This is a genomic window from Shewanella sp. UCD-FRSSP16_17 (genome assembly GCF_001675935.1).
GTDB lineage: Bacteria > Pseudomonadota > Gammaproteobacteria > Enterobacterales > Shewanellaceae > Shewanella > Shewanella japonica.
Genome location: NZ_LZFV01000047.1, coordinates 57,672 through 173,014, shown reverse-complemented (window position 1 = coordinate 173,014; position 115,343 = coordinate 57,672). Strand labels below are relative to the sequence as shown.

Annotated in this window: 97 protein-coding genes, 1 other RNA gene and 1 pseudogene (2 of these 99 cut by a window edge); 55 read left to right on the top strand and 44 right to left on the bottom strand. The window is 41.1% G+C overall.

Annotation, left to right across the window (positions count from 1 at the left end):
- The 7 genes from A9267_RS19620 to A9267_RS19590 form a co-directional block, all read left to right on the top strand.
- A protein-coding gene (locus A9267_RS19620) for a type 4a pilus biogenesis protein PilO (protein ID WP_065110439.1) crosses the window boundary here: on the top strand, nucleotides 1-137 show its final stretch. Its footprint begins 478 nt before the window's first position; the window shows 137 of its 615 coding nt (coding positions 479-615); its start codon lies beyond the left edge, outside the window; its stop codon occupies nucleotides 135-137.
- Nucleotides 137-652: a pilus assembly protein PilP gene (locus A9267_RS19615; protein WP_055026230.1), complete on the top strand. Its 516-nt coding sequence runs from the start codon at nucleotides 137-139 to the stop codon at nucleotides 650-652. The genes A9267_RS19620 and A9267_RS19615 overlap by 1 nt, the downstream gene beginning before the upstream one ends.
- A 21-nt stretch (nucleotides 653-673) precedes the next feature.
- Nucleotides 674-2,722 (top strand): type IV pilus secretin PilQ, encoded by a 2,049-nt coding sequence (locus tag A9267_RS19610; protein ID WP_065110438.1) that lies wholly within the window; start codon nucleotides 674-676, stop codon nucleotides 2,720-2,722.
- Between the two features lie 322 nt (nucleotides 2,723-3,044).
- Complete coding sequence (aroK, locus tag A9267_RS19605; RefSeq protein ID WP_055026228.1) at nucleotides 3,045-3,560, top strand: shikimate kinase AroK; 516 nt, start codon at nucleotides 3,045-3,047, stop codon at nucleotides 3,558-3,560.
- Nucleotides 3,561-3,568: 8 nt separating this feature from the next.
- The gene (gene aroB, locus A9267_RS19600) at nucleotides 3,569-4,645 is read left to right on the top strand and encodes a 3-dehydroquinate synthase (protein ID WP_065110437.1); all 1,077 of its coding nucleotides are present in this window, start codon (nucleotides 3,569-3,571) and stop codon (nucleotides 4,643-4,645) included.
- Between the two features lie 27 nt (nucleotides 4,646-4,672).
- Nucleotides 4,673-6,193: an AAA family ATPase gene (locus A9267_RS19595; protein WP_065110436.1), complete on the top strand. Its 1,521-nt coding sequence runs from the start codon at nucleotides 4,673-4,675 to the stop codon at nucleotides 6,191-6,193.
- A gap of 98 nt (nucleotides 6,194-6,291) precedes the next feature.
- Nucleotides 6,292-7,131 (top strand): Dam family site-specific DNA-(adenine-N6)-methyltransferase, encoded by an 840-nt coding sequence (locus A9267_RS19590; RefSeq protein ID WP_065110435.1) that lies wholly within the window; start codon nucleotides 6,292-6,294, stop codon nucleotides 7,129-7,131.
- A gap of 89 nt (nucleotides 7,132-7,220) precedes the next feature.
- On the opposite strand, the gene A9267_RS19585 is transcribed toward A9267_RS19590, so the two are convergent.
- Nucleotides 7,221-7,403 (bottom strand): DUF2970 domain-containing protein, encoded by a 183-nt coding sequence (locus A9267_RS19585; protein ID WP_055026224.1) that lies wholly within the window; start codon nucleotides 7,401-7,403, stop codon nucleotides 7,221-7,223.
- Complete coding sequence (locus tag A9267_RS19580; RefSeq protein ID WP_055026223.1) at nucleotides 7,403-7,771, bottom strand: hypothetical protein; 369 nt, start codon at nucleotides 7,769-7,771, stop codon at nucleotides 7,403-7,405. The genes A9267_RS19585 and A9267_RS19580 overlap by 1 nt, the downstream gene beginning before the upstream one ends.
- Nucleotides 7,772-8,089: 318 nt before the next feature.
- On the opposite strand from A9267_RS19580, the gene rpe reads away from it, so the two are divergent.
- From rpe to trpS, 3 genes are read left to right on the top strand one after another with little or no spacing between them, the layout of a single operon-like run.
- Complete coding sequence (gene rpe / locus A9267_RS19575) at nucleotides 8,090-8,764, top strand: ribulose-phosphate 3-epimerase (protein ID WP_065110434.1); 675 nt, start codon at nucleotides 8,090-8,092, stop codon at nucleotides 8,762-8,764.
- 1 nt (nucleotide 8,765) lies between these two features.
- On the top strand, nucleotides 8,766-9,482 hold the full coding sequence (locus A9267_RS19570) for a phosphoglycolate phosphatase (protein ID WP_055026221.1): 717 nt from the start codon (nucleotides 8,766-8,768) through the stop codon (nucleotides 9,480-9,482).
- Between the two features lie 5 nt (nucleotides 9,483-9,487).
- The gene (gene trpS / locus A9267_RS19565) at nucleotides 9,488-10,489 is read left to right on the top strand and encodes a tryptophan--tRNA ligase (RefSeq protein WP_065110433.1); all 1,002 of its coding nucleotides are present in this window, start codon (nucleotides 9,488-9,490) and stop codon (nucleotides 10,487-10,489) included.
- A 50-nt stretch (nucleotides 10,490-10,539) separates the two neighbouring features.
- Here the strand turns inward: trpS and A9267_RS19560 are convergent, their stop codons facing one another.
- The gene (locus tag A9267_RS19560) at nucleotides 10,540-11,448 is read right to left on the bottom strand and encodes a LysR substrate-binding domain-containing protein (protein ID WP_065110432.1); all 909 of its coding nucleotides are present in this window, start codon (nucleotides 11,446-11,448) and stop codon (nucleotides 10,540-10,542) included.
- A 120-nt stretch (nucleotides 11,449-11,568) separates the two neighbouring features.
- Between A9267_RS19560 and A9267_RS19555 the strand changes: the two genes are divergently transcribed.
- Nucleotides 11,569-12,447, top strand: coding sequence for a DMT family transporter (locus tag A9267_RS19555; protein WP_065110431.1), 879 nt, complete (start codon nucleotides 11,569-11,571; stop codon nucleotides 12,445-12,447).
- Between the two features lie 100 nt (nucleotides 12,448-12,547).
- Here the strand turns inward: A9267_RS19555 and A9267_RS19550 are convergent, their stop codons facing one another.
- The 4 genes from A9267_RS19550 to A9267_RS19535 form a co-directional block, all read right to left on the bottom strand.
- Nucleotides 12,548-13,117: a BON domain-containing protein gene (locus A9267_RS19550; protein ID WP_055026217.1), complete on the bottom strand. Its 570-nt coding sequence runs from the start codon at nucleotides 13,115-13,117 to the stop codon at nucleotides 12,548-12,550.
- Complete coding sequence (locus A9267_RS19545) at nucleotides 13,114-13,707, bottom strand: phosphoheptose isomerase (protein ID WP_055026216.1); 594 nt, start codon at nucleotides 13,705-13,707, stop codon at nucleotides 13,114-13,116. The genes A9267_RS19550 and A9267_RS19545 overlap by 4 nt, the downstream gene beginning before the upstream one ends.
- Before the next feature lie 78 nt (nucleotides 13,708-13,785).
- On the bottom strand, nucleotides 13,786-14,112 hold the full coding sequence (locus A9267_RS19540; RefSeq protein WP_156669216.1) for a YraN family protein: 327 nt from the start codon (nucleotides 14,110-14,112) through the stop codon (nucleotides 13,786-13,788).
- 25 nt (nucleotides 14,113-14,137) lie between these two features.
- Nucleotides 14,138-15,961, bottom strand: coding sequence for a penicillin-binding protein activator (locus A9267_RS19535; RefSeq protein WP_065110429.1), 1,824 nt, complete (start codon nucleotides 15,959-15,961; stop codon nucleotides 14,138-14,140).
- Between the two features lie 89 nt (nucleotides 15,962-16,050).
- Between A9267_RS19535 and rsmI the strand changes: the two genes are divergently transcribed.
- The 3 genes from rsmI to A9267_RS19520 all read left to right on the top strand — a co-directional run bounded on the left by rsmI (nucleotide 16,051) and on the right by A9267_RS19520 (nucleotide 19,360).
- Nucleotides 16,051-16,893, top strand: coding sequence for a 16S rRNA (cytidine(1402)-2'-O)-methyltransferase (gene rsmI, locus A9267_RS19530; RefSeq protein WP_065110428.1), 843 nt, complete (start codon nucleotides 16,051-16,053; stop codon nucleotides 16,891-16,893).
- Between the two features lie 108 nt (nucleotides 16,894-17,001).
- Nucleotides 17,002-17,345: RNase P RNA component class A (gene rnpB / locus A9267_RS19525), an RNA gene on the top strand.
- Between the two features lie 248 nt (nucleotides 17,346-17,593).
- Nucleotides 17,594-19,360, top strand: coding sequence for a DUF3258 domain-containing protein (locus tag A9267_RS19520; protein WP_065110427.1), 1,767 nt, complete (start codon nucleotides 17,594-17,596; stop codon nucleotides 19,358-19,360).
- A gap of 62 nt (nucleotides 19,361-19,422) precedes the next feature.
- On the opposite strand, the gene A9267_RS19515 is transcribed toward A9267_RS19520, so the two are convergent.
- A complete protein-coding gene (locus tag A9267_RS19515; protein WP_065110426.1) occupies nucleotides 19,423-20,997 on the bottom strand; it encodes a DNA cytosine methyltransferase in 1,575 nt (524 codons plus the stop codon).
- A gap of 212 nt (nucleotides 20,998-21,209) precedes the next feature.
- Between A9267_RS19515 and A9267_RS19510 the strand changes: the two genes are divergently transcribed.
- Both A9267_RS19510 and A9267_RS19505 read left to right on the top strand, forming a co-directional pair.
- Nucleotides 21,210-22,664 carry an MvaI/BcnI family restriction endonuclease gene (locus tag A9267_RS19510; protein ID WP_065110425.1) on the top strand — a complete coding sequence of 485 codons (1,455 nt, stop codon included), beginning with the start codon at nucleotides 21,210-21,212 and terminating at the stop codon, nucleotides 22,662-22,664.
- Nucleotides 22,664-23,218 carry a hypothetical protein gene (locus A9267_RS19505; RefSeq protein WP_065110424.1) on the top strand — a complete coding sequence of 185 codons (555 nt, stop codon included), beginning with the start codon at nucleotides 22,664-22,666 and terminating at the stop codon, nucleotides 23,216-23,218. Before A9267_RS19510 ends, A9267_RS19505 begins: the two co-directional genes overlap by 1 nt.
- 18 nt (nucleotides 23,219-23,236) lie before the next feature.
- Here A9267_RS19505 and A9267_RS19500 read toward each other — a convergent pair whose 3' ends face one another.
- The 3 genes from A9267_RS19500 to A9267_RS19490 all read right to left on the bottom strand — a co-directional run bounded on the left by A9267_RS19500 (nucleotide 23,237) and on the right by A9267_RS19490 (nucleotide 26,200).
- The gene (locus A9267_RS19500; RefSeq protein ID WP_065110423.1) at nucleotides 23,237-23,575 is read right to left on the bottom strand and encodes a hypothetical protein; all 339 of its coding nucleotides are present in this window, start codon (nucleotides 23,573-23,575) and stop codon (nucleotides 23,237-23,239) included.
- A 108-nt stretch (nucleotides 23,576-23,683) separates the two neighbouring features.
- Nucleotides 23,684-24,124: a DUF6641 family protein gene (locus A9267_RS19495; protein WP_065110422.1), complete on the bottom strand. Its 441-nt coding sequence runs from the start codon at nucleotides 24,122-24,124 to the stop codon at nucleotides 23,684-23,686.
- Nucleotides 24,125-24,178: 54 nt separating this feature from the next.
- Nucleotides 24,179-26,200 carry an AAA family ATPase gene (locus tag A9267_RS19490; RefSeq protein WP_065110421.1) on the bottom strand — a complete coding sequence of 674 codons (2,022 nt, stop codon included), beginning with the start codon at nucleotides 26,198-26,200 and terminating at the stop codon, nucleotides 24,179-24,181.
- A 215-nt stretch (nucleotides 26,201-26,415) separates the two neighbouring features.
- Between A9267_RS19490 and A9267_RS19485 the strand changes: the two genes are divergently transcribed.
- Complete coding sequence (locus A9267_RS19485) at nucleotides 26,416-27,207, top strand: endonuclease (RefSeq protein WP_065110420.1); 792 nt, start codon at nucleotides 26,416-26,418, stop codon at nucleotides 27,205-27,207.
- Nucleotides 27,208-27,304: 97 nt separating this feature from the next.
- Here A9267_RS19485 and A9267_RS19480 read toward each other — a convergent pair whose 3' ends face one another.
- Nucleotides 27,305-28,612: a hypothetical protein gene (locus tag A9267_RS19480; RefSeq protein ID WP_065110419.1), complete on the bottom strand. Its 1,308-nt coding sequence runs from the start codon at nucleotides 28,610-28,612 to the stop codon at nucleotides 27,305-27,307.
- A gap of 493 nt (nucleotides 28,613-29,105) precedes the next feature.
- Here A9267_RS19480 and A9267_RS19475 point away from each other — a divergent pair, with 493 nt between their 5' ends.
- Complete coding sequence (locus A9267_RS19475; RefSeq protein ID WP_065110418.1) at nucleotides 29,106-29,720, top strand: hypothetical protein; 615 nt, start codon at nucleotides 29,106-29,108, stop codon at nucleotides 29,718-29,720.
- 181 nt (nucleotides 29,721-29,901) lie between these two features.
- Here A9267_RS19475 and A9267_RS19470 read toward each other — a convergent pair whose 3' ends face one another.
- Nucleotides 29,902-30,462 (bottom strand): recombinase family protein, encoded by a 561-nt coding sequence (locus A9267_RS19470; RefSeq protein WP_065110417.1) that lies wholly within the window; start codon nucleotides 30,460-30,462, stop codon nucleotides 29,902-29,904.
- A gap of 536 nt (nucleotides 30,463-30,998) precedes the next feature.
- On the opposite strand from A9267_RS19470, the gene A9267_RS19465 reads away from it, so the two are divergent.
- The 8 genes from A9267_RS19465 (at nucleotide 30,999) to A9267_RS21850 (ending at nucleotide 39,333) form a co-directional block, all read left to right on the top strand.
- On the top strand, nucleotides 30,999-32,246 hold the full coding sequence (locus tag A9267_RS19465) for an HlyD family secretion protein (protein ID WP_065110460.1): 1,248 nt from the start codon (nucleotides 30,999-31,001) through the stop codon (nucleotides 32,244-32,246).
- Entirely contained in the window at nucleotides 32,246-34,408 is a 2,163-nt protein-coding gene (locus A9267_RS19460; protein WP_082972468.1) for a peptidase domain-containing ABC transporter, read from the top strand. The genes A9267_RS19465 and A9267_RS19460 overlap by 1 nt, the downstream gene beginning before the upstream one ends.
- A 204-nt stretch (nucleotides 34,409-34,612) precedes the next feature.
- Entirely contained in the window at nucleotides 34,613-34,804 is a 192-nt protein-coding gene (locus A9267_RS19455; protein WP_065110416.1) for a class IIb bacteriocin, lactobin A/cerein 7B family, read from the top strand.
- Nucleotides 34,805-35,226: 422 nt separating this feature from the next.
- Nucleotides 35,227-35,361, top strand: a complete 135-nt coding sequence (locus tag A9267_RS22210) for a hypothetical protein (protein WP_269454739.1) — start codon at nucleotides 35,227-35,229, stop codon at nucleotides 35,359-35,361.
- 898 nt (nucleotides 35,362-36,259) lie between these two features.
- Complete coding sequence (locus tag A9267_RS19440; protein ID WP_065110413.1) at nucleotides 36,260-36,469, top strand: hypothetical protein; 210 nt, start codon at nucleotides 36,260-36,262, stop codon at nucleotides 36,467-36,469.
- Nucleotides 36,466-36,630: a hypothetical protein gene (locus tag A9267_RS21855; RefSeq protein ID WP_156669212.1), complete on the top strand. Its 165-nt coding sequence runs from the start codon at nucleotides 36,466-36,468 to the stop codon at nucleotides 36,628-36,630. The genes A9267_RS19440 and A9267_RS21855 overlap by 4 nt, the downstream gene beginning before the upstream one ends.
- Nucleotides 36,631-36,792: 162 nt before the next feature.
- A complete protein-coding gene (locus tag A9267_RS19435) occupies nucleotides 36,793-38,733 on the top strand; it encodes an alpha/beta hydrolase family protein (protein WP_082972467.1) in 1,941 nt (646 codons plus the stop codon).
- A gap of 417 nt (nucleotides 38,734-39,150) precedes the next feature.
- Nucleotides 39,151-39,333 carry a hypothetical protein gene (locus A9267_RS21850; protein WP_156669211.1) on the top strand — a complete coding sequence of 61 codons (183 nt, stop codon included), beginning with the start codon at nucleotides 39,151-39,153 and terminating at the stop codon, nucleotides 39,331-39,333.
- 103 nt (nucleotides 39,334-39,436) lie between these two features.
- Here the strand turns inward: A9267_RS21850 and A9267_RS19425 are convergent, their stop codons facing one another.
- From A9267_RS19425 to A9267_RS19410, 4 genes are all read right to left on the bottom strand, one after another.
- Entirely contained in the window at nucleotides 39,437-39,748 is a 312-nt protein-coding gene (locus tag A9267_RS19425; RefSeq protein ID WP_065110411.1) for an antibiotic biosynthesis monooxygenase family protein, read from the bottom strand.
- Nucleotides 39,749-39,843: 95 nt separating this feature from the next.
- Complete coding sequence (locus A9267_RS19420; RefSeq protein ID WP_065110410.1) at nucleotides 39,844-40,935, bottom strand: CobW family GTP-binding protein; 1,092 nt, start codon at nucleotides 40,933-40,935, stop codon at nucleotides 39,844-39,846.
- A gap of 2 nt (nucleotides 40,936-40,937) precedes the next feature.
- Nucleotides 40,938-42,608: an amidohydrolase gene (locus A9267_RS19415; protein ID WP_065110409.1), complete on the bottom strand. Its 1,671-nt coding sequence runs from the start codon at nucleotides 42,606-42,608 to the stop codon at nucleotides 40,938-40,940.
- A gap of 122 nt (nucleotides 42,609-42,730) precedes the next feature.
- Nucleotides 42,731-43,375 carry a trimeric intracellular cation channel family protein gene (locus A9267_RS19410; RefSeq protein ID WP_065110408.1) on the bottom strand — a complete coding sequence of 215 codons (645 nt, stop codon included), beginning with the start codon at nucleotides 43,373-43,375 and terminating at the stop codon, nucleotides 42,731-42,733.
- A 412-nt stretch (nucleotides 43,376-43,787) separates the two neighbouring features.
- Here A9267_RS19410 and A9267_RS19405 point away from each other — a divergent pair, with 412 nt between their 5' ends.
- Nucleotides 43,788-44,900 (top strand): linear amide C-N hydrolase, encoded by a 1,113-nt coding sequence (locus A9267_RS19405; protein WP_065110407.1) that lies wholly within the window; start codon nucleotides 43,788-43,790, stop codon nucleotides 44,898-44,900.
- 95 nt (nucleotides 44,901-44,995) lie between these two features.
- Here A9267_RS19405 and A9267_RS19400 read toward each other — a convergent pair whose 3' ends face one another.
- Nucleotides 44,996-45,883 carry a LysR family transcriptional regulator gene (locus tag A9267_RS19400; protein ID WP_065110406.1) on the bottom strand — a complete coding sequence of 296 codons (888 nt, stop codon included), beginning with the start codon at nucleotides 45,881-45,883 and terminating at the stop codon, nucleotides 44,996-44,998.
- Nucleotides 45,884-46,061: 178 nt separating this feature from the next.
- On the opposite strand from A9267_RS19400, the pseudogene A9267_RS19395 reads away from it, so the two are divergent.
- From A9267_RS19395 to A9267_RS19375, 5 genes and pseudogenes are all read left to right on the top strand, one after another.
- Nucleotides 46,062-46,412, top strand: a pseudogene (locus A9267_RS19395) (PfkB family carbohydrate kinase); the annotation flags it as partial.
- Nucleotides 46,413-46,576: 164 nt separating this feature from the next.
- Nucleotides 46,577-47,515 (top strand): hypothetical protein, encoded by a 939-nt coding sequence (locus A9267_RS19390; protein ID WP_065110404.1) that lies wholly within the window; start codon nucleotides 46,577-46,579, stop codon nucleotides 47,513-47,515.
- Between the two features lie 38 nt (nucleotides 47,516-47,553).
- Nucleotides 47,554-48,639: a DUF2157 domain-containing protein gene (locus A9267_RS19385; protein ID WP_065110403.1), complete on the top strand. Its 1,086-nt coding sequence runs from the start codon at nucleotides 47,554-47,556 to the stop codon at nucleotides 48,637-48,639.
- Nucleotides 48,636-49,766 (top strand): DUF4401 domain-containing protein, encoded by a 1,131-nt coding sequence (locus A9267_RS19380; protein WP_065110402.1) that lies wholly within the window; start codon nucleotides 48,636-48,638, stop codon nucleotides 49,764-49,766. Before A9267_RS19385 ends, A9267_RS19380 begins: the two co-directional genes overlap by 4 nt.
- The gene (locus A9267_RS19375; RefSeq protein WP_197495570.1) at nucleotides 49,759-50,499 is read left to right on the top strand and encodes a GDYXXLXY domain-containing protein; all 741 of its coding nucleotides are present in this window, start codon (nucleotides 49,759-49,761) and stop codon (nucleotides 50,497-50,499) included. Before A9267_RS19380 ends, A9267_RS19375 begins: the two co-directional genes overlap by 8 nt.
- 32 nt (nucleotides 50,500-50,531) lie before the next feature.
- Here A9267_RS19375 and A9267_RS19370 read toward each other — a convergent pair whose 3' ends face one another.
- The 9 genes from A9267_RS19370 to A9267_RS19330 all read right to left on the bottom strand — a co-directional run bounded on the left by A9267_RS19370 (nucleotide 50,532) and on the right by A9267_RS19330 (nucleotide 63,509).
- Complete coding sequence (locus A9267_RS19370) at nucleotides 50,532-51,233, bottom strand: DUF1826 domain-containing protein (RefSeq protein WP_065110400.1); 702 nt, start codon at nucleotides 51,231-51,233, stop codon at nucleotides 50,532-50,534.
- A gap of 151 nt (nucleotides 51,234-51,384) precedes the next feature.
- Nucleotides 51,385-53,523, bottom strand: coding sequence for a TonB-dependent siderophore receptor (locus A9267_RS19365; RefSeq protein ID WP_065110399.1), 2,139 nt, complete (start codon nucleotides 53,521-53,523; stop codon nucleotides 51,385-51,387).
- 50 nt (nucleotides 53,524-53,573) lie between these two features.
- Complete coding sequence (locus A9267_RS19360) at nucleotides 53,574-54,875, bottom strand: DUF3526 domain-containing protein (RefSeq protein WP_065110398.1); 1,302 nt, start codon at nucleotides 54,873-54,875, stop codon at nucleotides 53,574-53,576.
- Nucleotides 54,875-56,296 (bottom strand): ABC transporter permease, encoded by a 1,422-nt coding sequence (locus A9267_RS19355; protein ID WP_065110397.1) that lies wholly within the window; start codon nucleotides 56,294-56,296, stop codon nucleotides 54,875-54,877. Before A9267_RS19355 ends, A9267_RS19360 begins: the two co-directional genes overlap by 1 nt.
- Nucleotides 56,296-57,006, bottom strand: a complete 711-nt coding sequence (locus A9267_RS19350) for an ABC transporter ATP-binding protein (protein ID WP_231919228.1) — start codon at nucleotides 57,004-57,006, stop codon at nucleotides 56,296-56,298. Before A9267_RS19350 ends, A9267_RS19355 begins: the two co-directional genes overlap by 1 nt.
- A 336-nt stretch (nucleotides 57,007-57,342) precedes the next feature.
- Nucleotides 57,343-60,375, bottom strand: coding sequence for an Lcl domain-containing protein (locus tag A9267_RS19345; RefSeq protein ID WP_065110395.1), 3,033 nt, complete (start codon nucleotides 60,373-60,375; stop codon nucleotides 57,343-57,345).
- 72 nt (nucleotides 60,376-60,447) lie between these two features.
- Nucleotides 60,448-61,839 (bottom strand): sensor histidine kinase, encoded by a 1,392-nt coding sequence (locus A9267_RS19340; protein ID WP_065110394.1) that lies wholly within the window; start codon nucleotides 61,837-61,839, stop codon nucleotides 60,448-60,450.
- Nucleotides 61,836-62,516 (bottom strand): response regulator transcription factor, encoded by a 681-nt coding sequence (locus A9267_RS19335; protein ID WP_055025567.1) that lies wholly within the window; start codon nucleotides 62,514-62,516, stop codon nucleotides 61,836-61,838. The genes A9267_RS19340 and A9267_RS19335 overlap by 4 nt, the downstream gene beginning before the upstream one ends.
- 282 nt (nucleotides 62,517-62,798) lie before the next feature.
- On the bottom strand, nucleotides 62,799-63,509 hold the full coding sequence (locus tag A9267_RS19330; RefSeq protein WP_055025566.1) for a FadR/GntR family transcriptional regulator: 711 nt from the start codon (nucleotides 63,507-63,509) through the stop codon (nucleotides 62,799-62,801).
- A 684-nt stretch (nucleotides 63,510-64,193) separates the two neighbouring features.
- Between A9267_RS19330 and A9267_RS19325 the strand changes: the two genes are divergently transcribed.
- The 3 genes from A9267_RS19325 (at nucleotide 64,194) to A9267_RS19315 (ending at nucleotide 67,584) form a co-directional block, all read left to right on the top strand.
- Nucleotides 64,194-65,855, top strand: a complete 1,662-nt coding sequence (locus A9267_RS19325) for an FAD-binding protein (protein WP_055025565.1) — start codon at nucleotides 64,194-64,196, stop codon at nucleotides 65,853-65,855.
- A 78-nt stretch (nucleotides 65,856-65,933) separates the two neighbouring features.
- Nucleotides 65,934-66,284 carry a cytochrome c3 family protein gene (locus A9267_RS19320; protein ID WP_055025564.1) on the top strand — a complete coding sequence of 117 codons (351 nt, stop codon included), beginning with the start codon at nucleotides 65,934-65,936 and terminating at the stop codon, nucleotides 66,282-66,284.
- Nucleotides 66,285-66,336: 52 nt separating this feature from the next.
- Nucleotides 66,337-67,584, top strand: coding sequence for an OprD family outer membrane porin (locus A9267_RS19315; RefSeq protein WP_065110393.1), 1,248 nt, complete (start codon nucleotides 66,337-66,339; stop codon nucleotides 67,582-67,584).
- 228 nt (nucleotides 67,585-67,812) lie between these two features.
- On the opposite strand, the gene A9267_RS19310 is transcribed toward A9267_RS19315, so the two are convergent.
- Nucleotides 67,813-69,102, bottom strand: a complete 1,290-nt coding sequence (locus tag A9267_RS19310; protein WP_065110392.1) for a hypothetical protein — start codon at nucleotides 69,100-69,102, stop codon at nucleotides 67,813-67,815.
- Between the two features lie 375 nt (nucleotides 69,103-69,477).
- On the opposite strand from A9267_RS19310, the gene A9267_RS19305 reads away from it, so the two are divergent.
- The 3 genes from A9267_RS19305 to A9267_RS19295 all read left to right on the top strand — a co-directional run bounded on the left by A9267_RS19305 (nucleotide 69,478) and on the right by A9267_RS19295 (nucleotide 74,421).
- Nucleotides 69,478-70,647, top strand: a complete 1,170-nt coding sequence (locus A9267_RS19305; protein WP_082972465.1) for a BamA/TamA family outer membrane protein — start codon at nucleotides 69,478-69,480, stop codon at nucleotides 70,645-70,647.
- Nucleotides 70,648-71,715: 1,068 nt separating this feature from the next.
- Nucleotides 71,716-73,866 (top strand): bifunctional 2',3'-cyclic-nucleotide 2'-phosphodiesterase/3'-nucleotidase, encoded by a 2,151-nt coding sequence (locus A9267_RS19300; protein WP_065110391.1) that lies wholly within the window; start codon nucleotides 71,716-71,718, stop codon nucleotides 73,864-73,866.
- A 255-nt stretch (nucleotides 73,867-74,121) separates the two neighbouring features.
- The gene (locus A9267_RS19295; protein WP_055025560.1) at nucleotides 74,122-74,421 is read left to right on the top strand and encodes a DUF3144 domain-containing protein; all 300 of its coding nucleotides are present in this window, start codon (nucleotides 74,122-74,124) and stop codon (nucleotides 74,419-74,421) included.
- A 57-nt stretch (nucleotides 74,422-74,478) separates the two neighbouring features.
- Here the strand turns inward: A9267_RS19295 and A9267_RS19290 are convergent, their stop codons facing one another.
- The 3 genes from A9267_RS19290 to A9267_RS19280 form a co-directional block, all read right to left on the bottom strand.
- Nucleotides 74,479-77,625: a DUF3857 domain-containing protein gene (locus tag A9267_RS19290; RefSeq protein ID WP_065110390.1), complete on the bottom strand. Its 3,147-nt coding sequence runs from the start codon at nucleotides 77,623-77,625 to the stop codon at nucleotides 74,479-74,481.
- A gap of 393 nt (nucleotides 77,626-78,018) precedes the next feature.
- On the bottom strand, nucleotides 78,019-79,152 hold the full coding sequence (locus A9267_RS19285) for a hypothetical protein (RefSeq protein ID WP_156669210.1): 1,134 nt from the start codon (nucleotides 79,150-79,152) through the stop codon (nucleotides 78,019-78,021).
- A gap of 158 nt (nucleotides 79,153-79,310) precedes the next feature.
- The gene (locus A9267_RS19280) at nucleotides 79,311-80,534 is read right to left on the bottom strand and encodes a family 16 glycosylhydrolase (RefSeq protein ID WP_065110388.1); all 1,224 of its coding nucleotides are present in this window, start codon (nucleotides 80,532-80,534) and stop codon (nucleotides 79,311-79,313) included.
- Between the two features lie 679 nt (nucleotides 80,535-81,213).
- On the opposite strand from A9267_RS19280, the gene A9267_RS19275 reads away from it, so the two are divergent.
- From A9267_RS19275 to A9267_RS19260, 5 genes are read left to right on the top strand one after another with little or no spacing between them, the layout of a single operon-like run.
- Nucleotides 81,214-82,257 carry a hypothetical protein gene (locus A9267_RS19275; protein WP_156669209.1) on the top strand — a complete coding sequence of 348 codons (1,044 nt, stop codon included), beginning with the start codon at nucleotides 81,214-81,216 and terminating at the stop codon, nucleotides 82,255-82,257.
- The gene (locus tag A9267_RS19270) at nucleotides 82,247-84,808 is read left to right on the top strand and encodes a hypothetical protein (protein ID WP_065110386.1); all 2,562 of its coding nucleotides are present in this window, start codon (nucleotides 82,247-82,249) and stop codon (nucleotides 84,806-84,808) included. The genes A9267_RS19275 and A9267_RS19270 overlap by 11 nt, the downstream gene beginning before the upstream one ends.
- Nucleotides 84,805-84,933, top strand: a complete 129-nt coding sequence (locus tag A9267_RS22205; protein ID WP_269454738.1) for a hypothetical protein — start codon at nucleotides 84,805-84,807, stop codon at nucleotides 84,931-84,933. Before A9267_RS19270 ends, A9267_RS22205 begins: the two co-directional genes overlap by 4 nt.
- Nucleotides 84,926-85,117, top strand: coding sequence for a hypothetical protein (locus A9267_RS19265; RefSeq protein ID WP_055025553.1), 192 nt, complete (start codon nucleotides 84,926-84,928; stop codon nucleotides 85,115-85,117). The genes A9267_RS22205 and A9267_RS19265 overlap by 8 nt, the downstream gene beginning before the upstream one ends.
- A gap of 4 nt (nucleotides 85,118-85,121) precedes the next feature.
- On the top strand, nucleotides 85,122-85,427 hold the full coding sequence (locus A9267_RS19260) for a hypothetical protein (protein WP_055025552.1): 306 nt from the start codon (nucleotides 85,122-85,124) through the stop codon (nucleotides 85,425-85,427).
- Nucleotides 85,428-85,496: 69 nt separating this feature from the next.
- Here A9267_RS19260 and A9267_RS19255 read toward each other — a convergent pair whose 3' ends face one another.
- Nucleotides 85,497-86,441, bottom strand: a complete 945-nt coding sequence (locus tag A9267_RS19255) for a LysR family transcriptional regulator (protein WP_055025551.1) — start codon at nucleotides 86,439-86,441, stop codon at nucleotides 85,497-85,499.
- 229 nt (nucleotides 86,442-86,670) lie between these two features.
- Between A9267_RS19255 and A9267_RS19250 the strand changes: the two genes are divergently transcribed.
- The 4 genes from A9267_RS19250 to A9267_RS19235 all read left to right on the top strand — a co-directional run bounded on the left by A9267_RS19250 (nucleotide 86,671) and on the right by A9267_RS19235 (nucleotide 92,412).
- Complete coding sequence (locus tag A9267_RS19250; RefSeq protein ID WP_065110385.1) at nucleotides 86,671-87,753, top strand: efflux RND transporter periplasmic adaptor subunit; 1,083 nt, start codon at nucleotides 86,671-86,673, stop codon at nucleotides 87,751-87,753.
- Between the two features lie 3 nt (nucleotides 87,754-87,756).
- Entirely contained in the window at nucleotides 87,757-90,843 is a 3,087-nt protein-coding gene (locus tag A9267_RS19245; protein ID WP_065110384.1) for an efflux RND transporter permease subunit, read from the top strand.
- A gap of 179 nt (nucleotides 90,844-91,022) precedes the next feature.
- Nucleotides 91,023-91,619, top strand: coding sequence for a TetR/AcrR family transcriptional regulator (locus A9267_RS19240; protein WP_065110383.1), 597 nt, complete (start codon nucleotides 91,023-91,025; stop codon nucleotides 91,617-91,619).
- A gap of 100 nt (nucleotides 91,620-91,719) precedes the next feature.
- Nucleotides 91,720-92,412 carry a haloacid dehalogenase type II gene (locus A9267_RS19235; RefSeq protein ID WP_231919226.1) on the top strand — a complete coding sequence of 231 codons (693 nt, stop codon included), beginning with the start codon at nucleotides 91,720-91,722 and terminating at the stop codon, nucleotides 92,410-92,412.
- A 50-nt stretch (nucleotides 92,413-92,462) separates the two neighbouring features.
- Here A9267_RS19235 and A9267_RS19230 read toward each other — a convergent pair whose 3' ends face one another.
- The 3 genes from A9267_RS19230 to A9267_RS19220 all read right to left on the bottom strand — a co-directional run bounded on the left by A9267_RS19230 (nucleotide 92,463) and on the right by A9267_RS19220 (nucleotide 94,910).
- Nucleotides 92,463-93,443: a sensor domain-containing diguanylate cyclase gene (locus tag A9267_RS19230; RefSeq protein ID WP_082972471.1), complete on the bottom strand. Its 981-nt coding sequence runs from the start codon at nucleotides 93,441-93,443 to the stop codon at nucleotides 92,463-92,465.
- A gap of 186 nt (nucleotides 93,444-93,629) precedes the next feature.
- Nucleotides 93,630-94,283 carry a DsbA family oxidoreductase gene (locus A9267_RS19225; protein ID WP_065110382.1) on the bottom strand — a complete coding sequence of 218 codons (654 nt, stop codon included), beginning with the start codon at nucleotides 94,281-94,283 and terminating at the stop codon, nucleotides 93,630-93,632.
- 72 nt (nucleotides 94,284-94,355) lie between these two features.
- Complete coding sequence (locus A9267_RS19220) at nucleotides 94,356-94,910, bottom strand: carboxymuconolactone decarboxylase family protein (protein ID WP_055025546.1); 555 nt, start codon at nucleotides 94,908-94,910, stop codon at nucleotides 94,356-94,358.
- Between the two features lie 380 nt (nucleotides 94,911-95,290).
- Here A9267_RS19220 and A9267_RS19215 point away from each other — a divergent pair, with 380 nt between their 5' ends.
- From A9267_RS19215 to fhuB, 6 genes are all read left to right on the top strand, one after another.
- Nucleotides 95,291-96,193 carry a helix-turn-helix domain-containing protein gene (locus A9267_RS19215; RefSeq protein WP_065110381.1) on the top strand — a complete coding sequence of 301 codons (903 nt, stop codon included), beginning with the start codon at nucleotides 95,291-95,293 and terminating at the stop codon, nucleotides 96,191-96,193.
- 184 nt (nucleotides 96,194-96,377) lie between these two features.
- The gene (locus A9267_RS19210) at nucleotides 96,378-98,552 is read left to right on the top strand and encodes a TonB-dependent siderophore receptor (protein WP_065110380.1); all 2,175 of its coding nucleotides are present in this window, start codon (nucleotides 96,378-96,380) and stop codon (nucleotides 98,550-98,552) included.
- 72 nt (nucleotides 98,553-98,624) lie between these two features.
- Nucleotides 98,625-99,347 carry a siderophore ferric iron reductase gene (locus A9267_RS19205; protein ID WP_065110379.1) on the top strand — a complete coding sequence of 241 codons (723 nt, stop codon included), beginning with the start codon at nucleotides 98,625-98,627 and terminating at the stop codon, nucleotides 99,345-99,347.
- A complete protein-coding gene (locus A9267_RS19200; RefSeq protein ID WP_231919222.1) occupies nucleotides 99,317-100,114 on the top strand; it encodes an ABC transporter ATP-binding protein in 798 nt (265 codons plus the stop codon). The genes A9267_RS19205 and A9267_RS19200 overlap by 31 nt, the downstream gene beginning before the upstream one ends.
- On the top strand, nucleotides 100,108-101,094 hold the full coding sequence (locus A9267_RS19195; RefSeq protein WP_065110377.1) for an ABC transporter substrate-binding protein: 987 nt from the start codon (nucleotides 100,108-100,110) through the stop codon (nucleotides 101,092-101,094). The genes A9267_RS19200 and A9267_RS19195 overlap by 7 nt, the downstream gene beginning before the upstream one ends.
- On the top strand, nucleotides 101,087-103,114 hold the full coding sequence (gene fhuB, locus A9267_RS19190) for a Fe(3+)-hydroxamate ABC transporter permease FhuB (RefSeq protein ID WP_065110376.1): 2,028 nt from the start codon (nucleotides 101,087-101,089) through the stop codon (nucleotides 103,112-103,114). Before A9267_RS19195 ends, fhuB begins: the two co-directional genes overlap by 8 nt.
- A gap of 117 nt (nucleotides 103,115-103,231) precedes the next feature.
- On the opposite strand, the gene A9267_RS19185 is transcribed toward fhuB, so the two are convergent.
- From A9267_RS19185 to A9267_RS19165, 5 genes are read right to left on the bottom strand one after another with little or no spacing between them, the layout of a single operon-like run.
- Nucleotides 103,232-105,313: a heavy metal translocating P-type ATPase gene (locus tag A9267_RS19185; RefSeq protein ID WP_065110375.1), complete on the bottom strand. Its 2,082-nt coding sequence runs from the start codon at nucleotides 105,311-105,313 to the stop codon at nucleotides 103,232-103,234.
- Nucleotides 105,313-105,627, bottom strand: coding sequence for a YtxH domain-containing protein (locus A9267_RS19180; RefSeq protein ID WP_055025539.1), 315 nt, complete (start codon nucleotides 105,625-105,627; stop codon nucleotides 105,313-105,315). Before A9267_RS19180 ends, A9267_RS19185 begins: the two co-directional genes overlap by 1 nt.
- Nucleotides 105,620-105,925 (bottom strand): magnetosome protein MamC, encoded by a 306-nt coding sequence (locus A9267_RS19175; RefSeq protein ID WP_055025538.1) that lies wholly within the window; start codon nucleotides 105,923-105,925, stop codon nucleotides 105,620-105,622. Before A9267_RS19175 ends, A9267_RS19180 begins: the two co-directional genes overlap by 8 nt.
- Nucleotides 105,922-106,791: a hypothetical protein gene (locus tag A9267_RS21980; protein WP_197495569.1), complete on the bottom strand. Its 870-nt coding sequence runs from the start codon at nucleotides 106,789-106,791 to the stop codon at nucleotides 105,922-105,924. The genes A9267_RS19175 and A9267_RS21980 overlap by 4 nt, the downstream gene beginning before the upstream one ends.
- A complete protein-coding gene (locus tag A9267_RS19165; protein WP_156003384.1) occupies nucleotides 106,788-107,075 on the bottom strand; it encodes an HMA2 domain-containing protein in 288 nt (95 codons plus the stop codon). Before A9267_RS19165 ends, A9267_RS21980 begins: the two co-directional genes overlap by 4 nt.
- Nucleotides 107,076-107,477: 402 nt before the next feature.
- Here A9267_RS19165 and A9267_RS19160 point away from each other — a divergent pair, with 402 nt between their 5' ends.
- Complete coding sequence (locus A9267_RS19160) at nucleotides 107,478-107,837, top strand: HMA2 domain-containing protein (protein ID WP_065110374.1); 360 nt, start codon at nucleotides 107,478-107,480, stop codon at nucleotides 107,835-107,837.
- Nucleotides 107,838-107,844: 7 nt separating this feature from the next.
- Here A9267_RS19160 and A9267_RS19155 read toward each other — a convergent pair whose 3' ends face one another.
- Nucleotides 107,845-108,267: a hypothetical protein gene (locus A9267_RS19155; protein ID WP_065110373.1), complete on the bottom strand. Its 423-nt coding sequence runs from the start codon at nucleotides 108,265-108,267 to the stop codon at nucleotides 107,845-107,847.
- Nucleotides 108,268-108,464: 197 nt separating this feature from the next.
- Here A9267_RS19155 and A9267_RS19150 point away from each other — a divergent pair, with 197 nt between their 5' ends.
- A complete protein-coding gene (locus A9267_RS19150; RefSeq protein ID WP_055025534.1) occupies nucleotides 108,465-109,412 on the top strand; it encodes a LysR family transcriptional regulator in 948 nt (315 codons plus the stop codon).
- 76 nt (nucleotides 109,413-109,488) lie between these two features.
- On the opposite strand, the gene A9267_RS19145 is transcribed toward A9267_RS19150, so the two are convergent.
- The 3 genes from A9267_RS19145 to A9267_RS19135 form a co-directional block, all read right to left on the bottom strand.
- On the bottom strand, nucleotides 109,489-111,948 hold the full coding sequence (locus A9267_RS19145; protein WP_065110372.1) for an alpha/beta hydrolase family protein: 2,460 nt from the start codon (nucleotides 111,946-111,948) through the stop codon (nucleotides 109,489-109,491).
- Nucleotides 111,949-112,102: 154 nt separating this feature from the next.
- Nucleotides 112,103-114,217 (bottom strand): winged helix-turn-helix domain-containing protein, encoded by a 2,115-nt coding sequence (locus tag A9267_RS19140; RefSeq protein ID WP_065110371.1) that lies wholly within the window; start codon nucleotides 114,215-114,217, stop codon nucleotides 112,103-112,105.
- Between the two features lie 342 nt (nucleotides 114,218-114,559).
- On the bottom strand, nucleotides 114,560-115,343 hold the final stretch of the coding sequence (locus A9267_RS19135) for a S8 family serine peptidase (RefSeq protein ID WP_065110370.1). It continues 2,864 nt past the right edge of the window; 784 of the gene's 3,648 nt are visible here — the last part of the coding sequence; the start codon falls outside the window, past its right edge; it ends in the stop codon at nucleotides 114,560-114,562.

Sequence of the window (115,343 nt, the reverse complement as noted above, 5' to 3'; positions counted from 1 at the left end):
TACCTCGTATTGTTAGCTTACATGATTTTGTTATTACACGAGATGATAGCGGTAGTTTGTCGATGGACATTTTAGCAAAAACCTATCGATTTAAAGAAGGTGCACAGCTGCCTGCTGAGAATAAGGGGAATAAGTAATGAGATTCCTCCCTGTATTAATGATGGTGTTAATGTTAACTGGCTGTATTGGTGATCGCAGTGATTTAGAGTTGTTTGTAACGACAACTAAAGCGCAGCACATTGCTCGTATTCCTCCGTTAAAAGAAACTCCTAAGTTTGAACATTTTGCTTATCAAGCAGAATTAATGCGCAGTCCTTTTGTACCACCTTCACGCGAGCTTACAGAAGAAGTGGTTGATACAAGTAGAAATTGTCTACAGCCTGACTTAAAGCGTCGTAAAGGTCGTTTAGAAACATATGCTTTAGACAATTTAAGAATGCGCGGTACATTAACAGAAGATGACACTATTTGGGCTTTGGTCGAGTCTTCTGATGCCAATGTATATCGTTTAGGGGTCGGTGAGTATCTCGGTCTTTACCATGGGAAAATAGGTAAAGTGACACCGCAATATATTGAAATAATAGAATTAATTCCAGATGGTTCTGGTTGCTGGGCTGAAAGAGCAAGCAACTTAGAACTATCTGGTAACTAATGTGCGAAGGATGAGGGAATAATGAAATCTTCTGCCGCGATGCAAACATCGACAAAAAAAGTCTCACTAATTAAAACGGTATTGGGTGTTGTTTTAATGTTGGGCGCACTTCCAAGTGCTTTCGCCGCCAATAAGTTAATGGATGTTAAATACCATTCTGTTGTCGATCATCAATTAGAACTCGAACTGGTATTCGAATCCTCGCTAGATAAGCCTGAAGTTGATTTGTCAGGTTCTCCTGCTCAAATAATTTTAAGTTTTGAAGACAGTATTTCAAACCTTGAAAAAGAGAACATTACGATTGATCGTGTAGGTGTTGAAGGGCTTAAAACCACACAGGTTGATGGCGCTTTAAATATTGTTGTCGATCTTGCAGAGGTTAAGCCTTATCAAGGTAAAGTTGTGGGTAACACATATCGCTTAACTGTGAATGACACAATGTCTGGGCCTGATAATGCCAGTAACCCGTTTGTTAATGGTATTGATACTATTGACTTTAGACGCAATAAAACTGGTGGTGGTGATTTACTGATTCATTTGAATAACCGCTCTGTTGCGGCAAATGTGGCTCAGGTTGGCTCAAAATTAGAAGTTAAGCTTTATAACACAGCAATTAATAATGAGCTGTTATATGTTATGGATGTGCAGGACTTTAATACACCTGTGACAAGTTTTGAAACTTTTAAGGATGATTTAACTTCACGCATTATGGTCGATGTTGATGGCAACTACGATTATAACTATAAGCAAGAAGGTAACGTTTTTAAGGTTAGTATTAATAAAGTTGAGCGTGTTGCCGTTGCTGCTGAAGAAAAGAAATACAATGGACGCTCACTTTCATTGAACTTCCAGAATATTTCAGTCAGAACTGTGCTGCAAATTATTGCCGATTACAATGATTTCAACCTTGTAACGAGTGATACTGTTGAAGGCAATATCACGTTACGTTTAGATGATGTACCTTGGGATCAAGCACTTGATCTTATTTTGCAAACTAAAGGGCTTGATAAGCGCATTGAAGGTAATATCTTAATGGTGGCGCCTAGTGAAGAGTTGGCTACACGTGAAAGGCAAGATTTAGAGAATCAAAAAGAAGTGAAGGAGTTAGCTCCGCTATATTCTGAGTACATTCAAATTAATTATGCTAAAGCTGCAGATATTGCTGAGTTAATGAAAAGTGCAGATTCTAGTTTGTTATCAACTCGGGGTAGTGTTGCTGTTGATGAACGGACGAATACACTGCTTGTAAAAGATACTGCAGAGTCGTTAGAAACAATTCATCGCTTAGTTGAAATACTCGATATTCCAATTAAACAAGTGTTGATTGAAGCGCGAATGGTGACAGTCAAGGACAACGTATCTGAAGATTTAGGTATTCGCTGGGGCATAACAGATCAACAAGGCGATAAAGGAACCTCTGGTTCGCTTGAAGGCGCAAATGATATCGTTGCTGGTGTTGTACCTGCATTAAGTGATCGCTTAAATGTTAATTTGCCTTCTTCGGCAACTAACGCTGCGAGTATTGCATTTAGTGTCGCTAAAATGGCCGATGGTACCGTACTTGATTTAGAGTTAAGTGCACTTGAGCAAGAGAATAAAGGTGAGATTATTGCCAGCCCGCGCATTACCACCTCTAATCAAAAGTCTGCTTATATTGAGCAAGGTGTAGAAATTCCTTATGTTGAGTCTGCATCAAGTGGTGCAACAACTGTTTCATTTAAGAAAGCGGTTCTTTCTTTAAAGGTTACACCGCAAATTACGCCGGATGATCGTGTGATTCTTGATTTAGAAATAACCCAAGATACCCGTGGTGAAACAGTTCAAACTGGTACAGGTGAAGCAGTGTCTATTGATACTCAGCGTATCGGCACTCAAGTACTTGTGGATAATGGTGAAACCATTGTGTTAGGTGGTATATATCAGCAAAACTTAATTAGCCGTGTGAGTAAGGTGCCGGTTCTAGGTGATATTCCGTTAGTTGGCTTCTTGTTCAGAAACACATCTGATAGTAATGAGCGTCAAGAGTTACTGATTTTCGTTACACCTAAGATTGTGACTGAGCAGTTGTAAAAAATTGCGAATCAAAAATACCAGCGTTCTCGCTGGTATTTTTTTGCCTGTTCTTTAGGTTAACTTCGATTAAGTTATTAATTTCATGCTATAAAAATAAAGCTTCTGCACTAGACTTCAGGAAACGTTATTCTGATTAATAAGGAGAAGTAGAATTTATTTTTAAGAAACTCAGCTTAATTCGTCAACATGACTTGCAACAACTGGTGCATAACTGAGATAATCCTCCGTCAAGTCTCATTAGAGCAAGGTTAAATTATAGGTCGGCTTGAGTTTAAGTCGATAAGGCATACTTTTCATATAAGATTCAGACGTATATAAAATGGCTGAAAAACGCAATATTTTTCTGGTAGGCCCAATGGGCGCAGGCAAAAGCACAATTGGTCGCCATTTGGCCCAAATGCTGCATTTAGATTTCCACGATTCAGATCATGAGATTGAGCAACGCACAGGTGCAGATATTGCCTGGGTGTTTGACGTAGAAGGCGAAGAAGGTTTCCGTCGTCGCGAAGCTCAGGTCATCGCTGACCTTTCGGAAAAGCAAGGTATCGTCCTTGCTACTGGCGGCGGATCTGTACAAAGTAAAGACATACGTAATCATTTGTCAGCTCGCGGTATCGTTGTATACCTTGAGACGACAATCGATAAGCAAGTCGCTCGTACTCAACGCGATAAGCGTCGACCTCTTTTGCAGGTTGATGACCCGCGCGAAGTGCTAGAGAATCTTGCTGATGTTCGTAATCCTTTATACGAAGAGATTGCTGACGTGATTGTTAAGACAGATGAGCAAAGCGCTAAAATAGTCGCAAATCAAATTATTGAGCAACTCGGTTTTTAGGTAGGTTTATGCAACAAGTTCAGGTTGAATTAGGTATAAGAAGTTATCCCATTTTTATTGGCCAGAATTTATTGCAGCAAAATGCTTACCTTTCCGATTACCTTTCCGGTAAAAAAGCACTCATAGTCACCAATGACACTATCGCCCCCTTGTACCTGACAACGGCACAACAAGCGATGGCGAGTTGTGCTGACGTGGGTGTTGTTGTGCTTCCTGATGGTGAGAAATATAAAGATCTCACACATCTGGATTTGATATTTTCAGCTTTGCTTGAAAATAACTATGCCCGCGATTGTGTCATAGTTGCATTAGGTGGCGGTGTCATTGGTGACATGGCTGGCTTTGCTGCATCTTGCTACCAGCGAGGTGTTGAGTTTATACAAATGCCAACCACACTGCTTTCGCAAGTTGACTCTTCTGTAGGTGGCAAAACAGCAGTTAATCATCCGTTAGGGAAAAACATGATTGGGGCATTTTATCAGCCTCAAGCCGTAATCATCGATACCGATTGCTTATCAACTTTACCGGCTAAAGAGTTTGCAGCAGGTATGGCTGAAGTGATTAAGTATGGCATTATCTGGGACGCTGAGTTTTTTAGTTGGTTAGAGCAAAATGTCGAGTCACTTAAAGGGCTTGATAATGATGCATTAACTTATGCTATTGCTCGATGCTGCCAAATTAAGGCTGATGTGGTTGCACAAGATGAAACAGAGCGTGGCGTACGAGCTTTGCTTAATTTAGGCCACACCTTCGGGCATGCCATTGAAGCTGAAATGGGTTATGGCGTATGGCTTCATGGTGAAGCGGTATCAGCTGGCACAGTCATGGCGTCACTCACGTCATTAAAACTCAATTTAATCTCACAACAAGATTTCGATAGGGTCGTTGCTTTACTGCAAGCGTTTGATTTGCCAGTTGCATCACCAGACTCAATGACATTTGATCAATTCATTGCGCATATGCAGCGAGATAAAAAAGTCCTTGCTGGTCAAATTAGGTTAGTGTTACCCACGTCAATTGGCTCCGCTGACGTTTTTTCAGATGTTGAAACTTCATTATTGGCAGAAGTGATTAGCCAAGTCTAAGTAACGTGTGAGTCTAATGGTGGGCTTGTGGACATTCAACAAACGCTATTGTTACCTTCTCAAGAATCTCTAGTACAGCGATTACAGCACATTGCTAGCTACAGCGAGCAATTGGTACTCTTGTCCGGTGCTAAAGGAGCTGGCAAAACAACCTTAGTTACAGCCCTTGCAAGTGAACTGGATAGTTATAATTCTGCACTCGTAATCTGCCCAATGCATGCAGATAGCGCAGAAATTCGACGTAAAATCCTTGTTCAACTCATTTCATCTCCTATCTTTGATGATGCGCTTCCATTGGCTGATACGTTACTTCGAATACAATCTAGCTTAACTAAGCCTTTACACATCATTATTGATGATGCGCAATACATGCCAAAAGAGCTTTGGGCTGAGTGCTTGATTTTGACTCAGTTGCAATGTGCGGGTAAGCCCATTTCGATGACGTTTACCATCGGAACTGATTCACTTGCCGAACTGACTCACGAGCTCACAGACTCAATGCAAGCTTTGCTGCTACATGTTGAGTTAGAGCCTTTATCCTTGGCTGAGCGAGAAGGCTTATATCGCACACTTTTGGTGAGAAGTAATAAAACCCCGTTTATTCCGCGTGAAATTATTCAAGCTCAAATTGAAAAACAATCTGGCACGCCTACTGAAGTGATCAATTTATTGAATAAAGCACTAGAGGACCAACCTGAAGACGTCAAAAAGTGGCCTAAATTTTTGCCTTGGGTCATGGGGTCTGTTGTGTTGTTATTAACTCTTGTTTTAGCAAGCTGGTTTATGCTTAAAGAAACTGCAGAAGTGCCAGCAGATAACGTACAGTTTAATAACATTTATTTGCCACCAGAAACGCCTGCGCAGTGGGCTATTTATAATTACGCTGAATTATTACTGCAACCAGTCATTAACGACACGGCTGGCTTGAATCAGGCTGAGACTGGTCTAAGGCTAGAAGTGCTCAAGCCTACTCTTACCGAATTCAATTTTGTGGATATTATGCTGCGAAACAGTGCAGGTAATAACAGTAAGATGACTGATAAGCACAATGTAAAAAGCAACATCTCACAGACAGAAGATGAGCAAAACGTTGAAATAAGTGAAGATGAATTAGCCGCTGACCCAATGACTCATCAATCACCTGAAGCAGGATCTCAAGACATAAATCAAGATGTGCAGCTATCTGAAGTGTCAGAAGGAAAGCTGATTGTCGAGAGCGACAAGTTAGTCGCTGAAGGTTTATCTAACAATGATAATACGGCGAGTTTATCACTGTTAGATAAACCTGGTTATACATTGCAAATTGCCAGTGTCCGAGAGGCTAAGTCACTCACTCAAATATTATCTAAACTAGAACGGATTCAAACAGACTCAGCTTATGCCCAACAAGCTCGTTATAAACAGCGCCATATTGTGTTATTTGGGCAATATGACACAGTAAGTCAGGCACAGCAGCAAGCTGATGAATTACAACAGTCACTAGGTTTATCCGCGCCCTGGGTGCGCAAATGGAGTGATTTGACTGGATATGAACTCAAAATAGATTAACCGCTTAAAAAGCCATTAGATTCGATAATTCAAACGATGATTATTACCAATAAAAAGAGTACAATCATCTGCTTTAATTTTGCTAGCAAACGGTATTCATGACTAAAAAGCATAGAGCCTTTCTTAAGTGGGCGGGTGGAAAATTTAAACTCGTTGACGAGCTTGCAAAACACTTACCTCAAGGTAATAGATTAGTCGAACCTTTCGTCGGTGCTGGATCAGTATTTCTTAATACTGATTATGATGAGTATTTACTCTGCGACATAAACCAAGACTTGATTAATTTATACAATATTGTCAAAGATGATCCTGATACTTATATCGCAGCAGCTAAAGCGATGTTTGTGCCAGAGATGAATGTAAAAGAACAATATTACCGTATTCGCACTGAATTCAATCAAACAAACGATCCCTTCAAGCGTTCAGTATATTTTTTGTATATGAATCGCCATGGTTTTAATGGCTTATGTCGTTATAACCGCAAAGGCGGCTTTAATGTGCCTTTTGGTTCATATAAAAAACCATACTTTCCAGAAGATGAGCTTAGACATTTTTCAATGAAGGCGCAAAAAGCGAGTTTTCATTGTGTAAGTTATGAAAAAGCTTTTGAGATGTCGACTGTTGGGGACGTGATTTATTGTGACCCTCCTTATGCGCCATTATCAACAACGGCAAGCTTTACTACATACGCAGGGCCAGGTTTCAGCTTAGATGATCAAGCCTTACTTGCAAGAGAGTCGCGTCATACCGCACTTGAAAGAGACATTCCTGTTTTAATCAGTAACCATGATATTCCGCTAACACGCGAATTATACCGCGGTGCCAAACTGGCCTCTATTGCGGTGCAGCGTAATATAAGCCAAAAGGGCAATGGCAGAAAGAAAGTGGATGAAATTATGGCCTTGTATGATCACCACTACCAAGAAGTGATTGATTAAGTATTATATTAATTGTTCTGCTATTGATTCATGAATAGCATGGGAATGGTATTGCTATAGAAAGGACATGAAGGGTAATTGGAACAGGGTTACGCTAATACTTGGTTCACGATAAAAATCAAAGATAGAATCATAATGATCGCCAGAGCAATTCCCATAAAAATAAAAGGTAATGGTGAATTACTTTGTTGAAAGTCTCGCTGGCGATTATCTTCTGTCTGCACTCCAAAGAAGGCTGCGACAGTACTCGAAAATACCCGCCAAAAAGACATTAAATGCTATTCGGATTATTAGTGGGCATGTCGCTAATCGGTTTACTCTTGTCGCTGTTGTGCAGTAACTCGAGTAAATCTAAAAAATGAAACTGACTTGAGCGACTCTTACCGGTAACCCAATCTCCCCAACTCACATTGTCAGACTCGACAGCACAACGATTATTAGGGTGGCTGCTAGGTAGGCTGGAATTGTAGGTAACGTTTTCTGTACAAGCACAGTTGTCTGCTAGCAATGGATTGCTGTTATCTGACATGACAAAATAGGCAACTAACATTAATGCGCTGGTTGAAAATAAGCTTACTACAGGTTTTAGCGTCACCTTACCTGTTTGGTGGGTGCTCATTTTTGACTGACTGCACATCATAAGGGCTATCCTTGTCTTATACTTTCAGAATTAACACAATAAAAAATGTTTAGTGACGTTCTAATAGAGACTTAGCAACTGACTTGGTAGTCGCTTCATAACTATAACATCGCGAAAAACACAGTGACGTAGGTCGCATTATAGCAAATTTGTATAGTTAATGAACATCACTCTCGTGTGATCTGGATCAATTTAATACTTACAGATTATGAAAATTTACGTTTATTGACAATAACAACCTTTTATTACGCTTTGCGACTAGAGCGAATAAGCTTCAGGGGGTAAAATACGGTCACTTTTAATTGCTTCGAGAAGACTATGCGTCCATTTTTGATTGCCCCATCTATTTTATCTGCCGATTTCGCCCGTTTAGGTGATGATGTTAAAGCCGTTTTAGATGCCGGTGCTGACGTTGTTCATTTTGATGTAATGGATAACCACTATGTACCAAATTTAACAATCGGTCCTATGGTATGTCAGGCGCTTCGTGATTATGGCATTACCGCTGATATTGATGTGCACTTAATGGTTAAGCCTGTAGATCGTATCATTCCAGATTTTGCTAAAGCAGGTGCTTCAATTATTACTTTTCATCCTGAAGCGACGGAACATCTTGATCGTAGTTTGCAATTAATTAAAGAATCAGGCTGTAAGGCTGGCTTAGTATTTAACCCTGGGACGCCATTACATTATCTTGACCATGTAATGGATAAATTAGATGTGATTCTGCTTATGTCAGTCAACCCTGGCTTTGGCGGTCAATCATTTATCCCGTCTACGTTAGATAAACTTAAACAAGTTCGCGAAAAAATTGATGCCAGTGGATTTGATATTCGTCTTGAAGTGGACGGTGGCGTAAAAGTGGATAATATTGCCGAAATTGCAGCGGCAGGTGCAGATATGTTTGTCGCAGGTTCTGCTATTTTTAATCAGCCTGATTATAAAGCCGTGGTTGATGAAATGCGTACCGAGCTTGCAAAAGTAGACGCGTAGTATGGCTGATTTTTCTAGCATAAAAGCCATTGCGTTTGACTTAGACGGCACGCTAATTGATAGTGTGCCCGATTTAGCCGCCGCGACCCAAGCGACACTTGCTGAGTTAGCATTGCCAAGTTGCACCGAGCAGCAAGTGAGAAACTGGGTTGGCAATGGTGCTCAAGTATTAATGCAGCGTGCGTTACTCAATGCTGAGCAACAAAAAGGGTGTGACATAGGTGTACAACTTGAAAATGTCATGCCTATTTTTATGAAGCATTACGAATTACACCTACAAAAACACAGTAAGTTATATGCTGGAGTATTAACCGTGCTCAGCAAACTTAATGCTGCAGGCTACCCACTGGCGATTGTGACAAATAAACCTTATCGGTTTACTATCCCGTTGTTAGAAGCATTTGGTATAGCCGACTTATTTGGTCTGGTGTTAGGTGGCGACTCGCTGGATAAAATGAAACCCGATCCTTTGCCTTTAACGCATATTTTGCACAAATGGCAGCTCGAACCACAACAGCTGTTGATGGTAGGGGATTCAAAAAATGACATATTAGCAGCGAAAGCCGCAGGCGTAACCTCAATAGGCTTGACCTATGGGTACAACTACGGTGAAGATATTGGTCTGAGCGGACCCACTGCGGTATGCGAACAATTCAATGAAATTTTAGCCTTATTAACTAATTCGGCAGAATTTACAGCTAAATCAATGGAGCAATAAAACAAATGACTGCAAAACCTATCGTGTTTAGTGGCGCTCAACCATCAGGCGAGCTAAGTATTGGTAATTACATGGGCGCGCTACGTCAATGGGTTGGTATGCAAGACAGCCACGATTGTATTTATTGTGTTGTTGATTTACATGCGATTACCGTTCGCCAAGATCCTGAAAAGTTACGAGCGGCATGCTTAGACACACTAGCCATTTATCTCGCTTGTGGTATCGACCCTGAAAAAAGTACCGTCTTTTTACAATCTCAAGTACCACAACATACGCAGTTGAGCTGGGCATTAAACTGTTACACCCAAATGGGTGAGCTTAATCGCATGACACAGTTTAAAGATAAATCGCAAAAGCATGCTAATAACATTAATGTTGGTTTGTTTGACTACCCAGTATTAATGGCGGCAGATATCTTGCTCTATCAAGCAAATGAAGTGCCTGTAGGCCAAGATCAAAAGCAACATTTAGAGCTAACACGTGATATTGCAACGCGTTTCAATAATGCTTATGGCGACACATTTGTTGTGCCTGAGCCATTTATTCCTGAAACCGGCGCTCGTGTCATGTCGCTGCAAGAGCCAACGAAAAAAATGTCTAAGTCAGACGAAAACCGTAATAACGTGATTGGTTTACTTGATGATCCTAAAGCGATTATGAAGAAAGTGAAAAAAGCGATGACAGACAGTGAAGAGCCGCCTGTTGTTCGTTTTGACGTTGAAGAAAAGCCAGGTGTATCAAACTTATTGAGCTTGATGTCAGGTTGTAACGGTCAGTCAATCGAGTCAATTGAGAAAGACTTTGAAGACAAAATGTATGGTCACTTGAAAGTTGCAACAGGTGAAGCTGTTGTTGCTATGCTAGAACCTATTCAAGCACGTTTTCGTGAAATCAGAGCGGATGAAGACTACCTAAATGCAGTCTTTAAAGCGGGAGCTGAAAAAGCGCAGGCTCGAGCTGAAGAAACAATCAAAAAAGTTTACGAAAAAATCGGAATGATTGTTTAACGTGCAATCGATTAATAAAAAAGCCAGCTTWAWGCTGGCTTTTTTATTGGTTAGTCACCAGCGTGAGATTGCCTTTTTAGCCATTGAATAAAGCTTGCTAAAGCTGGTTCGTGTTGTCTGCGTTGTTTACAGCTAAAGTTAAAATTAAAACCCGTTAAAATGTCTGGTAAATCCAATGCAACAAGCCTTCCTGCAGCAATATCTCCTTTAACCATAAAGTCAGAGGCAAGTGCGATTCCTTGATGAGCAATCGCAGCTTCAATGGCCATCAAAACGTGGCTAAAAATATGTTGTTGTTTTTTGTCGCTGTCGTCGACTTTATTGACGGTATGCCAGCGCTGCCAATCAATGCCTAATTCTCCTTCATCGACGGTGAGTAAGGTTGCTGAAGGTAAAGCGGCGATTAACTCTTGAGGTGATGCATTGGGTTTATTTAGCCATTGTTGCAGGTAATCAGGACTGGCTACAGCAATTAATCGCTCTTTATGCAAGGTAAGGTGCATATAGCCATTTTGATTTGATTGCCCAGTAATAAACATATCGGCGACATTATCACTGAGTTGTGGGTCGCTGGTGATCATATCCAAACGGATCTGAATATGCGGGTGCTGCTGACGGAACTCACTCAGTCTAGGAATAAGCCACTTAATGGCAAACGAGCTGTAAACGGCTAATCTTAACTGCTGGTTACCGTCACCTGTAATTTGTAAGCTGACCTCTTCAAGAGCATTAAAGGTACTTTCCAATTGTAGTGATAATTGGGCTCCTTTGTCTGTTAGTTGTAATTGCCTTGTACTGCGTAAGAATAATTGCTCACCATAATAAGATTCTAACTGTTTAATTTGATGAGATACCGCACTTTGACTGATGCAAAGCTCTTCTGCTGCACGGGAAAAGTGTTGTAATCGAGCTGCTGATTCAAACACTTGCAATGAACGTAATGGTGGTAGTTTTCTCATTTACATAGCTAGAAAATTGAATCTTATTTATTACTTTAATTCATTATTGTTTAGTATTCATCATTTTTAATCATGTAAAGGTCTAGTTATTATGCCGTTTTTAGAAGCGGTGAGGTGACGATGAAGTCTCCAGTCATTTTTGCACTAATCATACTGGTGCTTGGCAATATCTTTAGCGCGTTATATGACGTATCCATCAAGTGGTTACCAGATAATGCAGATATCATTACCTTTTTATTATTACGACAATGCGGCAGCGTATTGATGTTATTGCCAATATGGTTCATGGCGAGAAAGCCTGTTACAGGCCACTTTACATTACAGTTAGTGCGTTCTCACTTAGGGGTTATAACGTCAATTACCTTAGTGGTTGGCTTAGTTTCATTGCCATTAGCTACCGTCAGTTCATTATTTTTTTCAGCGCCGATTATGATTACTGTACTAGGTTATGTTTGGCTTAAAGAGCAGATCAGTTTGACCCAATGGTGGATTACTTTACTGGGATTTATTGGCGTGCTGATTTTGTTACGGCCATCAAATATCGAATGGGCAGGCCTGCTAGTTCTCGTTGCTGCAGTAACGTTTTCAATGAATCAAATTGCATTAAGAAAGCTACCAAAGCAAGAATCACCATTAGTGACATTACTGCTTTATAATTTATTGAGTATTCCATCATTGTGTGTGGTGGGAGCCTGTATCGGCTTTGGGGATGTGACGATGGCATTAATTGGCTTATCGCTGATTAGTAACAGCTTTTTATTGGCGTATCACTTTTGCTGTATTGTTGCTTACCGTAGTGCGAAAGCGAGTGATATTGCCGTAGCTGAATACTCAGGGTTACTATTTTGCGTGCTATTTGGCTGGTTATGGTTTGATGAATGGCTCGATGGGATGAGTTGGCTGGGGGCCAGTTTAATTGTACTACCGACAGTACTATTACCTTTAATACTTGCCTGTATTCGTAGGCTGCAACGTAAGTCGGTATCTGTATTAAATTAACCAATATTAATCGAATGGGTTTACCCTATAGATAAAAAAACACCGCAACGTATTTGCGGTGATTTTATTGTGCTCTGTCGTTGTAAGAGTCAATTCATATTTAAGGGTCGATATATTCGAAAACCTTAATCACTTTCCTTACACCAGAAGTATTGCGGGTGATTTCCACTGCAAGATCAGCTTGATCTCGGGGAATGATGCCCAATAGAAATACCTCACCATTTTCTGTGACCACTTTTACTCTCGTCATGTCTAATGTTTTTTCATTTAACATGCGAGTTTTTACCTTGGTGGTGATCCAAGTGTCATTGCTGCGAGTTGTGAATGAGGTTGGGTTACCAATCCGAATTTGATTATGTAACTTACCGCCAATTTCAAGCTCTTGAACGACTTTAACCGCTTTATCACGCAACATAGAGTTAGGTGACTGGCCAATCATCAGTACATTACTGTTCAATACTACGCCAGTAATATTGGTTTGTTTATGAATATCTTGATGCTTAGCTAATGCACTTGTGATTTCAAAGTCGGCATTGGTATCACTGATTTGCGTAGACATACTACGCTCATCATTGGCCATCTTGGCTCCACCGACAGCACCAACCATAACAACACCAGCACAACCTTGAAGCAGGAATAATGTTGCTATGATAAGAACTGCTTTTATCATGCTTGCTCGTCCTGCGGGAACAGAGTGCGGTCGATATTGTCACATAGGCAGTGAATGACTAATAAATGCACTTCTTGAATACGAGCAGTAACGTTAGATGGTACACGTACTTCTACATCACCAGCACTCATTAAGCCGGCCATTGCACCACCATCTTTACCTGTTAGTGCAACAATCGTCATATCACGGCTAAGTGCAGCTTCCATGGCTTTAATGACGTTACCTGAGTTACCACTGGTTGAAATGGCTAATAAAATATCACCAGGTTGGCCTAATGCCATAATCTGCTTTGAGTAAATTTCATCATAGCTATAATCATTAGCGATAGCTGTGATGGTAGAAGTGTCACAACTTAGTGCAATTGCCGGTAAAGGAGGACGTTCAATTTCGTAGCGGTTTAATAATTCCGCAGAAAAATGCTGTGCATCGCCAGCACTACCACCGTTACCACATGCTAAAATTTTATTACCGCTTAATAAGCATTGAACCATCATTTCAGCCGCTTTCTCAATCGACTCTGGTAAGGCTTCAGCTGCATCAATTTTAGTTTGAATTGATTCGGTGAAACTGTCTTTAATACGCTCTAACATGATAAATCCTTACTCGGTAATGTGATGCTGCTTACATATAATCTCGATTCTGGCAGCATTATAGCTAAATTTAATAAGTTAAAAACACCCTTGGAGCCATTGGATATCGGCTCCATTGATGGCAATCACATCAAAGCGGCATGGCGCATTGATTTTATGTGTTTGTAAATATTGTTCAGCAGCTTTTCTAATGCGTGATATTTGAGCTGTAGATACAGCATGTAAAGCACCTCCAAACTGAGTAGATGAACGGTATTTCACTTCAATAAACACCCAATATTGGTTATCACGCATAATTAAATCAATTTCGCCAAAACGATAGCGCTGATTCTGAGTCACAAACTGTAGACCTTGTTGCTCAAGGTAAGTTCGCGCTTGTGTTTCTGCATGCTGACCAGGATTGATGAATGTCATTGTTTTTTCATCGATATCATAGCGGACGTAGCTTTCCTCGCTGGTATTTGCCCCAGCTTAATTTACGTTCTATGACGCCGTCTTTGTCGACAGATAATGCGCCACTTCGACCATTAAACTGATAACCAGGAAAAGCGCGCATTTGGGCTAAACGATTAACCAAATCCAATGAGTCATAGCCCATGATATATAAACGCTTTTGACCATTATTCCACTGGCTCCATAATGTGTTAACCATAGTGGTTTCAGCATTTGAGCTCATTAACCAAGGAATATCGCTGATCATTAAATTATTGAGTTCTTGTGCTGATTGAGTCGAGTTACCACTGAGCCGACTTCGGCTGGTGGTATACAAGGCAACAGGATCAGCAAAGACGCTGAAGTTAACATCTAAGAAGGGCTTAAGTAGCACTAAGTCTTTGGCTGCCGAAATCATATAAATGGCATCAATATCACGACGCGAACGAAAATCCGCTTCTAAGGTATTACCAATGAGCTCTTTCATTCTTGCTATACGAGCTTGGCTATCTTTAACGCCTAAAGCTTCTTGCACGGTGACTTTCATTTGATCGCCGCCATCATAGTAATGGATTTCGGCGTTCTCTTGGGTTAGCGCTAACCACTTTTCATTGAAGCTTGCAGCCATTCGCTTACCCGTTGAATCGTTGCTTACCAGTAATAAAGGTAAGCTAACTCCGTCATCAAATAGGCGTTGTGCGGCATCACTGGCTTCTTGGGCTGGCGACAACGCAAAATAAAATTGGTCGTTATTCGGTGTAAAGGTTTCTGTTTGATTCAAATACAGTTGTGGAATCGTCATCAAACCTTGCTCGTTTAATGCCTGCATTTCTTCAACTGCATTGGGTAAAAGTGGCCCAATCACAAATTCTGCACCGGCGGCAACGGCCTCTTGATAAGCTTGTTCAACCCCTAAGTTAGTATCAAAAAAGTGTAGCGCGATTTGATCGTCATAAGCGGCCATGTAACTTGCAAGTATGCCTTGCCTGATTGGTTCGGCAACTGCGGCGCGGCGCCCGGTTAATGGCAGTAACACTGCAATATTTTGCGGTTTATAAGGTTGAGCATTCAACGCTTTTTCTAAATCTGAAGGTAATTTTGCCGCCCCAGGGTGATTTGGGTTAGATTGCTGCCATTGGCCTAAATAACGCACTAACTGGGATGGATCGACCGCATAATGTTTAGCGATATAGGCAAGTTGTAACCAACCCGAGAAGGTTGGATTTTTACCATCTCGCATAAAGCTTTTAATGGTTTCTTCATGCAAAGGCTGCAACGTACGCCAAATGGTGTCATTGACTTCAAAGGCTTGCTCTTTAGGAAGATAAAGGCTCAGAGAGCTAAGCTGGCGTAATTCATCAATCGGTTGTTTAGTTTGATTAAATAAGCGTGCTTTATATTGATGATAAGTAACACGTTGCCAGTTCGGTAATTGCCACTGTTCAGGATAGTTCAATATTGCTAGTGCATCAGCATCTGAGCGAGTCAGCTCAGCCACTCTTGCAGACAAGTAAAGCCACTCAGCCTGAAGTGTTGGTTCAGGTTGTAAATTGGGCTTCATTGAAGTCAAAAGCTTATCAGCAGCACTTACATTAGAGTCATTAATGTAAGCGTGAGCTGCTAAAAGCAAATACCTATCTCGATCTTGAGGCTGCTGACTATTACTTGCCTCAGATAAATAGGTATTAGCCGTTTGCGTTACTGTTGCTAACGAACTATCAATAGCTTGTTTATTTTCAGTAGTTTGAGTCGCACAGCCAAATAATACACTTGATAAAATAGCTGCGAAAACGAATTTTGTTGTAATCAGTCTTTTTAACACAGGGCTTCACTCTGGTAAGATGCTGTCTCTAGTTTAACCTGCTCTTTCACTTGGCGAAAGTCCAGATGAGATTCAATACAGAGGTAGTTATGGACCTATCGGTCGCACTTTATATCGTTCCCACTCCTATTGGTAACTTAGGGGATATTAGCAACCGCGCGATTGAGGTATTAAATCATGTCTCATTAATCGCCTGTGAAGACACACGCCACAGCGGAAAACTATTAAGTCACTTTGGCATAGAAACCCGTAAAACGGCCTTGCATGACCATAACGAACGTGACCGAGCTCAGTGGATTATTCAAAAATTAGGTAACGGCGAGGCCGTTGCATTAATTTCTGACGCTGGCACACCGCTCATATCCGATCCTGGTTACCACTTAGTTAAACAAGTGCGAGAGGCAGGTTTTAATGTGATCCCACTTCCAGGTCCTTGTGCTGCGATTACTGCATTAAGTGCATCAGGACTTCCGTCAGATCGATTTTCATTTGAAGGTTTCCTGCCATCAAAAGAAAAAGGGCGATTAGATAAACTTGCAGCGCTCAAAGAAGATCCGCGTACATTAATTTTTTACGAATCACCGCATCGTATTGTGCACAGCTTGGAATCAATTGTGGCAGCATTAGGCGGCGAGCGTGAAATTGTGATGGCACGTGAAGTCACTAAAACATTCGAAACATTTTTATCAGGCCCTGCAGCCGATGTGTTGCAGAACGTCAAAGATGATCCTAATCAGCAGCGCGGTGAAATTGTATTAATGTGTCATGGCCATCGCACAGAAGCCGAGTCAGAGTTTTCAACCACTGTCATAAATACCCTTAAAATCCTTTGCCAAGAATTGCCCTTAAAAAAAGCGGCGGCATTAACAGGGCAAATTTATGACATTAAGAAAAACGCTCTTTATAAGCATGGTTTAGAAATCGGTTTATAACGAAAGCTACTTTATAAAACTTGCTTAAAAATGGCTGCGGTTAATCAAATGGGTTAACACAGCCATTTTTAGTTGGTGTGTTGTTTATGCTTAGGCTATAATCCGCGCCGAGTTGGCCAGACAGTTGCTGCGTTCGTAAGAACGGGGAGGAAAGTCCGGGCTTCACAGAGCAGGATACCAGGTAACGCCTGGGCGGTGTAAACCGACGACAAGTGCAGCAGAGAGAAGACCGCCAACTTAGGTTGGTAAGGGTGAAAGGGTGCGGTAAGAGCGCACCGGGCCACTGGTAACAGTTGGTTGCAAGGTAAACTCTATCCGAAGCAAGACCAAATAGGGTCCCGTATGGCGCTGCTCGCGTTGGGACCGGGTAGGTCGCTTGAGCCTGCGAGCGATTGCAGGCCTAGATGAATAACTGTCCACGACAGGACCCGGCTTATCGGCTAGCTCATTAATTTTAGTAACCGCTTGATTTTTCAAGCGGTTTACTGAAATTAATTCAAATCATCAAGTAAAAATTCAAAATGTGGTACACGGTTTGATACACCACTTCTAAATTTCTCATCATTTTATTTATCTCTAAAAAATCATAAGATTCTGATTTTAGGCATATTTTTGTCCTGTTATACTCATCTCACACTCAAAATTTGAAACTGAAAATGTGATACACGGTTTGATACACCGTTGTAAAATCAATTGAAAAATGAAAGCAATAGCTGGCACTAAGCACCTTTATATCCGTAAAGAGTGGTTTTATTTTCGAATTAAACTACCGAAACGGTTAGGCGTCAGGGAGATTAGGCTTTCATTAAACACTCAAGACCTCTCTTATGCACTCCTAAAACTTCAACGGTTTACTCTACAAATTAAGCAGTTAAAACAACTTGTTGTTAGTTCGAAATCGTTAGACACTAGTGTAGTAACGTCTTCACTACTGATGATAAAGGACACTATGCTAAAACAACTGGCAATGAGTGATATAGATGGATTGGTAGCAGAACTTGAGCAAGGTTATTCTAATCATGCTCATGCGGTTAATGTATTAGGCCAAGATAGCGTCCTCGATAAGAACAATAAATTCATTACAGAGTTAGCTTATATCTCGCAGGCTGAGGATAACGACACTCGAACCATTCGATTAAAAGAAGTTATTGCTGGCTTATCAGAAGCTCAGAAATGGCCTTTCATGGAGGCGTTATCTTCAATGACCAAATTACTGGTCAGTATCACTGATGATGTTGATGAGGATGGCGTTACTGAGTTTGCACGACAGCTTTTATTGCATAAAGGCTTTGAAGCAGAGCAATCTAGCTTAGCTTTCCGTGTTTTAGTGAGCAAGTTAACGACATCTAGTAAGTTGAAGAATGAACTCGTTAACAGTATTGCTGACGGTGATGCGACTAGTGAGCGAGAGCTTCAACAATTACTGTCACCAGCGCCTATAGTCCAAGCTCCTACCCCAATTACCCAAGTAGAAGAGTCTAGTTCACCCCTGTTTTCTGAAGTATACGAAGAATTCATCACACATAAGATTAATAAAGAAAAATTATCTACAAAGATGCAGAAGGATTACGCCCGAAGATATGCCGTGTGGAAAGTGCTGGTGGAAGATAAACCGATAGACCAATACAAGCCGAAAGATATTGGTCAATTCATCGATACCTGTTTTGAATTACCTAAAATGCACCTTACACCGTATAACAAGATGACTTGGGAGCAGCGCTTGAGTTGCGATGTGCCAGAAGAAGACATGCAAGCATCTAAATCAGTACATCAATATTATAAGTGGCTTCAAAGCGTGTTCGCTTATGCTAAGCGTGACACGATTGGCTATATCGAAACTTCACCATGCTCTATCAAGAGAAATTTCTCGACTAATGTACGTGGGATTTTCAATGATGCGGAATTGAAGAAACTGATTGAAGCGGCAGAGAAAGAAAAAACCAAGTGGAAGAAGTGGATTATCTACCTCGCCATTTATACGGGCGCAAGGCTAGGGGAGTTAGCTCAATTAAGGAAAAGTGACCTTAAATTAGATGCGGAAACAGGACGTTACTACTTATTAATTACCGATAGCCATGAAAGCCAGCAGCTTAAAACTGAGAATGCTAAACGTAAAATACCTGTACATCATGATTTGGTTAATGCAGGTTTAATTGAACATGTTCAGGCTTGTAACGAGCGGGTGTTTGATGAGCTTACTTCGCCTAGGTCTGTAACAAGCTGGCTTCCAAGACAAAGAGATTCACTAGAAATTGAGTATCTTAATGAGCTTGGTCATATGCGAACATTTCATAGTTTCAGACATACATTTATCACTAAGCTGATGAATGTAGAGTCAATGAACATAAACTTACTACAACAAGTTGTTGGTCATGAAATCAGTAAGTTTGGAGTCACTAGTAATTACACTCATAAGCTAGATTCATTGAGGAATTTAGTACCTGTTGTTGATGCTTATAAGATATAAGCCATTACTTGCTGTTAACTATGGTAAAGAGCACCAGCTAGATGCTCTTCCTTTCAAGCAATTTAAAGTAATTTTGAAATACAATTCCCAAGCTTTAGCCCAAGCAATGGCGGTACAGCATTACCAACCTGAGTATATTGAGGCACTTCAAACTTACGGTAATGTCCTCCAGTAGTTACTTTTGATCTGAAAACAAAGTTGTCCGGGAAAGATTGTATTCTTGCCATCTCTCGGACTGTCAGTACTCGAAGTTCGTGTTTATCATAGTGACAAGCATCATCAGGTATCGATAACGCCGCAGGTGCAGGTGCATTTGCAGCCAATGCTTTTTGTGTCTGCTTTTTAGTAGGGTGTGCGTGAAGGTATTCAATAAACTCTTGTTTAGAATTGAAGGCTCGCAACTTATTATCTATCTGTAAGTACTCATATTCACGGCATACTGCCCACGCATGATCATTTAGCTCAGTAGCATCTCCTTTTAATATTGAGAAAACAGCTTTAGTTACCCAAGGTTCCCCAATAGTCTGGAGTATTTGATAAAGTCGAAACCTGCGTTGTACTACTTCACCGTTATTACGGTAATCGTGATTCATCAATTTAGGTCTTTTAGGTAACCTTTTGAAAGTAGCATTTAATGTTCTGATAAATTTTGAAGGTGTAGAAGGGTGAGTCTTTTTAAGATCATCCAATGCTTCACGAACAGTTACGGTGTCACCATTGACTAAGTCTGATAGAAAGGATTCTTCAAACAAATGTCGATGCGAAGGTTTAGTTGCATCGAAGCAATCTAAATGACCAAAAGGTAATTCGCTACCTGACTTCTGAACTAAATCATAAAATTTTAATGATGGGGAAAATAATTGGATATTTGCATCGTTAACCTCAAGTTCATCAGCAATAGCTTTGTAATGATCGAGCCTAACAGCAATCATAATGAAACGTGGTCGGTTCTGGGCAATTCCTGCTAAGCGGGCGTTAATATGTAAACAAAGAGGCACGTAACCTATTGATGCAAAAACTTTCGCTACTTCATACCAAGCATGAAAACTTTTACCTTCATCATCCTTAAAAGCTCTCAGAATTCCGGTGACATTTTCAAGCATCGCAATTTTGGGTTGGGTGTGTTCTACAAATTTAGCAAACTCCCATGGAAGCGTATTCTTGTCACAATCAAGTTTACGAAGGCCTGCCATACTGAAACTTTGGCAAGGGGGCCCACCTGATACTAGATCCAACCCTCTTTCTGAACCGAAGGCTGTTTTGAGTTGTTTGACGAGTTCTTTATCAGCATCTAATCGTCGGTTGAACTCAATAATACTACCAACGACGAGTTTACCTTTCAGATCTTTAATGTTCGTGGGAAAACTGCTGGTTCCTACTTCATCAAATGATGGGAAAGTAAATGGATTTTCACGTAAACGAGGTTTCAGTTCTGCATGATTGCTGTTTAGCCAGATTGTTTTCTCTGGTTGTTTACCTGAATCGGCAAGGCTTTCAAGATCTTCTTGAAAAAAATTATAAGCAAATGACTCAGCTGCCATTGGTGAAAGTTCATTGGCCATTGTTAGCTCAAATCCACTTTCCTCTAAGCCTAACGAAAGTCCACCGCATCCTGAAAAGAGTTCTATATGGTTCAATTTAGACCTACCTAATATCAATAATAGTGTAATAGTACTGAACAAGTTTGTGATTGTCCAGGCGTTTGTGCTTGCAGTTGTAATATTTGGATGGTAAGTTGAAAAAAGGCTAGGGTTTTAGCCTTCTGTAAATTTTCAGTAAAGCAATTTTGCATTTCCCACAATATTCATTAGTGGCCCTATTTCTGTAGGGGTGCTGTCAGGAAATTACAATGAAAAAAACTTTACCTACTGAAAGACGTTTGAAGCAAGAAGCTACTCGTTTAAAAAAGAAAAATGGTATTAAGCAATCTGAAGCTCTTAATTTAATCAGTAATGATTATGGTTTTAGCTCTTGGTTAGAAGTCATAGATGCTTTAGACAAAAAATCAGCTTTAGAACAAAAGACTCCAGATATTTCTCAAGATTTTATTGACGATGAAGATGTTGTGCTTAATGAAGAAGAGTATGAAGCTCTTGAACATGAACGTTATGTAGATATCTCTGATGATTTAAAGCTTTCAGTTGATAAAAATAAACGAACTCTAGTAAAAATGGGGATTGAATTCTCATTATTTGAGCCAACAATTACAGGGTTGAAGAAATCAATTCTGGACGCGACTCAGTCAGTTAGAGTCCATTTTGAGTTAGAGCAATTCCACTTTTATTGGGAACAAGGACAAGGGCCTGAGCATAAAGTAAAAAAAATATCTTATCTGCTGACTGATGAGCAATTGATTAAATCTACATCTAGTTTCTATCGCCCAAATACAAAAAATGGCGATCCTAGAATGTGGTTCCGAGGGTTGCCTCAATTTTCTGAGGCTGGTGATCAAGTTGCGATTTTGATTAAGGGTGATGAGGCTTATCTCATTAACCTTAGTTCCGTGGATCTTAGTGAGTCTTTGGTCAAAGAAAACTCTTGTATCAAAGACTTCTTATCTAGCTTCAGTGAGAGGAGAAACTCGATAGCTGAAGAGTTGTTAGAAAAACTGAGATCTTTAGCTAAAACTACATTCCCAGCATTACGTACTGGAGATACAGGAATAGGCTTCACGTTAGAGTCTAGGCTGGGTATAGAGGCAAACTCTAGTAAGTTACCCGATTATAAAGGTATTGAATTAAAGTCTGGCCGTGGTGTTAAGACACGCACAACAATGTTTGCTCAAGTTGCTGAATGGGATAAAAGTCCATGTAAGAAAAGTGCTGAAATCCTTAATAAGTATGGTTATGACCGCGGTGATGATTTTAAACTTTACTGCACTATTTCTACTCAACGAGAAAACCCTCAAGGTTTGAGTTTTATCTATGACCAATCGAAGGATGAGCTTCAAGAATGGCATAATAAGTCTGAACTTGTAGCGGTTTGGTCTGGTGACTTATTGCGTAAAAGGCTTAAAGAAAAGCATTCTGAGACCTTTTGGATTGAAGCTAAGAGCGAGTTTATTAATGGTATTGAATATTATCAACTCTTAAAAGTCACTCATACTAAGTCACCTGTTTCAAGCCAACTTATGCCATTGATACAATCTGGCGTGATCACTATGGATCACCTTATTAAGCGAAGCGGTAAGAGTAATAAGGTTAGTGAAAAGGGGCCTCTTTTTAAGATCAATAAGAGAGACCTTGAGTTACTTTTTCCTAAGCCAATGACTTATAAATTAAACAAGCCACAAGGATGTAAGTAATGGAAAAGTATTCAATAACAAAGTCTATATTAGAGATGGCTCAATCACAATTAGACGATACACCTGTGTGGGAAGGATCGCATAGAGGTGAAGCCGCTAATCAAGTAGGTGTTCTTGGGGAGATAGTTGTCGAGCAATGGCTGAAAAGTAAAGGTATTTCATTCAAAGATGATAGAGAATTAACTACGCACGATTACACATTAAGAAATGGTGAAACATTTGATGTGAAAACGAAGGATAGAACAGTGGTCCCTAGAACAGATTATGATTGTTCGGTTCCCTTGTATAATCACTCTCACCAGAGACCTGACTACTATATTTTTGTTTCGCTTGAAAGAGATAGAACTAATAAAACTAAAGATTTAAATAGATTTCATACGGCATATATTTTAGGCGGTATTAATATCAAGCAATTAGAAAGCAGAGGTGTGATTTGGAAAGAAGGACAAACAGATCCGGCAAATGGAACTACTTTTTGGACCGACTGCATAAACGTGAAAGTTGAACAATTGGCGACTCATAAAGAGGTTACGAATAAATGGCGTTCACTTTGAACGCTTTTTTAAACAATCTTACTTATTAGATAAAATTAGTTTTGTTAAAAAAGTTGTAAGTGGTATGGCTTCTTCTGAAGAATATATTTGTTCGCAATTTTCATCATGATAGATCTCAGGTAGTTCATCCGTACCACTATTAACAGCAGTCATTACGACATACCGCTCTAGGCTGCTGTCTTCTCTTTGGTTTGGAGCTTCATAATCAACCCAAAGCACCATATAACCAGTCCGCGTTTTAAAGTAAAAACTGGGTGAAATATCGTTGTGCCAGCTTTTGTCTACTAACCAAGGGAACTTGGATAGGTCGAAGCCAAGGTTAAAGTGCTGGCCAAACTCTTGTTGGTATAATTCCATACTTAATCCTCAACTTGGTATCAATGATGTGGCTAGGATACCAAGTTTTAAAATGTAATCCAGATAGGTGCTTGAAGATAAATGCCTGACAGAACAGGCACTGTAAGATTATTTCTTTTTCAAAGGTGACTTGTCGGCAATTGAGGCTAAGAGTTCATCAACTTCACCCGCGACCACGGCATCAATAACGGTGGTAATGGTTTGGGTTAAGCTGTCTAGCTCACCGACTTCAATAGCATGATTGCCTTTGCTGAGCTCAAGGGCTTTGTTGGCATAACGCACTTCAAAAAAGTATTGGTTGTTACGTTTGTAGAACCACTTGCTCACATTCTTTGGTATGCGTACCTTTTCTTGTGTGCCAGTTTCTGGGTTTTTCTGCCACTTTTCGCGGTAAGCGGTATAGCTTTCTCCGTTAACAAGTGCATTTGCCATTGCCAGTTGCTGGTCGAGTTTAGATAGCAGTTTCTCCCTGCGTTTTAAGATTGGGTTATCAGAGGTTTTCTCTGGGCGTGACGTGACCTTGAGCGAGCTCAATAATGATTTAGTCATGAGGTGTTTTCCTTTAGGGTGGTTGTGGATTAAAGCTGAATGCTTTGGGTTGGTTTACTTAATGAATCCGATTGGTTGGTTTGGTTTCTTCCTGTTGTTTTCTTGAGTTAAGATTTCGAGGTTTCTCTCGTCCGTTAATGGTTTCTTACTCATACGGTTTCTTCTAGCGACAATCGCATAATCACCTAGGCTTAAATAACTCAGTTGCTTTAATCCATGGCTTATAACCGCTGGTGGTTTACCGAATAAATCTTCGTAAAGTGCAATTGCTTGCTTTGATGATAAATATTGAAATTGCAGCTTGAAGTCGAATCGTCTGAGAAGCGCTGTATCGAGATTTCCAGCGAAGTTAGTTGCTGCGAATATAGTTTGCTCACATTGGTCTAATTCGATGAGGATTTGATTTACAAGCTGTCTCTCGTGCTGTTGTGATAGCACTTCTCGACTCGTTAGCACGCTATCAACTTCATCAAGAAAAATAATCGCATCTTCGTTTTTAGCTTGCTTAAACAGCGCTGAAATATTCTGTTCTGCTTCTCCCACATACTTCGATAGCACGTCACTTGGTTTGATAACGATTAGCGCTTGCTCTATTTGCTGCGCAATGTAATGAACTAAAGCTGATTTACCTGTACCAGCAGAGCCCAGTAACAGTGACCTTGAACCAGTAAAGTGGGAAACGGTTTTAATGACCTGCTCGACATGGGTATGCGAGCCAACAAGGTTGATAAAGTTAGGGTTAAAGTCCATTTCAGGTTTATAGCGGGTGGTTGTTGTTTGAAGTCCACAAGCCGATAAGCACTCTTCAATATGATGGTCTATGCAATGCTCGGCATTCTTGCCTGTTAGGTTTAAGGCTTTAGCCACAATACTGGCATTAACAACATGAGCCACAGTCAAATCAGGCAGGTTTGCCAATTCATTTTTATAACCTTGTGAAACCCTTAATCCCTTAAGTGGTTTGGCTAATATCTCGGCTTTAATGTGTCTGGGTGGAACACCAATATGAAGCACGTAGCTGAAACGTCTAATGACCGATTCTGGTAAGCAATCAATGTGGTTAGTAATCCATATACAGGGTAGGTTATTGGTTTCTAAGGTGGAATGAAGCCTATCTTTGCTGACCTTTAAACCATTGGCATATTCACTGAAGATATCCTCTACCTCATCGAGTAAAAGGCAACTAGAGCCACCCGATGTAAATAGCCGTTGCATTAGGCGGTAATGCTGTAATCGTAAATGAGCAATATTCCTATCTGAGTTTATTTCATCAACACCATGAAATAGGTTCTCGCCAACCGCTTTTACTGCAATCAGGTTTGACTTGGTATAGCGACTTAATGCCTGTGAAAAAGAGGTTTTTCCTGTACCCGCTGTTCCATGCAGAAGGATATTGACGCCTTTTGTGTTGTGTTTTAACGCCTGCTTCAAATACTGACTAACGTGCTTGGATTCGATATGAGGATAATCATTAAGGGTTAAAGAGGTTGTTGGTATTTGGTAGTAAAGGCCGTCCAGCAAGTCATGATATGAATCCGCTTTGTGGCTCATTAAGTTGTTAGCCAGTACATGAGGCATTAACAGCAAGCCAAAAATAGACAGCTCCTTTTGCTCAAAGAGAGAACTGTTAGAGATTAACTGGACGGCAGTAGATAGTTCATCAACTTTAAGCCCTAATATTTCAGCTACAGCAATATCGACATCACTGACCCAATGGCGAAGGTGTTCATCAAAGAATGCGAATAACCCTTCGTTTATAGTAGTAACAGCGCATAATTTCAGTACCTTTTTGCACTCAACGGGCAATTGAAGCTTATTAACGAGTAGTGCCAAGTTATGTTCAAAAACAGGTATTAATGATTTATCTACTTTGACCGAAGATAGTGACTTTTGAAATGTAATGAGCTTCTTGCGAGGGCATTCACCATAAAACTTTTTAAAACGTCTTCCTGTTATGCGGCTAATGATATCTCTAGGTAAGTCTTGAATGAAATCATCGTCTAATACTTCAATATCTAGCAGTTTTGAAGCAACTGTTGATGCTATGTACCGTGCATTAGATTCAACTGTTTGCATAGTATTCCTTGGTATTTTCTTTGATACCAAGGTAACAGGATAAAACGCCTACCTCATTGATTTAAATGACAAAGTTATTATATTTGAATGAGGGTGTTGTTGGGTGAATAGGAGAGTCCTGTGGATGGGCTGACTAGTCTAAGTACTTGTTTATTGGATAGCAGTACGTTAGCTTGCTTAAGAAAGTTTGGATTCTATTAATTAAGGATAATTACATGTATCGCTTCTTTTTATTGATACTGCTTTTTGGGGTATCAACTTCAGTTTTAGCTGGATATCCAACAAGCTTTAGTAATGCTAAATCAAAAGCGGAAAAGGGGGTGTACTTTGATAAGCACATAACTTTTTATTGCGGTTGTGACTATGTATTTGATGACCTTAAGGATAGAGATGGTGATGGAAATACCCACGAGACAATGATTTATCCAGAGAATTGTGGTTATACAGCAAGGAATCCGATAACTAAGAAAGGCGAAGCTAACGCAAGAGTAAGTCGAATAGAGTGGGAACATATTGTGCCTGCCCATGTTATCGGTGGCCATTTAGATGAATGGAAGAATAAAAGGAATTACCCTGAATGTAAGAAGCCCAACGGCAAGTATATCAGTGGCCGAGATTGTGCGTACAAGCTAAACCCTGCATTTAAGAAAGGCCACGATGATATGAATAACCTGACACCTGCTGTCGGTGAGTTAAATGGTGACCGCTCAAACTTCTCTTTTGCAGTCATTCAAGGAGAGCCAAGAGCCTACGGTAAGTGTGACTTTGAAATAGACTTTGATAAGGATGTGGCTGAGCCACCTGATAGTGTTAAGGGAGATATTGCTCGTACATATTTCCATATGATTAAAACACATGGGGCACAGATATCTTCCGACGAGCTAATTTTGTATTTATTCTGGGATAGGCTAGACCCCGTGGATGAATGGGAATGCTTGAGAAATAGCAGAATTGAAGAAGAGCAAGGGGTAGGCAACTCCTTTGTTAATAAGTCCTGTAACCTTTGATATGTAGTGGCCAGTTTTCGTTAGCCACTACAGTTCCATATTCAATTAACGTTTCTAATTAAATAGCCAAGGTGGGAGCAATCCCACCATCATATTATCATTTAAGTTTAACCTTTGGTGAGATGATGACTTTTTTGATAGCGAGCAAATAACTTGTGAGTTCATCACAAACATCCTCATGTTCAAAGTGCAATAAGTGTGAGCCCAAAATAGGCTTCAGCTTTGATAGCTCTTTATTTGTGAATGTTTCATGGCGTTTAGCAAAACCTTTTATGAGAATTTTTCGTATCATAGCTTCGCTTAGTTCGTTAAATACCCTAGGGGAGTAGAATTGTAAGTTATCGAATTGGTGTCCATTTATGCACTCTAAATGCTTTATTGATGTGCTCATTGAGCGTTGTTGATTTGATTTCAAACGTCGCTCTATTTTAGTGCCACAATATACTCTACTTACGGACTCCATTATTTTATTAACAATGTTATCGCCATACTTTTTGTTGACTTTATCTAATAATTTTCTAGTCATGCAGTAGATCGCAGTGTGAGAGTTACGATCGTTTCCCAAATAAGTCGTCCCGTGGAAAGAGTTAGCGTTATCAAAAACAGATATGTTTTTAATCTTTGACTTTGTATCAACCAATATAAGATTGGATGGTACATCATAAATTTCTATGCATAAATCTTTTCGTATAACCTTGATGGATTTCAAAAAAGACTTGTAATTTCCTGTTCCAATAGATTCTTTAATTATGAAGAAGAACTTATTTATTGACGAAAGGGGAGCTTCGCTTGGTCTAAATGATAAAAAACATTTCTCAATTTGAGTGCCAGCATTATTTTTTTTGTAATAAATAATAAAAGCTCCACCTTTTCTGAATTTGAACTCAAATTTATTGTTATATTCATTATAGCCCTTTCGCTTGTGATGCATGCAGTTCTTAACTCCGCTTGTTTTATTGAGATTATGGATTACTTTATCCATGTCATTAAGTCGTAAGCTGAATGTTAATTCAATATCGTCAACTCCTGATTTTATATTTTCCTTAGGGCTGACTAAACTAATAGTTAGTTTTGTGTTTAATTCTTTTATTATCTTACTACTAAATAGTTTTAGTTCTTTTAATTTTGTTTTGTTTCTTAGAGCAGTTTCTGCCTTGTTAAAATATTTGAAAACCTTCTTGAAAATATCATCTTTATCTAACGTTGAATGGTCATCAAAAAGATAACTGTACTTGTTTTCAATAGAAGCAAAATCATAAGTCATTTTATCCAAAGTTCGCTTAACAAATTTGGGTTCTTTTGGATTTGTTTGTTTATTTTTTGTGTTGCAGTTGTGGGATGTAGATGAGTGTTTTGAATTGTGCTGAGTGTCAGTACCACTACATGTTGATTTGAATGCTTTCATAAGTGTCTCTTCTATAATTGAATGAATAAGTGTATTTCCTGCATTTATAGAGCGGTAAAGCGCCTTCTGTGATTTGGTGTTTTATGCTTACACAATGCAGATTTTATGTTTGTCAGTAGCAATGCTGGCTGCTGATATTTACTCTTTACAGTTTTTGTTTTTGTAGGAATTTTTTTATTTACAGGAAAGTTTTTAGGTGATTTTTGTTTGTGTTTTACTGTGATTTTTAGTAGTGTTTTCTGACGGTTTTAGAATGTATTTTCTGACGGTTTTAGAATGTATTTTCTGACGGTTTTAGAATATATTTTCTGACGGTTTTAGAATGTATTTTCTGACGGTTTTGTAATGTGTTGATGAAGTGGCTTTTAATAATTATTTATCGTTAAAAAACTATTTATATTAGGGCTGCATTTAAAGTTTTAGATGATATTGTTTGGTGTGGGTTATTAATAAATAAAATTTATTTATTAATAATGTGATTTTTGAGGTGAATATGAAAACTAAACCATTGCAACCAAGGTTGCCAATCGATTGGCTTGAATATAGTTATATATTTAAAAATTTAATGGATAAATCAAATGTCAACGAAGAGAATATAAAGGTTTTAAATGCTAAAATTGACAAGTTGCAATCTTTGAGTCAAGAAGATAAAAAATACCTACGTAAAATGACAAAGGCAGATTTTAAAAAACATTTAAAAATAAGTTCTGAACGCGAATGTGTAAAAGTAGTTTGCGAACTTAATTTATTAGGTATTGAATTTTTTGGTTCAATATGGAAAAAATTTGGCAGTAATATTTCTAGTGCGAAACATAGCAAAAGTTCATATCCATTAAACCTTTCTTCTAATGAAAGGTTTGAACTTGAAGAATTAGTTGAATCAATCTATGTTAAAAATAAAAAAGAAATAGAACGTGAGATGTATGGTTATTTGAACGAGAAAGGGGTTGAAAATATAGAAGATTACTTTGAGGAGTTTGAAGAGTGGCTTGAAGATTTGATTACTGATGATCCTAGCGCTAGGTATGGTAAAAATCTTAAACATAAGTTTGATAAGTTAATCTTTACCATTATAGTTCTCAGTTTAAAAAAAGACCTCACTTATTAAAAATAATTAGAAAGGTCAACTATTGAATATTTTTGTCCGCTGGCCACTAGTAAGACGCTTGCATTAGAGATATAAAACAATTCGGCTTAAAAAATATAATCAGAAAAGGGATTGAGGTTAAATTTTCATATTGGACTTTTTACAGAAACTGATTTAAAAGTTGTTGGATAAGTTTGAGCTATTACAGTTGAGACGTTGCACTGCATAGTGCTCTATATACTGTAGGCCTCGAGCAGCCTAATTCAATTGCTATTGAACGCTTAGTCATGCCCTTATCAAACAGTTTTTGTATCTTAAGATAGAGCTCCTTGTTGGGTTGTTTACCCTTAAATTTACCTTTTTTCTTCGCGATTTCAATACCTTCGCGTTGACGTTCCAGAATCATACTCCGCTCAAATTGGTAAATAGCCCCAAGTAGGGTGAGCATAAGATCATTCATTGGATTGGATTCGCCTGAGAAGGCTAAGCTTTCTTTAACAAATCTCAAAGTAACGCCTTTCGAATTGAATAACTCAACGATCTTTAATAGGTCTGCTGTATTACGTGCCATACGCGAGATGTCATGAACGAAGATTTCATCACCTTCACGAGCATAATCAATGAGCTCTTTTAGCCCTTTTCGGTTTGAATCTTTGCCTGAGCATTTGTCTTCAAACACTTTATCGAAGCTCATACTATGAAGTTGTCGCTCAAGATTTTGTTCGACTGTTGATACTCTAATGTATGCTAGTTTTTGACTCATGAAATCACCTGTGATGGTTATCTTTAGAAGGCAACGTTACATGGAATTTTTAGAGCAAAATATAGATAAAAATGACAAGCTTATTCGGGCTTTTGAATGTAACGTTTGAGTCTCCTTAAACCTAACGATATCTAGGTTAGATAGGCTTTCCCTTAGAGTAAATCAGGAGTTGTCTTCGGTATTGTGACCACGTTAAAAGTAGGTTCTTCATGGTAAGTGTTTACTATTATCCTAGGTAAAAGTTACATATAACCAGCTGTTTTATGGTTAAAGTAACCTACCGATTTTTAAGGATAAAGTAATGAAAGGTGTAATGTTTAAGTGTACTTAAAATGTCCAATTGGTAGGAATTACCTTATTTAAGTGACCCAATTAATTAATCCATATTGTTACTAGTCGGAAGTTGGATGACGAGTGGAATATCATTGTTAATGTAAAATAATGATCTTTAACGTGAACGGCACTCGTGTGTAGGTTAGTGTTTTGTGAAGAGGTGTGGTTTATTTTGTGTGTATTTTATTGGGCGGAGGTTAATGATGTCAAGATTGTTTCGCCAACAAGCCATGGAGGCACAGCAACAAAAATTACACGGTGATGTGTCATTGGCTCAGCCTATTTCAATTTATTTTTCAGCATTCACTTTATTACTCATTGTAACCGCAATTTTTATCTTCCTTTCTTATTCTCACTATGCCCGCAAAGAAACTGTTCAGGGATATTTAGTTCCTGATAGAGGGTTAATTAAAGTTTTCGCTAACAGTAGTGGTAATGTTGAATTGCTGCATGTGACGGAAGGCGACACGGTAAAAAAAGGAAGCCCGTTAGCCACCATAGTCCTTAGGCGTAGCATGCTATCTGGAGAAGAGTTGAGCGAGTCGCTCATCGGTGAGTTGAAACAGCAGCTTTTATTGCTTCAAACGGAGCAAAGCGTTAACGAGGCAATGAAAAAGGAAGAAGAGGCACGCTTAAATGTATCCATAAGTGACAACCTAACTTCACTTACGGTATTGAATCAGCTTGAGACGCTGTTAGATAAAAAGTTTGCGCTTCAGACTGCGCAACTATCTCAGCATGACAAACTCTATAAAGATGGTTTTTTATCTTCATTAGACAATCAATCTCAACAAGAAAAGCTTATTTCCATTCAACAAGAGATTAAGAATTTAAAGTCAAGTCAAATACAAACTCAAAGCCAGTTGAATGCTGCAACAGCTGAGCTCGCCTTACTCCCTTTGCAGTATAAATTGAAAGCTGGGGAATTAGCTCGTGGGCGTTCAGATATTTTACGCCAAATTGATGAGACAGAAAATAATTATCGTTATGTCATTCGAGCCAATGAAGCTGGAACGATAGCTTCTATACATATTGTTGATGGAGAGTTTATTGTTAATAGCCGCCCTTTATTGAGCATAATCCCTAAAGGAGCAGAGCTCGTTGCAGAATTGCTACTCCCAACTCGCAGTGCTGGCTTTGTGAAAGAGGGTGATGAGGCCAGACTTCGCTTTGATGCGTTTCCTTATCAACGGTTTGGCTTTATTGAAAGTAATATATTTCGAATTGATAAAGCTTTATTGCTTGATGGTGAGGCTCAAGTGCCAGTCGCCTTATCAGAGCCTGTGTATCGTATAAGAGCTGCATTGTCGAAACAGAATATGTTGGCATATGGTGACACCTTTCCACTTAAAAGCGGTATGTTAATCGAGGCTGATATCGTGCTAGATAGACGAAGTCTACTTGACTGGTTACTTGACCCTATTTACAGCTTGCAAGGAAGGGTGGGGTAATGAGCAACGTTTTGCAAAAAAATCATGAAGAATCCCCCATAGAACTGCTAGCGTTTTCGGGTAAAAAACGTGTTCCCTTGATACTTCAAGCTGAAATGGCCGAATGTGGACTTGCTTGCGTTGCGATGGTGGCAAGCTTTCATGGACATAAAATGGATATGGCTGCATTAAGAAAGCGCTACAGGGCAGACCTTAAGGGGATGAACTTGCAGCAGTTAATTACTTTGAGTGACAGTCTCGGGTTTGCGAGTCGAGCGCTTAAGTGCCCTATTGAAGAGGTAGGGAAACTGACGCTTCCTTGTGTATTGCATTGGGATATGAATCACTTTGTGGTGTTGACAGGTGTAACAAATTCAGGCGTCACTATTAATGACCCTGCCTTGGGCAAAAGAAAGCTCAAGCTAAAAGAATTTACTGAGCACTTTACAGGTATCGTATTAGAGTTAACTCCTGCGAAAGGTTTTGAAAAGCAGGATGAACGACAACAAATGCGCTTGTCTCAACTCTGGAGTAAAATGACTGGGTTTGGCAAAACCCTAATTTCCTTGTTTATACTTTCTATACTACTTCAAGTCTTTTCTCTTGTTACCCCATATTATATGCAATGGGTGGTAGATGAAGTGTTGATTAGTCAAGATAAGCCTTTATTAATCGTATTAGCTTTTGGCTTTGCACTGCTGGCAATAATCAATGTCATCACAACCGCTGTACGTAGCTGGTTAATTCTCAGAGTGTCGAGTTTACTCAATATGCAAATGGGCGTTAACCTATTAAGTCATTTACTTCGATTGCCGATGAGCTATTTTGAAAAGCGTCACGTAGGCGATTTAGTGTCCCGATTTGGCTCTTTAGAGCAAGTGCGTGAACGACTTACTACAGGACTTGTTGAAACGGTTGTTGATGGCATCATGTCGATTGCTGTATTAGTGATGATGCTGATGTACAGCGTTCAACTGACATTAGTGGTTGTTGCTGCAATTCTCATTTATGCGTTGTTACGTTTGATGCTTTATCGTCCCTTGCACCGAGCCACCGAAGGCTCAATTCAAGCGAGTGCAAAAGAGCAAACTAATTTCCTTGAAAATATCCGTGGCATTCAAACAATAAAGCTATTTACTTGTGAGCCTCAAAGACAAAGTGTTTGGCAAAATCGTTATAGTGAAGTGATTAATGCCGATATTCGTTTAGGTAAACTCAACATAAGCTTTGATGCATTTAACAAGCTGCTATTTGGGCTTGAGAACGTTATTGTTATCTACCTTGCAGCCACTATCGTGATGACGGGTGATTTAACCATTGGTATGGTGCTCGCATTTATTGCCTACAAGAATCAACTAACGGAACGTTTCGCCAACTTAATCGAACAGCTTATCTTGTTTCGTATGCTACGCCTGCACCTTGACCGAATTTCAGACATTGCATTGCATGAGCAAGAATCTAATCGTGACAGCAATATGTTGCTGAATAAAGTAACCGGCCAGTTAACACTCGAGCATGTCAGTTATAACTATGGTGATAGCGAGCCGAATGTTATTAACGATGTATCTCTTACCATTAACGCAGGGGAGTCCGTTGCTATTGTTGGTGAGTCAGGCTGCGGTAAAACCACTTTAGTTAAATTAATGCTTGGGTTATTACGACCGACCCAAGGGCGTATTTTATTAGATGGTCAGGATATTACTCAAGTTGGTTTAACGCAGTATCGGCAGCAAATTGCAGCTGTGATGCAAGATGACACTCTACTCTCTGGCTCTATCGCCGACAACTTAACTTTTTTTGAGCCTGAGCCCAATTACTTACGCATGCAGCAATGTGCGCAAATGGCTGAGATAGATGTCGATATCAATAAGATGACCATGGGTTATAACACATTGGTGGGTGATATGGGGAGTCAGTTTTCAGGTGGTCAGGTGCAGCGTCTTTTACTTGCTAGAGCCTTATATCAGCAGCCTAGTCTACTGTTCATGGACGAAGCGACTAGTCACCTGGATGTTGAGAATGAAGCAAAAATCAGTGAGCAGATAAAGCACCTTGAGATGACCCGCGTCATTATCGCTCATCGACCAGAAACGATTAAACAAGCGCAGCAAGTACTTGTTATGCATCAAGGTAAAGTGTACACGCAGGACGAAATGCAAAAGTTAGTGGGAGTGGCGCAGTAAAGCAGCCAATAGAGAAAAAGAATTTTAGCTGGTGAAGTATAAACGTTAAAAATAACGAAGTGTTTCATCAGTTAAAAGCAAGGGCGCAGCAACTTTAGCGGGAAACCGCGCCCTTGGTCAATCGCTTAAGGTTAGTGGCTCAATTTGAGCGACTAAACACTTAGGCAAACATAACGTTACATAGTTTAAATTAAGGAAAATATTATGCAAGTTTCTAAAATTGAAGAGTTGACAATGAATGAAATTGAGCAGGTTAATGGCGGAATGAATGATTGGACGGCAGGAGGCATAGCTGTAATTGGTCTAGGCTTTGCTGGAACTGTCGCTACAGGAGGTTTCGGGCTTGCTGTAGGTGGTGCTATGTTATATTTAGGTTACGTTAAAGACGCTCAATAATAATTTGGTTGGCAGCTAACATAATGTTAGCTGCCATAGTACTGGATAATGTAGTCGAGGCTCAAATGAAAAATATTTACATGAAATGTATTTCAATAATTTACTTCTTGTGTGTTCTTATGCTCTATATCACATATGGTCTTGAAACTGACAAGTCAACTTTCGTTGAATTGATGATTATAACAATTCTTGCATACAACACAATTTTATGTTTGAGGCTAATTTCAATGTTAGAGCGTGATTGAGGGGCGTGTGGTTATTTATTGGATTCTGGCACAAAGTTGACGAATAAACTAAATATGGGGGTGGTACTTACCTAGAGACTGCACTTGTCTCCGGTAAGTCGCAATTGAAAACGAAATAGAGCTCGCCGTAATGAGTTTAACTGTTTTTAATTGTTAATAACTATTGAAGAACTAACCATGAATGAAATTGAACAGGTTAATGGGGGCGATATGTGCTTACCAGCGGCAGTCTTTTTAGCTGTATCACCATTAGGTGGTCCTTGGACTGTAGCAGGGGCGTTCTTTACAGCCTATTCAGAATGTATGAAATAAATCAGAAACTTAAAATGAAACTTATCCAAAAATTACTAGATATGCAGTTGAAAACCGTTTTCAATTATAAATTTGAAATATTATTTCATTCAGTATTTGCAATATTTTTAGGATATTGTTTTAGCTCAATGCCAATTATATTAAGTGGTTTTTTTGTTGCTAGCCTTTATTTATGGCAACGATATTTAACATATCAATTGCATAAAATTTTGCAAAAAAACTGATTTTTAATACAGTTATTTTTCATAACAACGTTGCTACTAGCTTACAAAGCATTTTGAGCTAGTCTATCTATGGCTGCTTACAAGATGCTTTAAGGGGTTTTTATGAGAAAACTTAATGTAGCTGAGCAAGAAAGTATATGCGGAGGCCATATAGATACCAAAGCAATTATAATAAGTGCTAAATTATGATAAAAAATATAATTGAGAATTATCAATTGAGTGCATTTATATTGGGCTCTATTTTCGGAGCTTTATTGGTGTTTTATACATACTTTAATTGATATTTAAGCTCAAAATAACCGATATAGTTCGGTATAAGTAAAAGCCTCTCCTAAATTAGATTGTTTGATTTTGGAGAGGCTTAATTTGCTGGTAATTAGCGTAAGCACTTAGGCAGGTTTTGTCGCAAATTCAGATTTAGGGGTAGACAGGGAATTAATAAACTATCCTACGCTAAGGACTTGACCAATGGTATACACCTGTTAATGCAATATGCTCCCGCCCCAAAGGAGATATATGTTGAAGCCGTTTATCATCTACGTTCTAGGAGTTAGTAGGTATAGAACTAGAGGTGTCATTATGCCAATATTTTTACATTCAATTCATAATTTTTTATTTGTTATTTTTATCTTAAATTATACATAAGCTTTTGGAACTTGATTGGAGGTTGTGTGATGAAATCAATATTAATTCCTATTTTTGTTTTTGGATTAATGAAGATACTTTTAACCTTAGTTGTTACATTTGAGTCAATTAGTAACCCTGTTCGTGTTTTGTTGTTTTTGCTGATTTTAATAAAAATTTGTTTTATACATTGGCTAGCGACTGGGCGATGGTTTTTTGGAGGTTATTTTTCAAATAGCGTAGGAGAGAAGAAAGAATGAGAAGTAAAAAGACAAAAAAAATTGAAGATTTTATGCCGCTTGAATTTGGGCTTTATCAGTCAGCGAAAGGCTCAAAAATATTAATCGCAATCCTAGTTATTGCTATTGTATCAACTGTTCTTTTCTTTTCTTTTTTGATTTTTAAGGCGCGGGGGGGATGAGTTTGTACAACATATAATGTCACTTTAAATATTGTTTAAGTTTAAGTTTAAATTAAAGATATCGAAAGTGATTGACTTAACTAATTTATATATTGTGGTGTTTTCTACCAATTTGATTTTAATTTAGGTAGTTATGTTAGTAGTATTAAAAGGGGTGTGAGAATGAAAAGTCAAAGAGTTGTATGTATTCTAGGTTATAAAATTCTGTATTTAATACCCATATTGGTGTTGCTTCATATTTATTTAGGTGGAACTGTTTATGCTGCCACAATAAATGATTTCTCGCGCTCGCCTGAATTCTACAATGTAAAAATATCACCAGATGGTAAACATCTTGCTGTGCTTATCAATACAGATGGCCGTAAGACTCTTACTTTTTTGGATAGTAAAACTTACGAAGTGACGGCCTCTTTAGGAGGTGAAAAACGTGACCAAGTTGCAGATTATTATTGGGTTAATAATGAACGCGTTATTGTACAAGTGGAGCAAGTGCGTGGTTCTTTAGCTAAACCTGCTAGTTATGGTGAAATATATGCAGTTAATTTTGATGGAAAAAAAGGTCGAATGATTTTTGGTTATCGAGCCAAAACACCATCAGGTAAAGGTGGGTTTCTTCTTGATACCTTAGAGGGGCAAGATAAATATGTTTTAATACGATCACAAGCATTAAGTCGAAGAAGTGATGTTATTCCCGAGGTGTTAAGACTAAATGTGTACAACGGTAGAACGAGAAAGGTTAAAAGAGCCCCAATGCCTTACAGTCAATTTCTTGTTGACCATAATGGTAATCCTAGGTTCGTAACTGGCACAGACGACGACTTTACGTCGAGATTATTTTATTCCACTGGAAAAGGGGATAAATGGTCTCCATTTGGAAGTGCATTTGAAGGCACTTTTGAGCCGATCGCTTTCACTGATGACAACAATAGTATATATGCATTAAAAAGTGAAGACGGGGGACCCAAAGGGTTATTTCACTATAACCTTAATACAAAAAAAGAGACTGAGCTGTACCGCAGTAGTCTGGTAGATCCAACTTATACTATTAGCTCAAAGTTAAATGAAGTCTATGGCCTTCGTATTGATGAGGATTATCCGGCGTATATATATTTAACCCCAGACTCTAAAGAAGCGTTACTTCATAAATCATTGGTTAAGGCGTTTAATGGCGACACTGTTTTAGTTAGTAGCACAACTAAAGATGGTAAGCTCGCTGTGGTTCATGTCAGTAGTGACCAAAATCCTGGACAATTTTACTTGTTTGATACAGAGTCTATGGAGGCCAAGAAGTTACTCGATGCTCGAAGCTGGATTAAGCCAAGTGAAATGGCAATGACAGAGCCATTTAGGATCAAAACAAAAGATGGTTTAATTTTAAATGGCCTAATAACAAAACCACAAGGGAAAGACCAAGACTTACCTACTGTTATTTATCCCCATGGTGGCCCTCATGTGAGAGATTACTGGGGATTTGATCCAACAGTCCAAATGTTAGCTAATAGAGGTTATGCGGTAGTACAAGTTAATTTTAGAGGCTCAACCGGCTATGGTGATAATTTCATGGAAGCGGGCTATGGGCATTGGGGAACTAAAATACAAGATGACATTTTACTTGCGACAAATTATGCAGTGCAGGAAGGCATAGCAGATAAAAACCGAATGTGTATTTATGGCGTTAGCTTTGGTGGTTATAGTGCCTTACAAAGCTCAATACGTCAGCCTGATAAGTTTAAATGTGCAATAGGATATGCAGGCGTTTATGATTTGGAAATGTTGTATAAGGAAGGTGATGTCAAAAATCACACATGGGGTGATGCTTACCTAGATACGACACTTGGCTCAGATAAGTCGCAATTGAAATTGCAATCTCCTGCCCAAAATGTAACTAATTTAAAAGTCCCTGTACTGATAATTCACGGCGAGGATGATGAAAGAGCGCCTATTGAGCATGCTGAATCACTAAAAGAAGCACTTGATGCAGCAGAATACCCATATGAATGGCTTGTTAAGAATAAGGAAGGGCATGGTTTTTACAAAGAGGAAAATGTCCTTGAGGCCAACAAGAAGATATTAAGTTTCTTGGATAAATACATAGGTTATTAAATTGATAGTAGAAATCACACTAATTTGAGATTGTATGACTAAGTTGTCTTATCGGCTAGCTCATTAATTTTAGTAACCGCTTGATTTTTCAAGCGGTTTACTGAAATTAATTCAAATCATCAAGTTAAAATTCAAAATGTGATACACCGTTGTAAAATCAATTGAAAAATGAAAGCAATAGCTGGCACTAAGCACCTTTATATCCGTAAAGAGTGGTTTTATTTTCGAATTAAACTACCGAAACGGTTAGGCGTCAGGGAAGTTCGGCTTTCATTAAACACTCAAGACCTCTCTTATGCACTCCTAAAACTTCAATGTTTTACTCTACAAATTAATCTGTTAAAGCAACTTGTTGTTAGTTTGAAATCGTTAGACACTAGTGTTGTAACGTCTTCACTACTGATGATAAAGGACACTATGCTAAAACAACTGGCAATGAGTGATATAGATGGGTTGGTAGCAGAACTTGAGCAAGGTTATTCTCATCATGCTCATGCGGTTAAAGTATTAGGCCAAAATAGCATCCTCGATAAGAACAATAAATTCACTACAGCGTTAACTTTTATTGCAATTGGATTTTTTACGTTTATTTCCGATTGATAAGTATCTTTGAGCTAACATTTTAATGAGAATGGATGAGCTAGTGTAAGACCAGCCATCCATTCTTACCAATTCGACCGTGTTCAATTTTGAAAAATAGAATCTATTTCGTGACAATATGGATGCTAGTAAACATAGTCGTTTTCGCATCAACGGAGACCTTATGAATAAGATCTTCGGTTTGTTTTGCACGCACTGGGCTATCTAACCATTGCTGATAGGCTTGCTCATTTTCCCAAGTACACATGACCAGTACTTTTGCTGGATCGTCTTTGGAGAGCATCGTTTCGCCATGTAAAAATCCGGGGATGGTTTCCGCAGCTTCTTCTACACAACGTCTTTCGATATGTAAATCAGCGAATCTTTTGCCGTCACCATCATGAGCCGTAAACTCAAGCATTGTAAAAAAAGACATATGTCATTACCTTAATATTGAAAGCTCAGATTGAGCCGTTTTGTGGCTTACGAGTGCAATATACCGTACTGTTGAGCCACGTAATCATTTTGCAGCTACACAAGACAATTGATGAGTGCTGTCTCAAGTTGTTCTTTGTTTAGCGTGCCTTTAGGACCAATAAAGACTAAGCTGCTATGTCTCTTTTCGTCCTTCCATGGCTCAGAAGTTCGATAAGTGTCTCGCTGTCCAACGCGTTGATAGATAGTTTTACTGCTAGGCTCACTGTCAAGATTAAGTACGCATTTCACTCGAAGTAACGACTCGGACAACTCGGCGAGTAGCGTTCGAATCTTGCTTTCTGAAATAGGTTGCTCGAACGTAAAACTGACACTGGCAAAATCATGCTTATGATCCGTACTTTCTGGCGATTCATAATCATCTGGCAGCGTGGTTTCGATACCTAAAATGATTTCTGGCGGCACGTTACCATCTAAGGCTTCAACCACCTTTTTTGTTGGGTAGTTATCTTTAAGCCATTGGCGCGCAATGGCACACTGGTGCTCATCGACTAAATCAACTTTGGTTAACACAATGAGATCTGCAGCTGAGATCTGGTTGTGAAACAATCGGCCAGTGAGTTTGTCTTGAGCCAGCGTAAATAATGTTTCCACGTCCACTACAGCAAGGCCGCCATCCAAGCGAATAGCAGGAATTGCATGAGCGACCTGCACAATACCGTGTGGATCTGCGACGCCACTGGCTTCTAGCACAATCGCTTCTGGTAATTCATCCCGTTCTGACAGTTTAATGAGGCTGTCGGTCAAATCTGCTGAAACTGAGCAGCACGCGCAACCATTCGACAAATTGATCATGTCATCAGTCTGTGATGCGATGAGTTCTGCATCAATATTCACTTTGCCGAAATCATTCACTAAAACCACCAAACGTTTCCCGTGAGGTGCAGTCAGCAACTTATTGAGAAGCGTCGTCTTACCTGATCCCAAAAAGCCGCCAATGATGGTTAAAGGTAGTGTGTTTTCGCTCGCTGTTGATATTTGCTTGCGTACTTTATAAGCGGTCATCAACATGCCCATCATGCCTTGATGTGCTTCGTTAAAGCGTTCTTCAACTGCTTGGCTATCCTTAGCATTAACAACATTTGCCATATTAAAGGCAGGGGTGTAAATGTTATTGGAATTAGCCATGATTATACTTCCTTAGCCTTGAATGGCGTACCGCCCATAACGGTGCCCCAAACGTTAATGTTTTCAATATGTTTAGGGTCAACCTCATATGGGTCTTCGTCTAATACAGTGAAGTCGGCAAACTTACCCTGTTCAAGGCTACCGATTTTATCTTCCATACCAAGTACATAAGCAGCATCGATGGTTACAGCACGTAATGCGCGATCAACACCAATCGCCTCATGAGGCGCAATAACGGTTTCACCATCTTCTGCAATACGCGTTACGGCACCAGAAACTGCGGAGAGTGGCTGCATCGGTACCACAACTTGTGGGTAATCTGAATGCATAGCAAACACTACACCTTCACGCTCAAGTGAGYCTAAACGAGCAACAGTTTCAGCGCGATCTGGGCCGTAAGCGTGTGTTCTGTGTAGAAGACTGCGATGATGGATAAAGTAGCTATTAACGCTAGCCACACCACCTAGTGCTTTAAGTCGACGGGCCTGCATTGGTGTCGTCATTGAATAATGCTCAATAGAGAATCGGTGATCGAATCGAGGCTGTACTTTTTGCAACGCATCAAGCGTGTTCAAGGTTATGTCAGTCGCAAGATCGCCATTGGCATGACAATGAAGCTGCATGCCAGCTTGCCAGTACGGAAGCATTAAATTAACGAGGTCATTGTCACCTTGCTCACCTTGTGAACCATCTAGGTAGCCTGGGAATCCGACCAAAGAACCTTGGAGTGGATAAGAACCATCAGAGAAGAATTTGACACCACGTATAAAGAACTTATCGCTTTCTAGACTTTGAAGTCGTTTGATTTCTTCGATTGCACCTTCAACACCATGCAACTTTGTCATTGAGGCACCATGCGGGGTGAGCCTCATGCGTACAGGAAAATTCATATCATTAGTCGCTGCTACATGGTCGTGCAACTCTTGCTTCTCATCTAATGTACCATATAGCAAATCAGCAATGGTCGTAATGCCAGCACGGTTGGCGATCGAAGACATGAAGTTCAAACCATCGATACCTCCCCCCGCTAAAACCTGATCTAATACAGGCGCCATGGCCATTTGTACGCCATCAGCTTCGTTTAAGATGCCTTTGAGTCGACCATCTGCGTATTTCTGAATATGAGGATTGTCAGAATCCGTCGGGACATTAGACAGCTTTAAACCCGCTGAATTCGTATATATATAGTGAGGTGCCCATGCTAGAAGATAGATAGGACGAGTTGTACTGATTTGATCGAGTATGTCTCTGTCTAAAGTGCCACCTTGTTTAGCTTCATCATAACCCCAAGCAACAATAGGTTTGGTTGGGTCAGTTTCTTCTTTATCCAATTTTCTTAGAGTTGCCAAGATACCTTCAACATCATTAATCGGTTCTTGAATACCAAAGCGACCAGGCCACTTGATAGGGCCAATAAAATGCAAAGCCATAAAGCCGGCAGACATCCAGCAGTGTGAATGCGCTTCGATAAAACCAGGCATGATGATGCGGTCTTTAAAGGTATCATCAATGGTGACATCGTAACGAGAGAGCCAAGGTTGCATTGATTCGATGGTGCCAGTAGAGAGTACGCGTCCATCGAGTACAGCGATTGCTTCAACTGTCGGTCGACCTGGGTCCATCGTGTGTATTTTTTTTGCGGTATATACGGTTACTGTATTGTTAGTAGACATTTATCTATCTCCGAGTGTGGATATTTAAGTTGAGTATGTTGTAAATCTTTTGATTTAATTGCCTGCCGTTCAATTAAATTCAGTTTTGATATATATAGTTGTGATTGAAGAATGAAATCACCTCACGGATACTTCCTTGATAATATCGCCCATTCAGGCACCGTGATTTGTTTACTAATTGAAAGGTGTCTTAGGTAAACAGAAAAAATAATGGATACTACTGTGCCTGTTGTTGTCCACTCAGGTGCAAAGGCTAAAAACAGCGTATATATCATGCAACCAAGTGTGATGGGGATAGCGTAAAGCTCTTTACTGAGTAGTAATGACGGTTTTTCCAGTAAAACATCTCTCACAATGCCACCACCTACCGCTGTAATCACCCCCAAAAGTATAGGGGCGACAGGTAGTCCAAAGTCTAAATTCCATGCTTTGTGTGTCCCCTGTATGGCAAAGAGAGAGGCGGCAATAGCATCAATGTAAAGGTAGAATGTGTTTATTCGCTTCATTTGCATAATGGGAAAGAAAAAGAAGCCGAAAATACTCGCAACGATACCTATGATGGCGTAGTAAACATCGATTGACCAAAAAACAGGGACATTAAGCGTCCAGTCTCTCATTGTTCCCCCACCAATTGCCGTCATTAATCCGAGAGCGATGACGGTAAATATATCGACTTTTTTATCTAAAGCCGCTAAGACAGCTGAAAGGGCGAAAGCAGCAGTACCAATAATAGTAATGAATTGAAGTAATAGTTCAGTAGTGGACATATTATGCTCATCATGTTGTGCGAATCGATTGATAAATTAAACTGGAACGCTATTACAGGATTTATCCATTTAATGCTGAATAGTACGAATAATGTTCTATTGAATTTTATGCATAATACAAGGTTATCTGAGGCACAATAAATCTTCATGGTATGGATCTGGCCTACCTTATCGAGTGCTTATTGTGCTCACGGGCTAGATTGTTTAGTTTTTCTTTTGCTGGAGAAAGAGGGGGTTCTTAATCAAGGTAGGGGTTGATCTAACCATGGGTAGTTTGAGAAAAGCTCACATCAGGCAATAATCAAAATCGTAGCGTTACATGGAAAAGTAACGAGTGGTGCGTCAGTTTTAATCGCTAGCACCTTCACGCCATTAAACATAGGGATCCTACAACTTGCTTGAGGAAATAACGATGAAATTGAAACCACTATTTTGTTCAATTGCCCTTTCCACAATGATGTTTGCCACCGTAGCCCCCGCAGATGCTTGTACTGGTATTCGCCTCGTTGCTGATAATGGTGCACCTGTCTTTGGTAGAACCATGGAATTTGGTAATGATGTGATTGAATTTAACTGGAAAACCTACCCACAAGGCTATCAGTTTAAAGGCCACACCTCTGAAGGGGCGAATGGCAAAGAATGGGCAGCTAAGTACGGATTTGTTGCGGCAATCCCATTTGAAGCGGAAGCAGTCACAGAAGGAGTCAATGAAGAAGGCCTTCAAGTTGGCTTATTCTTCTTCCAGCCATATAGCCAAGCTGAGTATCAACAGTATGATCCGAGCCTAGCACATGAATCCATTGGTGGTTGGCAGTTTGCAACGTATGTGTTGTCACAAGCAGCAAACGTAGAGGAAGCAAAGGCACTACTTAAGAGTGTGAAAGTTGTAGACTCTAACCTCTATCCAAGTGCCGAGGGCTGGGATTTTTCACCGCAAGCTCATATGGCTATCAATGATGCAGAGGGGAATGCCGCAGTGGTTCAATACGTGAATGGTGAGCTGCATATCTTCGATAATCCGCTTGGGACAATCACCAATGCGCCTCGTTTTGAGTGGCATCAAGAGAACCTAAAGCGCTATACCTCACTTCCAATCGATAAAGCTGCGCCACTTGGTGACGATGTACGCGATGTTGAGGCTGGTGGACTGGATATTGGAAACCTAGAAAACATTCCTGGAGAAATCACGTCTGCGAATCGTTTCGTTCGCGCTTCTATCTACAGTCAGACCGCTGATCGCTTTGCTGATGCTGACGAAGGTGTGCATTCGGTGTTTAATATCTTGAATAACTTTGATATGCCAAAGGGCGTGAAACAGTATCGCCATTCTGATGGAAAAGACTATTCACAGTTTGCACAATGGACAACCGTGAGCGATCTTCAAAACAAGAGGTTGTACATTCGTTCTTTCTACAGCCCGAGCGTAAAGATGGTCGATCTGAATGAGATTGATTTCACGGATGGTAAAGTCCATACCTTCGATATTCCGACCTCGTTCGAGTATGACAAGATTGAACTCGACTAATTATTGATAAATAAAAGAATAGCCTCACTATCGTTCTCTTTTCAATAACCACTATCAGAGACGCAGTGAGGCTTTCGTATTGTCAGGCTCACAATCTACTTAAAATATGGCGTTATAGACTCAATCAATGTGGTTTTGATTTGAGCAATTTGTATGGAATGCGGGCACCAAAGTGCCATGGGAATTAGCATCTCATTAAGCGCGCCAGAAAGTTCGATTTTCTGGATACTTTTTTGGTAACAAGAATGCTGCAGCGCCTCTTTGGGCAATATCGCCCAGCCGTGACCTTCACTCACCAGTTTGAGCAATAACGACATTTCACCAATCTGATCATGTTGCGACGATACTATCATTCGCGTTGCGAGGTCATCTTCAATAAATGCTTGCATGATCATTTGTTTAGACGACTGCATCGCAGGGTAGCGTGCGCTGTTTGGCAGGCTGTGTATTTCATGGTGATTGCCTGCGACAGGTATAAGTGAAATATGCCCTAAAAACGTCGAATCAATACTATGAATCATCTGAGCTTGATGAACATTCATCAAAGCAAAATGGATTTGTCCGCTTTGAATTCCCTGCTTGACTTCACTTTTGCTCCGCACCACAAAGTTGATACGCATGTTGGGAAAAGCGTCCGTGATGGTTTGATAGATGGTATTGAGAATACTTTGGGGAACAAAGCTACCATAGGCAATAGTTAGGGTTTCAAGTCCGGTACTTGCGAGGCTTATTGCCAGTTTATCGAGGGTTCTTGCCTGTTCCAATGCCTGCTTAGCATGATGATAAAGCAGTTTTCCTTCTTCGGTGATCTGTACAGAACGTGCTGAGCGGTCAAACAGGGTCACCCCCCAATGGATCTCCAAGTTCGTTATTACTTGGCCAACCGTCGTTCGATGTTTGTTGAGTTTGATTGCCGCTTTCTTGAACGACTTTAACTCATAAGCGGTGATAAATGTTTGCAGCTGTTCAAGGCTATATTGCATTTAGTGCGGCTCCTATAGACGCAGATTTAGAATAAAAGTCGCCATTATTCTTCACTCTATACTTTGGGGTCCTTTTCATCAATAGGAGGTACTAGATAAGGCCTTGGTAACGTCAAAACAATGGGTGTCTCTTTTGTTTAAAAGGGGGCTATTATTTTGATAATCAATAAACCCTACTAATGAAACTGAAGGACAAGCGCTTACGGGTACTGATACACACTCTGCCGCTCTTGCGGCGAACAAGTTGCATCAGTATGGCATTGACACGGTCATTATCACTCTAGGGAGTCAGGGCGCTTATGTCAGTGTGCAAACTGATTCTGAGCGATACAATCAACTAATAGCTGCTTTTCCTGTCACTGGAATTGATACCGTCGCTGCAGGTGACACGTTTAATGGCACATTAATGGTGGCATTAGATGAAGGGCTTAGCATGATTGAAGCGGTGAGCTTTGCCAACCAAGCATCGGCGATTACGGTGACTAGGCAAGGGGCGCAACGAGGTATTCCTTATCGAGCTGAGCTGTAACTAATTGATAAACTTAAATCGCTAAACTAATGTGCATATAAAGAATAAATGCTATTGTATTCAATCACATTTAAGGATTTGAATGTGATTGAATACAAAATGGTGTTGTAACAACATTTCAGCTTAATTGGGTTGATTAAGTTGTGTGTCAAGGATGAAAGTATATGAGTGGGTATGGAAACTATTGGAGTAACTCAAGTGATGTCATTATTAATGAGATCAAGGCTAAAGTCTTGGCTCGAGACTTTGAGCTCTATGGTATTAAAAGGCGAAATATTCCACCTCTTGGAATTGATTACCTTGAAGTATTAGATGGTGTTACTAAGCTCGATAGACTAGAAATTGAGCGTATTGCCAAAGAAGTGATCGCGACACATAAAAGAGGACCTACCCCTCCGCTCTCACTACAACAACAGCTTCAAGCAAGACAGAAAGATATTTGGCAACATCAAGAGCACCGATCATTTTCTGTTTTCTTAAAAGATTTCACTAAAGGCTTTTCTATTTACAAATTGCTTATTGTCTCTAGCTTACTGATACTTTTTGCTGTAACAGTGCAAGTTATGACCAATGGTTTGAGGTCAAAGCTTGTGAATAAAGAGCTGGAGGTCGAGATTCAACAAAGAATGAGCGAGCAGGAAAAGCATAAAGCTAACATTCTTGAAAACATGCAAAAGCAAATTGCAGCCCAAACCAAAACAATCAAGCTGAATTCTGAACAAGCGGAACTGAAGTCATTATTTCAAAGCCTAAACCGTCAAGTGTTAAGCGCTAGAAGAGATGTTGATAGATTTTATTATCAACATCAGCGTTTTCCAGAAAGTAATAAAGAAGCCAGTGCAATGTTAAATAGATTAAAGTCTGAAATTGGTGTCAGAGATGCGTTTATTTCTAGCCAGAAAGGCATTGTATTAGTGCTAGATTCGCAATTTGAATCAGGCACTGTTATTCATCACAAACCAAGTCAGTTTGGACAAGGTATACAATGGCGATGCGAGACAAATGCTGTAAAGGCTTTTCTTGAAAACCCAACGCAACATATTTGTAATCATAACCCTAGCATCAGAAGAATGACCCTCATTCCTGAAGTGTGGTCTGATTAATCAAATTTACCGCTATTGAAAATAAGAATGGATTCTATATGACCTCAAATCGTTCTCAAATGATTGAGTTGATCGAGCAGGATAAAATCGCTGAACATCACATCAATCAAGCGTTAAAGCTAAGTGGTGTCTCGCCAAGCACTCAAGGTTGGTTTCAATTTCTTAATCAATTACTCGCTTGGTTTGGCGGGTTAGCATTGATGTTTTCAGTGCTATTTTTTATTGCCTACAACTGGCAAGAGATGGGCAAGTTTGCCAAGTTTATGCTTGTTGAAGTGCTAATTGTTTTATCTGTTATTGGTTATTACTGGTTAGATAAAAAAGCGCGAAAAACTCAGCAAACTGAAGGCTCCGCTTTATCAGAACCCTCCAAGGCACCTTCTTCAATCGTAAGCCAATTTAAAGTCAACGATACTGTTGCCAAAATCCCTTTGTTAATGGCGTCGATTTTCTTCGGGGTATTATTGGCGTTATTTGGGCAGACATATCAAACAGGTGCCGATCCGTGGCAGTTATTTTTTAATTGGGCATTGCTGATTATTCCTTGGGTCATCATAGGTCGCTTAAGTGCATTGTGGATGGTATGGGTAGGCTTACTCAATTTAGCAGTACTACTATATTTTCTTGAGTTTGGCGGGGTAGGACTTTTTGGGCATCAAGACTTAAATGCGCTCTGGAGCGTCTTTAGTATCAATGCCATAGCACTATTGTGTTGGGAGTTTATGAGCCGCCGATATACTTGGTTAACTGTTCGCTGGGCACCAAGAGTATTAGCGTCAGTCAGTGGTTACAGTATTACTTGGCTGACATTGTTGGTTATCGTAGATGCCAATTATATAGGTGTAAGTCGCTATGACTTGAGTGGTGAAAACCTCGTTCCTGTTCTTGTGTGGCCAATATGGGTTGGCTTAATGTACATCGCCTATCGACGCTTTCGGCAGGATTTATTTATGCTAGCTGGCACCTTGTTATCGGCCAACATCATTATTATCAGCTTTTTAACGACGCACCTACTAAGTGATGTTCATGAGTTGGGCTTTTTGTTGATGTCGTTCACCACGATTGGAATGGCGGCGGGGTCGGCAATGTGGCTGCGAAATATCAATAAGGAGTGGCAATCATGAAGCAGTCACTCTCTAATACCAATAAGCCAATCCATGGGCTTTGGCAATTACTCATACAGCATCAATTGGTTATGGGAGAAGCGCCAGAAAAAACTGAAATTACATCACCTTGGTTTGTGAAGTTATTACTCGCAATAGCGGGCTGGTTTGCAGCATCATTCTTTTTAGGGTTTGTCGCATTGGGGTTAGAGTTTATCTTCGATGAAGATTCAGGCCCTTACATCATGGGAGCTGTGTTGGTGCTGGTGGCCTATGTATTACTTTTAAAAATTCGAAATGAGTTTTTAGAGCATCTTGCATTAGCGTTGAGTTTTTGCGGGCAAATATTATTGGTATATGGCTTTATTCAACATACTAACGATGACGTTAGTGGGTTAATGGCCACAGTGTTACAGCTTAGTTTATTGTTAATAATGCCGAATGATATTCATCGTTTTTGCTCAGCATTTATTGCAGGGTGCTGTTTGATGGTGACGTTAGCCTTGTTTCATCTGCCGTTTATTGGTGGCAGTGTGGTGCTGATGGTTGCGTGCTGGTTATTATTAAATGAGTTCAATCTATCAAAAAAACCAATGTTTGCCGGGTTATCACGTCATAAACGTCCCATTGCATATGGCTTGTTATTATCACAAGTTTTACAGTCTAGCTTAATGGCATTTCAATACCATTGGTATAAGGATATCGGCGCCTCGGTCAGTCAAGGGTTTTACACCGCTCCTTGGATGGGGAATGTACTATTGGCATTCGTGTCACTGTATGTGGCGCAAACGATACTGAGTCGTCATCCTGAATTATCCCAAAAACTGCGTTACTGGACATTCGCCGTTATCGTTATTATTTCGGTGCTATCGTTTGAAGCACCAGGAATTAACGTCGGTATCTTGTTGCTCATTTTAGGTTTTTCAGCCAGTAATTACTTATTAATGGGAGTAGGGATTACCGCTCTACTGAGCTTTATATCTGCTTACTATTACTTTTTACACTACACCCTTTTTGAAAAGTCGATAACCCTCGCCGTGATGGGATTAGTCCTGCTAGGTATGCGCTGGTTTTTACTTAAATCCAGTTGGCTTAACGGTGCAGAGGCGAGTATCAATAATGTTGCCAAGGAGTCGGCGAGTGAATAAGTTAATCCAATTGTTGAGTCATCATCAGACACGCTTACACAAAACCCTGTTATTTGGCACCTTAGTCATCATATTAGGGTTAGTGAATTGGCAAATTTATCAAAAAGAGCAACATCTTGCTCATGGCACCAAAGTTTATCTTGAGTTAGCTCCTGTTGATCCTCGCTCACTTATGCAGGGGGACTACATGGCGCTGCGGTTTAAAATCGCAGATGATATTCGTGCAGCATTAAAGCATGCTCAAGCGCAATCAATTGAAGCTGCGAAATCCAATCAAGGCGTTTCAGATACACAAAGTCACTCAGTCGCTAGCAGTGAAGAGCAAAACATTGAGATAACAAGTGAACAGTGGCAATCACTCCCCAATAGTGATGGTTATGTCATTGTCAAAATCGATGAAAATCATATCGCCCATTTTCAGGCTATTGCAGATGCTCCAGATGACGGCAAGAGTAATGCAAAAAACAGCGGTATAAACAGTGCTGAAGATAGCGAGCAAACTCTGAGTTCAAATCCGTTACGGATACAGTATCGAGTGAGGCAAGGGCAAATCAAATTTGCTACCAACGCTTTCTTCTTTCAAGAAGGTCACGCCAGTGTATATGAAGCCGCTGATTACGGTGAATTTCGAGTTAACAGTAATGGCGAGCCGCTATTAACGGCCATGTATGATGCCGACTTGAAGAAGCTTGAGTATCGAGAGGAAGGCGGCGAGCAAGAAAGTAACAACTGATAATAGATTGAACTTTGTTGATTCAGCTATATTTAGTTGATGAAGTCCAATGTTAACAAAAGCCTTTTTTCACCTTTAGTTGGGCTAGGTGAGCGATGGACTAATCCGCCGCCTTCATTATCAAACCAACCTTCGCCTTTTAATAACGCAACATCACCGACAGACAGTTGGTTGATATCTTCGATGGATTGCAAAAGACCTGACTCTTCGTCAGCAAGTCCTTGGCTACCGATGCCGAGTTTTGAACGGTCAATGACATTATTTTCAAGCCATTGTGTAGTGTTACCCGTAAAGGTACAGACCAGTCGAGAAGGGACTCTATCTACATGAAATTTAGGACACATAGCGCGATCAAGTGCCGTTAATCTTAGGCCAACTCTTTTAAGCTCGAAAAGGGTACAAAACATATCCACCAATAAGCTGATTTGATGGCAAATTACATGATTATTTTCAAAAAGGCTTAACTGCTCAGTTAAGTGTTGATATGACTCTTGTGGGGTTACAGTCATCACCGCTTTTAGGTGAGGTATTTCTGTCACTAACCTCTGTGCACAGCTGACAACATCATGACTAAGCTCTTGCTGCCAAATGGCAATATTCACTTCTTCACGGTAAATGTCAGTTAATACATTCGGGTTGTCTGAGGAGACCGCCAACCGGCTTTTGTGCATTTCAGGTTGGTGATGAATGGATGTTACAGGTTTATTGGCTGTCTCAGTTGCTGTTGTCATCATTATTTACCTCAAATGCTATGTGTTAATCACCCAAATAAAATGGGCTTTGCTGACAATGTAAATGCCATTAAGCCTTTAAAAGCCGGAATAAGAGCGCAATGTAATTAGGCTACTCACACCGGCTTACGGCCATCATTTATACAAGATGACGTTAGAATAAGTACTTCATGCTTGCTTTAAATGATCTAGGTTCGCCAGGCATAGTCCATGCTTCAGAATATGAGTTGGCGTAATACTCTTCATCAAGTAGATTATCGATGTTGAGGTTAAGCTCTAAATTTTCAGTCAATGTGACGTTGGCATATAGGTTCACCAAGGTGTAATTAGGCAGGTCGTAATCTTGCTCTAAAAAGTCACCTAATTGAGTGCCAACATATTGAACGACAAATCCGCCACTGCCTTCAAACCCACCAAATTCAACAAACTGACGTAGCATAAGGCTGCCACTGTGTTCAGGGACATTGCCTAAACGAGCACCTTCTTCAATGACATACCAATCCCATAGGGTTATTTCTTTGGCATTTTGCGCATCGATATAGGCGTACGACATCGACACTAACGTGCTATCGGTCAGCTCATAAGAAAGATCAAGCTCAAAGCCTTCACTTTCCGCTTTACCAATGGCTTCAGTGGTGCCATCACCATTAGGACTACTGGCTAGAATGTTGGCTTTCTCGGTTGAGAATAAGGCCGCAGTACCGCTGAAACCGAATTCTGCATAATCCCATTTCATGCCGATTTCGTAAGACTTACTTTCTTCAGGTTCGTGGCCATTACCATCGGCATCGGTGCCTGAGTTTGGACGTGCGCCTTCTGAGTAGCTGGTGTAAAGACGTGCTTCATCAGATAGCTCGTAAACTAAGCCCACACGAGGATTAAAGTAAGACTTTGAGGTGCTGGTTTTACGGTTATTGTCTAATCGATAAGTGATGTCTTGGCTGAAGTTGTCGTAGCGCATACCAAACATGACTTTCCAGTCTTTAGACAAATCAATTTGGTCTTGGAAGTAAATCCCTTGACCACTTTGTTCTTCTAAATCAGACGTGTTGTCTATCATGTCTGGCAAGGCGTCGCGATACACAGGGTTATCGTAGTCGATGGCGTAATACTCAGGGGCACTTTCAGGGCTACCAGCTGGCGCCGTGTTATGGCGATAGCGTAAAATAAGACGCTCTAGCTCATATTCGTAAGCATCAGCACCAATTAACAAGTTATGCTGTAAGCCGAATAAATCAGCTGAACCACTGAACTCGAAACGAGCCGATAAATCTTCGGCATCAAAATCACGATAGCGGCGCTGACGGACAATGTAGTTGCCATCGGCATCGTACCAACGTGGTTCTGTTGCGCTGCCTTCAAATGATGATGTGCGGTAGCTGAGACCCGCATTAATGGCCCAATCACCCGCTAAATCATGTTGTAGTTGCAGCTGGTGTCCCATAGCATTAATTTCTACAGGCCCGTCTGCTGGTTCACCGTAAAAATTTGATGCTGAGAAATCTTTACCTTCAACAACCACAACACCTCGATCCATTGGGGTTTGTTGATCTAAGTATTCAAGCTCGTAGCTGAGAATCGTATCATCACTTAATTGGTATAAAAATGAGGGTGTTAAAACCGTTTTGTTACTTTCAACGGTGTCACGATAGCTTTCAGCATCTTCATAAGCACCGTTAACTCTAAATGCTAAGTCGTCAGTTAATCCTGTCGTGAAGTCAGCTTCAGCACGATAAGTGTTAAAGCTACCTGCAGTCAGTTTGATATAACCTTGTTGGTCAAACTGAGGTTTTTTCGTGATGATATTGACGGTACCGCCAGGCTCACCACGACCATACAATGCAGAGCTTGGTCCTTTAAGCACTTCCATCACTTCCACGTTAGACATATCGCGATTGCCGCTAAAGCCGCGACCAGCACTAAAGCCGTTAATCAGATAGGCCGAAGGCAGGTTTTCATCTCCAGCAAAACCACGAATGGCGAACATGTCCCACAGTCCGCCAAAGTCGTTTTGTCTGGTTACGCCACTCACTAATGCCAATGAATCTTGAAGACCTGTAATGCCAGTTAATTCCAATGTTTCAAAGGATATAGTGGAGATAGATTGAGGGAGATCTTTTTCTTGAACGTTACCGCGGTACGCATTACGAAGACCTGTCACTTCAATGACTTCAACATCCTCTTTAACGGTCGCCGTTGTATCAGCGGCGTGAGCAAGCATTGGCGTTGATAAAGCGATACTGATACACAGACTCAAAGGTGTGATCTGCTGTTTGAAGGTGTGGCGTTTCATGTTAACTATTTTCCTTGTTATTCACTTGAGTTAGCAACTCGATCTAGCCACTAAAATGAGTGGCTAGATTTAGTGGCTTTATATATTTTCAGGGGGGTAAATTTCGGTAAGCCTGACATCGTGTCTAGGCTAAACTCATCGTCGCTAAACAACAGTGGGTAATAAAAGTGACGTAACCTTTGATGGTATTGGCGCACACTTTGCTCGTACCTCATTGACGCTTGTGTGTCTGTGCCTGCGATTGATGACATTAATCTTTGTGCCAGCATCGGCGGTGACAGAAGCGCAAAACGACCCGCGAGTGCATCTTTTTCTAATGTGGCATTAAGGTAAGCGTTAGATAACTCACTGGCTTTCTCATCACCCACTTGTTGGAATGCGTAGTACCATTTCCACTCAAATAATGAATCCATTTGAGTGCTATCTTTCCATTTAGGATGATTCACTAAAAAGGCATCCCAAGTATCGGACATCGGTAGATCCCAAGCATCATTGACAGCTTCGCGCTGGGTTAATACGATTTCGCCACCATTAGGACTATGCACCATCTCATCAATGGCCATATCACTGACAACAGGCACTAACACGGTAACGGTTAGCCAAGCTGCAAGTAACACTGAAGCGGTTTGGGCAGAGCTTTGTTTTGAGGCTGTTTTACTGGCAGTAAAGGCTAGGGTTAATAACATCCAAAATACCAGATGGGCGAGTACGACCAGTATCATGAGCAGTGCGGATGTCAGTGGCGCCTTAAAGAACAATACACCGACAATAAAGGGTAATAAGACGGCGATAGCCAACGCACTACACAGAACAAAGGCACGTGATAACCACAGATTTTGCTGTTTTCTTGCTGTCGTGATCAGTAAGTCGTAACGACCTGCTTCACGTTCAGATGAGCGCAGATCGTGCAGTAATAAAATCACAAATAGCGGTAGCAACACACTCACCAGAAAAGCAAAATCAAACTTGCCTAAAAAAGACAGCTCTGGATTGTCTACATCGGTTTCATAGATTTGTCCTTCCAAAGCCAACATACGTACGCGATGCTTCCACGGGTAAATATCTCGCTGCCCTAATGCAGCAAAGGCAATCTCTGAAGGGGCTGAGTAGGTCAGTTGAAAGGTGTAATAGGCTGCACTGCCGTAATCAGACTGTTTTGACAGGACATCTTCACGGTCTATTTGATCTTTTTGCTGCAGTCGCTCAATCGTAGTTAATTGTGATTGTGTTTCACTGATCCCTGACCATACGGAAAAAACAGCTAGCAAAAACACAATGCTCAAAAATGCAATAACATAACGCTGTTTTGCAACAAAGTGCGCTTCTCTTTTTAGGTTTGAAAATACATTCATTAACGTATCCTCCTTACTGCGATTCTCAAGTAAAGCCCTACACCTATCGCCCAAAACAATAATTGCAGAACATAAGCTGTACTGCGTTCTAGTCTGGTTGTCGCTGCGTCAGGTTCGAATGAAAATGAAGATAAAACTTGCCAGTTATCAGCATCGACTCGAGCGATGTCATCATCGGTATAACGATTCATATCGTCTTCATAACTCAACGCATCTTGATGAACTTGGTTAAGTGACTGAACAAAGTCGAAACGTAATTTTTCGGCTTCACGAAGAAAACGATGATGAGTTTCTAGGCTGGTGCCCGATATCATCATAGAAAAAGAACGGATTGCTGTGGTGGGCGTTAACCAACCAAATTGTCTTGCGATTTGGGCTTGTGAAAGCTCTTCATCCATGCGTTTTTCTGCAAACTCATTCAACAAGTCAGTGAGTTTTTTCTCTGAGTATTGCGATACCGCACCGCGAAAATTAATCGGTAGATCTTCGATGTTATCGACGTCATATTTTTCCAGTAAGTTCTTCTTTAGCTGCTCAAATGCAGGATCTGCAGCATCATGGCCGTTACCGAGTTTTCTTAATTCTTCTAAAACAGCAAAGTCTGCTTCCAATTTCCCTGGTGAAGGGGCTATGGCCGCAGCGCTTGAGCTGCCAATGCGAGGAATTAAAATACACAGCACTATCCACAGACAGGCTAACGTGGCGAAGCTGGCACTGTTTTTAGAACTTAGCGCCGAAACGGCTAAAACAATGCCACTCCAAACTAAGATATAAAGCACGTAACCGGCAACGAAAGCACTGGTGATCATGATTGACTCACCGTTCACTGTCGCCCAAATAGCGGCAATAATCAGCGGCAGTAACATCAATAGTCCACTGCTGACTAAGGCAATATATTTACCTATGAGCAAGTGCCATAAGTTGATGCCTTGGGTAATCATGATATCGAGAGTACCGGCTTCTTTTTCGCGGGTGATACTGGCATAACCAATCATGATGATGAACAGTGGCACCAGCACTTGCAGCAAAAAGCTTGGGGTTAAGCTGCTAAAGCGGGTCATGCCCGATGCCTGACGTTGGTCAGAAAACATGGCGCTGTTTTGACGATGTCCCTCAAGGAAAATAGATGTCCCAGTAAATGCATCAACACCTGGCTCAATGATGCTCAGTGTAGAAGGGGTACGAAATACATAATGACCGTAATGCACCATACGGTGCGGGTGTCTATCAGGTTGTTCTAAAAACCGAGATTCAGAGGTGTGCTGTAAATGCTCACGCTCGTGCGTGGCGTGTTGCATTTCATTGGTGTTAACTATTGCAGATACAATAGTCAGTAAGGTACCGATGATGATAATGGTTGCTGCAAGCTTAGTTCTGTGCCAAAAACGCCATTCATCACGTGTAATTTGATTAATGGCCATTATCTTCTGTATCTCGCTGAAAAGGCTGAATGAACTTCTTCTGTATCGATGTGGGCGTTGTCACCACGCTCAAACATGCCAACAATTTTTCCGTTATCTAATAAGCCAATGCGGTGGGCAATTTGGCAAGCACCATAAACATCATGAGTCACCATAAATACGGTAGCGCCTTCATTGGCGAGAGTGGCAATCAGTTGGTTGAACTCGTCGATGGCATTAGGATCTAAACCTGAGGTAGGTTCATCAAGGAATAATACTGGCGCCTCGCGCAATAGCGCCAAGGCAATGGCTGTCTTTTGACGCATGCCCTTTGAATAATGCGCCATATTTCGATGCCACGCATTCTTTTGCAGTGCCACTCGTGTGAGAGCTTGTTCGATTTCTGATTCGGCGCGAGATATATCAGCTAGAGACAGAAAATACTTAATATTTTCAAAACCGGTTAGGTGACCGTATAACATAACTGATTCAGGTAGATAGGCGACTTTACTGCGAATGCTATCTATGTCTTTTTCAACAGACATTCCCATTACCGTTGCAGATCCGCTGGCTGGGGAAATTGTTCCCAAAAAGGTTTTAAGAGCAGTGGATTTACCAGCACCATTGCCGCCAAGCAGGGCAAATACTTCGCCTTCACCTATTTTAAAGTTCACATCGTCAAGGACATTTTGCTCTGAAAAACGCACACTCAGGGAGGAGGCTACAACCATTTCTTTTTGCATTAACTGTCTCTACATTTTTGTGTTTAAATTCACCTAAATTATTCACTTTAGGTTCTTGGAGTCCAAAACATAACAGTTATGTTACAACATATCATTTATGTTGTAAATTTACTGTTTATTGAACATTATTGAATCATCTTGAGCGCATAAGCAGGTTTTATAGGGACCGATACAACGAGGTTTGTGGTTGATAACGACTTATTTGTGCCAAGCAATACGCTAATCTATTTTTGTTTTTCGGTTAACAGGGTTTTTAAGTAAAAAAACCTTCAGACTTTTAATGTCTGAAGGTTTGATGTGTTGATTCATTGCACTTTATGCGGGTTAATGCAGAGTAGCGTTTTTATCTTCCCCTATTAATATCAAACTAGGGTTGTCAGCATAATCAGGGTGTTGCTGCCAATTACTGCTATCGATAATCCATGGTTGTAAACAGGCTCTATCGGTCACACAGGGATCGGTTAGTGCCTCCATAAATTCAACGACTTTATCGGATTGCTCAATATTGATATCGATTTCTGGTGCTGGCGAATGGGAAGTTGATTCATCAAAGCTTTGACGGAACAAGAAGCGTGTATTTTCAAATGCGTATGGGTTCATATTGTAGTAAACCTGCTCACAGCTTTCACCATACTTGTTCATTAAATCGACTACAGAGGTTAGCTGGCAATAATCGGCATTATTGAGCTCATTAAATTGTGAGTCGGCATTGAGTATTGAGCTAATGCCTAACAGGTCATTCATGGCGCCACCAGGGTTACCATAAACATCCATTACCTGCGATAGCGTAGATAAAGCACCGTTATGCATATACGGCCCAGTGACCGCAATGTTCAGTAATGGCGAGGTGCGAAAATGATAAGCATCGCCTATATCGCCTGTAATATTTTGGCGTCCAAAATCGCTGTCGATGACAAACTGATTGCTGTCACCATTACCCGGGCCGACTTGGCCTAGACCGATGGCGTGGAATTTACCGTCAGTAAACGCATCTCCAGTATGACATTGGCTACAAGCGGCGCCACCTTCGTCACCTGCTGTCATGAACAATACCGCACCGACTTTTTGATTAAAGCTGAGACTATCGATGTTGTTATTGGCTTCACCACGCAGCGCTGCGACATACTCTTTCCATGGGTTGTTCGCAAAGACCATTGACTCTTCAAAGGCGGCCAGAGCTTCAGCAATACGATCAAATGTCACCGTGTTATTGCCATAGGCGGCTAGGAATAGTGCTTCCCATTCTGCATGACCTTCAAAGCGAGCTGCTAACATTGAGCGATATGCTTGATGACTGTCACCTAAGGGCTCGTCGCCACGCATTTCGTTATGAGTAATAGTGGGGAAACGAGATTGTGCATTGGCCAATGATGCACCTAACGGGATGTTACTATCTGCGCTGCTGAAGTTAGCGGAGTCAGGGGTGATGATGCCAGCATCAGTACCACGGGCATTCGGTGTACCGCTGATGCTTTCGATACGGCCATCCCAAAACAGCCCTCGATCTAACAGACCTAGATTAAACACGGTTGGCGCATTGCGACCTATCACAGGGTAACCCGCAAGTTCATCACTATCACTGCCGTTAAAGTATCGACCTGAACCGAGTAAGTTAGGCGCAAAGTCATGAAATACATCAACGGCATCATATCCCACAGGCCATGATAAATTGTCACCACCACCGAGCGCTGGATGATGACAAGAGGCGCAGGCGGTATCGTATTCACCGCTTAATCGTTTTGAATAAAACAGCGCTTTACCTAACTGGGCTTTAGCATCATTAATATCAGGTAAATTTCGACCTGTTGTAGGATCACCCGTTAATCCTTGCTCATTAATAAGCACTTGAGCATGCACATCTACTGGCGCAACATCACCTTCGACAGTACCTAAACCGTCATCAAAGGTTATCGCCTCGCCATCTTGAATATCAATAGCTGCCAGTTGCGAGTCTGACGTTCCAGCCCGCACTACTCTGACTAACATGTTATCACTTCGCCCTTTAAACCAATTTAACCCTGTTTTGAAATTGATAAACCATGAGTCTTGTGAGAACTCGATCATAGGCGACGAGCTCCAGGTGTAATCATTGGTGGTTGAAGGGAAAATGGTGAGGTTAATGGCAGGGGAGACAGTGCTAAAATCTATCAGTGAAAATAGCTCTTTATTATTAGGTAAACGCCAATCGCTGTAGCCTGCCAGTTGAGTATTCTGTGCGTATTCAAGTGCTAGGCCCCAGTCCATCGCTTCTGCTGAGCCATTATCGCAGTTAAGCCCATTAAGGCCAGCAACACATTGTGCCCACATTAGGCCAGTGGCTAAATCGGTAACGGTACCGTCATCATGTACGGTGTAACGTTCATCTGGGGTTTGCTGCGCACTATTGGTGGTGGAGATAGGGTCAATCACTCGCACTAAGCGCAATGCTGCTGGCTGGTAACGCTGAATATTTTTGTTATTACCGAATACGAATTGAAACGCCCATGCATAAAACGCTTGATGTTCGCCGTAATAAGGCACCGAGCTCCAGTAAAACTCGCTAACCGTATTGGGAAAATATTGTCCGTCAATTTTAGACGCAAGATTGCCATTGCTATTGGTAAAGGTGGAACCGAAATGGGCAATTGACATTAACTGATGATTACTCGGTACTCGCCAGTCACTGTAGCCACAAAGGTTAGCTTCATTGGTGCCAATGATTAAGCTGTTCCAATCATCATAGTAATCCCCATTGCGTTCGGGGTGCTCTCTTTCGAGCGCAGTTAATCCTCCCCAGCGGTAGGTTTTATTGGCATCGTGAATGCCGCCATCCTGAGTTTTGACCTCCCACATTAAGCCTGTGCGATTATCCCTAACACATGCCCAAGGCGCGGTTTGATAGTCACCACTGCCGTTATATTCAGTGCCATCTGCATTGATACGGGTAAAATCAAAACCGCTTTGACTCGTACTAGCACTTCTGCCTTGATTACAATCTTGAGCGAGCGTTGTGTTATCACTTGCTGTGAGTGTCGTACTGCAGTCAATACCATTTCGGTTGTAGTCTGCGCCAAAGGTAATGCCGGTATCGTTAAGGGCTGCCGTACCGAGATTGAAACTCACTGGTGGGGTTTCACCGTCTTCGCCGCTACCGTCATCATCTTCACCGGTGCCTGAGTCGCCGTCGTCTCCATTATCATTATCATCACTATCATCATCGCCGCCAGAACCTCCGCCAGAGTCGATGGGGGGTTCGCCAATGTCTGTTTCGTCTTGATGGCTATCCGTGCTATCGCCGCCGCAGCCCAATAACATGAGACTGAGTAACATTGAGCAAAGTATACGCAGCGTGTGGTTTGTTTTTAGTTTAATTATCACTGTGCTTCCCTTATGAGTTGTTCATACAGGGGTAGCATAATTAACCAAAGATGAGCAGAAGATGAGCGAGTGTTATTTTCCGTAGTTAAGTGACATGTGTAATTGCGCTTCATAAAGCTTGGCGTGCAACTCAAGCGATAGCGCTTGGGCAGCACTATGGGCAATAGATAGGCCTAATCCGACATGCTGGTTATCCGTTCTTGCTTTGTCTTTTCGCCAGAGGCGATCAAACATGGTTGTTAAGTCATCTTGATTGAGATGAGGTGCATGGTTGCTGACTCGAATGACTGATTGTTGGCTTACACTGTCAATGATGACGTCACTATTGACTGGGGCATAGGCGACGGCGTTGCTGATTAAATTTGAAATAATAACGCGCAGTAGGCGAGGATCACTCACTATGTATTGATCTTGAGTGACTAATTGACTGATGGTGATATTTCGCTGCTGTATTTGAGCGGTTTGTAATGATAAACACTCTTCAATGAGCGTGGTTATATTGACTTGTTCCAGTAATGTTTCAGCGCTTGAGTTTTCGATTCGTGCTAACGACAGCAAGCTATCAATGGTTTGCTGTAATTGAGCCGATGATTCAGCAATATACTGAAAATCTTCAGATGAGGACTGCTCTGGCCATTTCAAAGCAACCTCGCTGGTGGTTCGCATTGCGGCCAATGGGGTGCGTAGCTCGTGGGCTAAGTCATTATTAAATTGACGCTCTCTGGCAAAGCTTTGTTCTAACCTTGCGAGCAGTTGATTGAGCCTGTCGACTAATGGGCTGATCTCAGAAGGGACATTGGTTGCAATTAATCGGTTATGCAACGAGCCAGCTTCGACTTTTGCAACCTGTTCAGACAAGTTCTGTATTGGCGTTAATGCTTTACGAATAGCAAACACCAACATGACTGATAATAAGGTGCAAAAAAATAACCCGCCAGCAATCAATTGCAGTGCATATGTGGACAACTGTTGATTTATCTCTTCTCGATTTATGGCCACTGATATGTTTGCTGCAGGTTTTCTTGGGCCACCTTGAACGGCAAATGAATAAACACGAATAGCATCGCCGTTACTTAACTGACTGTTATATTCGACATCATTTGAGTGAACGGTTTGTTGTAAACTGCTGGGGGCAGGCAGGTGATTATCACCAAGACTGATGGACTTACGCAGTGTTTGACCTTGTTTGTCCCAAGATTGTAGATAGTAATTGCTATTTTCATTGTCGAGTTTTGACATGATATTAGCGCTAAAATCTTGATTTAACGCCGCAGGTGGAGTGAACCGGTTAGGCGGTCTTTTAAGCGTGAGTTTTATGATGCGAGTAAATTCATTCAACTCATTAGTGAGGCTGGCATTCAATCGACGCTGCTCAGAAAGGTACAGAGCAGATATCGCTAATATGGCGATGATCACAAAGCAGGGAACTAGCCAAAATAGTAACTTGGCGCGAATGCTGGTCATGGTTTTTCTGCACTGATCATGTAGCCCATTCCTCGACGAGTGTGGATAAGCGGGGCGCTGTTGCTTGATACACTAATTGCTTTTCGTAAGGCGCAGACAGCGGTATCGACCACATTGCTGCTAGGTGAGACTTGTTCGTCATAGATATGTTGTTCTATTTGAGTTCGAGAAATAACCTTATTGGTGTTCAGCATCAAATATTCCAATAAAGCAAATAACTGCGATGGTAATGATATCGATTGTTGTGCTCGCATGACGGTTTTCGCTGAGCGGTCCAATTCCAAATCGGCGACAACAAGTTTTGGCGAGCGGTTTTGGTATTTACGCCTTGCTAGGGCCTCGACACGTGCGATGAGCTCTTCAATGGCAAAGGATTTGACTAAGTAATCATCGGCGCCCAAGCGCAAACCTGCAACACGATCTTCAATGGCGTCTTTAGCGGTAAGGAATAAAACCGGAGATTCATTATTGGCTTCGCGTAACTGCTTTAATACGTCTCGGCCATCTAAACTTGGCAGCATAATATCGAGAATAATGACATCATAATCGTGCTCAAGCGCCATCCATAAACCTTCTTGGCCATCACCTGTGGCATCAACGGCAAAACCCGATGCTTTAAGCGCTTTGATCACAGGTCGACGTAAGGCTTCTGAGTCCTCGACCAATAATAATTTCATATTACATTCTCTTATTGATGATAGTGACATTAATGAAGTCAATCACTTAGGTCTTTACCGTTACCACAATGTTCGAGCAGGGGTGATTATAATCAATATACTAAAGGTAACATGAGCAGAAGGTGAACACGGAATAATCTTACTTAAATTACTCTATATCCTTAGCCTATTTAGGTTGTGAGAGCCCTCACTGTTGTTGAAGAAGGGATTTGCTCGGCAACCTTACCATCACTGCAGTGTTAGGTGATGTGTAAGGTTTGTTGAAGTGAGTGCTAACTGAAATTATTTATTTCTGAAATTAGTTTCAACTTGATCAAGTCTAAAGGTGAAATCTAATAAATGTTTATGCATTTCTGCTTTTGCTAATTCTTCATCATTTGCGATGACAGCTTTAACAATAGGATCATGTAAACCAGCAGGGTGCATTTCATCATGGTCTGGTTCGAACTCTTGTGCGGTATTACTGATCACTTTGAGTAAGGATTTCACAATAGCCGCTAAGAAGCGGTTGTTGGACATGTCAGCTAGCAGGTAGTGCACATTTTGGCGTAATTTGACTGTTTCTTCATAACTAAGTATTTGGGTTTCATTAGCACAGGCTTCAAGCAGTTTTTCAGCCATTTCAGGGGTACAATTTTTGGCCGCTAAACCCGCCACCATTGGCTCAATCATTTGTCTGGCATTACACACTTCTGAAAAAGACATTTGATCCATCAGAAAAAGTTCTTGGCACACATTGATTAAACGCTCGAAGGTGATGCTTTTAACAAATGCGCCGCCCATAGCGCCTTGTTTGATTTCAACAAGCCCGCTTGCTTCTAATCCTCTGATAGCTTCACGAACAACGGTGCGACTGACTTGAAAAGATTCTACAAGCTCTCGTTCAGAGGGTAACTTGTCACCAGCGATATATTTTCCTTGAAATATGGCATCTTTAAGCTGATTACTTATTTCATTTGACGCTTTAAGTTGTTTGACTGGCTTAAAATCCATCACACATTTTTCCTGAAGTTTACTATGGCAATTATCATAGCATGGGCGATAGGCCATCGCCTCAGGATATCGTGTTGGTTTTGGGGTAAATTGGCAAAAAAACTGATCTGCTTGGTGTTTTTAAGTCTATGTTTCTTCTATAAACATGGGAGAACTTTTGGCTTTTTTTTCTTCTTGCTTTGTTACGAAAAGGATAATTTCGGATACTTGACCAGGTTGCTAGAAGCGAATTTTTTGCTCCATTTTAGTTAAGGATAATGCGATATAAAAATACACCTTTTATTTTTAAGCCTTTGATAAATAGTAAGTATGACCCTGTTTTTAATAGGTAAAACACTTGTTGTAATGCTCCTTTCTCACTGCCCCATCATCTTGCCTAATACGTAAATTAGCCTTTTACAACCTTGTTACTTAATGGATCACAAAATAACTTTTTTTTGAGATCGACCGCATAAATGTCACCTTAGATCCTTTTGGTTAAATGTTATATGTCATACATTAGCCCTAAAGGGGTAGGACATAGCAAATTTCGTTTCTATCAAAGTGCGGCTTACTCCTTTTCTGACGCAAACACACTAACCCTACTTTGATAAGTAAGTAGCCTTTGCTGTTTTGACAGAGTTCATTGTTGCTGTTGGCAGCGTGGAGCTTCTCATTTACGGCGAATGCAAATGGAGTTTTAAAATGAGTAAAGACAACGTTATCGATCAGTACACTGCGAATGTGCTTCAAAATGGTATTTCTCGTCGTAGTTTTATGACACGTGCAGTACAAGGTACTGGCGCCGTGGCTTTTGCTGGATTAGGGGGGATGGCAAGTGCAACTGCTGCAGAGTCAGGAGCTGAAGCAGCTCATGCGTCTGTCGGTGGTGCGACACTAGATTTCATGCCGAAACCAAAACCAATCGCTGATAAAGACATTGCTTCGACGCAAACATTTGACGTGGTAGTAGTGGGTGCTGGTGCTGCGGGCGTTCCTGCTGCACTTTCTGCTGCTGAAAACGGTGCCAAAGTTGCTGTATTGCAAAAGCAAGCCATTGTGGTTTCACAAGGTAATACCGGTTCAGGTTTAGACTTAAAAAACTGTGACAAAGCAGGCGTTGAAGCCATGGTGTCACGTTTAATGAGCGACAGTGCTCACCGTTGTCATCCTGAGCTTGTCCGAGAGTGGGCATACAACTCTGGTGAAGCCATTTCTTGGGTGATTGACCGTGCTAAAAAAGGTGGCGCGTCAGTGGTTGACCAAGGTACTGGTCCTCAACATGGTATTCATGGCGTCACCGAGCATAAGCTTAACTTTGTGACGTCATATTTCGGACCTAAGCCTTATACCGCTGGTGACGGTATGCGTGACTTGGCTAAAACAGCAGAAAAAGCGGGTGTGAAATTCTTCTTCAATACGCCAGCGCAACAACTTATTCAAGATGCATCAGGCAAAGTGATTGGTGTTATCGCAAAAAGCCGTGATGGTAAATACCACAAATACATGGCCAAAAAAGGCGTCATTTTATCGTCTGGTGATTACCAAAATAATGAAGCGATGTGTAATTTCTTCATCCCTGATTTGAAGAACTTCGAACGTAAGCAAATGGAACGTACAGGTGACGGTTTCAGCATGGCTTATTGGGCGGGTGGTGTCATTGAACCTGTTGGCCACACTAAGATGTTGCATGATTTCGATGCAGGCCCTGCTTCTATGTGTGATATGCCATTCCTTGCTGTTAATCGCAAAGGTAATCGTTTCGTTAACGAAACCGTTGCGATGTCATTAATGAATAACTATCTCCGTGACGAAGAAAATGCAGGTCATTACAGCCAAATCTTCGACTCAAATTACATGACAGAAGCAGCAGACTGGCCAGGCAAGCTTTACTCTCCTGAGCAGTTGAAAAAGTACATGCCTGAAGATCCAACACCTAAAACGGGTGTTTATGCTTCGCAAACCAACACTTATGTGGCTAACACAATCGAAGAGTTAGCTGAGAAATTAGAGTGTGACCCTAAGACTTTAGCTGCGAATGTGAAGCGTTATAACGAGCTTTGCGCAAAAGGCATGGATGATGATTTTGGTAAGCCTTCAAGCAAAATGCTGCCAGTTGTAAAAGCGCCTTTCTACGGTATTCATCGTCGTATGCGTATCTCTACTATTTGTTCTGGCATGTTGGTGAATAAAAACCATCAAGCTTTGGATGCCGATGGTAAGCCGATTGGCGGCCTATTTGTTATCGGTAATCTTGGCGGCGGATTCTATGGCGGCGTTGATTACCCACTAACGGTATTCGGTCTATCGCTAGGGCGTTGTTACACCTTCGGTTACTTAGCAGGTAAGCACGTCGCTAACTTATAAGTTGCAAAGAATATCTGATATGGAGGCCTGAGCATCAGGCATCCATTCCAAATGACTTGATGGAAATGGAATAAAACAATGAACAAATTTATCTTACAAAATATCTTGCTTGCAATGGCATTGACTGTGTTTGCTAATGGCGCAATCGCTGCTGATAAGTCGTTAGGTAACACCCATAAAGCTGCTGGTGTTGAATGTAGCGATTGTCATGAAACTAAGCCTCCTCAAGCGGTGCCAATGTTTAAGTGTTTAGAGTGTCATGACACTAAAGAATTGGCTGAAACGACTAAAAATGTCATGCCAACAAACCCACATGAAAACCGTCACTTTAGCACTGAGACTGACTGTACTTACTGCCACAATCAGCATAAAGCATCTGAAAACTACTGTGGTAGTTGTCATCTTCGATTTGATTTTGTTGTGCCTTAGCCAATGAGCGAGTCCAGCAATTAACTAATTTTTGATTTACAAGGATGACAAAATGAAAACAAAACTACTCCCTTTAGTGGTGGCCTGCATGACCGCAAGCCCAGCGTTCGCTGCCGATCCCATCTCAAACTTGTTTGATGACGGTAGCTTTAAAGGTCAATTTCAATTATTCGATTTTCAACGTGATTTTGATGGCGAGACGACTGATCGTCGTGATACATCGTTAGGCGGATTATTTTACTTACGTTCAGGCGAGGCAAATGGTGTGAGCTTCGGCGGTTCTTTTGCTTCAGCTAACCCCATTTGGGATGCGAACAGTGAAGGTATTTATGGCCTTGTTGGTGGTGGAGCACCAGGTAGTATCGCTGAACGTGAATCGGTTAATCGTTTACAAGAGTACTTTGTGTCGGGTAATTGGTTTGACACTAAAATTACCGTCGGTGCACAAGAACTGCGTACACCTATGATGAATCCGTTCCCATTGCGTGCGATTCCATTCACCTACCGTGGTGCGAGTGTTAAAAATACCTCTATCGATAACTTAGCCATTTCGGCTTTGTATATCACTGACTACATGGGATGGACTGAAGAGTCTTTTGTAAGTGTGTCAGAGGGGATTCAAGGAGAGTTAGCACGTAGCGGTATTATTGTTGATGTTGATGACAATCCTATGTTGGCATTAGGCGCAAATTACGCTTTACCAATCGATGCTATTAAGGCTAAAACGAGTGTTTGGTACTACTCAATGCAAGATGTGTACGACCAATATCACATCAAGTTTGATTTGAGCGGTGAGTTAGGGGCGACTAATTGGTACTTCAAACCGTCGTATTTGAAGCAAGATTCAATTGGTAATTTAGATAACACCGCAGCGCAGTTTGACACTTATCAAGCAGGTTTCCACCTCGGTATGAAGTGGAATGGCTTTGATGCAACAGTGAAATACGTCACTACTGGTGACGGGAATATCATTGCGCCATTTGGTGATGAAAAAGTAATCATTCAGCAAGTTGTTCAATCGAGTCGAGCGAATGAAGATGCCTATGGTGCACAGTTAGCTTATCGATTTGCCCCTAGCTCTGCCTTGAATGGGGTGAGTGCTTATTTGAATTATGCAAATTATCAAGTTGATGGTGATTCAAGCCAAGATATCGACGAAACCGATTTGTCAGTCCGTTATGACTTAACTGAATACGTGGAAGGCTTAAGTGTTCGAGCTCGCCATGCCATTGTTAATTACGCGACAGGCGACGACCTAACGGATACTCGATTCTACATTTATTACAAATTCGAGGTGTAATTAGCGCTTTTTTTCATATTTCATCATTTACCTTTTTTGCCCATCTCTCTTTGATTGATGGGCTTTTTTTTGTCAGTAATTAGCTTGCATCAAGTGAGAAAAAAGCTGCAAAGATGAAGTAAAAGTGAAGAAATCAAAGAAAGGCCAGAGCGCGCAACATGATAAAAATATGCCCGTTTATCGAGTGATAATCGGGCATATTGTCTTCTTTAATAACGCAATAAGCGATTAGAAATAGTAGCCAAAGTTAATGTTAAAGCGCTTGTTAGTATCACCATTACCCACCATAGTGCCACCGATGAAAGGTTGGTTTTCGGCGACAACATAATCGAAGTAAGTGTATAGACCGCCTGCTGACACTGCCATGCCAGTGACATTCATAAAGGTGTCTTCAAGTGATGCCGATTTACCTGTGACCAATGAATAATCGTTATAAAAAGTTAAGTTAGATACTGGGCCAAAATCAACCGGCAAGCTGTATGCGACATTTGCGATGTAAGTGGTCGCTTCGGCTGGGATGGAGTCATAGAAGTGATAAGCAGCAACCACTATACGGTCAACGTCCATACCATCGACATTGTACTCATAATCAGTGACCTGTAATTTCACGTTCCAGCGATCATAATCAAGAATACCGTGAATCGCTGCCGCAAAATTGTCACCATCAGTGCCGTTAGCAATTTCTAATTGGCCAGCTTGTACTGAGCCGCCTAATTCAACGCCCAGTTTGTCAAAAGTAAAATTGTGGGCGTAACGCAGATTAAAGGTGTTGACTTCACCGGCTTCATAACCTGCTGTTGGTGCATCATAAGCATCCTCGCCGTCTAAGCGAATTCCCACGACATCGTAGGCATAGCGGTCAGTACGATCTGACACAAACCCATCAATGCCACCTTGTTCATCATTCTTATAAAAGGCGACATCAAAACGGTTTACGTCGCTTTTGTATGTGTAATTTAGGCCCATATCATGGTCATCTTCTAGACCAAGATAAAAGTTAGAACTGAAAAAGTAGTTATTCGATGCGTAGGTGAGCATGCCGAACGGCACCTGAGTGACCCCGATTTTACCTTGTTGATGTTCGTCAAAGTTATAGCCAATCCAGGCATGTTGCACCACATTCATGTACTCAAACCAACGGTATTGTGCTGAGTAGATTAAGTCGCCGTAGCTGCCCGAAACGTCGATTCTAAATAGGTCGAAGTCAAAATCACCACCACGATCGGCATTAGCATCATTAAAATCTTCATAGGAATAGTTCACTCGGACAGCGCCACCAAAGTTGACCTTGGCTTCGGTTTTCTCAACCGTTTCCACAGCTTCGACGACTTCAACTTCATTGATGACGACAACATCCTGTTGTACGGTTTGCTGCGTTTTATTGGCAGCCTCTTGTTGTGCTTCTAGCTGTTCAATTCGTTCTTTTAACGCTTGTAGCTCTTCTTCAATCGAGCTTGCATTGGCAGTCGTGGATAACGCTAAAGCAATGCAGGTAGCGGCAAGTGAATAACGAGTCATCATTTTTCCTATGGGATAAAGTGAAGGAGTGTTTAGTATATGTTATTAACGTTACCTTGCTGTTGATGAAATGCGTAAAGTGTGAGGTGGCAGGGTAAAAGGCCTGAATATTAACGCTTAATTGCTAATATAAGGTCTGCTTATGTTTTTATTATCGTTTTTATCTTAATTTTACAGCAGTGTTAGCCGTATCAGTTTGGGGCTGATGAACGCAATGCTGCCTGCATTGGTATGATGCGATCCTTCATCAGCGATTCGTTGACCTTTTATGTTTCCTTCAAAATAGACCTTAATTCTTGTTGGCGCCTCTTTGACAACGGAATATTCAGAAGCGCGTTCCAGTTGTATTTATTGCATTGTTAAATAGGCATTTCCATGTTCAAAAATCTTTCACTATTTGCCATGTTGGTGGCTTCATCACATGCAATGGCAGAGTCATCATACTTTTTTGATGAGCAAGATGGTCAGCTCGATTTAGGGCATCATTTGGCGGAAAATGCTTACGGTTTTTTACCCGTCCCAGTGATTATTACTGAACCCGCAGTGGGCTTTGGTGGCGGATTAGTGGGACTGTTCTTACATGAAACAGAAGAAGAAAAAGCATTAAGGAAACAAAAGGCACTTGAGTCTGTAGACGGTGGAGCGCAACTTATTCCTGCTGCTATGACTCTAGTGGGCGCAGGTGGTACAGAAAATGGTACTTGGTTTGCGCTGGCTGGTCATCGTCACTCTTGGCTTAATGATCGGATCCGCTACACAGGCGGTGCTGGTGCAGCCAAAGCGAATTTAAACATTTATACCGATTTGGGTGGGATATTGCCTCCGAATCAAAGTATTAAGTTTGATACATCGACAGAGGCTTTTTTTGCACTGCAAAAATTACAATTTAGAGTTGCAGATACGCCATTAATGCTTGGCGTTAAACAGATATGGTCAGAGTCGAGCGTATCATCGTCAAATCAAATTATTGATTGGTTACTGCAAAAAGCATTAGGTGATAAGCATACGACATCTGGCTTAGGGCTCGTGGCAGAGTTTGATACCCGTGACAATATGTTCTTTCCTAAAAACGGCTATATTTTGTCGGCTGAATATATGGCTTTTGATGAAGCTTTTGGATCGGATAGTCATTATGCGACCTTGAATGCCAGTGCTGAAGCTTACTTTCCTATCGCTGATAAGTGGACATTTGCGGTGGCGGGCAGCTATGACGAAATTTATGAGAAAGACACTGAATTATCGCCCACAGCTAAACCATATGTTGATATGCGAGGCGTATCGGCGTTTCGCTATCAAGGGGAGCAGGTAGGAACATTACAGGCGCAATTGATGTATCACATTGATCACCGCTGGACCGTCTCAAGTTTTTACGGCTATGGCGTCACGCAAAATGAATCATTCAAAGATGGTCTTGAAAGCGTTAATGCATACGGTGTTGGCTTTCGCTACCAAATCGCACGCCGCTATGGTATTCACATGGGGATAGATATTGCAGCCAGTGATGAAGAAAATGCGCTTTATTTTAAGGTGGGATCCGGTTTTTAACTGATTAATAGATAATTAATCCTCTAGTCGGTTAAATATGCGAGCTGCCATAATGATATATTAAATAATTAATATGTATGTCTTGTTGTTGTAATATTTATTTGCAATTTGGTTGGCGTTAAAATTATATTTATCGGTTATACTTTGCTATTGTATTTTGTCTCTTTAGTTGAGTGTGATTTATTTATTGCTGATATTACTACTTAGTTTTATATGAACTTAAGTGCTGAGTTAATAATAGAGAGCAAACAATACACCCTACCAATAAGTTTTGTGGTTAACTTGTTACGCTTGTTTTGTAACTGTTTAATTATTGCGTCAGCATTTGAGCTTGTTTGTTTGCGGATTGATTGCTGTTATTCAAAGATAAATTTTGTTTTTGTAGTGTTTAGCTGTATTTATTGTTGGTTTTTTAACCAGTATTATTTATGTTTCTATCAGGATTGTAATTTTTAGATCATATTTTGTTTTGACTTTAATCTTGGGTTGTTTTGTTTGCGCGCTTTTATTTTTTAAGTGTTTTATGCTGGTTTCGTTGTTATTTGTGATGTTTTGTATTTTTACCCTTGCGGCTCGTTTTACTCTAAGTGGTTGAATGGTAATATATAGATTTTAATTATAATTTTATTGTTCAGACTGACGGATTATTGGTGAGCTATATTATTGTTAATCGGCAGTGATTAATATTTTTATCCAGTTTGATAAGCCATTGGGGTCTTTGTGCGCGATGTATGAGTTCTTTCATCTAAAAACGCATTTGTTTTTCAACTTTAATACCCATGTCATAAACCTTCCGTGCTGATTATCTTGTTTTTCCATTCAAACTGTAATTTTATTATTTAATTTACTTTCTGTTTTTCTATTGTGGTGTATTCCGAGTTGTTAATTTGTTTCGGTGTATCATTTATTCTTCACTTTACTTAGATATTAATTTTATTTAATTTGTCGCCGTCTTTAATGACCGTGACTAATAAATACTTTGCGGCTTATGTTCAGTTAATGTGATTAATAGAAACATGGCGGTAATGGTTCAAATGAAAGAAATACTTTAATTCCTTTGGAGTGAACATGAAATTTAATGCTAAGAAACTGCTTCTTGTCTCAAGTGTTGCAGCTGCACTAGCGGGTTGTAATTCATCTGATAACGATAAACCAGAAACCCCGCCTGAAAATACGATCGTTTCAATGGATATCCGTCTTATGGAGACAACAGATATCCATACTAACGTTATGCCATATAACTACTTTGAAAGTGCTGAACACAATGAAGCTAACCTACCAGAGTGGGGCTTAGCACGTACTTCTTTAGTGATTGCAGAAACTCGTAAAGAAGTCGCTAATAGCATGTTGTTTGACAATGGTGACTTGATTCAAGGTAGTCCAATGGGCGACTACATGGCAGCACTTGGCGCAGAGCACTTAAAAGGTGAGAAGCACCCAGTTTACAAAGCGATGAATCATTTAGAATATGATGCTGCTAACTTAGGTAACCATGAATTCAACTATGGTCTAGAGTACTTAGATGAAGCACTTAAAGGTTCAGAATTCCCTTACGTTGGTGCAAACGTGTGGAAAGCTGATGATTCACTAGAAAAAGTGAGCGCAGCTGCTGATGAATGTGAAGTTCGCATTACTGAAGATTTCTACGAAACTGCTGAGCACATGTATGACCCATATGTGATTTTAGATCGTGAATTTACTGCTGCAGATGGTGAGACATACACGGTAAAAGTGGGTGTGATTGGTTTTACTCCACCAGACATCATGGGTTGGGATGCTGCTCACTTAGTGTGTAACGTTGTGGTTTCAGACATCAAGAAAACGGCTGAACATTACGTACCAATCATGAAAGCTGAAGGCGCAGACGTGATTGTTGCTATTCCGCATTCAGGCTTAAACAATAACGATGACGAATTTGCTGAAAATGCATCACTGCATTTAGGTTACGTTGAAGGCATTGATGCCATCATGTTTGGCCACGATCACCGTGACTTCCCTAACTCGACTGGCGAGTATGGCGACATTCCAAATGTTGATGCAGAGAAAGGGTTAATCAACGGTATTCCAGCAGTGATGCCTGGTTACTGGGGTGCTAAGTTAGGTGTGATTGATTTACGACTTTTCTCTAAAGATAAAGGTGAAACTTGGGCGGTTGACCATAGTTTCTCGACTGCAGAACTTCGCTCATTAGTTGAAGGCTCTGACGGTGCAATCGAAGATTTAGTTGAAACTGAACACGAAGGCACAGTGGAATACATGGCTGACTCAATTGCTGATATCGACGTCAACATGAACAGCTTCTTCCCGCAAGTGGTACCTGATTTATCTATTCAAGTCGTTAATGAAGCGCAACTTCACCAGTTAAATAAATGGAAAGCAGAAGGCGAGTTCGCTGATGCTTCAGAAGATGCGATTTTCTTATCTGTATCTGCGCCATTCAAGTCTGGTCGTAATGGCGGTACTGATTACACCAACATTCAAGAAGGTGAGTTAACTAACGCATCTGTTGCTGATATCTATGTATTTGATAACAACACGCCAGCAGTATTGAAAATGACTGGTACCGACATGAAGCGTTGGATTGAGTGGGTTAACTCAAATGCATACCGCAGCTTACCGTTATCAGCGGGTGAAACTTTCTTAGTAGAAGAGTTCCCAGGTTATAACTTCGATGCGTTCTACGGTGGCTTTAATGCTGATGGCGAAGGGCTACTTAAGTACACTGTGAATGTTGAAAACGAATCAAGATTCACTGACATCAATGGTCACCAGTACACTGAAACTGAAAATGAGCAGCTAACGAGCCTGACTTACAATGGTGTTGAAATTGCTGACAATGCTGAAATCTATGTGATTACCAACAACTACCGTGCGTCTAACTCAAGTATGCCTGGTGTTGATAACGCTGTGATGGTTAAAGAAGAGTTCGCATTTAACAACCGTGAATTAGTTCAGTTCTACTTAGCAGATCGTTTAGAGATGCAAGAAGGCACAACACTTGAATTCCCGAATGCTAAAGTGTTCCAACTTGAAGCGCCAAACACAACTAGCGTTTCATTTGCTTCGGCTAAGCTTGACGAAGGCTTACGCTGTGCAACAAATGAAATCACAGGCTTGTCTACTGAAGGTGAAGATGGCACTAAAGAAGGCACTGAAGGCTTCACTATCTACAACTTCAACTTTGACTACAGCGGCGAGTTCAACTGTAAAGCTAAGTAAGATGCTTGATAGATAGACCACATATTTTAAGTAAAATGTCGCCCTACTTAATACTTGTAATCAAGTCATAAGTAGGGCTTTTTTATGCCTGTTTGATCGTGCGGATTGACTAAGCTGACACGGCTCACAGATATGACATATCAGTCACCTAGAATGTGAACAATCTTACGGTTTATCGCCTTAAAAGCACGTACGTTAATAGGTATTACTATTCAGCCATGTCCGTTTGGCTGCTTTTATTTCAAGGGTCTTATAATGTTTGAAACAAATCCAGATAAAGCGTTTTTCGAGCGTGCTAATCAATTCATTAATGTTGCTAACGAGAATAATCAAGATCCTCAGGTGAAAACGGGAGAGATCAGTGCTTCTTTCATGTACTCACTTGCTCGTTATAACGCTTGGTTTGCATCGACAAGCTTTGATAATGCAGAGCAAATGAAGCAGAAAAAAGCAGAAATGGTTGCATACTATGTTGAAGAATATCGCAAGCTGCTAGAAGGTAATATGGAAGATTACATCACTAACTTTGACGAGTACCGTAAAACTCAAAAGTAAGCTTCAAAATGTATAACAGCATAAAAAAGCCACTTCTCAGTGGCTTTTTATGTATCTCTATAAAACGGACTCAGCTTTTATTTTGGTGTGTTCGGCAACTGAATCAGTTTTTTTAGGCGTTTTACTTGCATTCCATTGTTGCAATAACTTGTCTACAAAAACTTTATCTTGGGCTGAAGAAGCAGTGACAAGTAAGAAAAATTCATCTTTATTCTCTAAGAAAATGTTTATTTGTGTTTCTTCAGTTTCTGAGCCGCTATATTCAACAGTTATGTTTTCAACTGAGGTAAATGCTGCAGAAATTTTGTGTAATTCATCATTTTCTGTCCAGTACGAAAATACGTTGTCTTGAGTGAAGCCATTGCCAGCTTCTTGCAGGCTAAAAAAGGATTCACTGTAAAAATAAATTGGGCTGGATCCTGCTTGAATCATCTCATTATCTTGCATAAAACTAATATCATGTTGCCAGAGGTTTTTACCGTTGATAACGTCGTTTTTAGCAATTAAATTGACCTCTTGAGCTAGTATCAAGGCGAGCAATGGAATCGCGCAAATCATGAATACCCAATTTCGAATATAGAGTGTTGAATTTGCAATGTACGCTTCAGAGTCACGTCCGTTTACTTTGTTTGCATATAGAACTAAGGGTAAAAATAGCGCAATAGGGATAATGTAACTTACAACACTTACACTTATATTGTTATTTACTATGTTGTAGCAGATTAAAGCAATGAAACTTAACCCTGCAGCCCAAGTGGGTATCAGCCAATTACGCTTGTTTCGTTGTTCGCTGTCTACTTCCATCCACATAAATAAAGCATAGAACCATAAGGGATTGAAAAACGCTCTTGCAATAGGCCAAATATCAGATCGATGTGTTGCTTTAATGAATTGCCAGTTTTTGTAGCTCCAATATGGTAGGTATAAAGAAAAAGAAAAAAGACCTAACAGAATGAATTTTTTGAATGAAATTGGATAAAAAGTAGCAGTGGTTTGATGTTTCGTTTCATCTAATAGGCTGACGATAGTAAAAAGCACACCAATACCGAAACAAATTATCGCTACAATCCAATATGTTAACCCTCCAAGCTCGTCAATGAATACTTGTAGAGTTGAAGGTTCATTAATAACTGTAGGAGTTGATGGGTTATCAAAGTCAACAATCCCATACGAGTCAATGCCAGTAACATTAGCTAAAGCATTGGAATACTCTTGAATATCTGAGGGTTTAACGTGATCAACTTTTGATTGATAAGAATAGTTTAGTGTGAGTAAGTTGCTTTCTTTATCAAAAGTTAGCTTGAAAATGGTACTAAAAAAACGGTTATCTTCTTTGATGAGTTCTGGATCAAAATCCCAATTTTGAGGACGAAGTTTGGCAGTAATAACGCCTTGTATTGTTAGAGGGTGGGCTAAAGCTATTTCACGTACACCAAAGCCTTCAGGCATACTAAGGTAAGGAGCGATCTGGCTTTCGTAAAAATAGATTTTATATCCTTCATCATCGTCCTGAGTCCAAGCAGAGGTTAAACGATAGTTCTCCTCAATGGAGAGATTGCCTTGTTGAGGGTTAAAGTCAACTTTTAAAGGTTCAGCAATTTCAATGCCATTGAAGATTGAATTGTAGTAACTTGCATAGGTTTCAGATAATTCTGTAACACTATTATTTTCAATCCTAGCACGGAGTTGACGTGCTTTTTGACCCGTTAAAGTAACAACAGAATTAAAAGTAGAATTACCTTTCACCCCCTCACTTAAGTCGTAGTGCTCTTTAAAGTCAATTTTGCTACCACTATTGCTATTAGCTAGTGATTCTAATGCTTTGTTGCCATCTTTTATTACTAATCCAAATCCATAATCTGGCTGATAAAGTTCGTCGAGATTGACGTCTTGATAAAGTAACGTTGGGTCAAGCCAATAAGTTTTTTCATCTAACTCAGCTTTGACAATCGCATGGTTAAAAGTTTGTGGTGAAGGTAAATATTTATTTAATATTTTACCATTTTCAGAATTTACTAGTGTTGCTGAAGCTGTAATATTGAGTTTTCTTAACAGCGCTAAAAGTAAGACTGTTTTATCTTTGCAATCTCCGTATCTTTTTAGCAAGGTCTCGCTCGCTTTTGCAGGGAAATGGCTATTACTACCCATCTCTAATCCCATATAACGGATATCCTGCTGTACAAAATTGAGTGCCAAAACTAGCTGTTCTTTAGGGACACTAGACTGCTTTTTAATTTGCTGCACTTGGCGAGTAATTAAATCACTGTCATCAACTTGTTTCTCAAATAATGGTAGTGCCCAGTTAATAACTGATGCCCAGCTTGGCAAACTACTGACTTCTACGTATTCGTAAGGGCTGTACCAGATTGCAGCATCTGAGCTAATACTGAGTGGGGCGTTATCTTGAAGTAACAATTGATAGTCAGTTTCTTTCCCTAGTTTAGTGGTTTTGAACTGACGTTCGCTATTATGAAATTTGACATTGAGTGGTGTAGACCTTCCCCATATAACTCGAAGGAATTGCTTGTGTATAGGCACGCTCCATTGCAGCGAACGATTATAGGAAAAGTGATTGTTATAGACTGGATTAGCACCTTCGCGCGTATAACTATACTCTATAGTATCTCCTACCCGGACGTCGTTTATTAACCAAAATGCGGTTAAGGTTCCATCATAGATTAAGTCGGTTGCTGAATCTCTTTTATCTAATGAAAATTGGCTCTCAAGGTTTTTATTAATGCGCTCGCCATCTCGATGGAGTGTTATGCCATGAAAAGCAATTTTTTCATAAGTTGGATCAAAGTCGATAGAGATTTGAGATACATACTCTAGCCCTTTAGCTGTAACAGCTTTGGTGACATACCGGCTAAATTTTAACGTATCGCTATCTGAAACCTTGATCTGATTGTCGAGAATGACGTGATATACCCCATCGGATAATTCTGTTGAATCTGGTTCAGGAGGGGAGTCATTATCAATGGTTTGAACCCATTTAGGTTGAGTTGTAAGCACAACTCCTTTTTCAGCAAAACTATTTTTGTACCAAGTTTTATCTAAATTATGCCGTGTTAAATTTGCCTTTATTTCTTGTTCTTGGGCATTAATAGAGAAAGTTGGAAGAGTAATGGTCGTAATAACAAAAATAAAAGCAAACAGTTTCTGAATTAAGAGTACTAATATAAATTGTGTCGAACACCAAGACATTAAGCTAATCCTTTTGCTTATAAAATAGAGTGCTAAGCGATATTTAAATCAATGAGAAATTTAGAATTATTGTGGGCGCTTCATTTTTTGAAGCAAGATGATGTTAATACAGTTTGGTGTAATTGTTAAATAGAAATAAGGTCTTTAGCCATTCTTTAAATTTTAAAGTGACATCAACAATAATGAAAACAGCTTACATTCTTTAGCTTAAGTGAAATGACACTGGAGTAGATAGTTATAACTTTGACGAGTACCGTAAAACTCAAAAGTAGTGATTAACGCCATTTGTAGTTTAGTCATTAACCACACTCAATGTTATTGAGCGTGGTTTTTTATCGCCGGTTATAACCTAAATGTATTTGCTACTGTGCTTTGCCTGTCACTCAGTCCTTGTCAGCGAGTTGGTTGATGGTTTGATCGTTCAATAGCCTGATTAACCTGTGCAATAAGTTGCTGTTTTTCAAGTTCAGTTAGCTTCATTGTCGTTCGCACACGTTGGCTTGCATAACTCGGATCGATTCGATACCAGTGGGTTAACACCCTAAGCAGTAAAGTTGACTTTAATGGGTGATTGACCATATTTGTGGCAAGTTCAAAACTGACTTCAGGCTGTTGGCTCACACCAAAGTAGTCAATATAACTGCGGATAGCCTCATTTTTTAATCCACCGTCCAAGGTATTAATCCATTCAATAGCATTGTCTGCATCAGAAATGGGCCAATGTGTCAGTAAGCTATAAACCAACTTGGTTTGCAGCACTTCTGGATATTGATGAATGGCGTCTATGCTCGCTTGGTGCTGTTGTTTACTCAGCTGATTGGCAATCGATATCATGGCATTTTGGCTAACGGTTTCAGATATTTGGTTGTTATCGGAGAGGTATTGCATTACCTCAAGGGGAGCCTGTTGTGACCAAGCATTGAGTAATGACTGAGTTGCCTGTTGTTTTGATAAGTCGTCATGGATGTTATCAACCCAAAGTAGTGCAGCTTCAACATCTTTATGGGTAAGGTGATTAATATAATGAGCAATAATACTTGGCATCACATCAAAAGCGGGCAAGCTGAGGATCATTTCGCCTGCGCCTAGCTCATCTTCTTGCATATAACGCTGCAACACCGGAGAGTAGTATTCACCGAGTTCGTTGGTAATTGGTTGCTGTTGCAGCCAGTGTAAAACGGCGTGAATGTCGTGATTACTCCACTGTTGCAGTAGATTTTTGATAATCGGTGCACGTTGTTCAAATGAGGCAATTTGGTTTGCTTGCTCAAGCCTAGCAATAAAATTGCTCGTATGTTGGTTTTTGCTGGCTTGTTCACTTGCTCGTTCAGCTTGTGCCAATAAGCGGTTATTAGCAGTCGCTACAGGTTTATAGGATTGTAATACGCCTGTTTTTGGCTCATCTAGTCGCAGTTCATGGAAGCCTTTTAGCAGCTGCTGTTGTAGTAAAAGGCGACCGAACAAGCTCAGAGCAGTGGCCATTAGAGCCAAGATGATGATGTTGTGAGTGGTTATGTTTATCGTCACTTTGTCACCTTTTTTAGTTATTACCATAAAAACCTTCATCGTCATTGAAGGGGGCGCCAATTAACAAGCTTATTGACTGCATACATAGACTGATCGAGTTTATGTAACAATAAGCTTGTAACGGTTTGGATAGGTGAGTTTAATACAATATTAGTCGGTTAATTAACCGTAATATTGACCGTATCTACCTTACCCTTATTTTTGGTTTTTACTGTAATGACAGCATTACCCCGTTTACGCGCGGTAACAACGCCATTTGAGTTAACCACGGCAACAGTGGCATTACTTGATGAATATGTGACTTTTTTATTGGTGGCGCATTGCGGCAATACCGTAGTGTTCAGGCTAACAGTTTGGTTTTTAGCAAGCACCTTAGAAGCAGGTGTGACTGTCACCCCAGTTACCGGAACCCAAGTAGTAGGGCAGTCATTGCCATTACCAGGATCGGTCGGATCGGTTGGGTCAGTAGGATCGGTTGGCCCAGTGCCACCGTTGGTTTTAAACCATGTTCTAACGTAGTCAACTTCCATTGAGGTTGGGTAACCGGCAGATGGTCGTTGATCTGATGGATAGAACTGGTTACATCTAAATTCAGTTAATGGGGCACGTAATCCCTGTGACAGCGTTAAGTTCATCTGACGATGCCAATATTTATTTTCCTTAGTGGCGATTTCTTTACCATCGACATACCAAGTGATGCTGTCTTTAGTGACGTTTACACCATAGGTATGAAAGTCGTTGCGAGGATCATAAGGCAGAATTATTTGATTGTGATTAAATGGCACTTTTAACGGGCGTTGCCAAGTCGGCTCACCATTAATGACTACAATGTTGTGTAGGTCATGATCTGATTTTCTAACTTCATTTTTTTGCGTTAATTCAACCACATCAATTTCGCTGTATTGCACATCGCCGTCTTCAGTCAGGGTGCGGTCAATGGTACTGTACATCCAAAATGCAGGTGATACACCAGGGTAAGTACTTGCGCCTTTAATTCTTGCTTCGTAATAACCGTAATTACCCGTTGCACGTGATTTAGCTATGCCTGAGGTGTAGTACAAAGGGTAGTTTGGCACTTGTTTTTTATTACAACCATCCCAGAAAGTACGGGTGTGATTTTCACGTCGAGTGGTTAGAGTCAGCTTGCCGCCAGAAACAACAGCATTACTGTCGCGCCAAGACCAAACACCAAAGTTTTCAGGCTGAAAGTTCCATTTTGCAGAGTCTTTATTATTAAATTCATCAGAACGTTTGGCTTGTAATACCCAAGTTTCACCGGGTTTCGCAATAGGCGGAGCACTAGGTGCAGCAGCAAAGGCTTGTAATGAAAACACACTAAGCAAACTACAACTTAGTGCTGTTAACTTTCTAATTTTATTCATAAATAGTCCATTTATTTACTAGGGTAATATAAGCCTTAATTTTTCGGGAATTAAGTGCTTATTTTTATAGGAGAAATACACAGCATCAGGCTGTTTTCTCATCTGTATCAATTGAGGCTGGGCTAACTGACAGCAGTGCAAATAAATGGGCCCATCATGTTGGTGACCTATGTTTACAAACAGATATGCAAGCAAATTGATATAATTAGTGTAAACGTATGATGTATGTGATCGCAATAGGGTGTTGCGTTATTTTTGTACAAAGATGTCATAGTTGGGGGTATTCGTGCATGCTTCGACTGTCATAAACATTAGCAACTTGTGAATTAAGGTTTTGAATTATCGATTAAAAATTAAACCGCATGTTGCAAGATAAATAGAAGCCATTAGTTGGAGAGTCCACCTTAAAAATTTAATTTTATTGTGAATGACACCACTCGAGATATCACCGCTTGGGTGGCGGGAATTGCAGAAATACCTTAAAGGTGACCTGAGTGATAAAGGATAAAGTCAGTTGGAGCGCTTCAATATTACTGTTTGAAAAATAGGCAGAAATGACAGTAAACGTTACAAAAAGCGACTTTAGATCACTTATTGAACGAGCAAGGTTCTATTTTCGTTGCATTTGTTAATTTTCTGCTTTATTTTCAGTTCGCAATGATAAAGAAGAGGGGTTTTTGTGTCGTTATTGAGAAATGTCTGCATTGGTTTACTGGTAGCGCTTATGTTTACCGGATGTGCAGTGGATAAAAGACCAGATAGCTATAAACCTGCTATCAATATCAGCCCATCTATCGCAGCCCACGCAAGTTTACTTTCAAAAGATCAAGCCTTACAACATGCATTAGAACGTCGTAATCTGGTCATCAGTCGCACTGGTGAAGTATTGCCGTTAAATCAAAATGTGTGTCAATCTGCGCTTTATTATCAAATTAGCGATAGACCGTTGCCGAGTTATATTGGTCAGCATCAAGATTTACTTAGTGGCTTTGTTTTAAAAGTCATTTATAGCGATGAACAGTGGAAAGTCGTTAATCCCGAGCGTGAATTGATGCCACTTAACGATTTTTATGAAGACTTTTCTGCTACATTCTCAGCACAAGACCAGTTAATATTTCAGCCATCTGCTAACCCAACAAACGCCCAATTGAAGCTGCTTATGCAAGTTGTGAGTCAGGTGTTTGAACAACATGCCACTTCATTTATTGTGTCTGCGAGTCAGGCTGCGTCAGTTAAGACCGCAGGGTTTCAGGCCATCACCACCAAAGCAAATAGCCAGCAACGATTTATTCATTCGTCATCTCACGGGGTCACCCAAATACAAGTAAACGATAGCTTTGGTGATAGTGAAACCTTAGCCATTATTTTCGAGTCGGATCCATTAACTGCGTGCATGAAAACCAATACTAATTTGGTGAATGATCCAGTAAACGATGTGCTAAAACCACCTTTAAAAATCGACCAACAACTACTGGTAGCAACATTGCCTAAAGATGCTGACTTTAATCAGTTAGCTGAGCAAGAAGCGCTATTTAGCGAAGGGGTTTATCTCAACATATGGGGTGATAAAAAGCCTTATGGCGATAACAACCAGTTAATTGCCGATCGATGCATTAAGCCAGAAAGCCATTTACTTGCAGAATGCAGTAGCAGAATTGGCGACGGTAACACTAAAACCGTAAATGGCAGAGCAATTTTAAGGCGCGTAAATAATGAAAAGTAAACTTTTTGAGCACTTCATTATTGTGTTCATACTGGCTTTGTTCAGTGTGTATGTTTGTCTAGAGTTATCGCTCAATGTGCTATTGATTGACTTATATGCTCAGCCTATTCAACAGGTTTTTGGTGAATTTAGTCTCAACGCCGAGCGGCTCGAACTTTTTGGTCGAGTCTTATCTGGTTTTGGTTTGGCTTTATGTATCACAACGTTTTTCGTTAACAGTAAACGAGTTAAAACGCTTTTGCCTTCATTGGCTGATAAAGACGATAAATATGTTAATAAGCAGCTAAATTGGAAAATTAGGCCGCTGGTATTAGTGGTTGCTTGGGCGCTTATCATTCCTTCGCTTCGCGTGGCGGTTGATACCGCGGTTAACATTACCAGTAATGAAGGTAAGCTAGGTGCCGTAAGAGCTATTGTTTATAAAGAAGCTTACTTAGCTGAAGTGGTCAGTATTGAAGGATTTCCAGAGTTAGATAACATTGCCAGTGACCCAAATCGCAAGCAATTGATGGTCGCAATGATCCCGTCTTTAGCTTACTTATCAACGGGCTTTAATAGCCTGATTGGCAGTAATTTAGAAAGCATGGCCAATCAGTTTTTGTTAAGCCGCCAAGAAGATGTGTTTATAGCCGAAGCGTTACCGCGTATTCGTCAGTTTGATCGCGTTTATGAGCAAGAGTTTTCGCAATATAAGCAAGCCAGTAAAGAGTATGTCACTGCATTTAAAAGAGAAAATAATTATGCATTGATTGAAGCTGAGCGTGTTGCGTTACTAAAGCAAGCTAATACTAATATCAGTGACCACTGGAAAGAATACTCTGAAGCCTTGCTTACTGCAGGTGAGTTTAGAGAAAGCTATGCCACTGATGATGAAAGTGTGCTTCGTAAAGAATTTAGTGAATTTAAAAGAAGATACTGGGACTCGGATTGTAAAAGAGATTGCCGAGATAGAAATAGACAACTCTTTGCAGATTACATCAACAACCTCAAATTTGAAGATGGAGAACCGTTCGGTATTTACTTAGCACCTGATGAGATCAACGCTTCTAAAGTGTTCAAGTCTAAATATAATTTACTGGGAATGTTTGATAGAGGGCGAGTGAACTACTTACACCGCCATTATGGCATTCCAGAAGACATGGAGTATGAGCAGTACCTTAGCTCAACAATCGCGACCCAAATAGCGATTAGTACATTTAAAAGTGGGATCGTCAACGTCAGTAATGATTGGACATTTGATGATCATCAACAACTGCGAAATGCGATTGAAGCTAAATATAAAGGCCGAGCCAAAGCCATTTGGAATGAATATCTTGCGTCATCTCAATTTAAGCTACCAAAGCCAAGGCTTGACCGGGTGGCATTTGCTCGTTCTGATGTTGTTAAGCAGTTTGCAAGTGATAGCTTAGGGCCATTTTATTTGTCGAGCTTTACACCAGGCATTTCTGAACAAAATTACAAGAAAAAATGGCTGGATCAACAAGACAATATTTCGTTCATTAAAATGGTCACATCGACGGCTGCCACAGCCGCATTTTCGCCTGGCGGCAGTATGCATAAACTGGGTAAAGATGCGGTCACCTTAGCGGTTATTCCTCCCTTTAGTATTGTTGCCAGCTTGTTTGCGATTGGCGGGTTATTTTTAAAAATTGGTCTTTATCTATATCCACGCCATAAAGGGTATTTATCTGTCGCGATTGTAGGCGGTGTCATGGCCTTTGCGTTGCCAGTTGGTGCTAGCCTGAACAGCAAAAGTGCTTACAACCAAATGATGGCTAATTTTGCTGATACATACAGTACAGAGTCATTGCTTGACCAAGGCTTTACTATGGGCTTTGGTTACGTGATGGATATTGAGAATGGTATCCACAGTACCTATCGTCGTTTAGCTGTTATTGATGTTGTTGCTGAGCTGCTATATGCCAATACAGACACTCAGGATGCGGCGACAGGTGAGATTATTTCAAGGGAAAATCCATTTAGAATTTACGATGACTTTGCTCATAAACAACTGCAATTCATCCCTAATTTACTAGGGTTTCAAGAGGTTGTCTCACCATTTGACACGAATATTACTGTGCTAAAACAAGACCTCAATGTGGGGGCTTACATGGGTGTCAGGTTAGCGGACAATAAAGTGAAATCAGTCAGCATGCCAAACTTTTTAGAGCATACGAATATCGGCGTGCTTGCAGAGCAAAAGTACTTCTATAAACCTAAGGTTAGCGAGTTAGCCACTAACTTTATTTCTAATTATGACGACCCGATTTATTGGTTTAATTTAAGCCAAGGCTCGGTTGGGAAGAAGTCAGTTATTGATAAGCTTGAAACCAATATGGTCAGCTATTTAAATAATAATGAAGAGACCTTAGCTTTACTTAATAGTTTAAAGAGTAAAGGCCATAATAACCTTATTTTGTTAGAGCTTGAGAACAGTAAGCGCTACCGCTGCTTTATGTTAAAAAGCCTTGATGCTGCGGCCATTAGTCAATCAATCAGCCTGAATACCTTTGATTACCAAGAGCTGCCAAAATGTAAGGCGACAATATGAGGCAAGTAATAATTATCACTGTTAACGATGCCAGTAACCAGCAAGTTGTTGGTGTTGAAACGCTTTGGTTTTATCGAATGAAAGACAGGGCAAGGAAAGTATACGAGATGAAAAATAATGACTAACGCACTCTCATGGATTGTAGAGCTAGTTGTCGGATGGCTAGCTGAAAACATATCAACCTTACTTGTAGCCTTAATTGTAGTGGGGTGTATTTATTACTTTAATCTACAAGAACAAGCCGCCATTGCAGAGCTTGGTAAACAGGCTGAATTAATAAAACTTAAAATTTCAATGATAACGGAGTAACCCTATGACTGAAACTGCCAAAAAATCCAAGGTTACTTTCACCTTAGACTTCAATTTTTTTAGCTTGCTTACCTTGTTAATTGTGTTGTTTTTCGCTTATACCGCGCACAAAAAGAACATGGATAATGCCGATAAAATGAATAATTTATTGGTTAAGTATGAACAAACCCTAGATGCAGCAATCGCTGGCGACAAGGTGACGCTTGCCCAATATCAGAAAAATGTAAAAAAAGCGGTGGCGTCGTTGTCACCTAAAGAGAAAAAATTATTGTTGGCTTTACTCGAAATCGACAATAAAAAGCCGCTATAAATGAAATAAGGATGCCAAAAGGCATCCTTTTTTATTAATATATTTCAATATTATAGGTGTTGAATTGGCCTATATCAGTGGTTTAATCGCACCACGAATCTTTGCTATTTGGTTACAGGTTCCTGTTTGTGAACAGTTTTCTAGTTCGATGAGCATATGATCAATAAAACGTTGGCTGGCAAGGCTAATGTATCGTCTCGATGGGTAGACTAAATAGCACTTTCCTTCATAAGGGGCTGAGTCTTTGAACAGCATTTCTAATTGACCTGTTTTGACATAATCTTGGCAAAAAGGTAATGGCATCATGGCGATACCTGCTCCAGCTAAAGTGGCTTCTAAGCAAACAGAGAGGTTGTTGACACATAAATTCCCTTTTACTGATAAAACCATGTCTTGGCCGAATGGGACTTCATTAAATATTCGTCCATTTGGGTATCGAAATAAAATTGAATTGTGATCGCTGATTTCTTCAGGGGTTTGCGGCGTTCCAGCTCGGGCAAGGTATTCAGGGCTTGCAAAAAAATGCACTGTCTCGCTCATGATGTGCCTAGCAACCATTTCATTTTCATTAAATGAATCTTCCAACATAAACGCCAAATCAATATTGTTGCGGATCATATCTTGAGGTTCGGCACTGACAATAATTTCAACTGTGATGGAAGGATGCAGATCCATAAAATGTAAAATGCCTTGGGTTATTTGCAATAACTCAGGAATAGGGAAGACAAGAATTCGTAAATGACCACCGACATCGGTTTTCTCATTAGTCAGTTCTGACAAGGTTTCTTCTAATGAAGACATCATTGAAGTGGTTTTATCGTAAAAGTGACTGCCCGATGCCGTTAATGTCATTGAGCGGCTTTGGCGGTGAAAAAGCTTTACCGATAATTCATCTTCTAATGCCTGTAAGCGTCGACTCAAGGTTGATTTAGGTAAGTTCAAAATGTCTGCAGCCTCAACAAGGCTGCCGGTTTCAACGATTCTATGGAACAGCGAAATATCTTCAGTTTTCATCTAGATGACTCTTTAAATTGTATTTAACTTATCCATAGCGTTAACAAAGTCCTGACTATCTATTATCAGTTTGCACACACAATTCTGTATATAGCAAGTAAATGTAGTTTCATTAAATGGAACCTATAGTTCCAGATCATTCCATTTTGTTCAACCATAATCACTGGTATCTTTGCGCCCTGTTTACATCAAGGTTACATGACTTTGTTTCGCTATTGGGAATTCGAAAATGAAACACCTCCTACTACCATTTTCACTTTTATTGTTCATTCTGATGACATCGGGTTGTACTGCTGAGTCTATTGAAACGCCTCCACCGACAATTCGGCCAGTGAAATTGCTAACAGTGACAGATGTTAATGCTGGCTCCATTCGCGCTTTTCCAGCAAAAGTCGCTGCGACTAAACAAGCTAATCTTGCTTTTCGAGTCTCAGGTCATTTAGTTGAGTTGTCGTTATTTGAAGGGCAGCAAGTGCGAAAGGGTACTGTGCTTGCACGCCTTGATGATCGAGATGCACGTAACACGTTATTAAACCGCGAAGCCGATCATGAGCTTGCTGCAGCTGACTTCAAGCGCAAAGGTGAGCTATTAAGACGTGAGCTTATTTCTGCCGCTGAGTATGACTTAGCAAAGGCCCAGCTTAAATCAGCTGAAGCGAATCTTGCTAATGCAAAAGATCAATTAAGTTATACCGTTTTGAAAGCGCCATATACAGGCACAATTGCCAAGATTGATATGGACAACTTTCAGATGGTACAAGCGAACCAAGCCATTTTAGTGCTGCAAAAAGACAGCAAGATTGATGTGGTGATTCAAGTACCTGAATCATTAGCGAGCACGGTAACGCGATTTAATCCTAATTCTAGTTTTGTCCCTCAGGTGCGCTTTGCTAATAATCCTCAAAAAGCATACCCAGTAAAATTGAAAGAACATGCAACGCAAATTACTCAAGGTACTCAAACCTATGAAGTGGTATTTACCTTGCCACGGCCGCAATCTATCACTGTTTTACCTGGTATGAGTGCTGAGGTGAGTATGGATGTGACTGGGACAGAGCCAAGCTCTATCACTGCAATTGTTCCTGCCAATGCAGTGTTTAAGCGTGATGCAGATGGTCAAGATGTTGTTTGGTTATACAGTGACGAAACGGGTACGGTGAATCAGCACCTAGTGACTATCGGTAATGTAACGACTCATGGTATTGAAATTATTGATGGTATTAATATTGGCGATCAAGTTGTGGTTGCTGGTGTGCAGTACTTATCTGAAGATCAAGCAGTGAAGCCGTTGCGCTGGCAACGAGGTGTATAAGCGATGAATTTTGCAGAGTTATCAATCACCCGTAAGGTGATCAGCTGGATGTTCGCGCTATTGTTACTCGTTGGCGGTAGTATTTCATTTTTTAGCTTAGGTCAGTTGGAATTTCCTGAGTTCACTCTTAAAAATGCATTAGTGGTGACCAGTTACCCTGGCGCATCACCTGAACAAGTGGAAGAGGAAGTCACTTTACCGCTTGAAGATGCACTACAACAACTTGATGGCATAAAGCACATAGTTTCAATTAACAGTGCGGGTTTATCGCAAATCGAAATTGAAATTGTAGAGCAGTACGACAAAGACGCACTACCCCAAATGTGGGATGAAGTGCGCCGTAAGGTTAATGACACGATCCCTCAGTTACCACCTGGGGTGAATACCCCATCTGTGATTGATGACTTTGGTGATGTTTACGGAATCTTACTCAATATCAGTGGTGACGGTTATAGCAACCGTGAACTGCAAAATTATGCGGACTTTTTACGTCGCGAACTCGTGCTCGTTGATGGCATCAAAAAGGTCACGATTGCAGGTAAAATTAACGAGCAAGTCATTGTTGAGATGTCTCAGCAAAAGCTCAATGCGTTAGGCCTAGATCAAGATTATATCTACAGCTTAATCAATAGTCAGAACGTGGTATCTAATGCTGGGACTATCCGCGTTGGTGATAACCGTATTCGTATTCATCCAACAGGGGAATTTGATAGCGTATCGGAAATGGAGCGCCTATTGGTGAGTGCGCCTGGTAGCACTAAATTAGTCTACCTAGGGGATATCGCCAAAATCTACAAAGACACAGAAGAAACCCCAAGCAATATCTATCATGCTAATGGTAAAAACGCATTATCGATTGGTATTTCGTTCTCAAGTGGTGTGAACGTGGTAACGGTTGGCGAAAGTGTCAATGCAAGAATGGTAGAGCTTAACGGCGAACTGCCTATTGGCATGCAGCTAGAAACGGTTTACGACCAAAGTAAGATGGTCGATCAAACGGTAAAAGGCTTTTTAGTCAGCCTTGCTCAATCTATCGCTATTGTGATTGGTGTGCTGTTGGTGTTTATGGGGGTACGCTCTGGCATCCTGATTGGTTTGGTGTTGCTATTGACCATTCTTGGCACCTTTATCGTGATGAAAGTGCTTAATATCGAGCTGCAGTTAATCTCGCTCGGAGCCTTGATCATCGCGCTTGGTATGCTGGTGGATAACGCCATTGTAGTTACTGAGGGGATATTAATTGGCATTAAACGTGGTAAAACCCGTTTAGAAACTGCCAAAGAAGTCGTCACACAAACGCAGTGGCCGCTACTGGGCGCCACCATTATTGCCATTATTGCTTTTGCGCCTATTGGTTTATCTGACACTGCTACTGGCGAGTTCTGTGTATCGCTATTCCAAGTGTTGTTAATCTCGCTATTTATTAGCTGGATTACTGCGATGACGCTAACACCTTTCTTTTGCAATATGATGTTCAAAGATGGTGACGCGCCAACTGGAGATGTTGAGGATGACCCATACAAAGGGTGGTTATTTCAGGTTTATCGCACCACATTAAACCTTGCGATACGCTTTAGAGTGCTTACCGTTCTGTTAATTATTGCAGCATTAATCACCTCACTTGCTGGTTTTGGTCACGTGAAAAACGTGTTTTTCCCTGCGTCAAACACGCCAATATTTTATGTTGATGTGTGGATGCCTGAAGGAACTGATATCAAAGCGACTGAGTCTTTCTTACATAAAATTGAAGAGAATCTCTTAGCTGAGCAAGCTGAAAAAGATGTCGGCATGGTTAACTTGACCACAGTGCTAGGTCAAGGCGCGCAACGTTACGTGCTGCCCTATGTACCAGAAAAAGGCTACAGTTCTTATGGTCAGTTATTGATTGAAATGACCGATTTAACTACCGTAAACAGCTATATGCGTATTCTGGAAAAAGAGTTGAGTGTGCGTTTCCCAGAGGCTGAATATCGCTTTAAATACATGGAAAATGGTCCAAGCCCAGCCGCAAAAATTGAAGCGCGTTTTTATGGCGAAGATCCAAAAGTACTGCGTGAAATCGCGGTTAAAGCTGAAGCGATTTTTAATGCTGAACCAACAGCCGTTGGCGTAAGACATAACTGGCGCAATCAAGTTCAAATGATCCGCCCGCAACTGGCGTTTGCTCAAGCTAGAGAAACCGGTATCAGCAAAACGGACTTAGATAATGCATTACTGACCAACTTCAGTGGTAAGTCAGTGGGTGTGTATCGTGAAAATAGTCACTTGCTACCTATTGTTGCTCGTGCACCCGCGTCAGAACGTTTAGATGCTGAAAGTATTTGGAAACTGCAAGTATGGAGTAGCGAAAGCAATACCTTTGTTCCTGCAACACAAGTGGTTTCAAGCTTTGATACTGAGTGGGAAAACCCAATCATTATGCGTCGTGACCGTAAGCGTGTGTTGTCAGTGCTTGCCGACCCGATTAATGGTAYCGATGAAACGGCTGATTCTGTATTCCGTAAATTACGCCCAGCAATAGAAGCCATCGAACTGCCAGCAGGCTATGAGCTTGAATGGGGCGGAGAGTATGAATTATCAACTGAAGCTCAAGTGTCAGTATTTAGCTCATTACCTATGGGTTACTTATTCATGTTTTTGATTACGGTATTACTGTTTAACTCAGTCAGGCAGCCATTGGTTATCTGGTTTACTGTACCACTGGCGTTAATTGGTGTGGTATCGGGTCTATTGTTATTTGATGCACCGTTTAGCTTTATGGCGTTACTTGGGTTACTCAGTTTAACTGGGATGATCATTAAAAATGGTATCGTGCTGGTGGACCAAATCAACGTAGAGCTCAGAGAGGGCAAAGACCCTTATCAAGCGGTAGTGGACTCGTCGGTTAGCCGTGTTAGGCCAGTGTTGATGGCGGCAATTACCACTATGTTAGGTATGGTGCCGCTATTAAGTGATGCCTTTTTTGGCTCAATGGCGATTACCATTATCTTTGGTCTTGGATTTGCGTCGATTTTGACATTGATTGTTTTACCTGTGACATACACCATCGCATTTCGGATCCCTTATCAAGGAAAAACCGTCGCAATCTAATGATTCAGCAAGGGTCACCTTGCACATGAAATGATGAAATAAAGCCTAACTTGTCGAGCAAGTTAGGCTTTTTTATGTGCTATTACACTGGACGATTTGGGTAGTAAACCCTATAATTGAACGAGTGCTCAATATGAGTTGAGTGACTGTTTAATATAGATTGAGATATCGAGATAGCTATGAGTAAACCGGCCAAATTTAATCGCGAAGAAACCATTAAAAAAGCTGCTGACCTTTATTGGGAAAAGGGCTTTCACGCGACCTCTATGCGTAACTTACAAGAAGTCATAGATATGCGCCCGGGTAGCATTTACGCAAGCTTTGGCAGTAAAGAGGGTTTATTCAAAGAAGCCCTACAACACTATGCGCAATCTGGTGTTGCTCAGCTAGACTTATGTGTTGAGCAATCGGACTCGCCGCTTGCAGCTCTGAAGATGTTTGTTGAATGTGCTGTGTCGGCGCGTGAGCACAATGCTCCGAGTGGTATGTGTATGTTAGTGAAAACGGTGGCTGAATTAACCGAAGAGCATGCCGAGTTACTCGCAGAAGCTAAGCAATCACTTATTATGGTCGAAGCTGCATTTGCTAAATTATTAGCTCAAGCACAAGACAATGGCGAGCTAGATTCAAGCCAAACGCCACAAGCCTTGGCTCGTTTCCTACAAGTGCAAATTATCGGTATTCGCACCTATGCCCATGCCAATAGTGACGACAATACCATACAAGATTTTATTGAAGCCATATTCAGTAATCCGCCTTTAGCCAGACAGAGTTAATAAGACTTTTCCTCGTTGAAGCGATGTTATTGAAGGTGCTGTTATTAAAAGCTCTGCTATTTACTGAGTACATGTCATTAAAGGGTAAGGAGTGAGGAAGGTGAAAGAAAATCTAAAACGGCCAAACATCACCTTGGCTTTTGATGTGTATGGCACCTTAATTAATACTCATGGGGTGTTAATCCTGCTCGAGACAATGATAGGCGACAAGGCTAAAGCCTTTTCCAATCGTTGGCGTGAAAAGCAATTAGAGTATTCCTTTCGTCGCGGGTTGATGAAAAACTATGTTCCTTTTAGTGACTGTACCCGCCAAGCACTTGAATATACCTGCGATTATTATCAAATTCCCTTATCTGCTGAACAAAAACATGCGCTGATGGAGTGTTACAAAACCTTACCCAGCTTTGAAGATGTTAAGCCTGCTTTGATAGCATTAAAAGCCCAGGGTTATCGTATGTTTGCTTTTTCAAATGGCACTAAGCGTGCCGTTGAAACATTACTGCATGCAGCGGGAATAGATGCATTGTTTGAAGGGGTCGTCAGTGCTGACGAGATAAAAACGTTTAAACCTAACCCAGATATTTACCAACACTTTTTACAGGCAACTGAGTCGAAAGCAAGCGATACTTGGCTGAYATCAAGTAATCCGTTTGATGTGATTGGTGCAATAGCGACGGGGCTAAAAGCGGCATGGGTTAAGCGAACAGAAGGGGCTGTATTTGACCCGTGGGAAATACAGCCTAACCTGATTGTTGCTGATTTACAGCTGCTTGATTCTGCACTTAACGAGTGATAACCGATAGTAATTGATAGTGATTGATAGTGATTGAAGCCTTAGTAGAATTAAGCAACTCGTTTTTTATTTTTAAGCATTTCTTGATCGGCTTTATCGAGTAAATCAGTAAAATTGGCATGTAAATCGACTTCGATACTACCAATAGAGACGGAATACTCAGGTAAATGTTTCGCGCGTTTCGCGCAGCAAAAACCAACCTCTAGACGTTGCTTAAAGGCAACGAGATCGGACTCATGTTCTAACATAACCAGTGCGACAAATTCATCCCCACCAATACGACCAATGACATCACTTTGACGCACGGTATTCTGCAATACTGTGCCAATGTGCTTAATCATATCGTCACCCGTTTTATGGCCATGTTGGTCATTAATAAGCTTAAAGTTATCGACATCTAAGTAGCAAAGTCCCAGCTTAGCTTGATTACGTTTGGCTAGCGCAATACGTTGCTGACTCAGGGTTTCAAAGCCACGACGATTATTAATGCCTGATAAAGGATCTGTAATCGCCAGTTGCTGCATTTGGCCGTATAAATCGATTAAGGCGAGATCAGATTCAAGAATGTCTTTTAATTGTTCAATAAGCTCTAAGTAACTGTCCTCATATTCTGTTTGCTTATAATCCATGACACAGAATGTTCCGAAAGGGTGCCCGTCAGGCCAAAAAACGGGGACGCCCAAATAAGACGTAAAGCCATCGTTGTGGACTTCTGGGTTGGTATCCCAACAAGGGTCTATCGGGGCATTGGGCACGTACAGCGGATTGCCAGTTTCAACGATACGGCGACAGAAAATATTGGCTTCGGGCTCTATGACAATGCCTGCTGCATAGGGATTACTGTCTTGCTGACTTGAGATCGTGACTTGAAAGCCATCATCGGGGGTAAATTGAACTAAAAAGCCGGCAGGAGCATGAAATACCTTAGCAAGTAAGTTCACCGTTTTTTGCCACTTATCTAATGATATGAGCTCATTAGGATTATCAAGAAGGAATGTTTTGGGATCAAATATTGGTTTTTTTTTATTCATTGATAAACCCATCATGCTTTTTCAATGAATTAATTATAGTTCAATATTTCAGATTCGAGGTATTGCCAGTCAGCGCGAGCGTTGAGACAAGGATTTGAATATAAACCGTGAAGGCAAATCTATATAACTTTTTGTCGCTCAATAGATTTGCCGAACACAGATGCCATGTTAGGTAACGATGATAAGTTAGTTAGCGGACTCTTCAAGTAACTGAGTCAGCACTTGCTTATAAGAGTCAACAGGGTGAGCACCGTTTAGCGCGCTGGTGCGGTTAAATACCACAGTAGGAACAGATGAAATACCCGCTGCTGTCCATTGGTCTTTTTCCATGTTGATGCGCGTTCGCACCTCAGGGTTATCCAGTAACGCCATTGCTTCATCAACTTGTAAACCGACAGTGGCTAACTCTTCAGCCAACACTGCTCTGTCTGAGATATCTTTATGTTCAGTGAAGTAGGCAGAAAATAATCTTAGCTTGAGCTGGGTTTGCTTATCGAATTGTTTGGCATAATCTAACAATATGTGCGCATCGAAGGTATTCACTATGTGCATGTTATCGCCAAAGTTAAATTCAAAACCTAACTCAGCGCCACGAGCGGTAATATTGGCGCGGGCATTGTCACTATCTTCACGGCTCGAACCATATTTGCGAGCCACGTGAGCACGTAACTCTTCACCTTCTGGTGGCATGTTTGGGTTAAGTTCAAACGGTTGCCACTCAATATCGACTTTATCTGCAATATCCAGCTCGCGAATCGCTTGTTGTAAGCTTTGATAACCAACAATGCACCATGGACAAACAACATCTGACACGATATCGAGTTTAATTTTATCTGACATGCTTAGCCTTGTTTTTGTGGTGATGAAACGAAAACCAGCGAAAGCTGATAATGCTTTCGCTGGTGCTATGTTTTACTTGTTATCTTGCCATGCAAATGGCTGAAATGGCGCATCTACTGGAGTATGTGCAATGTGATTAACGTAGTTGCTGATCACTTTTTGCGACAAACCTAAAATAATTTCCAGTAACTGCTGTTGACCATAACCTGCGGCAAAGAAGGCGTCCATTTCTGCATCGGATAATAAACCACGTTTACGAACCATGAGTAATGTGGTGTCGTGCAGCGCTTGTAACTTGTCAGTTGGCATAGCAGTGCGGTTTCTTAGTGCTTCGGTTAATTCACTATCAACCTTCATCATGCCTGCAATAGCGGTATGTGCTGGGACACAATATGTGCAGCCATGCTCAACATTAATGGTTTGCCACACCACGGTAAGCTCTTCGGCGTTAAATGATGAGTTAGTAAATAGTTTATGTAGGTCTTGATATGCCTCAAATGTCGCAGGAGACTCAGCAAGTACACCATGTAGATTGGGGATCATGCCGTTAGCTTTTTTAGATTGCGCTAATAAATCTTTACTTGCTGCAGGCGCAGTCTCTAAGGTGTGAATAGTAAATTTGCTCATGGTGTACTCCAGAATTTATATCATTCAAATGTGTTTAATTAATTCAAATATTATTAGCAGTAATACACCATGTTGTTGGCGTACATTTGCTTGGCTTGGTTAAAATATAGAATGAATTGAACGATCGTTCAAGTTTTATTTTGAACAATTGTTCAATATGGTTTAATTATCTATCTAAGGTGATGAAAATTATCAGCAAAATAATTGTGCTGATAAAAGTGTTACATTAGTCGTTATCTGAATTGGTTGATGGAGCTGTTGGGCGAGGGGCTTTATGTTTTGCTATTCGCTTGCTATAACTAGTTGTAGCTATAGCTGCTATATTTTCGAGAGTTTTTGCCGTTTATCGTTAGTTTTGATCATTATTTGGAAAGACATCTATGAGAGGCCAGTCGCCTTATTCTCGCGTTGAGCGAATCCTTGAATATATCCATCGCCATATCGATCAAACCTTAGGTTTGGATGATTTAGTGGAGGTGTTTGGCATTTCAAGATGGCAATTGCAGCGTATTTTTCAGCAGCAAACAGGTTTAAATGTGGCCCAATATGTCAGGGAGTTAAAGTTGAGTTTAGCTGCCGAAAAAGTACTGACGACCCATGATCGTATGCTAGATATAGCGTATCAATTTGGTTTTACTTCTGAGGTCAGCTTTAGTCGTTCATTTAAACAACTGTTTGGTCTTAGCCCTAGTCAATATCGCAGACGGGGTACCAAAGTTGGTCTAAGAAACCCTATCACTCAACGAGCTGAGCATTTTATTGATAGTACTTCTTTGCAGACCCGTATTGAGCATCGACCAGAGTTTACTGTTTATGGTATTTCAAGTCCGTTAAACGGTTTGTTGGAAGCCTCGCCAAACGTGGCAACAATTGTGCCTAATTTATGGGAGACCTTATTTAGTCAACTCGGTGAGAGCACGAAATGTAAAGCGCAATTGGTTGGGGTTGTAGATACCCAACAGCAAACACCAGAACATGCCAATTTACATTATTGGGCGGCATTGCAAATCGATGCACCTTCTGCTGAAACAATACAGTCCTATGTTACACAAGCTAAGTTATCCAGTTTGGTTATCCCTACTCAAGATTATGCTGTGGTGTCTTACCATGGTTTAGCGAGTGGCTTTAGCCAATTAGTTGAGTGGTTAATATGCGATTGGTTACCTCAATCAGGCTTTGACAGCGTGAATGGCTTTGAACTTGAACATTATGGACCACTCACGTCCCATATTGATACACCCACCGATATGGAATATTGGTTACCTATTCGAACCTTGCCTTAATACAGTTAATTAGGAATTGTGATTTTACTCTCGAAATCATACTTTATTTCAAATTTCCTCGTTTCATGCACCAAATTGTTAAATGTAATAGGATGAAACACTATATTATTCGCGCTTGATAATCATTCTCATTACCATTCATGTTTGTTGACATGAAATTGAACGATATAAGGCAGAGGGCGGTATGGTCTCATCTAAGAACAAAAAGTCATTTAACATCACCATGGTTGCAGCAGCAATCACTACTTCAATGGCATATAGCCAGCAAGTATTGGCTGAAGATAGCAATGACTTAAGTATTGAAGTGCCAAAGTTTGAGACAATTACTGTTCTCGGCCAAGCCTACAGAAACACAGCAACCAAAACGTCTTTAACGCCACTGGAGACGCCACAAGGTGTGACGGTTATTGACAGTGAGTTGTTAGATCAGCGAGGTGTTAAGTCGTTAAACCAAGCGCTTCGTTATGTTCCTGGTGTCACTACCGAGCAGAAAGGTGGCGCAGTCACCATGTATGACACCTTCAATATCCGTGGTTTTGATGTAAACCAAAGCTACTATGACGGCTTGGTGCTGCAATCATTAACAGGCTGGAACTTACAACCACAAATTGACCCTATTGCACTTGAGCAAGTTGAAGTGTTTAAAGGTCCAACATCAGTACTTTATGGCTCAATGCCACCAGGTGGCATGGTTAATATGATTGCCAAAACGCCACAAGAAATGCGCAGCACTGATGTGAATGTTGCAGTGGGTTCTGACAACCTGACCGAAGCATCGATTGATACTACTGGCCAAATTGGCGATAGTGATTTCTCATACCGTGTGATTGCTTTAGCACGCAGTAAAGATGGTCAAGTAGACCATACTGAAGAAGAGCGTTTTGTATTCGCGCCTTCGATCGATTGGAATGTGTCAGATAGCACTTACATTAACTTTAACTTGTACTATCAAAATGACCCGTCAATGGGGATGAATTCATCATTACCTGCATCGGGCATGATTTACGACAACCCAAATGGCAGCACGAGCCCATCGACATTTGCGGGTGATAAGAATTGGTCTGAGTTTGAGCGTGAATTTGTGTTAGCTGGTTATAAAATCAATCATGATTTCAACGATAACTGGTCGTTTTTACAAAACTTCCGCTATATGGATGCGACGTTATCGCAAAAGAACACTTACCACTTAGGCGACAACTTTGACCCTATGACAGGTGACTTAGATCGTAACATCTACAGCACTGAAGAGAGCTCAACGGGCTACACCATAGATAACCAGTTATCTGGTTTAGTCTATACGGGTAACTTAGAGCACAACCTATTGTTTGGTTTGGATTACCAAAAACTGGATGGTGTGTCAGCGTACTCAGAGTACGGCACGACGAGCCAGTTTGGTACGTTCAATATCTTCAACCCAAATAATGACATGATTGACCCATCGCAGTTGTCATCAACCTATGATGCAAAAGATGATGTGATGGTTGAGCAAACGGGTTTGTATTTCCAAAACCAAATGCGCTACAACAACCTGATCATGATTTTAGGTGGTCGCTATGATGATTACACTTCATCAAGTGAATATTCAGATGACTACGGCGATAGTAAATCAGCAGCTGATCATCAAGAGTTCTCTTACCGTGTTGGTGCTATGTACGAGTTCGACAATGGTATTTCGCCATTTGTTAGCTATGCAACGAGCTTTGAGCCAGTTGCAGGGACTAAAACGGATGGTTCAACCTACAAGCCTGAAATGGGTGAACAGTTTGAGTTTGGTTTAAAATATGGCTCTGCTGATCAAAGTAAAACAGCGGCATTGTCATTCTTTAACATCGTGAAAAGTGACGCGCTAATGGCTAACCCTGATGACCCATGGGGCGATAAGCTGCAAATCGGTGAAATCGAATCTCGTGGTGCAGAGTTTGAAGGTCAATGGTATGTGACTGACAGCTTTGATGTTGCCGTTAACTACACTTACATCGACATGGAAATTACCAAAGACAGTGGTAATGGCTTACAAGGTACACAGCCTATCTATGTGCCAAAACATGCTGCATCGTTATGGACTAACTACCATATTGATGATGGTGCGTTAGCAGGTATGCGTATTGGTGGTGGTGTGCGTTACGTGGGCGAAATGCAAATGGATGCCATGAACACAGACCAAGTTGATTCTTACACCTTAGTTGATTTATCAGTGGGTTATGACTTAGGTGAGTTCAGTACTAGCTTGCTGGGTGCCAGTGTTAACTTAGTGGCTAATAACCTATTCAACGAAGAATACTACACCTGTTATGACTCAGTGAATTGTTGGTACGGTGCTGAGCGAAACATTGAATTAAATTTCAAATATAACTTCTAATCTAGTGTGAAGTGTTTGCCATAAAGCGGATCCGTATCGCTTTATGGCCCTAATTTATCGATTGGTCAGGCCATGAGTTTAGCTGTTTTTAACGATATATATCAGCAATGTGAACAAATCTCTCCTTATCTTAAAGGGGAGATTTTGGTTTCTGACCGCCCAGATTCTTCTTTGATTTCATACCATGGTTCTAACCTAGCGAATATTCGCTCACTGTATCAAAGTATCAAGTTGCAATCGCCTGAGGCAGGTCAAGCTTATTGGCTCACTCGTAGCTGGGATTTACTGACATGGCAGCCATTGTATGTTGCCATTACTGCGATTTATCACTGCCAAGTCTTGCCTGATTTATGCAATATGTCTCAGCGTCATCAAGATGGTGTCGTGGCAGGTTTTTGTTTTTCATGTACAGACTGCGATACCGGTGAGTATCATCAGTTAGTCAGCGCCGCAGGTCAGCAACTTTTGACTATTTTCGAGCATTTTCGCCAAGAGCTAGATCAATCTGTTCGCTGTCGCCCTCGATTTGTTGAGCACTTAATTGCAGATGCATTATTGTCTCGCTTACTCTTATTGCAACAGACTAATCCTGAATTCTCTGCTACTTTTATTCGTCAACAGGCCGTGTTGTGGCTCGATGCTTTGTCATTATCTGATGAGCACATCACGAAGATTCAGCTTTCACCTATAACAAACCAATTAGTGTTTACACGTTCTAGCTGCTGCTCCGTGTATAAAACCGTTACTGGCCAAAAGTGCGCTAATTGCCCCAAGTTAAAACAGAAGAGTATTTAATGTACCAACTGAGTCACGTTAAAGTTATCCGCGATGAGCGCACCATTCTTGATATTGAACAACTGAACATAGATCCCCACGCCTTAACCGTCGTGCTGGGTCATAATGGTTCTGGTAAGTCGACACTCGTTAATCTTTTGGCTAACCAGTTTCAGCCAGAAGCGGGTGAAATTACCTTAGATAACCAACCGCTGAAAAAATATTCTGCCAAAGAGCTTGCTAGAACCGTTGCTTATTTGCCGCAAAAGCTACCTGAGGTGGCAGGATTAAATGTGTCAGAGCTTGTTCGATTGGGACGTTTCCCTTGGCGTGGCACGTTAGGGCGCTGGCGTGATGAAGACCAACAAATTATCGAAAAAGCGATGGCTGAAACTGGGGTTACAGAGTTTAAAGATGCGTTAGCAGATCAACTATCAGGTGGTGAGCGACAACGCACTTGGGTGGCAATGTTATTAGCTCAACAGGCCAAAATGATGATCCTTGATGAGCCCACATCCGCTTTAGATATTCAGCACCAATATCAATTGATGGATCTACTCAGTCGCTTGAATAAAGAAACCGGTGTAGGGGTGATTGTCATTTTGCATGACCTTAACTTAGCGCTGCGTTTTGCCACGCAAATAGTGGCATTAAAGAAAGGCCAGATAGCGTTTCAGGGTGATACTGATATTTTACTTGATGAAGCCTTGCTAAGTGATTTATATGCAACGCCAGTAACCTTAGTTGATCATCCTAACAAGCCACATAAGGTGGCGATTGTATGTTAAAACCATCTGCCTTGTTATGGTCGTATTTATTGGCATTTATTGTGATTATGCCAGCGTTAGCTGAGCCTAGTGTCGCTGTCGATACTGGCAAAACAAACACCCAAATTACCATTGAGGATAGTCGTGGTATTCAGGTTTTACCTCGCACTCCTAAGCGTGTTGCAGCGCTCAACTGGGATATTGCAGAGCAAGTATTAGAGCTGGGCGTTACACCTATTGCCATGCCAGATGTTGCAGGGTACAAAGAGTGGGTGATGAACCCGTTAGTACCCGATGAGGTGATGGATGTTGGCACTCGTGTAGAGCCTAACTTTCAACGTTTAGCAGCATTAAAACCTGATGTGATAATCATTGCATCACCACAGTTAGATTTATTACCCCGACTTGAGCAAATTGCGCCAGTATTATTTTTTCAAACTTACAGCGAGCATCATGACAATGCTAAGGCGGCGTTAGATAACTTTTTTAGTATCGCAAAAGTATTAGACAAAACCTCACAAGCTCAAGCCAGAATTGACAAAATGCATGCAGTGATTGATGAGCAGAAACAACAATTACTCACGGCATACCAAGGTAAACTGCCTAACGTCAGCACTTTTAGGTTTGCCAGTATGACCTCGGTTTATTTGTATGGTGACAATTCTACCGCTCAATATGCTTTATCGTTACTTGGTATCAAACCTGCTATCGAAGTGGAAGCCACTCAATGGGGCGTGAAACAGCAGAGGTTAAAATCACTTCGACATGTGGGAAATGGCGTCGCACTGTATTTTGAGCCTTTTGCCCAAGAAGCTGAACTTGAAGAAAGTGTCATGTGGAATGCCATGCCTTTTGTGCGTCACAACAAGATGAACAGTATTGAACCTGCATGGAATTATGGCGGGGCCATTTCAATTGAATACATGGCCCAAGCTCTCACTCGCAGCTTATTAGCGATTGCGCCAACCTCTGAGATTCATAAGGGGGCGATGCATGAGTAACCTTGCGATGTCGCAGCGCTACGTATTTACCTTTGTTGCACTGGTATTAGCGGTATTGATGTCGGCGCAGATTGATACCCAAATCCTTGTTTCAGAGCAGTTGTCATTGTTGATGAACTTTTCTGACCGACTCACTTTGGCAGATAATTTTGATGCCATCATGTTTGTCGAGTCTCAACTGCCACGTATTGTGATGGCAATCATGGTTGGCGCCATGTTAGGTCTGGTCGGCAGTTTAATGCAGCAGTTAACACAAAATCCATTAGTGTCGCCCATGACGCTGGGTACTGCTTCAGGGGCTTGGCTTGCACTGGTGGTGATGAATGTGTGGTTTCCGTCGTATGTGGGTGACTATGCACCGATAGCGGCATTAATTGGCGCCATGCTGACATTGGGTTTAGTGATTTTAATTGCGGGAGTACGCAACCTCGCTGGTTTACCTGTGGTGCTGGCAGGTATGGCGGTTAATATCTTACTGGGTGCTATTGCAACGGCGATTATTCTACTTAATGACCAATATGCTAAAAACCTGTTTATATGGGGAGCAGGGGATCTAGCGCAAAATGGTTGGGCGCAAATACAGTGGCTACTGCCTAAGTTGTCTGTAGCAGTACTTATCTTCATATTCGCACCACGGATATTAGCCTTGTTGCGCATGGGACAAGCAAGTGCATCTGCCCGTGGATTGAATATCATTCCTGCCATTTTAGGTTTATTTGCCATTGGCCTGTGGTTGATTGCAGCCAGTATTACCAGCGTTGGTGTGATAAGTTTTATTGGCTTGTTAGCGCCAAATATTGCTCGGCAGCTGGGAGCAAGAACCCCAAAAGATGAACTGTTTTACAGCATGTTGCTGGGCGGTCTTATTCTAGTGTTAACCGATGCACTTGCTGTGGGGTTAAGTGTATTAACCTTTGATTTAGTGCCATCGGGTACCGCTGCTGCCTTTATCGGTGCGCCCGCATTGATTTGGTTTACTCGCCGTAAGCTATCAGCTCAAGATCAGTTGTCTTTTTCAATGCCGAAAAGTCATTATGTGATGAGCCAAGCTAAATTAATGGTGTTAGTTGCTGGTTTAGTGTTACTCGGCTTATTTACGACGATATTTAATCAAGTCACTGTTGCTCAAGATGTATCGAGTACGCAAGATATCATCTGGACTTGGGCAATACCTGACGCCTTTGGCTGGCAAATTCAGTGGCCAAGGTTGCTGACCGCAGCCTCTGCTGGGGCTGGACTTGCTGTTGCTGGGGTATTGCTACAACGGTTGATTTACAACCCGTTAGCCAGCCCTGATATTTTAGGTATTTCTGCCGGGGCGACATTAGCCTTAGTGGGCGGTGCGATTTTTGTTGGGTTAAATATTTTTAGCACTGCGCCTGCCATTGCCTTTTTAGGTAGCATGTCGGTGTTAGCTATTTTGTTGGTCTTAGGCAAACGACATCAGTATGCGCCTTCAATGCTTATTTTAATTGGTATCGCACTGACTGCATTGATTGAAGCCATAGTGCAATTTGCTTTAGCCAAAGGTGATGAAACGTCTTATATCATTTTGAGTTGGTTGGCTGGCTCAACCTATCGAGTGACGCCATCATCGGCGCTGACTTTGGTGGCGATGGTCATCGGCTTAATTGCTTTTGCTTTAGTGACTTCACGTTGGCTGACTTTGATTTCAACGGGGCGTGAATTTGCTAAAGCCAGAGGCTTAAATGTACCTCGAGCATTCGTATTGCTACTTTGCTGTGTTGCACTGCTTTGTGCAGCAGTAACTGCCACCATGGGGCCGGTCGCATTTATTGGTTTATTGGCGCCGCATATGGCAGTGATTTTAGGGGCTAAAAAAGTTGAAATGCAGTTGCCAACAGCAGCGATACTGGGTGCAAGCTTAATGGTATTTTCTGATTGGTTAGGGCAAAACCTAGTTTATCCGTCGCAAATTGCTGCGGGAACCATTGTGTCTGTCGTCGGTGGTATCTACTTTATTTTGCTGTTGTTACAAGGCAGGCGGTCGATGAATTAGTCTTATATCAGTTAAAAACTAAGTGGTATTGGACAAAAGGTGTCAATAAAAAAGCCCAGTTACACTGGGCTTTTTTGTGGTTAAAACAGGATGTTTTAGGTCGGAGGTTGGCAAGAACTAGCCGATCCGCGGGCCATTCTTGATGGCGACCGAACGAGCCAGAATCCCTAACGTTGTCCCGTTATGCAATAAAGCACTCATGGTTGGATTAAGCCAGCCAAGTGCTGCAGCGAGCATAATGCCACTGTTGACGTATTCAGCGACTTTTATGTTGCTGTTGATCATCTTCATTGCGATTTGAGACAGCTGATAAGTTTCAGCAACACCGTATAACCTATCTTGCAGTAACACGACATCGGCAGCTTGTCTGGCAAGCTCTGTGCCTTTGCACATGGCTACACCAACGTTAGCTTTGGTTAATGCAGGTGCATCATTTACGCCATCACCCACAAACATCACTTTATGGCCTTGCTGCTGCAATGACTCAATGATGGTTGATTTGGTTTCTGGTGTCGCCTCTGCAAACACTCTATCGAGTTTGAGATCTTCTCCAAGCATGTTGGCTTTGTAGACACTGTCGCCAGAGATCATCATCAATTGGCTAATGCCCAACTGTTTTAGATCCTCTAGGGTTTGATAGACATCCTTACGTAGGTGATCTCTAAGGCCAATCATGCCCATCAGTTCGCCTTGATGAGAGATAAAAATCAGATGACGCCCTTTGGCTTCATATTGACGAATTTGCTCTTCATAGGCACTAAAGTCGACAGATTCATGTGACTCAAGGAAGTGACGACTACCCATAACAAGGCAATGGTCATTGACGGTACTTTTGAGCCCATGAGCAATGACGTATTCCACTTCACCATGATCAATGTGTGGCAGTTGATGATGTTTAGCAGCGTTCACTACCGCTTGTGAAAGCGGATGGTTGCTGTGTTCTTCAACAGATGCAGCAATGGCCAATAAATCTCGAGCGCAGTGTTCACCTTGGCAATTGAATGGCACCACGTCGGTGACCTCCATATCACCATGGGTTAAGGTGCCAGTTTTATCGAATACACATACATCGACTTCGGCTAGTTTTTCAATGGCGCTACCGCCTTTGAGTAAGATGCCTTGCTGAGCGGCGCGGTACATAATGGACTTGAACGTCACTGGTGTACTGAGTTTTAGCGCACAGGAGTAATCGACCAAAAAGACAGATGCGACACGATTAATATCTTGAGTCAGTGCAAATACTGCAGCACCGATCCCTAAGGTAATTTTTACGCGGCGATTCGCCATGTCTTGGGTGACTTGCTGGATCTCGCTTTTTTCGCTCAGAGAGTCGTAAATCAGTTGAGCAATTTTAGCGGTAGTCGCTTCACTGCCGACCTTATCAACTCTGACCTTAATCGTGCCTTCATGCACGCTAGAACCTGAATACACAACGGCATCGAGTTCTCGTCGAATAGGAACACTTTCACCCGTCAACGCTGACTGATTAATTAGCGCAGCGCCATCAATGACAACGCCATCAATCGGAACAGGGTCACCTGGCACTAATTCGATAATGTCGTTCACCGCAAGCTCAATTGAGCTTACCTGCAAGCGAGTGCCATCAGGCATGATCTGCCAAACAATAGACTCTTGTGGGATCATCAAATCAGCGAGCAACTTGTCACTTTTACGACAGGTTTCTTGCTCCATGAATTCGCCAAGACTAATCAGCGTTTGGGTCATCATCGCAGTGCGATAATCTCCGCGATAGGCTGATAAACCTACGGCGATAGCATCAAGCACTTCAACTGATACACGTTTTTGCTTCAGCTCTGAAATGCCTTCAGCAAGGGTCGGTGCTATCAGAGTGGCAGTGGTCAACGCACCCCATTTATTAGGCAGCAAAGCCGCAGATAAAGTACCAATGACATTCATGGCGATATCGCCACGGGTAAATTGATGCTCAGACTCTTCAAGCTCAGCTTCGCTAAGATCAATCTGGGTTAGCCTAGCCTCGATAGTGTGAGGCTCTAGTAAGTTGTCATCGTAATCAATCACAATCGAGTGAGCGGCTTCATTAACCCGCACAGCACTGACGCCTTGGATCACCATGAGGCTTTTTTTGATCCACTCGCCAGTATCTTCAAGCTCGGTTACGCGATTGAGCTTGAAGCGTATACGACCCGGAATATGGTGCTTAATTCGCAACGGGATCATTATTCACCTTTATGCAGATTACGGTAATAATCTAACTCAGCTTGGGTGTCTTCGAGGCGCTCTTTGAGCTCTTCTACTTCACCACGTACTGTAGACCAGGCTTTTTCGCCGGTTGATGCCACACTTTGTTGCACCTTTTTATTGCTGATCAAATACGCCACGGCAGCGCCTGCGGCTAATCCCATCATAAAGTGGGTTTTGGTGTTTTGTGCTTTATATGGTGCAGCGTTTTCAGTCGGAGCAGATTGTGCCTGTTGAGCCTGACCTGCTGGGCCATAACCGTAACCATAGCCATAAGGAGGATAATTATTCATGGTGATTTTTTCCTGAAAATTGATCGACGAGGTAAAGTCCCGCTGCGCCTGCAGCCAAAATCGTCATTAATGACAAGACTGGACGGCCAGCCATTTTACCAGCAGCATAAGTGGTGAGCCCACTGATTGCCGCCGCTTGAATGGCTGATTTAGTCGCCTTAGACACCATCATTTCTGCTTCTATCTCACCTTGTTTGTAAGATTTCCATTGGGTGGCGACAGAGGCGCCACCGCCTACCATGGCACCGACAAGCAAAGCACGGCTGGCAGGGCTTAGTTGGCTGTATGTATTACTCATGCTGGTTTCATTTCATCTGATGATTGCGTTGCTAGCACTGGTGTTTCTTCAGTTGGAGCAGGCTCTGCTTCAGCAGTCGCTTCTTCAGCTGGTGCTTGATAATGACGCTCTACAGATGCTTGAAAACCTTCTTTACCCGCACTGTAGGTGTCTTTAAAGATTTCACTGCTGTTAGTCACGTTTTCTTTAACGCTACTCGCTGTTTGGCTTGCGGTTTCTTTTACTTTACCGCCACCCGTTTTGAGTATGTCACCTGCGCCAGATACTACGTCCATTAACTTGCCACGGACTTTATCATTGCTAAGTAATAATGCGGCTGCAGCGCCAATCATTGCGCCTTTCCAAAATTCTTTATCGTTCATACCTAAGCTTCCTAATATGTCTTTAAACATGCCTGCGTCTTCACCTAATGCTTGTTCGAGCATGGCTTGCGCCTGTTCCATAAATGGATCGTTTTGCTCTGCATTTGCGTCAGGTTCTGACTGAGGTGGCATGTTAGGGTGAGGATAATATGCGGGGTGCATCATGTGCGGTTGTGACCACATTGGATGATGTTGCGCATAGGGTGAGTGATAGTGTGGATGCCCGTGTGGGCCATTAAAACCTGGGTGCATATGCGGATGGTTATGCTGCATGCCCGGATGCATATGAGCATGAGGGTGTTGCATGTGAGGGTATGCTGCATTAGGCGGCATACCGTAACCATAACCTGGAGGCATATGTGATTGGTAAGGATTCATTTCTGGTGGTACTTGAGCCTGCTGTGGCTGAGCTTGCGGATTTTGCTCTTGTTGAGGGACGCTTTGATTGTCGCCTTGTTGAGCATACTGTGGGGCATAACCCTCGGATGTGTATTTATGGCTCATGTTCTAATTCCTTCGGCATTTAAGTACTGAGCAAGGGCGAAATAAGCGTGTTCTGCCTGCTCATCTGTTCCTGCGAAAAGATCATCAACCAGCTCAGGTTTGACGAGATTGGCGTTGTATTCAATGACGATGCTACCAGTCGATTTATTGATCTTATAACTGACAAAAGCGGGTACTTGAGCAATCACATCGTCAACATTTTGCAAATTAAACTGCATCAGGTGTGACATGATCCCAAGCTTGTATTTGAGACGAATTCGGCCGGGAATATGATGAGCTATCATGACCCAGCGTCTCATTTTGATAACTTTGTTTAGATATTTGTCCATTCGAGCATTATACGAACCGAAAATCTTGAGTTATTTGTTTAAGATCACGTTTGAGTGAATTTTTATGGCAGGGATCGTTAATCATCCGTTTAAATTTGAAGTTGAGCGAAAAAGTGCTGTAGGGAGTGGCGTTAAGTTGATGATATTGAATGCTTTAATATATATATGCTGAAACAAACTTGGTTTTGTAAGTTTTGTAAAGATTGTGCGGGAAGGGGATATGTTATTGAAGTAAGCAGAACAGGGATAAAGAAATAATGTTTGAAGGTCAAAAATGTGATCGAGTGCTTTACGTACAATTGCTGTCAGTGATAATATTAGTGTAATGATAATGATTATCAATTATAGAGGTGTTCGATGAGTGTTTATGTTCATAAAACAAAGCAAAGATTAAGAGTGAGATCTGAATATATTCGCCACAATAAAGATCAAGTTGTTGAGCTTATTGAGCAGCTAAATGAAATTGATGCTATCAAACATATTAAACACCAATGCCATGCTGGTTCAGTTGCAATTACCTTTGATGATAATGAGCTTGATTGTGAAAGCTTGTTAGAAATTCTAGAAAGTCATGATTGGCTAGTTGAAAGCGGTAAGTCATCATTCGTTGAGAGTGCTGTTATTGCGGGGACTAAAACGCTAGTAAAAGGAATGGCAGGTATTGCATTATCTCGCCTCGTTGGGCCATCAATCAGCCGCGTTATTCTAAGCGTTTAATGGGTTATTAATTCAGATTAAATTTTTTCATCGCACATTTACAATTTCCCCCAGCGAGTGCTGGACAGCGTTTACAAGGTGGCGTTTTTAGCGGCAGTTGCGCAATCGAACGTGGCTGAATTTGGACGGCGTTTGTCGCTGCAGGTTTTGCTGTAGAGATAGGCATTTTTACGCGGCTAACAGGCGTAATATGAGATGGCTGACCACTGTCATTAAACCATGATAAAACTGGATTGAGTGGCTGAATAAGTTCCGATACGACATTACCAACAACTTGTCCTGACAACTGATTAAGCTCTTGCTTTAGTTGAGGGTTAAGCAAGGTGACTTTACTGGTGTTTGCCGTTAACGCATTCAATTGCTTTAATGACTTATTGGTCAATTTTTTTGACTTCTTCTTTAGCTTTTTTAGCGCGCTTTTTGAACTCACTGTAATGCCTACTACGTCATGGACTTGATGATAAAATAGCAAAATTCACAACGTAAATAAATATTATTCTCATTTAGTTGTGGTTTTTTTATACTTGCTAAGGTTATTCATCCCTGAACATTTTATAAATTGACTCCCTAAGTTGGACTAATTAGGTCATTATTAGTCACACATCGAATTAAATTAACGGTAATTTCATGTCTTTAACCAAACAATTGGCGCTATTTGTTGATGTCGTTCAGCAAGGCTCGTTTACCAAGGCTGCAACTTTGCATGACATGGACAATTCGTTGCTGTCTAAACAGATTAAAAAATTAGAAACAGAACTTGGTGTGCAGTTATTGAATCGTTCAACACGTTCGTTTTCATTAACCTCAGCTGGGGAAGAGATTTTAGCTCAAGCGTTACAGCTGACTGATACCTTATCCCAAGTTCAAAATATTGCAGATTCATACCAGTCAAAGCCTAAGGGGATTATTCGCATTACGTCTGGGGTGTATTTTGGCCAATTATATTTGCAGCCAGTGATCACCCGTTTTATGAAGCAATACCCTGAGGTAAAAGTCACCCTAAACTTGGATGATAAGCGCACTGACATTATTACAGACCATTTTGATGTGGCATTTCGAGTTGGCAAACTCACCGAGTCGAATTTAATTGCACGGAAAATTGCTAAAACTCACTTTGCCATTGTGGCGTCAGAATGCTTTATTCAAGAACATGGCATGCCTATGACACCTGAAGAGCTGATTCAACTGCCCGCAGTGGTCTACGGCAATGGTAATGTGAATTTAGATCAGATGTGCTTAACTGAAACTCCCCATGGCGATTTGTATAAAATGTATAAAATGCGTGGTAATTATAAAGTCAGTGATGTGCGAACGTTAATCGATGCAGTTAAGTCTGGGCTCGGTTACAGCTTGATTGATTTGTTTAACTTAGAAGAGCCTATCGCGCAATCTAAGTTAGTACCATTACTGACTAACTATGGTTTATCAACGATGGATACAGGCATATATGCGGTATACCCACATCGAAAACAGACTTTATTAGTCAGTGAGTTCATTAAGGCGGTGCAAGAATATATCGGTACACCGCCATTTTGGCTCGAACATATCCCCAACTACAAACAGCTATATCAGTAATCCTTGTGTCTGAATAATTAAAAAGCCCTGAATCATCAGGGCTTTTTATTGGTTAGGTTTGTCCTGTCCTAAAAGCTTACTCAGACTCAGCTGCTTTGGTTTCAGGATAAAGCGTGTTCCACCATTGTGGCTCGTCTTTCAAATGTAAGTCGAACCATGCCAAGGTTGCATCCCACCAATCAAAGCGAGCTTGGCGACCATTTATATGATGGTCTTGGCCGTTAAACTCAATGAGTTCAACTGGTTTATCTAGCATCTTTAATGCGGTGTACATGTAGTGGCTTTCACCTACAGGTACATTGGTATCAGCATTACCGTGAAGCAATAACATTGGGGTGTTAATCTTGTCGGCGTTATAAAGCGGGCTGTGTTCAACATACAAATCACGGTTATTCCATGGGAAACTGCCTTTACTCGCAATTCCTGAGTAGCCGTAACCCCACCAACCATGGCCCCAGTAAGCTGATAAGTTACTGATCCCAGCATGTGCCATTGAAGCGGCAAAAATATCGGTTTTAGTGGCTAAATACATGGTCATAAAGCCGCCGTAAGAGGCGCCCATGTTACCAACACGTTTAGGGTCGACAAAGTTATGTGCCTTCAAGAAGGCTTGTGTACCTTCGATAATGTCATCAGCGCTGTAGTCGCCCCAAGCGTTAACGTGACGACCACTAAACGCTTGGCCATAACCTGTTGCACCATTGGGTTGTAGTACATACACGACATAACCTTTGGCAGCCCATAGGTTAAATGGCCAACGACCAGTAAAGTTACGGGTTACTGGCGATGTACCGCCATAGTAATAAACAAGTGCTGGGTATTGTTTATTGGCGTCAAAATCAACAGGCAGATAGACACGGCCATCAATGTTGTGACCATGTTTGTTGGTAAAATCGAAGTCTTGAATATCACCTAAGCGCGTATCAGCATAACTGGCTGCTTGGCTATCAAATAGCAGTGACTTTTTACCCGATTTCATCAAGTAAGCTTTTTGTGGCACGGTGGCAGAGGTGCCAGCATAAGCAATAACAGGTTTTGATAAGTCGCTGGCTACGCTGAAGCGATTAACCATATCCATGCCTGCATTAATTTTATTAAAGCGCTTTTTGCTAATATCGAACAAATATAATTGGCCACGGTCGCCTTCGCCAACGCGCAATACTAAGTCGTCATTACTCAGTTTTGCTGCGCCGCCAATAGCAGGATCAAAGTCTTTGCTGAGAGCGGTGACTTTACCTTCGTTACTACGCCAGTAAAGCTGACCATCATAGTTATTGACAACCACGCTAGTGTCTTGAACCCCTAGACCGTTCATAAAATCAGGCCCGGCCATGATGTACATTCCATCATCAGTATAAGTGGCTGAATTGAAAGTACGGTATTCACCAATGAGCTTTTCAGATAGGTCTTTTACATTGAGCTCAACCAGTTGAGTTAAGCTATGAGCTGGTTCTTTATAATCAACAGGTGAACGAGTCAGCAGTAGTGTTTCTTTATCGGCATGACTGTCGTGCAAGTAGCTGCTGAGTTTGTCATTGGTTAACTGGCGAATGAAGCCTGATTTAACATCTAATTGATAAATTTGGCTGTTGTTACGCCAGTAACTCCATCTATCTTGCAGGGCTTGGAAGCGTTTATTGGTTGCTTTCTCGTCTGCTTTATAGGGCTTCTCCCAGCTAAATAGTAAGTTATCGCCGTACCATTGAAGGCCCGAGACGTTTTCCATGTCATTAGCGAGGATAGCAAGGTTAATGCCATCTACAGTGAGCAGTTGTATTTGGTTGTCGGCAACAAAAGCCAATTGTTTGCTGTTATTTGCCCAAGCGGCGCTTGCTGGAGCACTGTGCTGCCAACGATAAAGCACATCTTTACTTGAGGTACTGATTAACTCGGTGACACTGACAGGTTTATTGTCATTATTGGCCGGATAATGGCTTTTGCTTTGGAGTAAATATTTGCCATTTGGCGATAGGTTCAGACTCGTGACGACTTCAGAGTCAAACAACTGCTCAGGAGACACTCGATGGTTTTTAGTTGCTGTAAAACTCGGATTATCAATATCTGACTTACCTTGCCAGTCAATACTGAACTCAGATTCATCATCACTGCCATCGGCTAAAATCATCAATTGGTAATCGCCACTTTGCAGTGCGATTTCAGCTTTAGCAGATGCTTCAAGTAGCACACCGTTAAGATATATCTGCGGCTCATTAAGGCCTGAAACCGTTAATGTACCTTGGGTAAATCGCTCTGCACTAAGCTGGACTTTATAGCCAACCCAACCGGCTGCTGTTTTAGTATCAACAGCTTGCCATTGGTAGCTGTTACCAAAAATATCGATATCACTATTAGCTGACAAGCTTGATGCAAGGTTGGCTCTTAGAGCATCACTGTGACTGCCAGCCGATAAAGATTGTGAAGTGGGAATGGCGACAGGGCCAAATTGTTGAATATGACTATGGTCGATTTCTGCGCTGTGGCTGAATCCTGAAAACGCCAAAGCGATACTGGCACAAACCAGTGAAAGTGCTTTCATGGGGCATCCTTGTTGTTATTAATTCTTTGCTTGAATTTAAACCCAAAATTAGCGCTACAGTGTGTCAAAAATTGTGCGCTTATGCACCATGTTTTAATTCGTTAAAGTTAGTTGGCTTGTAAAAGAATATGTCACAATTTTTTAGAGCTCATGGCTAGTCTAATAGTGGAATACGATAAATATCAGCATCATTGATACCCTGCATACTGACAATTAAGTGACCGTCAGTGCTACTGGCAAGGCTGCGTTCATTGCGAATACTCATTGCTGGTAAGGTAAACGCTGTACTGATTTGGCCATTGGCATCACGTTTTTGAATGAGGTCATTCTCATCGCTTCGCTCAAGGTAATACAAGGCATTGTGTTGATAGAAAAAACTGCCCCAATCTTTGGTTCTCAGTGAGTCATTCACTTTGATGTGAGTGCTTTGGGCTTCATCATTAGCGGCTTGAATAACTGACCCATCGCTAATGGCCCAATAATAAATTCCAGGCTCATTATCTAACGTGTAGTAAATACCATTTTTATCGTCTTCGATGGCAAATTTTATGTTTTTATCAAGGAGTAGGCTGACTTTTTTGGTGGCAAGGTCGAAGTGATAAAACCCCCAATGTTCGTTAACAAATGCCGAGTAATAAATAGCGCTACCGTCATTAGAAAAAGAGGCGTAGCGCACATTGCCTTTCACTTGTTCAATCTTTGCTAAGGTTTGGTTTTGAGTATCACCTAAGTACAGTTCATTGTAGTCAATTCCATGGGTGCGAATAGGCGCAGCATACAAAGAACTGGTTGGAGAAGGGGAAGGGATTGAAATCATACCGATATCATTGGTTAGCATCATATTTTCATTTTGGCGCTTAAGCCATAATTCCCAGTTCCCTGAGCGATTAGATAGAAAGATTAATTCGTTGGTTGCGGTAAAGTATTGCCCATATAAATCGCGAGATGAAGAGATTAGCTGTTTAATGATTTGCCCATCTCTTAACGAGCGATGTGTGATGTGTTCTTGTGAAATATGCCTTGCATAATACAGGCTCTGGTTAGCTTCATTGATTGTAATGCTGCTGATGGTCTCATCTTGGTGAAAAGCGCTTAATGTTTGGGTGTCGAAATCGTATCGTTGTATGACAAAGTCCGCTTCCCTTAGCGCAGTATAATACAATTGATTTTGTGTATGTTCCCAGTCCATTCCAATGATAAGGGTTTCATCTGAAATGAGGTTGGTTGTGGTGTTGCTATCGAGTGAATACAGCATGATCTTTGCTTGCATGTTATCTTGGCTTCGCATGACAGCAAGCTGAGTTGAGTCTGCTGACCAGCTCATCATTAGGTCATGCTCACCAGCTAATGGGGTGGTTAACTGAGTCGCTTCCTGAGTATCGAATTGATAGCTAAAAATAGCTGATGCATCTGTGGTCGCTTTGACATACGCAAGCGCTTTACCGTTTGGCGACCATTCAAGACTGTGTAAATACCCCTTACTAACACAGGCATTATCCAGTTGTTTATCTTGGTTTGTGATGAGATCACGAACATGCACAAAACACTGATTATCGACAGTGGTTCTTAGGTAGGCCAATGATTGTCCGTCAGGCGACCAGCTTGGCGTTGCTTCGGTATCGTGACTCATTGAAATTTGTCTTAGTGGGGCATCTTCGTCTTGTAAATTCTTAATGTATAACTGACCTTTTGTCCCACTTTTACGCCATTGAAACGCCATAAACCGTCCATCAGGTGAAATGGATGGTCGCTCTTCTACACCTTCAAAATGTGTGATTCGCTCTGGTTTAACCTGAGCATTAATCGGAGGCTGGGTTAACTTGGTTGCTGTTTGGCTGACAAAAAATGCAATACATGCAATTAACGCCAAAGAAAACCCTATAAATATGGGCTTTTTATTATCAGATTTTTGCTGTTGATGAGTGACCACCTTAGTAATGGGGACCGGATCAATTAATAGCTGGTAACCCACTTTTGTGACGGTTTTGAAGTAATCTTCAGGCTGTTGTCCAAGCTCAGAAAATGATTTTCTTAACTGCCAAATGGCATTCCCTGTTCCACGCTTTCCTACTTCAATATTACCTTGCCATACTTTTTCAATTGCTTGTTCTTTAGTGACTGTTTGTTGAGGATGAAGCAGCAATAATTTCAAAAATTCGAATACTTTTGCAGGTAAGGCAACCGTATTGTTTTCTGAGGTGATGGTCATGTCGTAACAGTTGATAATGCATTGACCAATCTGGTAGCGCTGATAAGGAAGGGAAATCATATTAACAGCATAAACTCCTGAGCGTGTTTCTATTCGTTATTATGTTCAGAGTAATATTTGGTTATGGTGCCTAAAAATATTATTTAACGGTGCTGGTATATTTTATTAATGCGTTTTAGGCATGACCAAATAGCTTTGAGTAACATAACTGATTTATTATTTTTTGAAATACGCCATGAATTTTGGGATCTTGGATAAGGTTTACTGATAGGAGTGTTTTTATAACAATTACAGCGTCTTAAGTTATATTGCTTAAATGTTAAATTAATGTTTCAATTTGTATCTCGAGAAATAAAAAAGCGCCCTAAGGCGCTTTTTATTCATTTTAGATCTTATCTAAGGTTAGTGTTGTCTACGGCGTAACCCGAGTAAAGCGAGCAAGCTTAAGCTTAACCAGCCAAGGCTACCACCATCGTCACTTTTAGGTTCTGGCGCCGCTTCAGCCACAGGTGCATTAATGGTCATGGTAAAGCCAGTTTCGGTTTTATTGACCATGTCATCAGCTGTTACAACCACCTCATAAGTCCCAGCAGCAGCAGTACCAGTAATCATACCTGTTTTGCTGTCGATACTGATGCCTTCAGGTAGACCCGTCGCGCTAAATGTCAGTGCATCACCTTCAGCGTCGCTGAAATACATTGAGGCATCAATTTCAGCCGTTTGTTGAGCATCCATAGTGACAGCAGGCATTTCAGCGACAACTGCTGGTGCAATATCATTAACGTTATTAATGTTAATCGTCACTGTCGATACCGCAGTGTATGCGTTACCTTGATAGCCAATGACTTCTAAGTCATAGCTCATGTGGCCTGCATCATAATCGATAGCATCAGGATTGTTGACGGTGATTTCTCCGTTGTTTGCAACCGAGAAAGGATCGCCAGGAATTGCTTTGGCTAATGCCAGTGTATATGGAGACCATTCTGCTTCATATTGACCATTAGCAAAGAAGGTTTCTGCATCCAGCTCAACATGGGCAACCACTTCTCCCATTTCTGCATCTTCATTAATGCTGTGACTTTGGCCGTCTTTGGGATGTGGAATAAAGGCATAATCACCTTGGCCCATAGGCGTCGCCATTGCCCAGTTATTTTCCAGGCTCATGATTAACATCCCGTCATTTTGA

Excerpts from the sequence above, each read along its gene's own strand:
- A9267_RS19455 (WP_065110416.1), top strand. The coding sequence starts at position 34,613 with ATGCAAGTTTCTAAAATTGAAGAGTTGACAATGAATGAAATTGAGCAG.
- A9267_RS19220 (WP_055025546.1), bottom strand. The coding sequence starts at position 94,910 with ATGAGCAAATTTACTATTCACACCTTAGAGACTGCGCCTGCAGCAAGT.
- A9267_RS19580 (WP_055026223.1), bottom strand. The coding sequence starts at position 7,771 with ATGATGTGCAGTCAGTCAAAAATGAGCACCCACCAAACAGGTAAGGTG.
- A9267_RS19180 (WP_055025539.1), bottom strand. The coding sequence starts at position 105,627 with ATGAATAATTATCCTCCTTATGGCTATGGTTACGGTTATGGCCCAGCA.
- A9267_RS19550 (WP_055026217.1), bottom strand. The coding sequence starts at position 13,117 with ATGATAAAAGCAGTTCTTATCATAGCAACATTATTCCTGCTTCAAGGT.
- rpe (WP_065110434.1), top strand. The coding sequence starts at position 8,090 with ATGCGTCCATTTTTGATTGCCCCATCTATTTTATCTGCCGATTTCGCC.
- rsmI (WP_065110428.1), top strand. The coding sequence starts at position 16,051 with ATGGACCTATCGGTCGCACTTTATATCGTTCCCACTCCTATTGGTAAC.
- A9267_RS19320 (WP_055025564.1), top strand. The coding sequence starts at position 65,934 with ATGAACAAATTTATCTTACAAAATATCTTGCTTGCAATGGCATTGACT.
- A9267_RS19145 (WP_065110372.1), bottom strand. The coding sequence starts at position 111,948 with ATGAAAGCACTTTCACTGGTTTGTGCCAGTATCGCTTTGGCGTTTTCA.
- A9267_RS19460 (WP_082972468.1), top strand. The coding sequence starts at position 32,246 with ATGAGCAACGTTTTGCAAAAAAATCATGAAGAATCCCCCATAGAACTG.
- A9267_RS19215 (WP_065110381.1), top strand. The coding sequence starts at position 95,291 with ATGAGAGGCCAGTCGCCTTATTCTCGCGTTGAGCGAATCCTTGAATAT.
- A9267_RS19360 (WP_065110398.1), bottom strand. The coding sequence starts at position 54,875 with ATGAATGTATTTTCAAACCTAAAAAGAGAAGCGCACTTTGTTGCAAAA.
- A9267_RS19240 (WP_065110383.1), top strand. The coding sequence starts at position 91,023 with ATGAGTAAACCGGCCAAATTTAATCGCGAAGAAACCATTAAAAAAGCT.
- A9267_RS19370 (WP_065110400.1), bottom strand. The coding sequence starts at position 51,233 with ATGATGACAACAGCAACTGAGACAGCCAATAAACCTGTAACATCCATT.
- aroB (WP_065110437.1), top strand. The coding sequence starts at position 3,569 with ATGCAACAAGTTCAGGTTGAATTAGGTATAAGAAGTTATCCCATTTTT.
- A9267_RS19295 (WP_055025560.1), top strand. The coding sequence starts at position 74,122 with ATGTTTGAAACAAATCCAGATAAAGCGTTTTTCGAGCGTGCTAATCAA.
- A9267_RS19400 (WP_065110406.1), bottom strand. The coding sequence starts at position 45,883 with ATGCAATATAGCCTTGAACAGCTGCAAACATTTATCACCGCTTATGAG.
- A9267_RS19440 (WP_065110413.1), top strand. The coding sequence starts at position 36,260 with ATGAAATCAATATTAATTCCTATTTTTGTTTTTGGATTAATGAAGATA.
- A9267_RS19315 (WP_065110393.1), top strand. The coding sequence starts at position 66,337 with ATGAAAACAAAACTACTCCCTTTAGTGGTGGCCTGCATGACCGCAAGC.
- A9267_RS19305 (WP_082972465.1), top strand. The coding sequence starts at position 69,478 with ATGTTCAAAAATCTTTCACTATTTGCCATGTTGGTGGCTTCATCACAT.
- A9267_RS19520 (WP_065110427.1), top strand. The coding sequence starts at position 17,594 with ATGAAAGCAATAGCTGGCACTAAGCACCTTTATATCCGTAAAGAGTGG.
- A9267_RS19585 (WP_055026224.1), bottom strand. The coding sequence starts at position 7,403 with ATGTCTTTTTGGCGGGTATTTTCGAGTACTGTCGCAGCCTTCTTTGGA.
- A9267_RS19560 (WP_065110432.1), bottom strand. The coding sequence starts at position 11,448 with ATGAGAAAACTACCACCATTACGTTCATTGCAAGTGTTTGAATCAGCA.
- A9267_RS19250 (WP_065110385.1), top strand. The coding sequence starts at position 86,671 with ATGAAACACCTCCTACTACCATTTTCACTTTTATTGTTCATTCTGATG.
- A9267_RS19410 (WP_065110408.1), bottom strand. The coding sequence starts at position 43,375 with ATGTCCACTACTGAACTATTACTTCAATTCATTACTATTATTGGTACT.
- A9267_RS19300 (WP_065110391.1), top strand. The coding sequence starts at position 71,716 with ATGAAATTTAATGCTAAGAAACTGCTTCTTGTCTCAAGTGTTGCAGCT.
- A9267_RS19480 (WP_065110419.1), bottom strand. The coding sequence starts at position 28,612 with ATGAAAGCATTCAAATCAACATGTAGTGGTACTGACACTCAGCACAAT.
- A9267_RS19265 (WP_055025553.1), top strand. The coding sequence starts at position 84,926 with ATGACTAACGCACTCTCATGGATTGTAGAGCTAGTTGTCGGATGGCTA.
- fhuB (WP_065110376.1), top strand. The coding sequence starts at position 101,087 with ATGAGTAACCTTGCGATGTCGCAGCGCTACGTATTTACCTTTGTTGCA.
- A9267_RS19335 (WP_055025567.1), bottom strand. The coding sequence starts at position 62,516 with ATGAAATTATTATTGGTCGAGGACTCAGAAGCCTTACGTCGACCTGTG.
- A9267_RS19405 (WP_065110407.1), top strand. The coding sequence starts at position 43,788 with ATGAAATTGAAACCACTATTTTGTTCAATTGCCCTTTCCACAATGATG.
- A9267_RS19495 (WP_065110422.1), bottom strand. The coding sequence starts at position 24,124 with ATGACTAAATCATTATTGAGCTCGCTCAAGGTCACGTCACGCCCAGAG.
- A9267_RS19420 (WP_065110410.1), bottom strand. The coding sequence starts at position 40,935 with ATGGCTAATTCCAATAACATTTACACCCCTGCCTTTAATATGGCAAAT.
- A9267_RS19280 (WP_065110388.1), bottom strand. The coding sequence starts at position 80,534 with ATGAATAAAATTAGAAAGTTAACAGCACTAAGTTGTAGTTTGCTTAGT.
- A9267_RS19195 (WP_065110377.1), top strand. The coding sequence starts at position 100,108 with ATGTTAAAACCATCTGCCTTGTTATGGTCGTATTTATTGGCATTTATT.
- A9267_RS19505 (WP_065110424.1), top strand. The coding sequence starts at position 22,664 with ATGGAAAAGTATTCAATAACAAAGTCTATATTAGAGATGGCTCAATCA.
- A9267_RS19425 (WP_065110411.1), bottom strand. The coding sequence starts at position 39,748 with ATGTCTTTTTTTACAATGCTTGAGTTTACGGCTCATGATGGTGACGGC.
- A9267_RS19205 (WP_065110379.1), top strand. The coding sequence starts at position 98,625 with ATGAGTTTAGCTGTTTTTAACGATATATATCAGCAATGTGAACAAATC.
- A9267_RS19500 (WP_065110423.1), bottom strand. The coding sequence starts at position 23,575 with ATGGAATTATACCAACAAGAGTTTGGCCAGCACTTTAACCTTGGCTTC.
- A9267_RS19230 (WP_082972471.1), bottom strand. The coding sequence starts at position 93,443 with ATGAATAAAAAAAAACCAATATTTGATCCCAAAACATTCCTTCTTGAT.
- A9267_RS19160 (WP_065110374.1), top strand. The coding sequence starts at position 107,478 with ATGAGTGTTTATGTTCATAAAACAAAGCAAAGATTAAGAGTGAGATCT.
- A9267_RS22210 (WP_269454739.1), top strand. The coding sequence starts at position 35,227 with ATGAATGAAATTGAACAGGTTAATGGGGGCGATATGTGCTTACCAGCG.
- A9267_RS19465 (WP_065110460.1), top strand. The coding sequence starts at position 30,999 with ATGTCAAGATTGTTTCGCCAACAAGCCATGGAGGCACAGCAACAAAAA.
- A9267_RS19210 (WP_065110380.1), top strand. The coding sequence starts at position 96,378 with ATGGTCTCATCTAAGAACAAAAAGTCATTTAACATCACCATGGTTGCA.
- A9267_RS19140 (WP_065110371.1), bottom strand. The coding sequence starts at position 114,217 with ATGATTTCCCTTCCTTATCAGCGCTACCAGATTGGTCAATGCATTATC.
- A9267_RS19225 (WP_065110382.1), bottom strand. The coding sequence starts at position 94,283 with ATGTCAGATAAAATTAAACTCGATATCGTGTCAGATGTTGTTTGTCCA.
- A9267_RS19510 (WP_065110425.1), top strand. The coding sequence starts at position 21,210 with ATGAAAAAAACTTTACCTACTGAAAGACGTTTGAAGCAAGAAGCTACT.
- A9267_RS19330 (WP_055025566.1), bottom strand. The coding sequence starts at position 63,509 with ATGGATTTTAAGCCAGTCAAACAACTTAAAGCGTCAAATGAAATAAGT.
- A9267_RS19380 (WP_065110402.1), top strand. The coding sequence starts at position 48,636 with ATGAAGCAGTCACTCTCTAATACCAATAAGCCAATCCATGGGCTTTGG.
- aroK (WP_055026228.1), top strand. The coding sequence starts at position 3,045 with ATGGCTGAAAAACGCAATATTTTTCTGGTAGGCCCAATGGGCGCAGGC.
- A9267_RS22205 (WP_269454738.1), top strand. The coding sequence starts at position 84,805 with ATGAGGCAAGTAATAATTATCACTGTTAACGATGCCAGTAACCAGCAA.
- A9267_RS19435 (WP_082972467.1), top strand. The coding sequence starts at position 36,793 with ATGAAAAGTCAAAGAGTTGTATGTATTCTAGGTTATAAAATTCTGTAT.
- A9267_RS19490 (WP_065110421.1), bottom strand. The coding sequence starts at position 26,200 with ATGCAAACAGTTGAATCTAATGCACGGTACATAGCATCAACAGTTGCT.
- A9267_RS21850 (WP_156669211.1), top strand. The coding sequence starts at position 39,151 with ATGCTAAAACAACTGGCAATGAGTGATATAGATGGGTTGGTAGCAGAA.
- A9267_RS19255 (WP_055025551.1), bottom strand. The coding sequence starts at position 86,441 with ATGAAAACTGAAGATATTTCGCTGTTCCATAGAATCGTTGAAACCGGC.
- A9267_RS19475 (WP_065110418.1), top strand. The coding sequence starts at position 29,106 with ATGAAAACTAAACCATTGCAACCAAGGTTGCCAATCGATTGGCTTGAA.
- trpS (WP_065110433.1), top strand. The coding sequence starts at position 9,488 with ATGACTGCAAAACCTATCGTGTTTAGTGGCGCTCAACCATCAGGCGAG.
- A9267_RS19570 (WP_055026221.1), top strand. The coding sequence starts at position 8,766 with ATGGCTGATTTTTCTAGCATAAAAGCCATTGCGTTTGACTTAGACGGC.
- A9267_RS19185 (WP_065110375.1), bottom strand. The coding sequence starts at position 105,313 with ATGATCCCGTTGCGAATTAAGCACCATATTCCGGGTCGTATACGCTTC.
- A9267_RS19260 (WP_055025552.1), top strand. The coding sequence starts at position 85,122 with ATGACTGAAACTGCCAAAAAATCCAAGGTTACTTTCACCTTAGACTTC.
- A9267_RS19385 (WP_065110403.1), top strand. The coding sequence starts at position 47,554 with ATGACCTCAAATCGTTCTCAAATGATTGAGTTGATCGAGCAGGATAAA.
- A9267_RS19355 (WP_065110397.1), bottom strand. The coding sequence starts at position 56,296 with ATGGCCATTAATCAAATTACACGTGATGAATGGCGTTTTTGGCACAGA.
- A9267_RS19150 (WP_055025534.1), top strand. The coding sequence starts at position 108,465 with ATGTCTTTAACCAAACAATTGGCGCTATTTGTTGATGTCGTTCAGCAA.
- A9267_RS19290 (WP_065110390.1), bottom strand. The coding sequence starts at position 77,625 with ATGTCTTGGTGTTCGACACAATTTATATTAGTACTCTTAATTCAGAAA.
- A9267_RS19470 (WP_065110417.1), bottom strand. The coding sequence starts at position 30,462 with ATGAGTCAAAAACTAGCATACATTAGAGTATCAACAGTCGAACAAAAT.
- A9267_RS21855 (WP_156669212.1), top strand. The coding sequence starts at position 36,466 with ATGAGAAGTAAAAAGACAAAAAAAATTGAAGATTTTATGCCGCTTGAA.
- A9267_RS19555 (WP_065110431.1), top strand. The coding sequence starts at position 11,569 with ATGAAGTCTCCAGTCATTTTTGCACTAATCATACTGGTGCTTGGCAAT.
- A9267_RS19610 (WP_065110438.1), top strand. The coding sequence starts at position 674 with ATGAAATCTTCTGCCGCGATGCAAACATCGACAAAAAAAGTCTCACTA.
- A9267_RS19175 (WP_055025538.1), bottom strand. The coding sequence starts at position 105,925 with ATGAGTAATACATACAGCCAACTAAGCCCTGCCAGCCGTGCTTTGCTT.
- A9267_RS19165 (WP_156003384.1), bottom strand. The coding sequence starts at position 107,075 with ATGATAGCTCATCATATTCCCGGCCGAATTCGTCTCAAATACAAGCTT.
- A9267_RS19350 (WP_231919228.1), bottom strand. The coding sequence starts at position 57,006 with ATGGTTGTAGCCTCCTCCCTGAGTGTGCGTTTTTCAGAGCAAAATGTC.
- A9267_RS19365 (WP_065110399.1), bottom strand. The coding sequence starts at position 53,523 with ATGAAACGCCACACCTTCAAACAGCAGATCACACCTTTGAGTCTGTGT.
- A9267_RS19270 (WP_065110386.1), top strand. The coding sequence starts at position 82,247 with ATGAAAAGTAAACTTTTTGAGCACTTCATTATTGTGTTCATACTGGCT.
- A9267_RS19390 (WP_065110404.1), top strand. The coding sequence starts at position 46,577 with ATGAGTGGGTATGGAAACTATTGGAGTAACTCAAGTGATGTCATTATT.
- A9267_RS19310 (WP_065110392.1), bottom strand. The coding sequence starts at position 69,102 with ATGACTCGTTATTCACTTGCCGCTACCTGCATTGCTTTAGCGTTATCC.
- A9267_RS19325 (WP_055025565.1), top strand. The coding sequence starts at position 64,194 with ATGAGTAAAGACAACGTTATCGATCAGTACACTGCGAATGTGCTTCAA.
- A9267_RS21980 (WP_197495569.1), bottom strand. The coding sequence starts at position 106,791 with ATGAGCCATAAATACACATCCGAGGGTTATGCCCCACAGTATGCTCAA.
- A9267_RS19485 (WP_065110420.1), top strand. The coding sequence starts at position 26,416 with ATGTATCGCTTCTTTTTATTGATACTGCTTTTTGGGGTATCAACTTCA.
- A9267_RS19340 (WP_065110394.1), bottom strand. The coding sequence starts at position 61,839 with ATGACCAGCATTCGCGCCAAGTTACTATTTTGGCTAGTTCCCTGCTTT.
- A9267_RS19545 (WP_055026216.1), bottom strand. The coding sequence starts at position 13,707 with ATGTTAGAGCGTATTAAAGACAGTTTCACCGAATCAATTCAAACTAAA.
- A9267_RS19590 (WP_065110435.1), top strand. The coding sequence starts at position 6,292 with ATGACTAAAAAGCATAGAGCCTTTCTTAAGTGGGCGGGTGGAAAATTT.
- A9267_RS19615 (WP_055026230.1), top strand. The coding sequence starts at position 137 with ATGAGATTCCTCCCTGTATTAATGATGGTGTTAATGTTAACTGGCTGT.